The sequence below is a fragment of the Rhodococcus sp. 06-462-5 genome, from assembly GCF_002258315.1.
In the GTDB taxonomy this organism is placed as follows: Bacteria; Actinomycetota; Actinomycetes; order Mycobacteriales; family Mycobacteriaceae; genus Rhodococcoides.
In genome coordinates, this window is sequence record NZ_NOYD01000018.1 from 56,176 (window position 1) to 170,449 (window position 114,274).

General features: G+C 63.2%; 111 protein-coding genes (2 of these 111 running past the window's edge). 51 read left to right on the forward strand and 60 right to left on the reverse strand.

Annotation, left to right across the window (positions count from 1 at the left end; genetic code table 11):
- From CH251_RS12365 to CH251_RS12390, 6 genes are all read right to left on the reverse strand, one after another.
- Positions 1-883, reverse strand: partial view of a peptidoglycan DD-metalloendopeptidase family protein gene (locus CH251_RS12365; protein WP_032392310.1) — the 5' portion only. It extends 803 nt beyond the left edge of the window; only the first 883 of its 1,686 coding nucleotides appear in the window; the start codon lies at positions 881-883; its stop codon lies beyond the left edge, outside the window.
- A gap of 146 nt (positions 884-1,029) precedes the next feature.
- Positions 1,030-3,126, reverse strand: coding sequence for a cutinase family protein (locus CH251_RS12370; protein ID WP_032392408.1), 2,097 nt, complete (start codon positions 3,124-3,126; stop codon positions 1,030-1,032).
- 38 nt (positions 3,127-3,164) lie between these two features.
- A complete protein-coding gene (locus CH251_RS12375; RefSeq protein ID WP_094613490.1) occupies positions 3,165-4,454 on the reverse strand; it encodes a ParA family protein in 1,290 nt (429 codons plus the stop codon).
- Positions 4,454-5,110 (reverse strand): hypothetical protein, encoded by a 657-nt coding sequence (locus CH251_RS12380; protein ID WP_032392409.1) that lies wholly within the window; start codon positions 5,108-5,110, stop codon positions 4,454-4,456. Before CH251_RS12380 ends, CH251_RS12375 begins: the two co-directional genes overlap by 1 nt.
- Positions 5,111-5,184: 74 nt before the next feature.
- Positions 5,185-5,778, reverse strand: coding sequence for a hypothetical protein (locus CH251_RS12385; RefSeq protein WP_256979024.1), 594 nt, complete (start codon positions 5,776-5,778; stop codon positions 5,185-5,187).
- Between the two features lie 50 nt (positions 5,779-5,828).
- Positions 5,829-7,109, reverse strand: a complete 1,281-nt coding sequence (locus tag CH251_RS12390; RefSeq protein WP_094613491.1) for a hypothetical protein — start codon at positions 7,107-7,109, stop codon at positions 5,829-5,831.
- A 1,178-nt stretch (positions 7,110-8,287) separates the two neighbouring features.
- Between CH251_RS12390 and CH251_RS12395 the strand changes: the two genes are divergently transcribed.
- Positions 8,288-8,740: a helix-turn-helix transcriptional regulator gene (locus CH251_RS12395; RefSeq protein ID WP_032392312.1), complete on the forward strand. Its 453-nt coding sequence runs from the start codon at positions 8,288-8,290 to the stop codon at positions 8,738-8,740.
- A 94-nt stretch (positions 8,741-8,834) separates the two neighbouring features.
- On the opposite strand, the gene CH251_RS12400 is transcribed toward CH251_RS12395, so the two are convergent.
- Together CH251_RS12400 and CH251_RS12405 are read right to left on the reverse strand one after the other, a co-directional pair.
- Positions 8,835-9,839 carry a GAF domain-containing protein gene (locus CH251_RS12400; RefSeq protein ID WP_032392313.1) on the reverse strand — a complete coding sequence of 335 codons (1,005 nt, stop codon included), beginning with the start codon at positions 9,837-9,839 and terminating at the stop codon, positions 8,835-8,837.
- 52 nt (positions 9,840-9,891) lie between these two features.
- Positions 9,892-10,707: an SDR family oxidoreductase gene (locus CH251_RS12405; RefSeq protein WP_032392314.1), complete on the reverse strand. Its 816-nt coding sequence runs from the start codon at positions 10,705-10,707 to the stop codon at positions 9,892-9,894.
- Positions 10,708-11,051: 344 nt separating this feature from the next.
- Here CH251_RS12405 and CH251_RS12410 point away from each other — a divergent pair, with 344 nt between their 5' ends.
- Positions 11,052-12,227 carry a tyrosine-type recombinase/integrase gene (locus CH251_RS12410; protein WP_032392315.1) on the forward strand — a complete coding sequence of 392 codons (1,176 nt, stop codon included), beginning with the start codon at positions 11,052-11,054 and terminating at the stop codon, positions 12,225-12,227.
- A gap of 41 nt (positions 12,228-12,268) precedes the next feature.
- Positions 12,269-13,327, forward strand: coding sequence for a DUF4238 domain-containing protein (locus CH251_RS12415; protein ID WP_179273452.1), 1,059 nt, complete (start codon positions 12,269-12,271; stop codon positions 13,325-13,327).
- A gap of 650 nt (positions 13,328-13,977) precedes the next feature.
- Here the strand turns inward: CH251_RS12415 and CH251_RS12420 are convergent.
- The gene (locus CH251_RS12420; RefSeq protein WP_179273453.1) at positions 13,978-15,429 is read right to left on the reverse strand and encodes a helix-turn-helix domain-containing protein; all 1,452 of its coding nucleotides are present in this window, start codon (positions 15,427-15,429) and stop codon (positions 13,978-13,980) included.
- 159 nt (positions 15,430-15,588) lie between these two features.
- Between CH251_RS12420 and CH251_RS12425 the strand changes: the two genes are divergently transcribed.
- The 5 genes from CH251_RS12425 (at position 15,589) to CH251_RS12445 (ending at position 20,983) form a co-directional block, all read left to right on the forward strand.
- Complete coding sequence (locus CH251_RS12425) at positions 15,589-16,194, forward strand: hypothetical protein (RefSeq protein ID WP_094613493.1); 606 nt, start codon at positions 15,589-15,591, stop codon at positions 16,192-16,194.
- Between the two features lie 179 nt (positions 16,195-16,373).
- Positions 16,374-17,444, forward strand: coding sequence for a nucleotidyltransferase (locus CH251_RS12430; RefSeq protein WP_032392318.1), 1,071 nt, complete (start codon positions 16,374-16,376; stop codon positions 17,442-17,444).
- 11 nt (positions 17,445-17,455) lie between these two features.
- Complete coding sequence (locus CH251_RS12435) at positions 17,456-19,012, forward strand: ThiF family adenylyltransferase (protein WP_094613494.1); 1,557 nt, start codon at positions 17,456-17,458, stop codon at positions 19,010-19,012.
- A complete protein-coding gene (locus tag CH251_RS12440; protein ID WP_143537840.1) occupies positions 19,009-19,551 on the forward strand; it encodes a Mov34/MPN/PAD-1 family protein in 543 nt (180 codons plus the stop codon). Before CH251_RS12435 ends, CH251_RS12440 begins: the two co-directional genes overlap by 4 nt.
- A 280-nt stretch (positions 19,552-19,831) precedes the next feature.
- Positions 19,832-20,983, forward strand: a complete 1,152-nt coding sequence (locus CH251_RS12445) for an SAVED domain-containing protein (RefSeq protein WP_256979026.1) — start codon at positions 19,832-19,834, stop codon at positions 20,981-20,983.
- Between the two features lie 1,164 nt (positions 20,984-22,147).
- On the opposite strand, the gene CH251_RS12455 is transcribed toward CH251_RS12445, so the two are convergent.
- From CH251_RS12455 to CH251_RS12465, 3 genes are all read right to left on the reverse strand, one after another.
- A complete protein-coding gene (locus tag CH251_RS12455) occupies positions 22,148-22,384 on the reverse strand; it encodes a hypothetical protein (protein ID WP_032391365.1) in 237 nt (78 codons plus the stop codon).
- Complete coding sequence (locus tag CH251_RS12460) at positions 22,381-22,608, reverse strand: hypothetical protein (RefSeq protein ID WP_230598185.1); 228 nt, start codon at positions 22,606-22,608, stop codon at positions 22,381-22,383. The genes CH251_RS12455 and CH251_RS12460 overlap by 4 nt, the downstream gene beginning before the upstream one ends.
- 370 nt (positions 22,609-22,978) lie before the next feature.
- Entirely contained in the window at positions 22,979-23,419 is a 441-nt protein-coding gene (locus CH251_RS12465) for a CBS domain-containing protein (RefSeq protein WP_094613497.1), read from the reverse strand.
- Positions 23,420-23,809: 390 nt separating this feature from the next.
- On the opposite strand from CH251_RS12465, the gene CH251_RS12470 reads away from it, so the two are divergent.
- Positions 23,810-26,350, forward strand: coding sequence for a molybdopterin-dependent oxidoreductase (locus tag CH251_RS12470; RefSeq protein WP_094613498.1), 2,541 nt, complete (start codon positions 23,810-23,812; stop codon positions 26,348-26,350).
- A gap of 219 nt (positions 26,351-26,569) precedes the next feature.
- Here the strand turns inward: CH251_RS12470 and fdxA are convergent, their stop codons facing one another.
- Entirely contained in the window at positions 26,570-26,890 is a 321-nt protein-coding gene (gene fdxA, locus CH251_RS12475; protein WP_032391755.1) for a ferredoxin, read from the reverse strand.
- A gap of 144 nt (positions 26,891-27,034) precedes the next feature.
- On the opposite strand from fdxA, the gene CH251_RS12480 reads away from it, so the two are divergent.
- Positions 27,035-27,625 (forward strand): TetR/AcrR family transcriptional regulator, encoded by a 591-nt coding sequence (locus CH251_RS12480; RefSeq protein ID WP_230598250.1) that lies wholly within the window; start codon positions 27,035-27,037, stop codon positions 27,623-27,625.
- Between the two features lie 187 nt (positions 27,626-27,812).
- Here the strand turns inward: CH251_RS12480 and CH251_RS12485 are convergent, their stop codons facing one another.
- Together CH251_RS12485 and CH251_RS12490 are read right to left on the reverse strand one after the other, a co-directional pair.
- Positions 27,813-28,598: an acyl-ACP thioesterase domain-containing protein gene (locus tag CH251_RS12485; protein WP_032391757.1), complete on the reverse strand. Its 786-nt coding sequence runs from the start codon at positions 28,596-28,598 to the stop codon at positions 27,813-27,815.
- A complete protein-coding gene (locus tag CH251_RS12490; RefSeq protein WP_052053409.1) occupies positions 28,595-29,374 on the reverse strand; it encodes a crotonase/enoyl-CoA hydratase family protein in 780 nt (259 codons plus the stop codon). The genes CH251_RS12485 and CH251_RS12490 overlap by 4 nt, the downstream gene beginning before the upstream one ends.
- Positions 29,375-29,476: 102 nt before the next feature.
- On the opposite strand from CH251_RS12490, the gene CH251_RS12495 reads away from it, so the two are divergent.
- On the forward strand, positions 29,477-30,013 hold the full coding sequence (locus CH251_RS12495; RefSeq protein ID WP_032391905.1) for a helix-turn-helix domain-containing protein: 537 nt from the start codon (positions 29,477-29,479) through the stop codon (positions 30,011-30,013).
- Positions 30,014-30,327: 314 nt separating this feature from the next.
- Here the strand turns inward: CH251_RS12495 and CH251_RS12500 are convergent, their stop codons facing one another.
- From CH251_RS12500 to CH251_RS12565, 14 genes are all read right to left on the reverse strand, one after another.
- Positions 30,328-31,644, reverse strand: a complete 1,317-nt coding sequence (locus CH251_RS12500) for a hypothetical protein (protein WP_032391759.1) — start codon at positions 31,642-31,644, stop codon at positions 30,328-30,330.
- Positions 31,641-32,060, reverse strand: a complete 420-nt coding sequence (locus CH251_RS12505; RefSeq protein WP_032391760.1) for a hypothetical protein — start codon at positions 32,058-32,060, stop codon at positions 31,641-31,643. The genes CH251_RS12500 and CH251_RS12505 overlap by 4 nt, the downstream gene beginning before the upstream one ends.
- A 1-nt stretch (position 32,061) precedes the next feature.
- Positions 32,062-32,226, reverse strand: coding sequence for a hypothetical protein (locus tag CH251_RS27490; protein ID WP_179273454.1), 165 nt, complete (start codon positions 32,224-32,226; stop codon positions 32,062-32,064).
- Positions 32,223-34,106, reverse strand: a complete 1,884-nt coding sequence (locus tag CH251_RS12510; RefSeq protein WP_094613499.1) for a hypothetical protein — start codon at positions 34,104-34,106, stop codon at positions 32,223-32,225. Before CH251_RS12510 ends, CH251_RS27490 begins: the two co-directional genes overlap by 4 nt.
- A 736-nt stretch (positions 34,107-34,842) precedes the next feature.
- Positions 34,843-35,043: a ferredoxin gene (locus CH251_RS28250; protein ID WP_080735640.1), complete on the reverse strand. Its 201-nt coding sequence runs from the start codon at positions 35,041-35,043 to the stop codon at positions 34,843-34,845.
- Between the two features lie 156 nt (positions 35,044-35,199).
- Complete coding sequence (locus CH251_RS12525; protein WP_032391763.1) at positions 35,200-35,682, reverse strand: group 1 truncated hemoglobin; 483 nt, start codon at positions 35,680-35,682, stop codon at positions 35,200-35,202.
- 32 nt (positions 35,683-35,714) lie between these two features.
- On the reverse strand, positions 35,715-36,509 hold the full coding sequence (locus CH251_RS12530; RefSeq protein ID WP_032391764.1) for a CbtA family protein: 795 nt from the start codon (positions 36,507-36,509) through the stop codon (positions 35,715-35,717).
- The gene (locus tag CH251_RS12535) at positions 36,500-36,709 is read right to left on the reverse strand and encodes a CbtB domain-containing protein (RefSeq protein WP_373454946.1); all 210 of its coding nucleotides are present in this window, start codon (positions 36,707-36,709) and stop codon (positions 36,500-36,502) included. Before CH251_RS12535 ends, CH251_RS12530 begins: the two co-directional genes overlap by 10 nt.
- A 304-nt stretch (positions 36,710-37,013) precedes the next feature.
- The gene (locus tag CH251_RS12540) at positions 37,014-37,442 is read right to left on the reverse strand and encodes a nitrile hydratase accessory protein (RefSeq protein WP_032391766.1); all 429 of its coding nucleotides are present in this window, start codon (positions 37,440-37,442) and stop codon (positions 37,014-37,016) included.
- Positions 37,439-38,041 carry a nitrile hydratase subunit alpha gene (nthA, locus tag CH251_RS12545; RefSeq protein ID WP_032391767.1) on the reverse strand — a complete coding sequence of 201 codons (603 nt, stop codon included), beginning with the start codon at positions 38,039-38,041 and terminating at the stop codon, positions 37,439-37,441. The genes CH251_RS12540 and nthA overlap by 4 nt, the downstream gene beginning before the upstream one ends.
- Complete coding sequence (gene nthB / locus CH251_RS12550; RefSeq protein ID WP_032391768.1) at positions 38,038-38,745, reverse strand: nitrile hydratase subunit beta; 708 nt, start codon at positions 38,743-38,745, stop codon at positions 38,038-38,040. Before nthB ends, nthA begins: the two co-directional genes overlap by 4 nt.
- A gap of 85 nt (positions 38,746-38,830) precedes the next feature.
- Positions 38,831-40,384 carry an amidase gene (locus tag CH251_RS12555; protein ID WP_032391769.1) on the reverse strand — a complete coding sequence of 518 codons (1,554 nt, stop codon included), beginning with the start codon at positions 40,382-40,384 and terminating at the stop codon, positions 38,831-38,833.
- 323 nt (positions 40,385-40,707) lie between these two features.
- Entirely contained in the window at positions 40,708-42,117 is a 1,410-nt protein-coding gene (locus CH251_RS12560; protein WP_032391770.1) for an ABC transporter substrate-binding protein, read from the reverse strand.
- A 39-nt stretch (positions 42,118-42,156) separates the two neighbouring features.
- Positions 42,157-42,528 (reverse strand): helix-turn-helix transcriptional regulator, encoded by a 372-nt coding sequence (locus CH251_RS12565; RefSeq protein WP_032391771.1) that lies wholly within the window; start codon positions 42,526-42,528, stop codon positions 42,157-42,159.
- Between the two features lie 610 nt (positions 42,529-43,138).
- Here CH251_RS12565 and CH251_RS12570 point away from each other — a divergent pair.
- Together CH251_RS12570 and CH251_RS12575 are read left to right on the forward strand one after the other, a co-directional pair.
- Entirely contained in the window at positions 43,139-43,384 is a 246-nt protein-coding gene (locus CH251_RS12570; RefSeq protein WP_032391772.1) for a hypothetical protein, read from the forward strand.
- Positions 43,385-43,389: 5 nt separating this feature from the next.
- Positions 43,390-43,632 (forward strand): hypothetical protein, encoded by a 243-nt coding sequence (locus CH251_RS12575; RefSeq protein ID WP_094613500.1) that lies wholly within the window; start codon positions 43,390-43,392, stop codon positions 43,630-43,632.
- Positions 43,633-44,333: 701 nt separating this feature from the next.
- Here the strand turns inward: CH251_RS12575 and CH251_RS12580 are convergent.
- The gene (locus CH251_RS12580; RefSeq protein ID WP_080735641.1) at positions 44,334-44,954 is read right to left on the reverse strand and encodes a PrsW family glutamic-type intramembrane protease; all 621 of its coding nucleotides are present in this window, start codon (positions 44,952-44,954) and stop codon (positions 44,334-44,336) included.
- Positions 44,955-45,226: 272 nt separating this feature from the next.
- Positions 45,227-46,333, reverse strand: coding sequence for a GGDEF domain-containing protein (locus CH251_RS12585; protein ID WP_032391774.1), 1,107 nt, complete (start codon positions 46,331-46,333; stop codon positions 45,227-45,229).
- 882 nt (positions 46,334-47,215) lie between these two features.
- Between CH251_RS12585 and CH251_RS12590 the strand changes: the two genes are divergently transcribed.
- From CH251_RS12590 to CH251_RS12600, 3 genes are all read left to right on the forward strand, one after another.
- Positions 47,216-48,166 carry an aldo/keto reductase gene (locus tag CH251_RS12590; RefSeq protein WP_032391775.1) on the forward strand — a complete coding sequence of 317 codons (951 nt, stop codon included), beginning with the start codon at positions 47,216-47,218 and terminating at the stop codon, positions 48,164-48,166.
- Between the two features lie 481 nt (positions 48,167-48,647).
- On the forward strand, positions 48,648-49,091 hold the full coding sequence (locus CH251_RS12595; RefSeq protein WP_032391776.1) for an Rrf2 family transcriptional regulator: 444 nt from the start codon (positions 48,648-48,650) through the stop codon (positions 49,089-49,091).
- A gap of 22 nt (positions 49,092-49,113) precedes the next feature.
- Complete coding sequence (locus tag CH251_RS12600) at positions 49,114-49,920, forward strand: SDR family oxidoreductase (RefSeq protein WP_032391777.1); 807 nt, start codon at positions 49,114-49,116, stop codon at positions 49,918-49,920.
- Between the two features lie 147 nt (positions 49,921-50,067).
- On the opposite strand, the gene CH251_RS12605 is transcribed toward CH251_RS12600, so the two are convergent.
- Positions 50,068-50,619, reverse strand: a complete 552-nt coding sequence (locus tag CH251_RS12605) for a helix-turn-helix domain-containing protein (protein WP_080735642.1) — start codon at positions 50,617-50,619, stop codon at positions 50,068-50,070.
- A 3-nt stretch (positions 50,620-50,622) separates the two neighbouring features.
- Positions 50,623-51,132 carry a PaaI family thioesterase gene (locus CH251_RS12610; RefSeq protein WP_032391778.1) on the reverse strand — a complete coding sequence of 170 codons (510 nt, stop codon included), beginning with the start codon at positions 51,130-51,132 and terminating at the stop codon, positions 50,623-50,625.
- Between the two features lie 221 nt (positions 51,133-51,353).
- Here CH251_RS12610 and CH251_RS12615 point away from each other — a divergent pair, with 221 nt between their 5' ends.
- Positions 51,354-51,647, forward strand: a complete 294-nt coding sequence (locus tag CH251_RS12615) for a hypothetical protein (RefSeq protein WP_094613501.1) — start codon at positions 51,354-51,356, stop codon at positions 51,645-51,647.
- A 180-nt stretch (positions 51,648-51,827) separates the two neighbouring features.
- Here the strand turns inward: CH251_RS12615 and CH251_RS28255 are convergent, their stop codons facing one another.
- The gene (locus CH251_RS28255; RefSeq protein WP_080735643.1) at positions 51,828-52,301 is read right to left on the reverse strand and encodes a helix-turn-helix domain-containing protein; all 474 of its coding nucleotides are present in this window, start codon (positions 52,299-52,301) and stop codon (positions 51,828-51,830) included.
- An 86-nt stretch (positions 52,302-52,387) separates the two neighbouring features.
- On the opposite strand from CH251_RS28255, the gene CH251_RS12625 reads away from it, so the two are divergent.
- Positions 52,388-53,977 carry an MFS transporter gene (locus CH251_RS12625; RefSeq protein WP_052053413.1) on the forward strand — a complete coding sequence of 530 codons (1,590 nt, stop codon included), beginning with the start codon at positions 52,388-52,390 and terminating at the stop codon, positions 53,975-53,977.
- 145 nt (positions 53,978-54,122) lie between these two features.
- Here the strand turns inward: CH251_RS12625 and CH251_RS12630 are convergent, their stop codons facing one another.
- From CH251_RS12630 to CH251_RS12635, 3 genes are all read right to left on the reverse strand, one after another.
- Positions 54,123-54,434 (reverse strand): IclR family transcriptional regulator C-terminal domain-containing protein, encoded by a 312-nt coding sequence (locus CH251_RS12630; protein WP_230598255.1) that lies wholly within the window; start codon positions 54,432-54,434, stop codon positions 54,123-54,125.
- A gap of 50 nt (positions 54,435-54,484) precedes the next feature.
- Complete coding sequence (locus CH251_RS27495) at positions 54,485-54,628, reverse strand: hypothetical protein (RefSeq protein ID WP_155291239.1); 144 nt, start codon at positions 54,626-54,628, stop codon at positions 54,485-54,487.
- A 128-nt stretch (positions 54,629-54,756) separates the two neighbouring features.
- On the reverse strand, positions 54,757-55,614 hold the full coding sequence (locus CH251_RS12635) for an enoyl-CoA hydratase/isomerase family protein (protein ID WP_052053414.1): 858 nt from the start codon (positions 55,612-55,614) through the stop codon (positions 54,757-54,759).
- A gap of 251 nt (positions 55,615-55,865) precedes the next feature.
- On the opposite strand from CH251_RS12635, the gene CH251_RS12640 reads away from it, so the two are divergent.
- Positions 55,866-57,323 carry a class I adenylate-forming enzyme family protein gene (locus CH251_RS12640; RefSeq protein WP_032391780.1) on the forward strand — a complete coding sequence of 486 codons (1,458 nt, stop codon included), beginning with the start codon at positions 55,866-55,868 and terminating at the stop codon, positions 57,321-57,323.
- A gap of 46 nt (positions 57,324-57,369) precedes the next feature.
- On the opposite strand, the gene CH251_RS12645 is transcribed toward CH251_RS12640, so the two are convergent.
- Positions 57,370-58,659 (reverse strand): CdaR family transcriptional regulator, encoded by a 1,290-nt coding sequence (locus CH251_RS12645; protein WP_094613502.1) that lies wholly within the window; start codon positions 58,657-58,659, stop codon positions 57,370-57,372.
- Between the two features lie 816 nt (positions 58,660-59,475).
- On the opposite strand from CH251_RS12645, the gene CH251_RS12650 reads away from it, so the two are divergent.
- Together CH251_RS12650 and CH251_RS12655 are read left to right on the forward strand one after the other, a co-directional pair.
- Positions 59,476-61,332 carry a DUF3556 domain-containing protein gene (locus CH251_RS12650; RefSeq protein ID WP_052053415.1) on the forward strand — a complete coding sequence of 619 codons (1,857 nt, stop codon included), beginning with the start codon at positions 59,476-59,478 and terminating at the stop codon, positions 61,330-61,332.
- Entirely contained in the window at positions 61,329-62,744 is a 1,416-nt protein-coding gene (locus CH251_RS12655) for an NAD(P)/FAD-dependent oxidoreductase (protein WP_032391782.1), read from the forward strand. The genes CH251_RS12650 and CH251_RS12655 overlap by 4 nt, the downstream gene beginning before the upstream one ends.
- A gap of 55 nt (positions 62,745-62,799) precedes the next feature.
- Here CH251_RS12655 and CH251_RS12660 read toward each other — a convergent pair whose 3' ends face one another.
- From CH251_RS12660 to CH251_RS12675, 4 genes are read right to left on the reverse strand one after another with little or no spacing between them, the layout of a single operon-like run.
- Positions 62,800-64,362, reverse strand: coding sequence for a long-chain fatty acid--CoA ligase (locus CH251_RS12660; protein ID WP_032391783.1), 1,563 nt, complete (start codon positions 64,360-64,362; stop codon positions 62,800-62,802).
- Positions 64,363-64,402: 40 nt separating this feature from the next.
- Positions 64,403-65,635: an acyl-CoA dehydrogenase family protein gene (locus CH251_RS12665; RefSeq protein WP_032391784.1), complete on the reverse strand. Its 1,233-nt coding sequence runs from the start codon at positions 65,633-65,635 to the stop codon at positions 64,403-64,405.
- A complete protein-coding gene (locus CH251_RS12670; protein ID WP_032391785.1) occupies positions 65,632-66,528 on the reverse strand; it encodes an SDR family NAD(P)-dependent oxidoreductase in 897 nt (298 codons plus the stop codon). The genes CH251_RS12665 and CH251_RS12670 overlap by 4 nt, the downstream gene beginning before the upstream one ends.
- Positions 66,525-67,484 (reverse strand): alpha/beta hydrolase, encoded by a 960-nt coding sequence (locus CH251_RS12675; RefSeq protein WP_080735645.1) that lies wholly within the window; start codon positions 67,482-67,484, stop codon positions 66,525-66,527. Before CH251_RS12675 ends, CH251_RS12670 begins: the two co-directional genes overlap by 4 nt.
- Positions 67,485-67,719: 235 nt before the next feature.
- Here CH251_RS12675 and CH251_RS12680 point away from each other — a divergent pair, with 235 nt between their 5' ends.
- Entirely contained in the window at positions 67,720-68,970 is a 1,251-nt protein-coding gene (locus tag CH251_RS12680) for a CdaR family transcriptional regulator (RefSeq protein ID WP_032391786.1), read from the forward strand.
- 31 nt (positions 68,971-69,001) lie between these two features.
- On the opposite strand, the gene CH251_RS12685 is transcribed toward CH251_RS12680, so the two are convergent.
- Positions 69,002-69,355 carry a helix-turn-helix domain-containing protein gene (locus tag CH251_RS12685; protein WP_032391912.1) on the reverse strand — a complete coding sequence of 118 codons (354 nt, stop codon included), beginning with the start codon at positions 69,353-69,355 and terminating at the stop codon, positions 69,002-69,004.
- A gap of 214 nt (positions 69,356-69,569) precedes the next feature.
- Between CH251_RS12685 and CH251_RS12690 the strand changes: the two genes are divergently transcribed.
- From CH251_RS12690 to CH251_RS12700, 3 genes are all read left to right on the forward strand, one after another.
- Positions 69,570-69,971, forward strand: coding sequence for a hypothetical protein (locus CH251_RS12690; protein ID WP_032391913.1), 402 nt, complete (start codon positions 69,570-69,572; stop codon positions 69,969-69,971).
- 117 nt (positions 69,972-70,088) lie between these two features.
- Positions 70,089-70,514 (forward strand): nitroreductase family deazaflavin-dependent oxidoreductase, encoded by a 426-nt coding sequence (locus CH251_RS12695; protein WP_032391787.1) that lies wholly within the window; start codon positions 70,089-70,091, stop codon positions 70,512-70,514.
- A gap of 74 nt (positions 70,515-70,588) precedes the next feature.
- Complete coding sequence (locus CH251_RS12700) at positions 70,589-71,560, forward strand: zinc-dependent alcohol dehydrogenase family protein (RefSeq protein ID WP_052053417.1); 972 nt, start codon at positions 70,589-70,591, stop codon at positions 71,558-71,560.
- Between the two features lie 61 nt (positions 71,561-71,621).
- On the opposite strand, the gene CH251_RS12705 is transcribed toward CH251_RS12700, so the two are convergent.
- Together CH251_RS12705 and CH251_RS12710 are read right to left on the reverse strand one after the other, a co-directional pair.
- Positions 71,622-72,440 carry an alpha/beta fold hydrolase gene (locus tag CH251_RS12705; protein ID WP_032391788.1) on the reverse strand — a complete coding sequence of 273 codons (819 nt, stop codon included), beginning with the start codon at positions 72,438-72,440 and terminating at the stop codon, positions 71,622-71,624.
- A 1-nt stretch (position 72,441) separates the two neighbouring features.
- Positions 72,442-73,335 (reverse strand): MFS transporter, encoded by an 894-nt coding sequence (locus CH251_RS12710; RefSeq protein WP_256979051.1) that lies wholly within the window; start codon positions 73,333-73,335, stop codon positions 72,442-72,444.
- Positions 73,336-73,504: 169 nt separating this feature from the next.
- On the opposite strand from CH251_RS12710, the gene CH251_RS12715 reads away from it, so the two are divergent.
- From CH251_RS12715 to CH251_RS12725, 4 genes are read left to right on the forward strand one after another with little or no spacing between them, the layout of a single operon-like run.
- On the forward strand, positions 73,505-74,137 hold the full coding sequence (locus CH251_RS12715; RefSeq protein ID WP_230598260.1) for a hypothetical protein: 633 nt from the start codon (positions 73,505-73,507) through the stop codon (positions 74,135-74,137).
- Positions 74,138-74,140: 3 nt separating this feature from the next.
- A complete protein-coding gene (locus tag CH251_RS27915; RefSeq protein ID WP_230598261.1) occupies positions 74,141-74,407 on the forward strand; it encodes a hypothetical protein in 267 nt (88 codons plus the stop codon).
- A 7-nt stretch (positions 74,408-74,414) separates the two neighbouring features.
- Positions 74,415-75,098, forward strand: a complete 684-nt coding sequence (locus CH251_RS12720; protein WP_230598263.1) for a catechol 1,2-dioxygenase — start codon at positions 74,415-74,417, stop codon at positions 75,096-75,098.
- Positions 75,095-76,012: an alpha/beta fold hydrolase gene (locus CH251_RS12725; protein WP_230598265.1), complete on the forward strand. Its 918-nt coding sequence runs from the start codon at positions 75,095-75,097 to the stop codon at positions 76,010-76,012. Before CH251_RS12720 ends, CH251_RS12725 begins: the two co-directional genes overlap by 4 nt.
- Before the next feature lie 168 nt (positions 76,013-76,180).
- Here the strand turns inward: CH251_RS12725 and CH251_RS12730 are convergent, their stop codons facing one another.
- On the reverse strand, positions 76,181-77,338 hold the full coding sequence (locus tag CH251_RS12730) for a serine hydrolase (RefSeq protein WP_094613505.1): 1,158 nt from the start codon (positions 77,336-77,338) through the stop codon (positions 76,181-76,183).
- Between the two features lie 204 nt (positions 77,339-77,542).
- Here CH251_RS12730 and CH251_RS12735 point away from each other — a divergent pair, with 204 nt between their 5' ends.
- The 4 genes from CH251_RS12735 (at position 77,543) to CH251_RS12750 (ending at position 82,783) form a co-directional block, all read left to right on the forward strand.
- Entirely contained in the window at positions 77,543-78,715 is a 1,173-nt protein-coding gene (locus CH251_RS12735; RefSeq protein WP_094686861.1) for a GAF domain-containing sensor histidine kinase, read from the forward strand.
- Complete coding sequence (locus tag CH251_RS12740; protein WP_032391791.1) at positions 78,712-79,296, forward strand: response regulator transcription factor; 585 nt, start codon at positions 78,712-78,714, stop codon at positions 79,294-79,296. Before CH251_RS12735 ends, CH251_RS12740 begins: the two co-directional genes overlap by 4 nt.
- Before the next feature lie 351 nt (positions 79,297-79,647).
- Positions 79,648-81,177, forward strand: coding sequence for a class I adenylate-forming enzyme family protein (locus tag CH251_RS12745; protein ID WP_032391792.1), 1,530 nt, complete (start codon positions 79,648-79,650; stop codon positions 81,175-81,177).
- Between the two features lie 727 nt (positions 81,178-81,904).
- Positions 81,905-82,783 carry a GntR family transcriptional regulator gene (locus CH251_RS12750; RefSeq protein WP_230598268.1) on the forward strand — a complete coding sequence of 293 codons (879 nt, stop codon included), beginning with the start codon at positions 81,905-81,907 and terminating at the stop codon, positions 82,781-82,783.
- Between the two features lie 30 nt (positions 82,784-82,813).
- Here CH251_RS12750 and CH251_RS12755 read toward each other — a convergent pair whose 3' ends face one another.
- The 4 genes from CH251_RS12755 to CH251_RS12770 form a co-directional block, all read right to left on the reverse strand.
- Positions 82,814-83,890, reverse strand: coding sequence for an isocitrate/isopropylmalate dehydrogenase family protein (locus CH251_RS12755; protein WP_032391794.1), 1,077 nt, complete (start codon positions 83,888-83,890; stop codon positions 82,814-82,816).
- Positions 83,891-83,956: 66 nt separating this feature from the next.
- Positions 83,957-84,469, reverse strand: coding sequence for a ribonuclease E activity regulator RraA (rraA, locus tag CH251_RS12760; RefSeq protein ID WP_032391795.1), 513 nt, complete (start codon positions 84,467-84,469; stop codon positions 83,957-83,959).
- A gap of 36 nt (positions 84,470-84,505) precedes the next feature.
- Positions 84,506-84,901 (reverse strand): universal stress protein, encoded by a 396-nt coding sequence (locus tag CH251_RS12765; protein ID WP_032391796.1) that lies wholly within the window; start codon positions 84,899-84,901, stop codon positions 84,506-84,508.
- A gap of 35 nt (positions 84,902-84,936) precedes the next feature.
- A complete protein-coding gene (locus tag CH251_RS12770) occupies positions 84,937-86,433 on the reverse strand; it encodes a GntP family permease (RefSeq protein ID WP_032391797.1) in 1,497 nt (498 codons plus the stop codon).
- Between the two features lie 352 nt (positions 86,434-86,785).
- Here CH251_RS12770 and CH251_RS12775 point away from each other — a divergent pair, with 352 nt between their 5' ends.
- Positions 86,786-87,934 carry a 2-methylaconitate cis-trans isomerase PrpF family protein gene (locus CH251_RS12775; protein ID WP_032391798.1) on the forward strand — a complete coding sequence of 383 codons (1,149 nt, stop codon included), beginning with the start codon at positions 86,786-86,788 and terminating at the stop codon, positions 87,932-87,934.
- Positions 87,935-88,051: 117 nt separating this feature from the next.
- Positions 88,052-88,237 (forward strand): hypothetical protein, encoded by a 186-nt coding sequence (locus CH251_RS12780; protein WP_080735648.1) that lies wholly within the window; start codon positions 88,052-88,054, stop codon positions 88,235-88,237.
- Between the two features lie 255 nt (positions 88,238-88,492).
- Here the strand turns inward: CH251_RS12780 and CH251_RS12785 are convergent, their stop codons facing one another.
- Both CH251_RS12785 and CH251_RS12790 read right to left on the reverse strand, forming a co-directional pair.
- Positions 88,493-88,873, reverse strand: a complete 381-nt coding sequence (locus tag CH251_RS12785) for a nuclear transport factor 2 family protein (protein ID WP_032391799.1) — start codon at positions 88,871-88,873, stop codon at positions 88,493-88,495.
- A 230-nt stretch (positions 88,874-89,103) separates the two neighbouring features.
- Positions 89,104-89,952, reverse strand: coding sequence for a sugar phosphate isomerase/epimerase (locus CH251_RS12790; protein WP_032391800.1), 849 nt, complete (start codon positions 89,950-89,952; stop codon positions 89,104-89,106).
- Positions 89,953-90,261: 309 nt separating this feature from the next.
- On the opposite strand from CH251_RS12790, the gene CH251_RS12795 reads away from it, so the two are divergent.
- The 5 genes from CH251_RS12795 to CH251_RS12815 all read left to right on the forward strand — a co-directional run bounded on the left by CH251_RS12795 (position 90,262) and on the right by CH251_RS12815 (position 95,643).
- Positions 90,262-90,948: a helix-turn-helix domain-containing protein gene (locus CH251_RS12795; RefSeq protein WP_230598271.1), complete on the forward strand. Its 687-nt coding sequence runs from the start codon at positions 90,262-90,264 to the stop codon at positions 90,946-90,948.
- A 282-nt stretch (positions 90,949-91,230) separates the two neighbouring features.
- Positions 91,231-92,280 carry a sugar ABC transporter substrate-binding protein gene (locus CH251_RS12800; protein ID WP_052053420.1) on the forward strand — a complete coding sequence of 350 codons (1,050 nt, stop codon included), beginning with the start codon at positions 91,231-91,233 and terminating at the stop codon, positions 92,278-92,280.
- Positions 92,277-93,836 carry a sugar ABC transporter ATP-binding protein gene (locus tag CH251_RS12805; protein WP_052053421.1) on the forward strand — a complete coding sequence of 520 codons (1,560 nt, stop codon included), beginning with the start codon at positions 92,277-92,279 and terminating at the stop codon, positions 93,834-93,836. The genes CH251_RS12800 and CH251_RS12805 overlap by 4 nt, the downstream gene beginning before the upstream one ends.
- A complete protein-coding gene (locus CH251_RS12810) occupies positions 93,836-94,885 on the forward strand; it encodes an ABC transporter permease (protein WP_218828293.1) in 1,050 nt (349 codons plus the stop codon). The genes CH251_RS12805 and CH251_RS12810 overlap by 1 nt, the downstream gene beginning before the upstream one ends.
- The gene (locus CH251_RS12815; RefSeq protein WP_230598274.1) at positions 94,882-95,643 is read left to right on the forward strand and encodes an SDR family NAD(P)-dependent oxidoreductase; all 762 of its coding nucleotides are present in this window, start codon (positions 94,882-94,884) and stop codon (positions 95,641-95,643) included. Before CH251_RS12810 ends, CH251_RS12815 begins: the two co-directional genes overlap by 4 nt.
- Before the next feature lie 359 nt (positions 95,644-96,002).
- On the opposite strand, the gene CH251_RS12820 is transcribed toward CH251_RS12815, so the two are convergent.
- A complete protein-coding gene (locus CH251_RS12820; RefSeq protein ID WP_032391801.1) occupies positions 96,003-97,022 on the reverse strand; it encodes a LacI family DNA-binding transcriptional regulator in 1,020 nt (339 codons plus the stop codon).
- 239 nt (positions 97,023-97,261) lie between these two features.
- On the opposite strand from CH251_RS12820, the gene CH251_RS12825 reads away from it, so the two are divergent.
- The 10 genes from CH251_RS12825 to CH251_RS12870 all read left to right on the forward strand — a co-directional run bounded on the left by CH251_RS12825 (position 97,262) and on the right by CH251_RS12870 (position 106,875).
- Entirely contained in the window at positions 97,262-98,758 is a 1,497-nt protein-coding gene (locus tag CH251_RS12825; protein WP_032391921.1) for a sugar ABC transporter ATP-binding protein, read from the forward strand.
- Positions 98,755-99,765: an ABC transporter permease gene (locus CH251_RS12830; RefSeq protein WP_080735653.1), complete on the forward strand. Its 1,011-nt coding sequence runs from the start codon at positions 98,755-98,757 to the stop codon at positions 99,763-99,765. The genes CH251_RS12825 and CH251_RS12830 overlap by 4 nt, the downstream gene beginning before the upstream one ends.
- 5 nt (positions 99,766-99,770) lie before the next feature.
- The gene (locus CH251_RS12835; RefSeq protein WP_032391802.1) at positions 99,771-100,763 is read left to right on the forward strand and encodes an ABC transporter permease; all 993 of its coding nucleotides are present in this window, start codon (positions 99,771-99,773) and stop codon (positions 100,761-100,763) included.
- On the forward strand, positions 100,750-101,751 hold the full coding sequence (locus tag CH251_RS12840; RefSeq protein ID WP_052053424.1) for a sugar ABC transporter substrate-binding protein: 1,002 nt from the start codon (positions 100,750-100,752) through the stop codon (positions 101,749-101,751). The genes CH251_RS12835 and CH251_RS12840 overlap by 14 nt, the downstream gene beginning before the upstream one ends.
- 13 nt (positions 101,752-101,764) lie before the next feature.
- Entirely contained in the window at positions 101,765-102,547 is a 783-nt protein-coding gene (locus CH251_RS12845) for an SDR family NAD(P)-dependent oxidoreductase (RefSeq protein WP_032391803.1), read from the forward strand.
- A 69-nt stretch (positions 102,548-102,616) separates the two neighbouring features.
- Positions 102,617-103,015 (forward strand): nuclear transport factor 2 family protein, encoded by a 399-nt coding sequence (locus CH251_RS12850; protein WP_032391804.1) that lies wholly within the window; start codon positions 102,617-102,619, stop codon positions 103,013-103,015.
- Positions 103,012-103,887 carry a dioxygenase gene (locus CH251_RS12855; RefSeq protein WP_032391805.1) on the forward strand — a complete coding sequence of 292 codons (876 nt, stop codon included), beginning with the start codon at positions 103,012-103,014 and terminating at the stop codon, positions 103,885-103,887. The genes CH251_RS12850 and CH251_RS12855 overlap by 4 nt, the downstream gene beginning before the upstream one ends.
- Positions 103,887-104,957, forward strand: coding sequence for a maleylacetate reductase (locus tag CH251_RS12860; RefSeq protein WP_032391806.1), 1,071 nt, complete (start codon positions 103,887-103,889; stop codon positions 104,955-104,957). Before CH251_RS12855 ends, CH251_RS12860 begins: the two co-directional genes overlap by 1 nt.
- Positions 104,954-106,030, forward strand: coding sequence for a zinc-binding dehydrogenase (locus tag CH251_RS12865; protein ID WP_052053425.1), 1,077 nt, complete (start codon positions 104,954-104,956; stop codon positions 106,028-106,030). The genes CH251_RS12860 and CH251_RS12865 overlap by 4 nt, the downstream gene beginning before the upstream one ends.
- 50 nt (positions 106,031-106,080) lie before the next feature.
- A complete protein-coding gene (locus tag CH251_RS12870) occupies positions 106,081-106,875 on the forward strand; it encodes an SDR family NAD(P)-dependent oxidoreductase (RefSeq protein WP_032391807.1) in 795 nt (264 codons plus the stop codon).
- 110 nt (positions 106,876-106,985) lie between these two features.
- Here CH251_RS12870 and CH251_RS12875 read toward each other — a convergent pair whose 3' ends face one another.
- The 3 genes from CH251_RS12875 to CH251_RS12885 are packed head-to-tail and all read right to left on the reverse strand — an operon-like array spanning position 106,986 to position 109,473.
- Positions 106,986-107,627: a 3-oxoacid CoA-transferase subunit B gene (locus CH251_RS12875; RefSeq protein WP_032391808.1), complete on the reverse strand. Its 642-nt coding sequence runs from the start codon at positions 107,625-107,627 to the stop codon at positions 106,986-106,988.
- Positions 107,624-108,280: a 3-oxoacid CoA-transferase subunit A gene (locus CH251_RS12880; protein ID WP_032391809.1), complete on the reverse strand. Its 657-nt coding sequence runs from the start codon at positions 108,278-108,280 to the stop codon at positions 107,624-107,626. Before CH251_RS12880 ends, CH251_RS12875 begins: the two co-directional genes overlap by 4 nt.
- Positions 108,280-109,473, reverse strand: coding sequence for a thiolase family protein (locus CH251_RS12885; RefSeq protein ID WP_094613506.1), 1,194 nt, complete (start codon positions 109,471-109,473; stop codon positions 108,280-108,282). Before CH251_RS12885 ends, CH251_RS12880 begins: the two co-directional genes overlap by 1 nt.
- A gap of 84 nt (positions 109,474-109,557) precedes the next feature.
- Here CH251_RS12885 and CH251_RS12890 point away from each other — a divergent pair, with 84 nt between their 5' ends.
- Positions 109,558-110,505: a LysR family transcriptional regulator gene (locus CH251_RS12890; protein WP_032391811.1), complete on the forward strand. Its 948-nt coding sequence runs from the start codon at positions 109,558-109,560 to the stop codon at positions 110,503-110,505.
- 151 nt (positions 110,506-110,656) lie between these two features.
- On the opposite strand, the gene CH251_RS12895 is transcribed toward CH251_RS12890, so the two are convergent.
- The 4 genes in view from CH251_RS12895 to CH251_RS12910 are tightly spaced (at most 35 nt apart) and all read right to left on the reverse strand, a layout consistent with a single transcriptional unit that may run on beyond the window.
- The gene (locus tag CH251_RS12895; protein WP_052053426.1) at positions 110,657-111,595 is read right to left on the reverse strand and encodes an NmrA family NAD(P)-binding protein; all 939 of its coding nucleotides are present in this window, start codon (positions 111,593-111,595) and stop codon (positions 110,657-110,659) included.
- 26 nt (positions 111,596-111,621) lie between these two features.
- The gene (locus CH251_RS12900) at positions 111,622-112,482 is read right to left on the reverse strand and encodes an LLM class F420-dependent oxidoreductase (protein ID WP_032391812.1); all 861 of its coding nucleotides are present in this window, start codon (positions 112,480-112,482) and stop codon (positions 111,622-111,624) included.
- Positions 112,482-113,381, reverse strand: a complete 900-nt coding sequence (locus CH251_RS12905) for a TIGR03620 family F420-dependent LLM class oxidoreductase (protein WP_032391813.1) — start codon at positions 113,379-113,381, stop codon at positions 112,482-112,484. Before CH251_RS12905 ends, CH251_RS12900 begins: the two co-directional genes overlap by 1 nt.
- A gap of 35 nt (positions 113,382-113,416) precedes the next feature.
- Positions 113,417-114,274, reverse strand: partial view of an NADPH-dependent F420 reductase gene (locus CH251_RS12910; protein ID WP_256979040.1) — the 3' portion only. 48 nt of this gene lie beyond the right edge of the window; the window shows 858 of its 906 coding nt (coding positions 49-906); the start codon falls outside the window, past its right edge; its stop codon occupies positions 113,417-113,419.

A 114,274-nucleotide genomic window follows, 5' to 3' on the forward strand; every position in this document is an offset into this window, starting at 1 on the left:
CGTCGACGTCGAAGCCGCCCTCTTGTTCGAGCTGCGCGGCGACGACCGGGGCAGTGACCTCGGGGCACACGGTGCCGGCTTTGACGATCCACGGCTCGAAATCGGCGGGCACCGATCCCGGTCGCAGTCCGGTCGATCCGGCCGGGACTCCGCAGCCGGGTTTGATCGCGGCGGCGAGTTTGACCGACCGGCTCGATACGCCCTGCGCCGCAGCACCGGTGGTCGGGGTCGCGGCGGAGGTGGCGGCGAGGACGTCCGCGGTGGCGATCGGGGCGGTGGCACCGGCGGCGGCGAGCCAGGCGACGGGATCGACCGGGCTCGACCCGGATGCGAGACGGGTGCCGGGCCAGACCTCGAAGTGCAGGTGCGGCCCGGTGGACTGTCCGGCGTTGCCGACGGCGCCGATCGGGTCACCGGCTTTGACGGTCTGGCCCGCGGTGACCCCGAGGCCGTCGTCGTTCATGTGGCCGTAGACCGTCGAGAGCGACTGGCCGTCGACGGTGGTGTCGATGATGATCCAGTTGCCGAACCCGCTGGCGTGTTCGGCCTTGACGACCGTGCCGTCGGTGGCCGCGTAGATCGGGGTTCCGATCGGGGCGGAGTAGTCCTGGCCCTGGTGTCCTTCGGCTTCGCCGGTGACCGGGTTCGTGCGGGCACCGAAACCGCTCGTGGCCTGATAGGTGCCTTCACGCAGCGGCATCACCACTGTTCCCGAGTGCGGAGCCACCACGGCCGCGCCGGCCGGCAGGCACGTGCCTTCGTCGACCGGGGGCGTGCGATCGCCCGAGAGGACACCGAACATGCCGATCGCAGCAATGGCGGTGATCAGCAACAGGCTCAGTGCGCCGGCACTGCCCTTGCTGCCCTGCTGTGATGCTGCCATCGGTGCATGTCCTCACGAATCGACAAGATGATCAGTGCCCGCCCGGACACCTGTGGTGGGTACGTGTAGTTAGGTTGTGGTGCTGTAGTTTTCGGCTGCTCTGCGTCATGCCCGCCCGGCTGCAGAGCCTGCTCGGTGGCCGCCGGTCAGCCCCCGATCTTCTGGGTGAAGAAGTCGATGAGCCATTGCAGGGCGCTGCGGCCGGTGGAGTCGACCTTGAAGTCGCCGTAGGACTGGTGCGCACCGGAGGCGAAGAACGTCGCGGCGTCGATACCGGCACCGACCAGCTCCGCGGCATCGCCGGCACTCGGCGACGAGGCCAGTGAGACGAGACTGCCTGCCAGACCGGCGAAATCGCCGGTGGAGGCTTGCTGGCCGATCGCTGCGGACTGTCCGGTGACCTGGGTCTGTGATCCGAGTTGGTCGGGGCTGGTCTTGGAGGATCCGGTGAGCACGCCGACCGCGACCGAGGCGAGGTCGAGCCCGATGGGCAGCAGTTCGGCGGTGGCCGCGAGGTTGCCGGTTTCGAGGATCTTCCACGCGACTTCCTGAATCGCGCCGACATCGTTGGCCAGGCGGATCACGTCGACGTTGCCGAGCAAGCTCAACACCAGGGAGGCGATCTGCGCCGAGCCGCTGGGGTCGGGGATCATCGCCACCAACGCCGCCAAGGTGTGTAGGTCCACGCCAGCGGCCATCTTCACGATCGGCGCGAACTGGTTGTTGAGATCACCGGCGATCTTGTGCGATCCCGCGACATCGAGAGCAGCGACCTTCTGCGGCAACGCGATCAGGTTGTCGACGATGCCTTGGTAGTCCAGGCTCGTGAAGCCGGTCGCGACGTTGACGACCTGGTTGACCACCGTCTTCGGCTTGAGCAGCGAAAGCACCTGCGTTGCCGAGGTCAGCGCATCCGGGGACACGGACTGCAAAGGTGCGACCTGCCCGCTCAGGGTCGACGCGGTGCCGGCGAGGCCCGCGGTGGTGCCGGTGCCGCCCAGCACCGACGAGGCGGTGTCGGCGATCGAGGTCGCTGTGCTCAGGACTGCGGGAATGTCGATCTGGTCCAGCGCGTCGAGCACCGTCGAGGTCTGCGCCTCCGGTGATCCTTCCGGTGCGGTGTCGAGAGTCGAGCGGATTCCGGGGTTCGCGGCGATCACCGACTGCACGTCGGCGACCGGTTCGAGGGTGTTGAGCAGCGATGTCGCCGAAGCCCCGACGCTGGCGACCTGCGACTGAGTGCGGTTGGTTCCCACCGAATCGGGCAGGGTGGCCACCCGCTCCCCGAGGGTCGATGCGGTGTTCGCAGCACCGGCCAGATCGACGCGGGAGAAGTCCGAGACCAGCGACGACGAGAAATCGCTGACCCCTCCGGCCTGTGTCGGCGTCGCGCCCGGCTGTGTCCCGGCACCGGTGACACCGCCCTGCGCGGTCGTCGACGGCACTGCGGTACTCGATGCGGCTTGGGTCGTCGAGGAAACAGAGGTAGGCCCGGTTCCGGCCTGTCCGCCGGTGGTGGCCGGGTCGACAGGCTTGTTCGCCAGGACCTTGCCCAGGCCCGCGAGCAGACCGTCCTTGCCGGCGTTCGTCGAGCAGTACAGGTCCGTGGGATTGCACAGCTGCTTGACCACCGGGGCGAGAGAGCCGAAGCCTTCGGGCCGGACCCCGCCGATGCCCTGGCCGTCGACCTTCGGTCCGACCACGGTGCCGCCGGCGGTGCCCTGGTGCGGATCGGCGACCAGACCGACGCCGAGAATCCGGGAGGCCGGAACGACACCGCGGCCGTTGCCGATCTCGGCGGCGACGTCGCCGGCGGCGTCCGCGCCTTGGGAGTAGCCCGAGAGCAGGAACTTCGACGTCGCGCACGCCGAGGTGAGGATGTTGTTGATCGCGCTCTTGCCGGTTTCCTTGCTGTCGGCGTAGGTACGGCCCTTGTCGAACGCCGACGCCGCGTACGCGGGGTAGTAGACCTCGATGTCGTTGCCGTACTTCTGTTTCAGGGCGTTACCGACGGTGGCGAGCATCCCGACCGGGGTGGTGGGATTCGCCGCGGCGTTGGTTTCCCACGTTCCTGGGGCCATGATCGCGACGTACTTCGCGCACGAGGTCGTCGCCGTCGCTGCCGGTGCGGCGTGTGCGGGGACAGCGCCCAAGGCCAGGACCACCGCGGCGGCTGCTGCCATCGCGGAGTGCGCCGAGCGCGGTCGTCGTAGCGCGGTGGTGAGCGTTCTCTGGCCGGTCATGGTGTTCTCCTCGTGTGCTCGAGCGGGGTGGGGACGGGTCAGGCTCCGCGACGGTCGCGGCTGTGCCGCTCCCACTGCGAGAGCTGTGGGGGTGGTGCGCTGTCGGGCTGGCGGTTCATCGGCTGCGGGGAATACGGATCGGTGAACTGATAGGCCGCGCCGGCTCGTGCCGCGGCGATGTTGTCGGCGACCAGCGCGGTGACATTGGTGTAGGCCTCGATCGTGGCGGGTGGGAGGTCCTTGTAGACGATCCGATCGCCGCGGGCGAGCGCTGATTCGTACGGGGCCTGAATGAAATTGCTGTCCTGGACACCGAGATTGCGCAGATCCTCGAAGACCGCCGACGCCAACTGCGGGTTGGAATCGGGTGTTGCACAGGTCACGACGATCGTCGACGCCAACAGGTGTCCGTAGCCGCGGGCGATGATGCCCTCGAGCATCTGATAGACCTGCCGGGCGATGTCGAGGCGTAGCGGGAGCGGAACGACCAGGGCATCGGAATGCTGCACGGCCCACTGCCAGGACTCGGCCAAGGGATTGGCGGCGGTGTCGATGACGATCAGGTCCCGGTGTCGGCGCAGCACGGCCATCACCGCGGCGCATTCGTCCCACCCCAGATTGCGTTCACGGTCGGCCGAATTGTCCGCCGCGAGAATGTCTTCCATCGTCGGTTGACGCCGCAGGAACGCGTTGAGCGATCCCGAGACCGCCGACGAGGACGCCAGCTCGTGGGCGTGGTCGAGCAGGTCCCACACCGTGAGCTCCGGATCGGTGGTGCGGGCGGCGCGATCGCCGAGACTGCCGAGTGATTCGCTGGCGTCGAACACTGTCACCCCGTGGCCACGGTGCTTGCCGAACGTCGAACCGAGCAGCACCGATGTCGGAGTTTTGCCTGCTCCGCCCTTGGGATTGATGACCGAGACCACCGAGCATCCGGGAAGTGGCTGCTGCACAACGCGAATCGACTGACGCAGTCTGACTTCGGCCGATGTGGGCTTGGGCTTGAGATGAGTTCCCAGGGCGGCGTTGATCCGGCCCCTCAGGCCTGCTGCGGCGGGCTCGGCGGTCGGGTCTTCTTCCTGGCGGTCGAACAGGCGTGCTCGGTAGAACGCTGCGGGGTCGACATCAGGTGTCTCGACCGCTGCCAGTGCGTCCTGCCCGACCCCGTACGGGTCCGGTGCGGTGTCGTCGGCCGGCTCTTCTGCAGGCTGTTCGTCCGGTTCGGATTCGGGTCGGCGCAGGCGCTGAGCGCGGAGGTTGACGGTGTCCTCGGCTTCGTACCCCGCGACGGGGTTGTCGACGTCTGGGCGTGGGTGCTGTTCGGCCATCAGCCGACCTCCGCTTGATCGTCGACGAGCAGATCGGAGAGTCGGATGGCCTGCCACGGACGGTGACCGGGAACCTCGCACCACACGGTGGCCGGGTTCTCGTCGTCGATGTCGAGGCGTTCGAGGTGCACTCCGTATCGCGCGGCGAGGGCGGCGAGCCGCGTGCCGTCGAGGTGCGGGTTGGAGATATGCAGAATCAGCCGGATCGCGGGGGCGTCGAGCTCTTCGCGTAGCTTGCCGGCGAGAAAGGCTGCCTTGCCGGCCGCCGAGTCGTCGGCCGAGGTCTGATCGCCCTGCCGAAAGACCGCGTCCTTGGCGTGAAATGTTCCGTACCAGGCTGTTTCGTCACCGTCTCCGACCACGGCGAAGCTGCCGCGCTCATCGCCTGCGGCGTAGAGCTCGACCAGCGGTGCGGCCGACGCAGCGGAGGCGACCGCGTCGGTGACCTGCTCGGCCTCGCTGGCGCGCAATCCGTCGTAGTCCAGGTCGAGCTGCTTGTAGAGCTCTCGTTTGATCTTCTGCCACATCGACCAGTCGGTCAGCCCGGACTTTTCGGCCCATGCGCGGATCTCGCTCGCGGTCGACGCCTCGAGGGTCTCGCGTGCCTGTCGTACTGCGGTGGCGGCCTCGGCCCATTCGCTCGCTGCATCGCTCATGTCCTGGCGTTCCTTTCGTGGTGGCTGTTCGCCGCGGTGCTGCGGCGATCTCGCGCTGTGGCGGCGGTGGGTGATCACGCTTGCTCGATGGCGGCGATGACGTAGCGACCGTCGACTTGGTCGGTGGTGATCCGTTGGCGGTACTGCGTCCCAGGCCCGTTCGGGCCGCTCTCGGTGAGAGTGAGGGTGTAGGAACCGGTGCGCAGCGGGTCGATGTCGAGGCAGTAGGTGGTGCCGACCGGGACGGTGGCGATACCTGCGTCGAGGTTGGCTTCGACGGTGAACGGGGCACTTGCCGGGGCGTTCGGTGACACCAGAGCGTGCGCGGCCGTGCCCGATTGCTGGACGTAGTAGGCGTGCTCGAACGCGGCGATGACCCCTGGGCCGCTGTTCTGATCACCGGTCGGCATCGAGCAATCCGGCCCGGCCGCAACGGTTGTCGGCGCGACGGAGGAAGAGATAACCGTATCGGTGGCTGTCGTGTCCGGCTCGGAGTCGCCACCGCTGAACAACACAGCGGCGGCGACGGCCACGAACACCACAGCAGCCCCGGCTGCCGCGACCGCGCGTCGGCGCGATCGCGGCACACGGGTCGAGCTCGACGTCACCCCTGATCGGGCTGGGCCGGTGGCACTGGCAATCGGAGATGTCGTCGAACGGCGGATCATCTGGAATTCGTCCTTCCTGGCTGGTTCAACTAGCTGGCTGTAGGGCGAAATCAGGCGGGTGCGAACGCCGCCTGCAAGCCGCCGAGAGCGGCAGTGGCCTGATCGACCAGAGGAGCTGCAGCCGACTGCACCGTCTCGACGGTCTGAGCCACATGCGGCTGTTCTAGGGCCTTCGAGGTGAAGCCCTGCACCGCCGAGGCCGCCGGTGCGGTCCACACCGACGCATCGCTGACGGCCTTGGCGACGATCGGAGCCGCGCTCTGAACTGCAGTGTCGGCCGCCGCGAGAACCTGGCGGCCGTCCGGGTCGGCAGCGAGAGTGTCGCGAACCTGCCCGACGGGTCCGGGGAGATCGACTGTCGCGGCCGGCGGAATCGCCGGGACGCTGTCGACGGCCGGGGGAACAACCGCCGGGGCGGGGGCCGGCTCTTCGACGATCTGCTGCTCGCCACCGAGAACGGTGGCACCGAGGATGCCGCCGATGACAGCGCCGGTGCCGGTCAGGCCCAGCACGATCGGTGCCGACAGCGCTGCGCCGACGCCGGCACCGGCAAGTGCTGCTGCGCCGGGAACGAAGATGTACCCCACCGGCCCGGCCCAGATGACCGCGGGTGTAGCCGCGGTCGTCGCAGCCAATCCGAGTCCGCCGCCGATAGCAGCAGCGGTGCCGGTGATCACCGCGGCCGGGACCACCGATGCCGCGAGGCCGACAGCGCCACCGGTGATGACACCGGTCGCGGTACCCGCTGCGATCCGGTCGGCGCGTGGCGCGTCGGCGAATCCGTTGTCCACGAGCCAGTTTCCGCCGTCGGCTTGTATTGCCTGCAACGTGTTGTTGGTACGTGTGAGCAGGTTCTGGTCGACGATGTTGGTATCGACCGGTACCAGCTTGCCGCCGGCGATGAAGGTTCCGGGCGGGGCCTCGATCGGGGCGATGACCTTGCGCTGCACCGTCGGGACCGGCGGCGGGGGCGGCGGAGTTGCCTGCAATGCCGGGGGTGCTTCGCTCGGGGCGGCCTGCGGAGCGGGGGCTTCGTAGTAGGTGTTCTGGTAGTTCGAGGACTGCTGGTTACCGGCCAGGTAGTCGTCGTAGCTACGCGACGGGGTTTGCTGCACCTGTGGTGAGGGCTGGTAGCCGTCCAAGTACTCACGCGGTTTCGGAGCGGGCGGCGGAGGGGTGGCCGGTGCCGTCTGCGGTGTGCTCGTGACTCCCGGTTGTGATCCTTGAGGACTGGTCACTCCCGGCTGCGATGGTGCAGCTTGAGCGGGAGCGGCCTGCATGGTCAGGCCTGCGATCGTCACCGCAGCCATGGCGGGCAGCGATTTGATCACCCGCCCTCGCTTCTTGGATGAGCGGTGGTGTCCGGTGCCCGGTGTTACTGGCATTGATGTCGATCCCTTCCTGGTGCGACCCGATGGTCGGGTCGTGCTGGTGAATGCGATTGCGGAGCAACCGTTCTGGCGACCATTGGTTTCAGGCAATTCGGTGAAAAGAAATGGATGGGTGCGTGCGATCCATAGGTTGTGGGCCAGTCGCACGCACCCATCACGTGCTAGAGGCTCAGAGCCAGCCGAAGACCGCCGACCAGAACTACGGCTGCTGGAAAATCCACATCGGGTATCGAAATCCTCTCTGTGAGATCGGGTGTGAGTTCGAGGGGTGATGTCCGGGCGGGGCCGCGCAGCGCTGAACATGGTGAAATGCGCTCACTGCGCGACCCTCGCGCTGGTCCGCCGGTCGAGCTAAAGGGCGCGGGGGAGCTCCTGTAGCTCCCGAGTGGGACTATCAGCGAGAGCCCACCCGAGTCGGGTTGCAGCCCGGACTGCCAGGTTTAGGGCTTACGGGTAGGGATGGACCGCTCGTTGCATGATGTAGATGGACCCCATTCGGCTAGCAGGGCTCCGTCGTCACCGATGTATTGGTGGCGACCGGAATGCTCGTAATCGAGCGAGCAGGCAATCAAGTCGCCATGTGTCCGATTTACGACGATTGACGCGCAGAACTGTTTCTGTGCCAGGAAACTTGGCACCATCGCATCCCGTGCGGCACTCACTTTGATTCGCCCCCGTAACCCCGGCGAAAGCAGCGATGTCGGGCGAATGCACCTGCAGTCGCGCCTCGTCCGTAGCGGCCCAACGCTGAACTGCGAAGACGGCAAATGCTGATCTCAGCCGTCGACGGCAATTGCGATGCGGCAAGGGCGAAAGACGCGAACATGTGGAACTCCCGACATGAATGATCGGACGGAATCTGTGAGCAAACCGTCCTGATGTCCCGCGCTACAAGCGGTGCCGAGAGCGACAAGCACCGAGGAATCCCTTTTGGGCGCGCAACAGGACTGTAGAACAGGTTTGGTGCACCGCGCAATTGGTTGAAGGTTGTGGAAATCGGAACGGCCGAGGGCATAGCTGCAACGGTAGCGCGCAACTATAAAACGCACAAGACGTCGAGGTTGACGTGGATCGAGGAAGATGAAGCTGTCTTGGAAGGTCGATAGAGAGTGGGGACAGTGCCGCGAAGCGGGGTTCGTGGATTTCGGGCCGATCGGTTGCGCGAGCTTCGGGTACGCGCTGGGTTCAGTGCTGACGACCTTGCGGCGGCTGTGGGAGCGACTAGGCAAGCGGTATCCACCTGGGAAACGGGGCGTTCAACGCCGCCGCCAGCGACCCTTGGTCGAATCGCGAATGCCCTGCACACGTCGGTCGCAGCCCTAGTTCCGATTCCGGAGTCTCAGCTCAAACTGTCCGACCTGAGGGTGCATGCGGCGCTTTCCCAGGGCGACGCTGCGCGGATGTTGGGGATGTCGGCCACTGTTCTCGCCGACATCGAGCGGGGGCGCAAGCCTGAGACGGAGGAGCGCATCGAGTCGCTTGCGGAAGCGTATGGGGTATCCACCCGAACGGTGGCAGCTGCATGGAGTCGAACTCGCGATGCACGCACGACACGCGCGCAGTCCTTATAAAAAGCGCAACTATTAAACGTACGTGCAGTGCAGGCGCTGCGATCGACCTGGGTCCGCAATAGTCTCTGTGGATCCGCATGGATCCGCGAGATTTTTACTCTTCGCACAATTCGGTCAGAGTGACAAGTGCGGCCGTGGTGTGCTGATCAAGCGAGACCAAAACCGCGTTGACTTTCATCGGCTTCCAACGTCCGTCGAGAGTTCTGAATCGAAGCACGCCGTTAGTGCGTTCGCGTGCGAGTGCATTCGACATTTGCTTCGCAATTGGTACGTCGTCCGGATGAATGGCCGGTACCGGTTCGTCGGGAAGGTTTTCCCAGCAGATATTCGGTGTAGGTTCAGAGTTGTACCAGCGCAACAAGTTCAGAGTCCTGAGGTTGACCAGTGCGCGGTACTCGCCCTCCTTGGTTGACGCCTCCAGGACACGATGCTCGAGTATCGTGGGTGGGGGAGCGATAGTGATTTCACCTGCGGGGCCGATGTCATGCGTGATGCCCCTCAGGATTATTTCGGTGCCAGCAGCCTGGTCTTCGGCAATCATCCGGCACGAGAAGTGCGCGGCCCGAAGTTCGCCGTCGTCTCGTCTCACTGTCCAAACTGCTTGATGGGTAGTGCCCGGTGCTGACTGCACGATCTTGGCCATAGCTTCGCTCTCGTCACGGTTGGTGACAAGTCGGGTGAACGCTCCCGCGAGTGCGCGCTGGGTCTCGCGCTCGTTTTGCGGAACGCGGTACAAATCGAGTAGATCATTGCTTCCGCTTGCTGTGCTCTTAGTGAGGTTGAAATGCCACGCCCCGGCGGCGTCTCGCGGAGGTGGAGTCTCATCGCGCCGGCCGAGCCACACCCATGCCCCGTGCGTACGGCCCGCGAAGGTTTGCAGTGGTTCGGCCAGTACTCGCCTGTATCGGTCTCTGGACAGCCGATCCACCATGGCTCCCGTACCAAGCGTCTCAGTCACCGCGGCCAGTGCCTCGTTGCGGCTGGCGGAGCTGCGCAGAACTTGACGAGGTGAAACAAAGGACTTGGGCGAGGACCCAACTCCGATCACGGACGGCTCTTCATCTCCGAACGTCTCTATCAGGATCCAGCTATTCGACATGGTTGACCGACCCCCGCAGGTCTGGTGAGTGGTTTCTGTTGATGACGACTTGTTAGGTCCGTCGCAGTGCTAGGAGCGAAGGCAGCAGCCGTTGGTAGTGAGGGCCAAGCACGCGCGTTGTCGCGGCGACGAGGCGGGCGTCGTTCCCTATTGTCACCTGCGACTTCCCCCTCCACGCACCCGCAATGATCTTTTGGGCGGCCACTTCGGGGGTGGTTCGGGCTATGCGGCTATCGAAAAAATCGGCAGTCCGCGCGTGATCAACGCCCGGTGCCGCCCGCGCCGTCCGAGCGATCGACGTCTTGAGTCCACCAGGGATCACACAGGTCGCACGCGCGGTTCGTGACGCCAGGCGCAGTTCCTGGTTCAGGGCTTCGGTAAAGCCCCGAACGGCAAATTTGGATGAGTTATATGCCGAGTAGCCTGGTGCGGACATGACTCCAAATGCGGACGACACGTTGACAATTCGACCTCGACGTGACGTTAAGATGTCCGGCAGAAACGCGCGAGAGCTGTTGACGACGCTCTCGAAGTTGGTCGCCATCACGAGATCGAAATCAGCTGGGGGAGTGTCGATGACATCGCCGCTATATAGAACACCTGCGACGTTGAAGACCGCATCAATACCGCCGAGCCCATTGCGCGAAGATGCGGCCCAACAGGTGATTTCGGCCCGGCTGGAGACATCGACACGGGTCGCTCGCGCGATCGCGGCCGTCGCAGCACATCGAGACTGTGTGTCGAGGAGGGCGTCGTAGTTGCTGTCGGCGAGCGCGAGTGACCAGTTCTGGCTTGCGAGCTGTAACGCAATTTCGCGGCCGACCCCAGAACCGGCGCCGGTGACCGCTGCTCTCCATTCCTCTGGCATCTAACCCCGCCTCCCACACCTCGCTGCCTTTGGTAACTAGGCACAGTAACGAACAGCTGGCAGCCGCGCTAGCAACCAGCTGGTCTGTATTTCGGTTTGTACCTAGTGCGGATGCGTTCGTACGGAGGTGCTCGAACATGCGGTGAAACATAGGCGTGAAAATGACTTTTGGGGCCGGGAGTCTTGCCACCGCATCCTGCACGACGGTCAGCATTGAGTAACGTCTAAAAGTAGGTCGGATGTGTCCGCGGTAAATTGCATTTTCCGCACCGTCTTAGGCGAAACACCAGCTCAGTATAGTTTTGCGCTGCAGACGTGTCGGTGACTTGCGCTAGGCTGCCGATATGGACTTCCGACCAGGCCGAACACCTGCCGTGACCACCGTTGCGGGCAGTGCTGACGCTGACAGGTCGGTCGCGGTCGAGCCGGAGATCCCACCCGCCGTCGCGAAGCGGATCGCGAGTGCCGTGCACTCCTCCCGGTCCGAGGGAACTCGCAAGACCTACGCCGCTGCGTGGAGACGCTTCACCAGCTGGTGCGAGACGAATGGTCACGTGACACTACCGGCGCACCCGATCACCGTCGCCGCCTACCTCGTCGACGCCGCCGACACCCGCACCGAACAAGGGGAGCGGGCCTACGCCGTCGCCACCTTCGGCACCTGGATCGCCGCGATCAACCATCACCACCGCACCACCGGCCACCTGTCCCCGTCGGCGCACGAGTTGGTCACCGCGACACTGTCCGGGATACGACGGGAGTACGCCGCATCGGGGGACCGGCCACGCATGCCGCGAGACCCGTTGCTGGTCGACGACATCAGATTGCTGGTCGCGACCGCGCGGGACCGGTGCTCCGGATGGGCCGACGAAGTCCTCGAACGTCGTGATTCGGCGATTCTGCTGCTCGGGTTCGCCGGCGCATTCCGACGCAGCGAACTATCCGACCTGATGTGTGGAGATGTCGCAGTGCACCGGCACGACGGACTCCACGTCCGGCTACGAAAGTCGAAGACCGACCAAGTGGGCAGGGGAACGGTGAAAGCCCTGCCCTACACCGAGTCCCACGAAACCTGCCCACCGTGTGCTTACGTCCGCTGGGCTGAGGTCGTCGCCGCTTTCGATGTCGGCGGTCGACCGTCGGTCATCCGGCTCTTGCGCAAAAGGGAACCTTTTGACAGACATGTGTGCCGTGGGGGAGTGCCACGCACCGCCGCACGATCGCCGTTGCTCCGGGCCGTTGCGAAGAACGGCAATCTCGGCGCGACGCCGCTATCCGGGGCCGCGATTCACCAGACCATTCGCCGCCGGGCCGAACACGCAGGCTACGACCCCACAGCGCTGGCCAAGCTCGGCGGGCATTCGCTCCGCGCCGGCTTCGTCACTCAAGGCGCCCGCAACGGGGCCGATGGATCCGCCATCGCCCGACAAACCGGTCACGCCAGCCTCGACTCTGTCCAGGTGTATCGCCGAGAGCACGCCCCGTTGGTCGGGAACGCGGTCATCAATATCGGCCTATAGCGCCAGTCAAGCCCGTCGGTGCGGAGCAGTACAGTCCGAGCGTGCCGACCATCGTTAGAAATCAACACACAGTTCCGCGTTTCTACTTGAACAAGTTCGCCAACGCCCAGAAGCAAATCGGAGTGGTCAAGCTACCCGGCCTGATCCGTATGACTCGTTCAACGAAGAGCACCACTGTCGCGCGCGACTTCTACAACGTCGAGCACGACACGCAGCCCGTCGATTTCTTCGAGCGCGAGTTCGGACGAATCGAGGACGCCACTGCGAAGATTTTCCAGAAGATTGAGGTGGACCGAACGTGGCCGCTGAACCACGAGGACCGGAATGTCCTCGCCACCTTCATCGCACTGCAGAATTTGCGCGGACCGAGTCAACGGAACCATCTTGGTCAGTTGTCCACAGCGATGAACCGCCTCTACATCGCCGCAGCCGGACGCGACAACTTTGCCGAGTCGGCCCGAACTCGCGGCATCGACGACCTCACCGAGAACGAGGCGGACGCCCTGTGGCGTCTCGCGACTCAACCGGGGATTGCCCCGACGGACGCGACGGCGCTAGCTCATATGCAGCAATTGACCGAGCTGCTTCCAGCGACAATCAAATACTTCCGCGGGCGGCCATGGACTCTTATCAGATTTCAGACAAAGACTCTATTGACATGCGACACACCGGTTTCCCTCATTCCACACCCGCGCGCCGACCCGAACCTAGGCGTCGGGTTGAAGAATGCATGGGGGATCACATTCCCACTTACGCGACGCATCGGGCTGCTGATGGGAAATCCTGAACCGATGATCGAGGCGGAGGTAGCGGTCGAGCATGTCTGGGCGGGGACGCTCGATGCGGTCCTCTCGCCCTCGACCAGGTGGGCGAGGCTGTTCAACGACGCAACGATCAGCAATGCACGGCACCACGTCCTGCATCATCCAGACGACGCGCATGTCGTCCCCGACGATCTTCCCCAACCGAACGAGGTGGAGGTCGACACCAGCGGGGTCGAAGAACTGATCGGCACCGTGCAGGCCATGGCCCACTTGCGTCGTGCGAGAACACCCGCCTCTACCCGAGACGCAGGAGATGACCGACAACCCGCAAGCTGATATGTCCGGTTCCGACGGCTCGCGGCCCACACTCGGGATACCGGGCTGCGCGTTGGGTTCACGTGCGGCTGCGAGCGGGCACGCCATCGTCCGTGATGACGACAACGGATCCGCTCTTCCGACGATCCATGCGTAAGAACACTTTTGCGCCGCCAGCCTCTACGAATGCGAATATCCTTCTTCTAGTCAAAATTTCAGCATCAACGACTCGAAGTGCGAGGCCCATTCGATCTGTGTCCGCTCTGGTTTTGGATCAACCGGGGTCAGTACCGGGTTGAGTGGTGCCGGGTAGCGACCACTGAGCGATCATGGGTTTGTCTGGGTCGGTCAGCCTCCCCGGGATGCAAGCATTGAAGCACCGATCCCCGCTGGGCTCGAACCGAACCACGAAGCAGTCGCGGTGCCAGATTCCAACGCCTTCAGCAACGTCTTTCGCAAGTTGAACGACGCCTTCGCTTACATCGCCTCCCATCCGCAAGTGCGGGACCCTGCCGGTGGGGCCGGAAACGTTACAAGTCAGTTGCTGACTCTGCACGAGTTGGATGCGGAGTACTCGGCGAGGGTTGACTCGAGTCCCGGCCCTTCGAACGCCAGTAGTTGCAACGTTCCAGTTGGGTGCAGCGGCGATAAGAACCATATTCCTGTTCGGTTCAACTTTCCCGTACGGAGTCGGGCCATGTTTGCGCGTCCATCGGCACGTTGTGGCGTTGGCACCAGTCCTGGACATGGTGCCGGTGGCGGCCGTCGAAGCCGACTGTGCGGACTCGTCCGTCGGGGGCGAGGAGGTCCGGTTCGATGAGGCCGAACATCTGCAGCTGGGCGGCGGCGGCTTGATAGGTGTGCGCAAGCCGATCCTGCATCGTCGTGGTGGTGGACAGGTCGATCGCTTGTACGCGGGGGTTTGGCCTGTGCGCTTGCCGGAGCGCGTGGACGAAAGAGTGCGTGTCTCCGGGCTGAAGTCGAACCGGTTTCGAGAAGGAGTTTGCATCTGTGTCGACATCGACGAGCGAGGTCGTCATGGTGGCCGGTCCCCAAGTTCCGCACCGGTCACCAACCCAGTCGAGAAGGTGTGGGATGCAGGTGGTCAGGGCGTCGATGATCTCGTCGAGAGTAAGGGCCAAATAGTCGGTGGTGGTCTCGTCGCCGACTTTGATTGCTGCGATCCCCGATCCGTCGGCGTAGAGCGCGCGGTATGCCGAGGTGGCTCCAGGTTCAGCGACCTGTTTTTGTGTGCCGAGATGGGTTGCGACAAGTTGGGTGTATTCGACAAATCCTGGACCTGGGAAGGGGTAGTCGAGACTGTGCGCGTGTATTCCGATCATACCGTCGGGGAACGAACGTCTGTTATTCCAGGCGGTGATCTCGCGGCGCGCGGACACGGACAGTGTGTCATCGACGGGTGCGTCGGGGCTCACGCACACCACCGCCCACACACCGTGCCCGCCGCGGTCGCGAAGTGTTCGGCTGGAGGTGTCCCAGAGTGCGTTCGCGCGACGGGTCCGGTCCGCCGCGCTCCGAATTCGGCGTGCGTACATGTCTGCCAGTTCTGCCTCGGTCAGGAAGCGTGTCTGGGCCTCGCCGACCGCGCGCACCGGAAAAACCAAAGCAGGTTTGTCTTTCGTACCGGTCTTGACTGCATGCGGGACCAGTGCGCTGGGTGGCACGACGGCGACGATGTACGAACCACGTTCTGCAGCAGGTATCTCGAACATATCGAACAGAGGTATCGGGGAGGTGCAGGTGCGAATGTCTTTTCGGTACTGCTCGATGTCGCGGGTAATGTCGGGGCGGTCGAGAGGGCTCAACCGACCTGCGACGTCGCTACCTGTAGCAGCGTCCGTGACACCAAAGATGATCAAACCTCCGGTGCCGTTGGCAAGCGCGGCGATGTCTTTAGAACGCTCGTGTTGTTGTGTCCATCCGCCGGCTTGTTTCGCGGTGCGCGGGTGGGAGTCGAATGCCCCGGCCGCTTTGAACTCAACAAGTCCGGACTCGGCAGGGACTGCCTCGACCACGGCGCGAATGGAGGCCTCCGACAGGGACTCGAGTTCCAGCGGGCCGCCGATGATCTGTTCCAGGGACTGTTCACGCCATATCGCCACGCGGATCACCGTAATCGGTCGTAAGACTCACAACGGCTGGTAGGTCGGTCCAGTCGCAAATTGAGGGATCTGCTGCCCGGGAGGCGTCGAGCAGGCGTTCTGAGCGTCTGGATGGTGGCCTATCCAGCCAGGTGGCTCTGGCATCGCAATAATGGAGTCATGGCCACCGGTGATGACGACGACCGTGACATCGCTGGTGCGATCCACGTGTACGTGGAAGAAGTTGCGCGGCAGGGGAGTTTGTTCGATTTCGGCATCGGCCTCATCGAGGCTGCGGTGCGCCCGGACCGTGCAGATCGAAGCAATAAGGATGTAGAGCTGGTGGCAGGTATTACGGTGAGTCTTTCTGCGGCCGCGTTCGCGTCCAAGATGCTTTGGCCGATACCGGGCCTTGACCGTGATCCGTGGCGAGCAGAGAGAGGTCGAGCGCTGCGCGAGAGGTTGAAAGTCGCCGATGATTCTCCGCTCAAGTCAAGGAGCGTCCGGGACTCACTCGAACACTTCGATGAGCGAATAGACCAGTTCGCTCGCGAGCCCTACAACGCCTTCGGCGCGTTTCACTGGATGGTCATGTCCAGCGCTCATGGTTTGGGCGAGTCGAACGCAATGCCGATTCTGCGGTATATCGACCCGACGACGTTGGTCGTCCGCTTGCCGGGTCGGACACCGGTGGACGTTGGTGGCACTTCGGTGGCAGTCGATCTGCGGGTGGTTGGTGAGGAATTCCTGAGAATTCGCGGTGTGGCAGGCGCTCACCATCGGTGATGTCGCCATCTGGCTTTGGTCTCGCAGGGTGAGGGTGGAGACCTTCGACTTCGGGTGCCGTTTCAAAAGAGAAGAAGATCAATCACTGCCACGCCGTCAACAACGTCCCTAGTCAATACAACAAAGTTTGTCGGACCCAGCACCTATCGTTTGTTTCAGGGACGGGAGAAAGAAAAATCATGCATCCACTCAACGACGAGTTCGCCCAAGCAGTCCGCAACGTCAGCATCCACGGCGACAAACGTGACCGCGCGATTGCCGCACACACCGAAGTGCGGAATCTACTCGAAGCCGACCCCGAACTGGGTGGGTGGGGCATCGACACCAGGCTCATCGGCTCCTACGCCCGCCAGACCGCCCGGTACCCGGGCAAGGACGTCGACGTCTTCCTGCGATTCAGGAATCTGTCTGTACGGCACAGCCCGGAGAAGATCTACAACGCCGTCGAACGGGTTCTCGTCGAGGAGTACGGCGTGAAAGGCGAAGACCCGGACGGCCGGATCACTCGACAGTCACGATCACTGAAGATCGACTTCCCCGATCCCGAGGACCATTTCAGCGACGTCTCATTCGCGATCGACGCGGTACCTGCCGTGCCCTGGGGCGACCACTGGGCAATCCCCAACCGCGACCGCGACCAGTGGGACAACGACGAGGGGCGCTGGATCAAGACCAATCCCGTGCAGTTCGCCGATAACACCGACACACTGGCCACCGCGCCAACGAGTCCAACCGTCGGCGCAGTAAATGCCTACAGACCGATCGTGCGATTGCTGCGGCAGGTAAGACACGTCCATCTCGAGGGGCAGCGCCCCGGCGGGCTGTTCGTAGAGATCGCCGCCTACTACGACTGGAAACAAGGACTGGTCACCGGAACATCCTGGGCGGAACTTCTGGCCTCCACCATGGAACACGTCGCCCAACGACTGCTCGACAGCGCCCAGGACGGTTTGCCCGACCCCATTCTCGGCACGCCGCTCAAGCCTGCCCTCGACCCGTGGCAGTGGACATCGGCGGGTCAGACCTTCGAGCGCCTGGCCGGCGAAGCGCGCGAGGCGCTCACCGCAGAGAGATGCCGGGCCGCCAAGCTATGGCGCGATATTTTAGGCACAAACGACCGCGGACAGATACTCCCGTTGCCCGATGGATGTGACGCGGCAGGCTTCCCCATCGGGTCCATCACCGCCGTCGACGCTCTGGGCAGCAACCAACCTCGTGGTTTCGCCCTGAACCGCCTCCACCAGCGCTGAGCTGACTTCCGTTGGACACCTACGACGACGCTGCGTTCGATAGGTTCTGCTCGGACATGGTCAACGCCGGGTTTTCGCCCGGAGGAGACGAGCAGTACCCACGGTGGACGGGGCCGATTCGGGCGAGCCTGCAGCCCCTCACGGACAGCACCCGAATGCACATCCAGTTCTTTCCCGGGTGGCCACTGCGCTACGCACACATATTCGTGCCTGGTCTACGAACCGAACACGATGCACAAGGCATGATCTGCCTGTGGGCCGAAGACGACCCAGCTCAGATAGACGGCCGCGAGCTCGGCAAACTATGGGGTCGTCTCGACCGGTGGGCCACCGGTGCCCGCGACGGGTTTCATGCCGAGGATCGAGCACTCGACGCGCACCGTCTCTACGATGGGCAGAGCACCTACCGAGCCGAATTACCCCTGCACGACTTGATCGTTCGCGGCACCAACGGTTTCATTGCTGCTCTGTCCGCGACCGTACAACGCCAAACATTGCTCATCGAACACCGCATCCATCCAAATACGAACACGGTTGACAAGCCCGTTCTCACCGGCGCGTTCTACCTCCGCAACCACCTCACCCGACCACCGCGCACCCTCGATGACGTTCGGGCGGCACTGACCCGCCGGCAACGCACTAACCTCACCTACGGGCTGGCCAACAGATCACTCTCGCAGTTCCCTGAGCCGAGCGGCGGACACGACTTCATCGTGCTCGCCTGGCCGCGACACGATGACGACTACGACGCCGTCGTGCTCGGCATCACCGGCGACGGTGACACGCTGGGCACGGCGGCGTTGTCGGCCACATCCAACGACACACGGGCGCTGCGGAAACGCGCAGGCCCTGACGCTGAGCTGCTCGGCGGAACGACACTCCTGATAGCCGGTGCTGGATCTGTCGGCGGGCACGTCGCCGTCGCCGTGGCATCTAGCGGTGTGGGCGCGATACACCTACACGACAGCGATCACCTGACCACTGCCAACCTTGTTCGCCACGTCGGTACACCCCATTTCGTGGGTGCCACCAAGACAGAGGCGGTAGCCGCTGCCATCGAGCAACACGCACCCTGGACCGACGTGAGCCAGAACGCCGACCTACCGTACGACCCAGCCGGACTGCTCGCAGCGATCGAAACCGTCGACGTGGTCGTCGACTGCACAGGAATGCTGCCGATGACTGCAGCACTCGCGGAGGTGTGCCGTCGACGCGGGATTCCGCTAATAGCTGGTGCACTCTTCCATCACGGAGTGATGGTCCGCGTGCAGCGACAAGCGGCCGGCGACACCCCGATTGCTGCGCGGCCGAAGGACCCTCGTTACCACGTACTGCCGCACGATCTTTCGTCGTCGGGTATGGCGGGATTTCTAGAACTCGGATGCACCGCACCGGTCAACAATGCCCCTCCCACCGCGGTCCTGACCGCCGCATCCGAAATTTCCAACGCTGTGCTGGATTTGCTGACCGGGTGCCGCCTGCGACCCGACGAACGCATTACGGTGCTCAGCCCGATGCAGCCACCATTCGATCGCCCTGGCGTGTTGGACCCGCGGGACGCACCGTGAACACCAGCATGCATTTGAGGATCACCGAGTCCGCCCGGAATACGATGGTCGACGCAGCGACGCGTGCGCACCCCGTCGAGACCGGAGGCATTCTGATCGGTGTCTATGCCGATGGACACCCTTGGATCGTGACCACCATCGAGATCGCGTCAACCGATCGCGGCCGGTCCCACTACTGGATTCCCGGCGGCGCCACACACACCGCCGTGCTGCGTGCACGAGCGATCGACGACAGGCTGGGATACCTCGGGGACTGGCACAGCCACCCTCGCGACGTGGGCCCGAGTACCACCGACCTGGCGTCGTTAGCGCTGATCTCGATGACGAAACCACGGGCGGCGAACCCCACGCAAATCGTGGTACGCAGAACCGACAACGGCTACACCTTGGACGCACGTCGTATGAGCACCTTCGCACCCCGAATCTGCACCATCGGACTTACAGGCCCACTCCCAAGCGCCAGCGCAGCACCATTCGACCAGACCGCCGTCCTCACCACACCCGACACCGACTCGCCAGGAGCCCATCGTGACTGCTAACGAAATGCCTAGTTCGAGTGGCGTCAGGATCGCCGGCGATCATTACCAGTGGCTTCACGCGTGGCGCGCCTGTATGGAAGCTCTACATCAAGATCTCACAAAGAACACGCACAATCCGATTGTCGCGGTTGGTGTCGAAGCACCCGGCGTCGGCAATGTCGACGATGTCGTCCGGTACCGAGCACAGCCCCCGAACGCCTACACACAAGTCAAGTACGCCGTTGACAACAAAATTGCAGTTGGGCTGTCCTACCTGGACGACGAGGGCATTCTCGGAAAGATGGTCACTGCACACAAGAACTTGACCGCCGACGGCACCGCCGTGGAACTACGCCTGGCCACCAACCGCACCGGCGACCCTACCGACCTATTACTGCAGCAACGCGATGGGCGCGACAAACGCCTTCTGCCACGAGCAGCGGAAGGTGGCTCGAAGAGTGCCATGGGAAAGGCGCGGGCGGCGTGGGCAACTGCAGCCGGCACCAACGAAGCAGCCCTGTTGTCCTTCCTCGACGACTTCTACCTCGACATCGCGTACGACCTGCCTAGCTTGCGTAGCGATGTCGGACTCCTGATGACTGCCAACGGTTTGCGATCCGACGAGAAATCGGTCGATCTGAGTTCCGACTGGGTTGCAAAGCAGGTCATCGCCGGACACCGCAACCTCACCCTCGACGACATCAAGAACGCCGTAACGGTACTGGGTCTGAACGCCGGGTCCCCATGGACGACCGTGTCGATCGCGACGATCAAGCACGACGACGTCGCCGACCAGGCTGCGGTCAGCATCGACTGGGTCGATCGGATCGCGGGGGAGAAGCACTGGAATCGGGTGGCGCCAACTCCGCCTCATACCTGGGCCGAGCTGGCTTCCGACATTGCCACCGTGCCCATGCAGCTCGGCGGCTCCCGGCGCATTCTCGTCGGCGGACACATGCGACAGGCCACCGGATTCATGGTGGGTGCCGTACTACGAAGCGTCCTGGGCTACGAAGTCGGCGTACGACAGAGCGACCAGATCTGGACCAGCGAAGAGACGACCACGCCGTTTCCGCTAGACGTGACGGAAGAATCTGTCGATGCTGGGCCGGATATTGCGGTCATCGTCAACATTTCATACGACGCAGCTAGCCAGGCAACCGAATGGATCCGTCGGACCGAGCTGCCTGTCGCCACCATCGTGACGGCGACCCCGTCGACGGGAACGGGTCCAAAAGTAGTTCCAACACCGGCGGCTGCGAACAGCCTCGCCGTCGAGATCCGCAATGTCGCTCGCCGCTACGCGAGCTCCAGAGCCTTGCACGTTTTCCTCGTAGGCCCACTCGGCCTCGCAGTTCTGATGGGCCACCACTGGAACCGCGTCACGACCACTCACGTATATGAGCACCTCGGAGGGCAGGACTACGTTCACGCATTCACCGCGGACGCGTAGACGCCCTTGACCGTCGGAGGCTCGCGAAGAATGTCAGAAGTGCCTTGTTAGTCGAGTTTCGATACAGACATCACAAATACAACGTCAACAAATCTTGACGGTGCGGTAACTTCCGCACGGCCCCGTGCGGTGCAATCGTTTCAGTGCTTCTACACAGCTGAGCGGGGCCATCTCCCGCGAGAAGGTGACCGAATAGACACTCCAAGGGTCGCGACGCGCCGCTCTTCCGAAGCTTCAAAGCGACGAGATCGCTGTGACTGAAATCGATTCGGCGTGGGGCACTTCTGTGCCAGCATGGCCCGCTTTCGCCCGGCCAGTCCTGAGCGTGCTCAGTGACGCGTCAGCTCTCAAGCCTGCTGCCATGGACAGCGGCGGTCTCACAGCAGCGCAACGCGCGGAGACGTTGCGCTCCGGACAAGGGCGAGCAGACAACAGGATCGGGTCGGCGTTGTCGTCGCCCCGTTTCATCGATCTGATCGCCGTGTGGCATCACCTTTGTGAACCGGGGATGTTTCGACCTTCGATCCCGCCGCGCCACATCTGGTTCCCACGGTCACGGCGACACCCTCCGCGATCCCCGATGGCGACGCAGCGGAGGCACTTCAGCCGGGCCCGTGATGCTGCGGTCGATCAGCTGTCGGCTGCATTCGGTGTGGCAGTTTCCCCGGATGATGCCGAGCAAATTGCGGGCGATCTGCACGCAGTTCAGCGATCGGGGTTCCTCGCGTGAAGAGGTTGTAGCCAACGAAGTGAGGCTGGAGGGCACAGGAGATGCCGTCGCCGGGCCGATTGCCGACATTGCGGTCAAGAATGATTGCCCCCAGCACGGTAGATCAGTAGAAGTAGACGTGAAACTGAAGTCGTGGCTTCACGACTAGCTGCATCACCCGCAGCACGATCTGGGGTGGCTACTCGGCGATGCGACCCCGTAGGACGTATTGAAGCAGAACGATGTCGGCGTGAGCCATCAGTTCCGTCCATCGTTGCTGTTCGACGGGTGCCAGGAGCTGGAGGATGTAGCGGTCCGCGGCGACGGGGTCTGTCCATCGCAGCTCGGTTAGTGCTGCGATGTCCCGAGTCGGAATCTGGAACCTCTGGTAGGGGCCCGAGTCCCAACCCGGTTAGTTCGGGTGCCGCCGCCCGGCATCACATGCGGGGAAGGGCCTACTTGCCGATGCGCGGCGCGCGATGCACCGGAACCAACGCGTAGGAGACCAGCCGACTACGAAGCGGCGCGCTCACACCGGCGCGGTCAGCGCGGCTGATCTTCTGAAACAGGCGGAGCCGGTACTCACTCATGTCCAGTCCGAACTCGACGAGAACATCGTCCGCGCTCGCACCGCCGTAGGGCTCCCATTTCACCGCAAATGCCACCAGTGGGTCGCTCACCTGATCGCTCACCGACTACTCCCGGTAGGTTCGGCTTCTCCCTCGACGAGATCGGCATCGTCGACGAAAACGAGCACACCGGTGTCGAGCGCGACCCCCCATCGATGCGGTCGCGCCCAGTCGCGGCCGAGATCGTCGGCAGCGAGCAATGAATCGGCATAGTCCTCGACGATCGTTCCGGCAAGGACTATGCCGTCAGCTCGAACGACCTGGACGACATCACCAACGGCATTCAACTTGTTTGTGTTACTCCCCGACACAGTCATATCGATATTGAAGCAGTTCATCAAGAACTTCGCTCAGCGAACGAATTGTGCCCGTGGACGGTTATGCGCACCTCGGTGAGAACCTTCCGGTCGACTCAAACCCACTGGGCGCGCCTCCGGTTTCGCATGCCGGCCGACGCCGGCGTCGCGCGAGGACTTCGGCTACGCCGCTACAGCGGTGTCGACCGCTAGATCAGCGACGAGCTCGCGACTTACCGTTATTGGGAGACGGCGGCTGCGAGATCGCAACGCCAGATCAGAGAGAAGCCCCGCAAATTTTGGTGAGCGCGGTTGGGGAATTTGGCTGAGCCGCGTCATGTGACGACGCGGCGCGCAGACGTCACCGAGCGTCACGCATCGCCTCGACACCGGCGTCGGTGCAGAACCCGTCCATCCGTGCTTTCAGGCAGAGGAGTCCGAGCAGGTGGCGGGCGTCATCGACCACTGCCAGACGTCGAATGCGATGTCGAACCATGTGCTGGTGGACGACCGCGATCGGAGCGTGAGCATTGATGGTGCGCCCTTGAACTGTGCCGAAGGTCGAGGCGGGACAGCCTGGATCAGGGGCGCAGTCGAGGTCGCAGCGGCACACCGTGCTGGCGAGCCGATCGCCTCCGACGAGCAGGAGCAGATGGTGTTTCGGGCTCGCAGCGAAGACGGCGCGTGCCCCGGCGACCGTGAGGTCGAGCGGGTGGCACCTAGGGCGACGCAGCATGTGGTCCCGCACAGCGCCGGTGAGATCCAGCGGCGACGCCCATGCGGCTGACTCGACTTTTGTCACTTCGTCGGAACACCCCTGTCGGTGGCCTCCGGACATGCACCACTCCTTCGGAGATCGTGGGCTGCTCCAACCCGCTGGCTGCGTCGGCGGAATGTTCTTTGCGCACACGCGCTGATGTGGTTCGTAGTTGTATCGGGGTTGTCACGCCAGCGGATGTAGATACTATGACATAGTCAATAATAGCGATGTTCTTCGCTGCGCGTGTGTGTGCAGCGGCGAGCCCGTGACGGCTCTACACGGGCGACGAGCCCTGTGTGGGGTCGTACAAACCGAGGCGAGAGTTGTGGTGCCGCTCGAACTGCGCGCATGCACTCTCTGCACAAGCCGAATTCCTAGCAGAGTGCGACCGCTCGGAGATCAACGCACACCGATGACACCGAAAGAGCGCCCATGACTACTCAGCCCGTATCCGAGGACACCACCGCCGACAACACGACGGCCGGCTGGCAGAAGTCCGCTTGCATCCTCTGCGAATGCAATTGCGGACTCGAGGTCCAGACCGACGGCCGAACCCTGCTCAAGATTCGCGGCGACAAGGAACATCCGGGGTCGGCCGGCTACACGTGCGAGAAGCCGCTACGTTTGGACAAGTACCAGAACGGCGCACACCGGATCGACACCCCTTTGCGTCGCACTCCCGACGGGGAGTACGAACCGATCGACTGGGACACCGCACTCGACGAGATCGCCGCCAAGCTCTCAGCCGTCCGTGACACCCACGGTGGCAAGTCGATCTTCTTCTACGGCGGAGGCGGACAAGGCAACCACCTCGGCGGCGCATACGGCCGAGCGTTGTTCCATGCGGTAGGTGCCGAGTACATGTCGAACGCCCTGGCGCAGGAGAAAACCGGCGAGTCGTGGGTCGACCAGCAGCTCTACGGCAATCACACCATCGGCGACTTCGACAACACCGAAGTGGCGATCTTCGTCGGCAAGAACCCCTGGCAGTCGCACGGAGTCGCTCGCGCCCGCCCGGTACTGCGCGAACTCTCTCGTGACCCCGAGCGTGCCTTGATCGTCATCGACCCTCGCGTCAGTGAAACCGCGAACATCGCCGACTACCACCTGCAGATCAAACCCGGCACCGACGCATGGTGCGTCTCGGCCATCGCAGCGACCATCGTGCAGGAAGAGCTGCACGACACCGCCTGGTTGCACACTCACGCCACCGGGGTCGAGCAGGTACTGGCCGCGCTGCGCGAGGTGGACATCACCGAGAACGCCCGGTGCTGCGGAGTGGACGAGGACCTGATTCGCACTGTCGCGCGCCGCATAGCGTCAGCCGACAGCGCGGCCGTCTACGAAGACCTCGGGGTCCAGCAATCGCCGAACAGCACCCTCGTCGCCTACTTGAACAAGATGCTGTGGATACTCACCGGCAATTTCGCCAAATCTGGTGGCATGCACATTCATTCATGGATGTTTCCTCTGGCGGGTCGCTGGCACGCGATTCCCCCGGAACGAGGAATCGGCCGATGGCCGACCCTGCGTCGCCGAGTCGGGAGCATGGCGATGCGCATGGGCGCGACCCCCGCCCGGCGGCTCATGGCCAGGTCCGAGCGTCACGGCGGAAGGCCGCAACGGGTGGCCGAACTGACGGCGAGCGTCGCACTCGACGCATTCTTCGAGGCAGTGGCCGTACCGATCGCGGGCAAGATCGCGCACACAGTGGGCATGAACGAGCGCAACGGAACAACCCCCGCCATGGGTGCCCGAATTCTCAATGGACTGATCCCATGCAATTCGATCGCGGACGAGGTGCTCAACGAGCACCCCGACAGATTGCGGGCGATGTGGATCGATTCGTCGAATCCGGCTCACTCCCTGGCAGATTCGCGCCGCTTCAAGCAGGCGATGCGGGCGCTGGAACTATCGGTGGTCGTCGATGTCGCGATGACCGAGACCGCACGCCAGGCGGACTACGTATTGCCTGCATCGAGCCAGTTCGAGAAATACGAGTCCTCGCTGTTCACATTGCATTTCCCGCACAACACCTTTCAGGTCCGCGGACCCCTTCTGACCCCGATGCCTGGAACACGACCCGAACCGGAGATCTACGCCGCAGTGATCGATCGACTCGGTGTCGTCGAAACCGCGCTGATCGAGGACTTGACGGCGGCCGCGAGGGTGGGCAGGGAGGCATTCGCGCTGGCGTTCTTCGCGACCATCCACGCGCGATCCGACCTCACCGGACTCGTGCCGTATCTGCTCTATCGCACCCTCGGCACCACCCTCCCCGACGGTGACCAGGCAATGGGTCTGATCTGGGGGTTCGCTCATCTGTGCGCGATCTCCCAGCCCGACGCGGTAGCGCGGGCAGGATTCACCGGTCGCGGCTTCGCGCAAGGTGAGCAGCTGTTCACTGCTCTGCACACCCGACGCGAAGGTGTCATGTTCACAGACGACCGATACGAGGACGCCTGGAAATACATTCAGCACGCGGACGGCAGGATTCACGCAGCTATCCCCGACCTGCTCGACGAACTGGCGACGATCACAGCAGTCGAACCGTCGTACACGACCGAAGAGTTCCCGTTCATTCTGTCCGCGGGCGAACGCCGGTCGTTCACCGCAAATGTGATCATCCGCAACCCCGAGTGGCGGCGCCGGGACCGCGAGGGCGCGCTGCGGATCAGCGAGGTCGATGCTCGCGAACTCGAGATCACGACGGGCGAGACCGTTCGAATCGTCACCGCCAGTGGTTCGGCCCTCGCACCCGTGGAGATCAGCGCGATGATGCAGGCCGGTCATATCTCTCTGCCGAACGGTATGGGAGTCAGCTATCCGAGCGAAGGCGGTGACACCGTCGTCGGTGTCGCACTCAACATGCTGACCTCCACCGTCAGGCGGGACAAGTTCTTCGGCAGCCCGTGGCACAAGAACACCCCGGCGCGCATCGAGAGGCTGACCGCACAGCCGGCCGTGTCGTAGGTCTCTACACCGGAATCTCGTGTCAAGTCAAGCTTTTTCGGATCACGGCGACCAGTGCAGGGACGGATTCATGGGCATACGTTCGTGGCGGCACGCCATCGAGATGGCGACTGTATCGAAGCGTCCCTGAACGGGCCGGTCGCGCGGTCGATCACCATGCTCACTCCGCGTGGCCGGCGCATCGGGGACACTCACGTACAGCGACTCACGTACAGCGACTCACGATGCGGAGGGAGGCAGCCCTGTCACGAACGGGGTGTCATCGGCGACGTTGCCGAACTTCGCAGCACCGCCCGGGGATCCGAGTGCGTCGAAGAAGTCGACGTTGGTCTGGGTGTACTCCGACCATTCGCGGGGGACATCGTCTTCGAAGAAGATCGCCTCGACAGGGCACACAGGTTCACACGCCCCGCAGTCGACGCACTCGTCGGGGTGGATGTACAACATCCGGGTTCCCTCGTAGATGCAGTCCACCGGGCATTCCTCGATGCACCCCTTGTCTTTGATATCGACGCACGGCTCAGCGATGACGTACGTCATGGGCGGTTTCTCCTGGGAGATCGAAGCAACGACAGAGCAGAAGCGCCATGCCACACAATTATGGTAGGCAACATAACATATAACATTGGTACGCAACAGCATCCGCAGATTGCCAGTCCGAAAGAGATCGAGAGGGAACCGCTCGTGAGAACCCGGGGCAACACCAGGCAGAAAATGCTCTACAGCGCGGTAGAACTCCTAAGGGAACGGGGCGCTGCCGGACTGACTGTCGACGCAATTCTCGAGCGCAGCGGGGCACCGAGAGGTTCTGTCTACCACCACTTCCCCGGTGGTCGTGCAGAGATCGTGTCCGAAGCCCTCACGCTCGCCGGAGACGCTATCAGCACCATGATAGAGCGGTCCGCCACCCTGGGCGCGATGGATGGAGTGCGCAACTTCGCAGCGTTCTGGACCCAGATCTTGGTCGAGTCCGATTTCGAGGCTGGATGCCCGGTCGTATCGTTGGCCGTCGGGGGCGCACCCGACGACAAAGAATTCCAGCCGGCAATCACAGGCATCTTCGCGCGTTGGCACCGTGCCCTCACTACCGCCATGGTCAACGATGGAATCGACGAGGCACGGTCCATCAGGCTGTCCACCATGGTGATCGCCGCAGTGGAGGGAGCGGTGATCCTGTGCCGTACACACAGATCCGCAGCACCCATCGACGAGGTGATCGCCGAACTGGAAGTGTTGATCACGACTGCGGCACCCACGTCCGCGCAGGGTGAGTAAGGATGCGGTGATCCCCAAGACCACGGCATCGATGCCGACGCTCGACAGCACACCTCGGTGCGACCCCTGACAAGGGAAAGGCCGCTGGGATGATCGACAGCGCACCGACGATCCCCGTTTGCCTACCCGAACTGAACGACGCCTCGCTCGAAAGAGCATGAACCGCGATGGGCGGCGACTACTTGTTTCACAGACGGCGAACGGTCGCCGTGGTCGTCACCACACCGTCGGCGAGGAACCACACGGTGAATCCGTTGTCATTCGCTACCCAGCGGGTATCGAGGGACGCTCGATATCTGACGGGCTTCAAGTACTCGATGACGGCGCGGTGGGGATGCGCGGTGATCGCGGGATGCTGGCGTAATGCCCTCTCGATCGGGGGCCAGTAGGCGACGTTGTTCATGTGCTCGAAGAAGTCGAAATCTGTGGCGCGCAGGGCGAAAGGTCGGGATTCGGTGAACTCGCTGTCGTGCGCAGGCGCGGGCGGGTTGACCGGACGCCACCTCAATCTGGTCTCGGTGATGCCGGTGCTCCACGCATCGAGCGTCGCGTCCGATATCCGCGCCGGCAGACCGCGGCGAGTGACGTTGATGCAGAAGCTCTCGGTTTCGACGAGACCGGGTTGCCGGTAGCCGGGGTTGAACGGTGAAGCGGTCGGGATGCCGGTCAGACGTTGACGCATACTCACCCAGCGGCTCGACGTCGCGGCGCACCACCGTTCGACCTTCACCTCGCCCGGCCAGGTCAGAGGCCGGATCACATCGATCACATTGCGACGAACAATCCAGAAGGGATCCTCGTCGAGGAACCCCGATTCGTGAATCATGTCCAGCGCAACGTCTTGCAGCAGTCGTGCGATCGCGTCGAGTCGCACCTGACCCTGGGGATCGGCGTCACCGACACCCATGCGGTACTGCTTGACGAACGAACGCGCGGTGTCCGGGCGATCGAGCTGCTCGAAAGACTGGCTCATCGCCCGGCGAAATCAGCGTCGCGTCGCTCGATGAAGGACCGAAGCCCCTCGGCGGCGTCGGACGTGGCGAGCAGTGCGGCGATCGTCGCTCGTAGTGCGCCAGGGTCGGGAAGTGACTGCGACGTTGCTGCGTAGGCGGCCTCGAGAGTTGCGCGCACACCCAGTGGCGCTGCTTTGTTCGCGATCTCGTAGGCGATCGAACCCGCGAGGTCTCGCCCCGCCGCGAAGTCGGTCGCAAGGTCCTGCACGAGCCCGATGCGCAGAGCTTCGTCAGCGCCGAACTCCGCACCGGTGAGCATCCACCTCATCGCGTTGCCCCACCCCGCTTGCTGTGGGAATCTCGACGTCGCCCCACCGAACGGGAAGATCCCGCGCCGCACTTCGTATTGGGTGAACCGAGAGTTCGCTGCCGCAATCCGTATATCGGCAGCGAGAAGCAGTTCGATACCCAACGTCATCACCCAGCCATGAGCGAGAGCGACCAGAGGGGTCGTCCATGGCCCGTCGAGTCGCCACGGGTCTCTGCTTCCAGCGGGGATCGTCAGAGAGTTCGTCGCCAGATCGCCGGCGACATCGGACAGATCCAGGCCTGCGGTGAAGTGGTCTCCGTGTGCGTAGAGGACCCCGCATCGGATATCGGGATCGTTTTCGAGGACACCGTATGCTTCCGCGAGCTCACCGAGCATCGCCCGGTCGAAGGCATTGCGCTTGGCGGGCCGGTTCAAGCCGATCCACAGGATATGACCGTCGCGTTCCATCGATACCGTTTCGGACATGCGCCGACCTCCTGAGTTCAGTAATGAGACTGACGGGAACCTATCGGGAGGATGAGCGTTGTGGCAAGTCGGTCTGTAAATCAGACTGATACAGTCAGCGGGGTGAAGCGTGATTCTTTCGATCGGTGGCCCTGCTCGATCGCCCGGTCCGTCGGCCTCGTCGGAGACGGGTGGGTCCTGCTGATACTCCGCGAGCTGTTCTACGGGGAATCGCGATTCGATGCGCTCGTGGGCACGCTCGGTATCGCCCGGGCCACATTGACCGACCGCCTGCAGACCCTGACGGAGGGCGGGATCGTGTCGCGCACTCCCTATCAAATGCAACCAGTGCGTCACGAATACCTCCTTACAGAAAAAGGACGCGATCTGTTCGGTGTCATCGCCGCGCTGAACGCCTGGGGAGACAAATGGATGAGCGGCTCGGACGGCGTACCGGTCGTCTTGCAGCACCAAGCGTGCGGGCACACACTCGATGCAGCCGTGATCTGCCGCGCCTGCGGCGCGGATGTCCGTCATAACGAGGTCACCGCACGAACCGGCCCCGGATACCCCGAACGAATGTTGGGCTCGCTCGCAGTCACCGACAGATTCCCGGATGCGATTGGAGACGCTGCTCGCCGAGACGGACCCGATTCCTAGTCGGATGCATTACGGACCAACCCATGCCGGCTGCTTCACGCAGGTTTCACTGATCGATCCGCGGAGATTCTGTGCCCACTTCTTCAGTAACCACGACTTGGTGGCCTCCCAGGATCGGGTCGTAGGAGTGCTTTTGGAAAGAATCGAAGATGCCGGTCCACGGACACAGAGGTCCTGGACTCCGGTTGTTCCTGCCTTCTCGTCGAGGCCAGCAGAGGTGATCAGTACTTCTTGCGGGAATGCGGCAAAGCCGTCTAGAATATCTGTGCCGCGACAGTATTCGACGAACGCGATGCCCACCTTGCGGACGATGCTCAGGCTCCGAACAGCAGGAACAACCCACCGAACGTGTAGAGCACCATCACGACCATCATCGCGAGCTGCCCGGTGGCCGCGTGCCCTTTCGGTAGCGTGCGCAGCGACGCGTCATGGGCGAGGGTGATGCCCACCAGGTGCCCCGCCACCACCGCCAGAACGGCAATACCGGCGACGACCGACGGGTGATTCGACAGGACGTAGGAGACCGACGCATCCCGCAGCCCCAGCACATTCGCACCGTTACCCAGCGGATCTGACAGCGAAATGATCGTCTGCTGCCCCTTCTCGACGAAGTACGTGAGGTAGTGAGCCGTCAGGTAACCCACCACGATCGGGATCAGGGAATGGGCGAGCAGCCCTGGAAGCGCGGAACGACGACTACGCGACACCCCTCCGACGGCGCGGGCCGCACACCAGAACGCCGCTCCGACAACGCAGATGACGGCAATCAACCCGAGAGTTCTCGTCGGCACCGATCCGAGAGCGGAGCCGTCGACCAGCGAACGCCACGCCGGTATCTGCCCGATGCTGTCGAAAGCGGTGGACCCGAGCAGAACGGCGAGCACTGCCACCGTGCCCCGCTGCACCGGCAGGCTCACCGCACCGTCGAGCGGTGACCGCAGCGCCAGAAGGCCGGACGCGGCATCTCGGGTGAGTGGAGACAATCGAGATACCGTGTCGCTGTACACCTCGAAAGGATCTGCACGAGAGAACCATTCGTCACCGAAGACCGCCGCACCCACCGCCATCACCAGGACGTACACCGCGCACCACAGACGAACGGCCGATACCGAGCCCGAGTCGGGTGAGGCCAGTTCGAGCCAGACGAATGCGAAGAGTCCTACAACGGCTGGTACGCAGCCCCATTCGCGTCGGTAGGCGACTATCGCCGCCGACGTCGGACGACGCAGCAGTCCGCACACGACGCGGTGTAGTGCCCGCATCGGAGACACGATTCGCCAGAACGGCCCGAACGCCAGCGACGCCGGAACGATGCCTACCCACACCAGAACGTAGAAGGTGCCGAGCAACGCGTTGCCGGAATCCTGTGGCCCCCAGACCGATGCTGCGGCGACAGTGACCGCCAGTAGCACCGACAACGCCCCGACGAGTCCCCGGACGATCGCCGAATCTGCGACGACCGTCGTCCGCGGCAACGGCACGACGACACGCGTGGGGTCGAGCCTGGGGCGACGCCACGCGAACAACAGCAGCACGAACGACGCCGCCAGCGCCCACGCCCCTCCGATCAGGGCGTAGGTGACAGGAATCGGCAGATCGGTCGACCCGCCGAGGCCGTGGGCGAGAATCACGGACGAACGACGAGCGTGGCGACGGTGCGATCGCTGTGGTGCAGTTCGACATCCACCTGTCCGGGCACATCGACGGTGAACGTGAACAGCTGATCTTTGCCCGGCTCGATCTCGAAGGTGTGCTCGGGAACTGAATGCACGTGCAGTTCGTCCGTGATATCACTGTCGATCGAGATCGAAACCGATTGCCCCACAGAGGCGTCGAGGCGTTGATTGGTCGGCTCGACCGTGCCGCCGACGATCGACAGATTCATCCGCAGGCTATCGGGTTCCGCGGACACCGCCGCGGTGGAGTCGGTGCTCGGCACCGGTTCTGCCGTGCTGGGCGAGGTACCGCCGGACGACGATCCGCAGCCGGCCACCAGCGCCACCGTTGCACATCCGATGATCGCTGCCCGCAGTGGCGACAGTCCCATGTCAGTGCTCTCCTTCTTGGTCGAGTTTCTCTGCCCGCTCGGCCCGGCGGTCTTTCCTGACGACGTACAACACTGCGGCCACGATGATCAACGCAGGCGCGACCGCCGGAATGGCCAGCACCACAGAGTGATCCGCGAGATAGACGACGTCGGATGTAGCCGTCATACGGAGCTCGAGTCCAGCGTCCTGCGTGACACCGATGCTCCCGGGGTCGCGGTACTGATGCGCACTGCGCCCCACGACAGAGCCCAGATCATTGCCAGAGTGCAGACGAGCACGACCAGTGATGCGGCACCGAACAGCCACGCCGGGTGGTCGAAGCTCCGCTCACGTTGCAGCAGCGCAGTCTCGCTCTGCAACTGCCGTGTGAACTGGGCGTCGGCCGAGACCTCCGGCGCGCCGATGCCGGGATCGGCCGCCATGAAGATCGGCGTGCCGGTCAGGGTTCGACCGTCCTGGATGCGTAGGAACGTCTTCCAGGTTCCGTGCGCCGGAACCGGACGGGTCGACTGATACATGCCGGGCCCGGTCCGTTCGAGGCGATCGACGACCAGACCACGCAGAGTGTCGCCGGCTCCCTGCCATGCCAGGATCGCCACCCACTCGGGGTCGTCGGATACCAGGTCGGCTGGATCGAGTCGGACCGTTGCCGTCACCATCCGGCCACCGTCCTGCGGCGCGGCATCGGCGAGAGTGACTGTCGCCGTTGCGTTTTCCGGTACGTCGATCATCAGACCGTTGGCTGTCGCGCCGCCGAGGACGAGTACCAACGCGACGACGATCGTGCGCCGGACGGCAGGTGCCGGCAGTCCGTCTCCACTGAGCAGTTGCGCGAACAGCCCTGCCGTCAGCCCGCACATGACGCCGACGGGTACTGCCATCGCGAGCGCCTCGACCCACATCGACGTCGGCCACGGGTAGACGAAGACCGCGTCGATCCACAACGATTCGAGCCACAAGCCCACAGTTGCCGCAGTCAACCCCGCGAGCATTCCGAATCGAAGTCGGTGCACCACGAGCGGAGTGAGACCGACGAGTTCGACCACCACCGCGATCCCGAGGAACAGTGCGAACACGTTGTGCGGTTCACCCAGAACCGGGCCGACGACGAACGCTGTCAGCTCGCGAATGACGGCGGCGAATGCGACGACGAACAGAGTCGCGCCCCGTCCCACCACCAGTCGCGCTGCGACGAGCGCGAACGCTCCGGCACCGACGATGAGCATCGGTTGGAACACCAACCGGAACTGCTCGACTCCGAAGTCGAATTCGATCTGAAACACCGACAACCCGATGAGGAGACCGCCGAACGTGCTGGCTTTGAGAACCCACGACAACGCCGAGCGTCTGGGACCCCGCTCAGTGTCATCCACCTCGTCGCGGGACGTCTGCCGTGCGGCGGCCATGGCCAGTCTGCCTTCGTGATCGAGCAGTAGGACTCCGATGAGCGACAGTCCGGCACCGCCGATCAACATCAAATGGGTCGGTCCCCACAGTGTCACGTCCTGGCCGAAGATTCGGTGCCAGATATCGTCCAAGGGAAAGCCGATGAGCGCATACAGACCACTGCCCGCGATCAGCAGACCACCCGTGGGCGCATACCAGGTGCGGGTGATCTTGACGGCCGCGCGACCGGGCTTCTCGTCGAGCGGGAGAATGATCGCAAGCGCACCCGCGATGAACAGGAAGAACAAGCCGACCAGGATGAAGTAGTGGGCCGGGTTGGCCAGTGGTCCCTCGTCGCGCCCTCGTCCGATGTGCAGGCTGACGTCCCAGATGAACCCGAAGAATGCGGTCAGGATCGTCGAGACGAACAGGACCAGGGGCAACGCAGCCCAGCCGGGCAAGTTCAGCTTCGACCCCGCGTAGTCCGCCAGCCTCGCCAACCACGTGATGCGTCGAGTGCGGTGCATGAACGCCAGATACAGCAGAAACAACGACACGACGGCCGCGGCTGCCGTCATACCGAAGACCTGGTCCAGAGCCGCGCCACCGCTCTGCGACTTAGAAAACACGTTACTCGCCGTAACACCTATGTTGGACATGCGCTGAGTATGGCCCTACATCGACAATATGAACACCCTTGGCTCGAATTTGTTCGGCGATGTCGTGGCCGGCAATCAGATTGGCCTACATCGGTCGAGCCGGAGATCCTGCCCGCCCTGTACTTCCGTGTTGCGTTTTTGCAACCACCTGCATTATCCGAACTCGGGGCGTTATCCGATGCCCGTGTTAGTCAGTGGCCGGACGTCGAGATGTCTTGACGGTGCGGTAACTGCACTTCTGGGACGAGCATCCGATCTTGGCATTACGTCATGTGTGGCCGGCGCCGAGTGTTCGCCGGTCCTTGCGGATCGAGTTTCATCGGGGGGGGGGCAGTGCTCATCGTCCGGCAACGACCCGCTGACTGGATTAGAACCGACAGATTTGTTCGGAAAGTGAACGGAAAGCTGGTGACTTAGTGCCGGTACCTCGACGGTGCGCGATTTCGTGCACTGTGCGGTGAATCGCACTCGTCAACCGCGCGGCCAACGTCAGTTGTGAGAAGCGGCCGACTCGACGGCCGTTCCCATTCGGTGATCAGAGGCAGGGTTTGGTTCAGTTCGTTGATCAGCTCGTGCCAGTGGAGGTATTGCTCCATCGCCGACGAATCGCCGGCCACGGCAGTGCTGGTTGATCTGATGGCAACGATCGACGCCGTGGGCAGTGAATCGACAGTAGCGACCAAGAACGGGCCGGGACAGTGGGCGAGCCACGTTCTGTCGGCAGGGGCGTTCACATCTACACTGCTGTGATAGCTGCCGCTGGACAGGCTTCCAGGGCTGCCAGTATCGAGCTACGGGCAGCCTCGTTGTCGAGGGGGCGGTCCGTTTTCTGGGCGCGGCCGCGTCGAAACTCGAAGTGTTCCGGCGCGACCGCGATGCACAGGCCGGCACCTATGCACGTCCTCGACACAGTGACGTGCATCGAGCTGTCAGGCATAGTGAAAGCTCCTCTCCGACCGGTGCGGAAGACCTCGCACCTTGCGGCTCATCGGCGTGAAAACGGGAACTGCTTCGACACCGAGTGGCGCATCCAGTTCGATGCCGCAAAGTGACGCGTTCGAGCCTGATGGGCTCAGATCGCTGCATGCGAGTGTCACTGAGACTGAGCGGAGGCTCGCGCGGGCCAGATGACGCCCACACTTTTCATGCCTTCCATGACGTCCATGTCGGGATTTGCTGTCAGCACCTCCTTGAACGTTGGGCTGCCGACAATCACGGACTTGAACGAGCGCAGGAACGCATCGACCTCTTCCGCCTCTCTCCGAGGAATTCCGAACTCCTCGTAGGCGGGGGTGACAATATCGGCAAATAGCGCGTCCCAATACTCCTCGGTAATTCCCATTCCGCGGTGTGAGGTCGCCATGTCGGGTCCGTGGTAGGTGTGTGGCCCACCCCAGTGCATACCCAGGAATTCGACGAAGCCGCTGATCTCCTCCTGCACCTCGGCTTCGGTCTTGTGGTTCCAGATGTGGCCGATCGTAGGATTCAGCATCGCGCGTGTGACCAGGATGCGTGCCAGGAATTTGACCGATTCGAGACCGCCCAAGCGGTAGTAAAGACTGTCTTGTTCACTCATTGTGTTCTCTCCTGGAAATAGATTGGACTGACTTAGGAAATTGCTCGTCGCGAGGCTCGTTCGGTCAGCAGAGCGAATACCGCCATCAATGCGGACCACAGTGTCAATTGTGTTGCCAACGAGGATATTCGGAATTGCCACAACAGTGAGGCGGGGAAGTCGGATGGGACCTCGTCGATGGCAGGTGCCAGTGCGTAGCCGGTGACAATGACGACGATGAGGGCCACTGCGGCTGCCACGGTGGGTAGTACCTGCGAGGCGATTCGGGTGGCAACGACGTGGCGGACGAACACGAAGGCGGCGATAGCAAGGAGTCCCAACAGCACCATCGCGAACCACAGGATGGTCCGTTGATCGATGGTGTCCGGGTCTCCTACAGCGGGTGGATTGGCAGGATATTCGAAGAAGGGAACGGCAGCGACGGAGAACCACCCCGCAGTACCGACAGCGGCAATCAGAGCGGCGGCGGACAAGCCGGAACGGGTTCGCACTGCAGTGAGTACACATGCGTAGATCGCGCCCAGCGCGGCACCCGACAGGGCGGTGGCGAGGAACAATCCTGCGCGCTGGCCGTCTCGGGGGACCAGTGGGGTGTCGTTGTGGTGGTGGCCTGCGGGAGCGCCGGTGTCGTTGTGATCATCGGCCGTGGTTGCGTGGGATTCTTCGATAGCGATCGCCGCATCGATGTGGTGTTCGCCGGTAATGTACGCGACGCCGCCGGCGAGAATGCCGGCGACGAAGCCGGCGAGAATGCCTCGGACCAACAGCTGTTTCAGTGACCCCGTCAACGTCGAGTGCGTGGTTGAAGAGGCCGTGTTCAATGGCATGGGAGACCCAGTAGGTGACGCCCGTCGTGCATCACTTCGTGGAGCAGCATGCCGCTTCGAGAGATCGCGCCTTGGTCGAAGCCGACGAGATACAGAGTGAGCATTGCTAGCAGAACCGCAGCGATCATCAGTATCGATGCCGCGACTTTTTGTAGTTCTGCGTCGGGTGTAACGCTGATCGTGGTCATTTCCGTACTCACTTTCCAATGATGTTACTGATCAATGCTTTTGGCAGAATTGCGACGATCTCCGGTCGGTCGCAGCCGAACCCTCTTCGTTCGCAGGTGATCGCCGCGGCCCGACGAGTGCGCACTTCTCGAGGACCGCCGGCGGGTGCCGGGCTCGGCTGTAGGGCATATCTGATGCGCAGAATCGGCTGGTTTCTGCTACTGCCAAGGAGGACGGTCACCTCCACCCGCGCGGCCAGGTGGATTCCGACAGCCGCCGACGAAGAGCAGGCCGCTGGGTCGCGGTCGGCAGTGCCACCCGCCGTCGGCCCTCCTGTCAGAGGGTGCGGGCCGGATCGATACTGATCGGCTCGAGGTGCGCTGTGTGGTGGTCGCGGTCGGGTGGAGTGGCAAGTACCGTCTTTGTGCGTTCGTCGAGGTCGGCGTCGCTGAGTAGCCCGCTACCCGACAGGCGGGTTTCGAGCGCATTGAGCCAGTGCTCGTAGTACGACCACGACCCTCGCTCGAGTTCACCCTCGTTCTCTTCCCAGTACGTGATGGAATCGATCAATGAGAGCTGGAATTCGGACCACTCGAACTGGCGGGCGTCATAGGCAGCTACGGCGATAGCGAATGCGCGGATCTCCCACGGTGACGCGAACGCGATGTCCCCGTCCGGTGCGCCAGGCAGACTGCAGACGAGCTTCTCCACTCGCCGGCGTGCGTCACCGAGCTCTGTGGTGTCGGGGCGAATCGAGGTTGTCATGGCTGCGTCCGAGCAGTGGGGCCGACACCGATCATGGAGTCACGGCTGACCAGCTCGGCAAGCTGGTCTTCGCTCCATCCATCGGTTCCTGCGGGGCGTCGGGGCAAGACCCAGTACCGCATCTCGCTGCTCGAGTCCCACACCCGAATCTCGACGTCGTCGGAGACGGTGTAGCCGAAGCTCTCGGCCAGTACTTTGCGTGGTTCGCGGCAGATGGCCGCTCGGTACTGGGGATCTTTGTACCAGTTCGGTGGTAGCCCGAGCACCGGCCAGGGGTAGCACGAACACAGGGTGCAGACGATGACGTTGTGAATGTTGGCGGTGTCTTCGACGACGACCATGTCCTCGCCCTGAAGGCCGCCGATGCCGAGCTCGCCGCACGCTTCGGTCGCGTCGGCGAGCAGTCGAGCCTTGAACTCGGGGTCCGACCACGCTTTGGCGACAACCTTCGCCCCGAGTTGGGGTCCGACTTCGTTCTCATAGATCTCGACCAGACGGTCGATGGCTTGGGTGGTCATGATGCCTTTGTCGATGAGCATCGATTCCAGCGCTTTGACGCGCGCAGCAATCTCTTCCTGGCTGCGGATTTTCTCACTCATGCTGACTGCACTCCTCGGGGTGTGACGAGTTCGATGTATGGGTCCCAGACGTCGAAATACACGGATTGGTTGCGCTCGGCGGTCTCGGCACCCCAGAGCTCGTCGGCCTCGAAACGGACGGTGTAAACATGCTCGGGGCACTCACCGAGATTGTTGCCTGCGGTGTCGGGGTAGATGAATGTCCCGTGTGTAAGAACGATTTCACCGGTCGCTCCGCGGATGTAGCGAGCTCGTCGAGTGTGTCCGCGCGGGGAGTCACGTCGTACTTTGACCGTGTCACCGACCTGGAAACGGGCGATCTTGTTGCTCTCGCGCTTCGCGGGTGCACCGGCCGGCACGACGGCGTTGATGAACGCCAACAGTTCGGGATCGTCGTGGTGCTCGGGCATCGGCGCATCGGGGTTGGCGAGAAAGTACTCGGTGCGACGATCGAGTTCGTCGAGATCGAGTTGCCCGGTGCGCTCGCCGTGATACTCGACTGTGTGGATCCAGTGCTCGTAGTACGGCGATTTCAAGTAGACCGCGGGATCGATCAACTCCATGCCGAAGCGGAATTGATCGACCCCGAAAAATCCGCCGCGAAAGCACATCGAGAACATTGCGAACGCGGCTTTCTCCCATTCGGCGCGGAAGATCGGTTCGTTCTCCGGGACGACTACCGGGCCCAGTCCGTCTGTGCCGGCCAAGTCGAAAACTCCGTTCATTTTTTACTTCTCCTGCCGTGACGTCTCCGTCGGGTGGGGGGTGGATCGCGATGGACTCGTACCGCGCGGCGCTTAGGGCGCGGTTCTAGATGGAGGCCAGGTTCGTGGTGCCAGAAGGCGTGGGGAATCCGCCGATCAACTTCTCGAAACTGTGGCCTGCACGCAGTACGGTGGCATCTTCGAAGTGTCTGCCGATGATCATCATTCCGACCGGGAGGCCATCGACGAGACCGGCTGGGACCGTCAGCGCCGGGTGGCCGGTGACATCGAGCGGTGCGGCGTTGGCAACCATGCCGAGCGCTTTGGTCAGGTAAGTGGCGCGGTCGATGTCGGGACCGGGTAGATCGTTGGCGGTGTACGGGAGGGTCGGCATCACCAGTACGTCGTACGTTTCGAGTGCGGCGTCGTAGGCGGCTCGAGCTACGGATACGAGATTGCGAGCTTTGGCATAGCTGACGGCACCGAGCGTGTTGACGCCGTGATATCCGCACAGTGCAACGAGTTTCACGGTTTCGGACAATGCATCCGCGTACTCGAGACGCCGAGAGGCGAAGTAGGCCATCTGTTCCGGGTCGTAGAGTCCGTCGGCGTTGAGTCCGTAGCCGTTACCGTCGAGCATTTGATAAGCGCCGCCGTCGGTGGCGATGACGTTCCACACGTGGAATGCGTGCCGGTGCCAGGGGATGCTGACCTCGTCGACGATCGCGCCGAGGCCGGTGAACCGTCGTACGGCGGCGCGGACGGTGTCGTCCACTGCGGGTTGGGAATTGTCGTGTCCGAAGCCTTCGGTGACGACACCGACGCGCAGTCCTTCGACTCCGGAATCGAGACCGGCGGTGTAGTCACCTGCAGTCACATTGCGCGGCTGGCGGGGGTCGTTTCCGTCGTAACCGGCGATGACCGAGAGCATCAGTGCGGCGTCGGCGACGGTGCGCGTGATCGGTCCGAGGTGGTCGATGGTGCGTTCGATCGGGAACGCACCGGTGTACGGGACGAGTCCGAACGTGGGCTTGTGCCCGACCACTCCGCAGAAAGCTGCCGGGATACGGATAGAGCCACCTTGATCGCCGCCGATGGCGATATCGACGTCACCGTTGGCGACCAATGCGCCGCTGCCACCGGATGATCCGCCGGCTTCGCGGGTGGGGTCCCATGGGTTGCGTACCGGCCCGGATGCGGGGGTGAAACTCGAACCGGAGAAGCACAGATCCTCGCACACCGATTTTCCTGCGATTTCTGCGCCGGATTCGAGCAATCGGGTGACGACGGTGGCGTCGCGGGAGGGGATGAACCCTTCCAGGGTTCGGGAGCCGTTCATCATCGGGACCCCTGCGACCGCGACGTTGTCTTTGATGGCCACCGTTTTGGCGGTCAGACGATCATCGACGGGAGTGGTTTCGGTGATCGACGTGGTGACGTACCAGGCTCCGAGCGTATTGTCGGTAGGGGACAGGACGCGGTGCTCGCGGTCTGGGGCAGTGGGCGCGATCGTCTCGTAGAGTTCGTCGACGATGTCGTACGAGCCGAGTGCGCCGTCGACCAGGCTTGCGAACTCCTCACGGTCTGCCGAGTCGAATTCGAGGCCGAAATGTTCGGCGGCCGCGCCGATCGCATCCGTATCTGGGCGTGAAACTGACATGCCTACACCTCACTCGTCGAGCAATGGATTGTGCCGAGAACGACCGACTGCCGAACCGGTAGTGCAGACGCCTCGAACCGATGACATTGACGGTAGATCACAAGATTAAACGCGTCAATGAGTGGCGACATATCCATGTGTTAAGTCTGTGTTGCGCACAGATTTCGGAACGCCTGTCACTCAAAATTCATGCAGTGCAACGTGAGTCGGTTCGAGGCTCGACTTCGAACCGATGTGTTCGTCGTCACAATTAACTCTAGATGGCCGACGAAATCGTGTCAATGGGTAGCGACACATAGACCTGACTGTGACGGGAGGCGAGTTCAGAGTGGCCGGAAGACTCCGTGGTGCGATTCCGCGAGCACGATGCCTCGTCTGCACTCGTTCGGAAAGCCTTGACGACTCCCACGCGCCACCGCCGTCGGCGAATCTAGGCGTTGCCGCAGAGTTTCTCTGTCGAGTTCGGCGCCCGCAGTAGCAAGGATTCGGCCGTATGCGACGATCGCCTCGTACGTGGTTTCGGACAGAGAGCTCATCGGCGGCATCGGACCTACCTGTAAGGCGTTGTACCGGCCCTCGAGGTCCCGATATGTGTCGGTCGTGCCCTGGAAGTACGCGAATGCAGCCCAGACTCCGTCGGCAGCGGAGGTGCCGATCAGTTGCTGGGTGGCTTCGTCGAGCACCAACGCCAATGTGCGTGTCCTCGAACGTAATCCCGCATCGAAACACTGCTGCTCGAACACGACCTCGTCGTGCCCGACCAGGGTCGAGAGAATCAACTCGGCTCCGGACTCGTCTATGGCGGCGATGGTGGACGAGAAGTCCGTGGTCCCGAGGGGCAGGTAGTTGTCACCGAGCACTGACGCGTTGTTCTCGGCCGCGACGCGGCGCGCCGCCCAATGGGCGCCGTAGGACCACGAATATCGGTGGCCGACGAAGAACCATGTGCGGGCGTCGGTCTCGGCCATCAACGCCGGCATTCCGGCCCGTGTCTGCGCCAACGGCCGTTCACCGAGCCGTACGATCGAGGCGCTCGGCCGACCGCCTTCGTTGAGCACAGTGTGAACCAATAACACGTCGGTGTCCTGCAGGGCGGAGGCCGCGGCGTTGAAGGTGGCGGAGGTGACACAAGCAAAGATGATTCGGCATCCGCTGTGCAGCAGTCTCCGGGTCGCGGCAGACCCGGTCAGCGAGTCGGAGGCATCGTCGCCGATCAACAGCTCCATAGGAAGGCCACGAATCCCGCCGTCCGCATTGATCTCGTCGACAGCCAACTGGGCCAGTGTTTCGGTGGCCTGTGCGAACACTGCTGCCGAACCGGACTTGCTGACCAGCAGCCCTATGCGGTGTCTATCCGGCCTCAGCGGTTCGGGTGGGCCGTAACCGCGCTTGTGCGCCAGCCATGAAACTCCGTCCTGGTCCAAGCTGGATTCCAGAACCACGCGTGTTCCGGCCCCATCGGCGAGAAACCGCAACGTCAATCGGCCCCGCCACGGTTGATGATGGACAATGGCGACCGATCGGCCCTCGCGTACAGCAGCAACGTGCCCGAGCAGCGTGATCGGCATACCTGCAGTGCCCTCACCGCCGACCGGCAGCGACACAGATACCGCGGCCCCCACCACCAGCCGTGTGCACTCGAGGTCGAGAAGGTCGCCATCGAGAAAGCTCTGAAACACCGCCGCCGGTCGTTGAGACAGATGCAATTGGGCAGTGACCGACAATCCGGCCATCAGGGCACCGCCGTCATGCCGACTGCGAACGGACTCGTCTCACGCCCGACGACGGGGTCGAAGCGCACCATTGTCGACGTTGCCCGCAACGGGCGGATCACTCGATGTCTGCGCCACCAGAGACCGTTCGAGGACATCACGAAGAAACTGTAGAGCGTCGTTGGCCGGGCCTGCAGGGTCGACCGAGAAGAACCGATTGCGGCCCGCTCGTCGCTCGATGATCACTCCCGACATCTTCAGCGCCTTCAGATGCGCAGATACCGTCGTGCGGCCCACAGATGGTATGCGGTCACTGATGAACCCTGCACTGCACTCGCCGTTCGAAGCCAGGGTGTCGAGGATCTCGCGACGGACTTGGTCGGCGAGAGCCGCGAACACCAGCTCCCGGCTTTGCTGCTCACCGACACCCATCGCACTGTCCTCATCTCGATGTGGATTCGACCTGATAGGTCAACCGACATCAACATATCTCATGCTGGCGCTTATCGAAATACTTTCGTCGACGTGTCATATTCATCGGCTTCATCGGCGCAGCAGAAACCGTTGGATCTTGCCGCTGTCTCCGTCGGGGTTCGCGCGAAGACTCGGAACGACCCGCGCGACACCGACCGGGATCGACGCGGTTCCGAGAAACATCACGATCGATTCCTGTCATCAACCCCCTCGCGCTGCCGTTCCGATGATCAGAGCACCGTGGCGGCACGGGTGCCTGGCGAGACTCGACCTGGTTCCTTCCATTCAAGTCCCCGGTTTCTCTCGGTCGGGTCTTTCCACTCCTCGCCGGAGCTGATCAACACTGCTGGGCGTCGCGATCGCGCTTTCCACTCGACGGCGCGGCTGCTCGTGCTGTCGGAACGTGCGGCACGATCAGCCGCCGAAGGACCCGGCGGGAGCCCCTCAGCGGTCTGCCCGTCACGTCGGAACGTTCGGTGTCACGCAGCGGATCTGTTTCTTAGCAACGAATTTCCTTGCAGTTCCTGTCCGCACCTCGCGTGGGTGAGCGATCTGTTTCAATACCGTCATGACCGACACTCGACGTAACACAAAATCCGGGCGCACCGTTGGTGAGAAGGTCCAAGTTCGACGCGACGACGGCGTGGTCAGTGGAACGATTGTGGAGGACTTCGCGGACTCGCTGATTCCCGGCGATCGACTGGGTCGGGACTGGGCGCAACCACATCGATGGGCGATCGCCCTCGATACGGGCGTTCTGGTGTTCGTCGACGATAGCGACCTCGACGACAGCGACACTGCCGCGGCGCGGTGACAGCAATGGCCACAAAGAAGTCGGGGGATGCCCTGGTGGATTTCGCCGCGATGTGGGAGCCGTTCGGCGGAGCACCGTTCGAAGAGGTATTCGTCAAATTCGGTGTGGACATGGACGAATACAAGCGTCGACTGTTCAGGCGATTGACCAATCCGGACCGCGCCGGGCTGATAGATGCTGCACTCCGCAGCCGCTTTATCGACTACTCCGTGCACGCGACCGGCATGACACAGCGCCCTCATCGGTAGGTCACCTGCTCGGTAGGTCACCTGCACTCGTCCGCACCGGATCGGGAAAGTCGGCTTGCTGCCCAGCGTGGAGTGTCGATCACCGTGTCGGCGCGATCGCGGGGCCGTGCGGCTTGGCCAGCTCGAACGCGGAGATCACCCAGACACTGAGGGGGCCGCGTTCGGCGAGGAGCGAAACGTGGCAATAGCACCAGCGTCAAGACATCTTGACGCTGCGGAAACTGTCGTTCTCGACTTGGTCGGCCGCTGTCGGCACGCGTCGCTGCCGCTTGACCCGGTCTCGACCCAACACGATCATCTATACAGTCCCCGCAAGTCCGCAATCCGGTTCGAGCTACCGAGGTCCTCGTCGTCGAGGACAGTCCGAATTTGCCGGTGCGAGGGAAGATCGGTGGACGAGTGTGCCACCGGTCGGTGCGCTCGGACGCAGACTCGATGCATCCAGAGAATCGACAAAATTCGATTTTCGAAACCGGATGTGCTCGGAACGTACGTTCATGACGGCGTCGCCGACAGGTTGTGAAGATACCGATGATCAGCTTTATTGCACTGACGAGTTTTTGGCTCTTCGAGTAGATCCTGCAACGCATCACCTGATGTCTCGACCGCACTGCTGGCGACAAAGCTGCTTCTCTCCGGGAGACGAAAAACCGATACTCCCCAAACACGTTCGGACGGTTTCGGTTTCGTTCGGTTGTCGGTCAGCCGGCCTTGACGCGCAGACGCTCGACCTCCGAGCGAGAGTGACGCACGGCCTCGGTGTCGGCTGCTTTCCCGCGGATCGTGGGCGAGGTCGAGATCGCGCGCCGAAGATGCTTGCGTGCTCGACGGGACGTGTGATGGGGCGCGGACTTGACGAACGCCTTACGCGCCTTGTTCTCCAGAATGCCGTCCACCTCGGCGTCGGTCACGGTCCCCGCTTCGACCTCGGGGGCGAGGATGTCGCGGACGAACTCGTATTCACGCGGCGCTGCTCGTCGAAACGCGATCGTCAGCATTGTGAACCCGAGCACGATGGAGCCGATCATGACGGGGAACGTCAGGATGCCACCCATACCGAGGCCGGTGGCGTCGTCCCAGGTGAAGTGCAGAATCATGCCCAACAACACGAACGCCAGGCCGCGCCCGATCCGGCGTGGCTGGGCCGCGGTGCCGATGATGTAGATGACACCCGTGCAGACGAGGGCACTGAAGAGCGGAGGGGAGACGAAGCTGACCGCGATGCGGGTGAACGACATCTGCACTGCCTGACCGACCGGATCGGTACCGAACGCCCGGGCAGTGGAGTTGGCCGCGTACAGGAAACCTCGAAGACCGCGAATCCGAGTCCGAGAAACGCACCGACTAGCGTGTTCCGGATACGGACAGAACGGAAAGCCTCGGGCGGTTGAGCGCGGATGATCTGCTTGTCAGTGCTGTAGATCACCGTCCCTGCGAGGGATTCCGAACGTCGCGTTCGATGCGTAGGTAAGCACCGGTACCTCAGGCGTTCGGAAAGTTTGCCCGTGTGATGCCGAAGGTGTCGTGCATCATCGGTGAATCCGGTGTGCTTCGGCAGGCATTTCCGGCTCGACAGTCAATCACCGTCTGATGGTCAGCCGTCCGCCGAATCACAGCGAGCGGACCGTTCTTTCCTGGCGTGCTTCGCACGGTACATCTCGGCGTCGGCAGTGTTGAGCAACTGCAGAATCGCTTGTTCAGAGCTGCCGTCGAAGACTTCGGTCACCGCCGAACCAACACTCACCGACACGCCCGAGATCATTCGTGCACTGGAAAGAGCGGTCATCAGCTGGCTGACGAGAAGATCGATGGTAGCCAGTTCGCCGACCGTCACACACGCGAACTCGTCGCCGCCGAGGCGGGCGACCACCCAGTCCTTCGCAGTCGATGCGCGGAGCTGTTGGGTCAGATCCCGTAACACCTCGTCGCCGGTCTGGTGTCCGTAAGAATCGTTCACGCCCTTCATACCATCCACGTCGATGACCACTGCACTCATCGCCATCGGCCGGTTCGTCGATGCGGTGACGACTATCGCTTCGACCGCAGCGAAAAGGCCTCGGCGGTTCCTCAGACCGGTCAAAGGGTCCACCAACGAATCGCGCGCCCGGGACCGAAGTTCGCCGACGTACAGGATGAGAACCAACGGCGCGGAGAACATCAACAGCATGGTCAGCGTGTGGGCCACAACCACCCACCAGCTGGCCGCTTCGCTCAATGCAGCCCTACACGCGATGATGCCCAGAACGACGACCGAATATGCCATGTGAGTCGAGCAAGCCAGCGGCGAAACAGCAATGACAGCAAACGTGGTGACAACTGCGAACAGAACCGTCCCACCGATAGCAGTCAACAGGTCCTGTTTCAACAGCAGGCAGACCGTGATCGTCACGTCGGAATAGACGACGAACGCGACGAGCGTTTTCGGGCTGGGCCAGGCACCCACGAACCAATGCACAGCAATCGGCAGTGTTGTGAGGCTGATCAGGACCACCACGGGAACGCCGATTCCGGTGTACTCCTCCGACGGTGCGCTGACGAAGCCGATGATTCCGATGGTAAGCGTCGCGACACCCGCCAAATATTGCGTGAATTTGGCACGTTCGACGGCGAGTTCGTCGAGACCCGGCCGACCGATGAACCGGCACGAAGCCTTACCGCCCGAGCGGGGTGATGCCCTGAAGCGAGCGAATTCGGCGATCATGAGAACCCCTGTGGAAGAAAGCGGCCCCCGCGACCTGTACGGTTCGGAGGCTAACAGAAAATAGACCTTTCGAAGGTGCTATCAACCAATCCTGGGCGAGCTGGCGGTTTCGGATTCAATCGAACGGCGAAGCGCATGACTCCCGTGGGCGGTGCCTTAGTTGTGGGAGTCAAGCGAAGTTCCCCGACATCGGCGAGAATTTCACCACCCGCGTCGCCGCCGGAGACGAGTGCACCTGTGCTACCCGAAGTCACATCGAGTTCGCTCTGGTCGAACCCGCAGCGCAGAACCGAACAGCTTTGGCATGCGAGGACGTACGCCATGGTCTTGACGGGTACACCGCACTGCAGTGCGACAGAAGTAACTCAACCTTCGCTGAGTTTGTATTACGACATAGGGGTCGAAGACGGCAAGGTGATGTTCGGGTTTTCTCCGTCAGAGGCGCATTACAACCCCATCGGCACTGTGCACGGCGGTCTCGGGTGCACTTGATCCTGATCGCTTGCACGGTGCACACCATGTTGCCTGCCGGAACGGGTTACACACCGATCGATCCGAACTTTAGTCAGCTCAACAGCCTTCTCGATTCGGGTGGGCCGTTGGACGCTTCTGGAATTGTTGTCAAACGAGGATCACTAGTCATCTTCGCGGAAGGTTCCATAGTCGACAAGGACGGTACGTCGTAGCAACCGAAACGAGTTCTTTGCTCGTCATACCTCCGAGGTGATACATACCGAGCAGCAGTTTCGACAGTATGGTTTGTCCTATCGCCGGCGCGCTCGAACAAGTCAGCCTCAGCGGGACAACAGCGCTCGAACTCGTCGACCAGCTGGAACCAAGATTGATGAGACCGCTGACGTTCGGACAGAAAGAGGTACAGCCATGACCACCTCCGAACTCGCTTCCATGCTTCAACGGCGCTTGCGCCCAGCGTTGTTGGGCACGGGGAACTTCGGCGGTATCGCCGGAACTGTTGGTCCCGGTGTCGGCCTGGATGCCGCGCGCGCGACCATGATCATGGATCACGCGATCGAGGTCGGGATCACGGTGTTCGACACGGCGGACATCTATGCCCAAGGCGCGAGCGAACGAATTGTCGGTCAGTGGGTGCGCGCGCACCCGGACGCGGATGTGCTGATCCAAAGCAAGGCCGGGAACACTGCCACCGGCCCGAACCTGTCACCCGAGCACATCGCCGGACAGTTGAAGCGCAGTATCGATACGCTCGGCCGAGTCGATCTGTTTCTGTCCCACCGTGTCGATCCGAACACACCGTGGGAGGACTCATTGCCAGTGTTCGGCCGGGCCGTGGAGGACGGCACGATTCGCGCCTACGGCGTCTCCAACGTCACCGCTACCGATCTGACCGAGGTTTTGCACACCGCGGACAAATTAAGCCTCGTTCGGCCGGCTCTGGTGCAGAACGAATACTCCTGGCTCACCCGACGCGACGATCCCGAACTGCTCCCTATCGTGGAGGCCGAAGGCCTGCTCTACACGCCGTACTCACCGTTGGCGAACGGGCTTCTCGCCGGCCGGTACAGCAACGGTGAGCGTCCCGGCCACGGTGACCGTGCGAGTATCGCGTCGGGCACCGCGCACCTTCTCGACGACCCCCGCGCACAGTTTCGTCTGCGCGCGTTCGATGACGTGGCCGCCCAGTACGGACTCGAACCGGCCTCACTTGCGTTGGCATGGGTCCTCAACCGGCCTCAGGTCGCTGCCCCGATCGTCTCCGTCAGCCGCGACGAGCAGTGGTCTGCAGCGTGGGCTGCCGTCCAGTTCGCCTGGACCCCAGAACTCGACGAGGCGCTAAACCAAATCCCCGAATGAAACCCGGACGGCAGGATCGTCAATATTCATCGACGTGGCGGCAACGGCGGGTTTCGCACCGTTGCAGCTCATGAATAAGGGGAGTTGCTCGCCATCGCTGCTTGGATTGTGTCGGTCGGTTCGGCAGAACTGTTAGCTAGACTGCACCATTGCAGCAGCCGTGCCGAAAACATGATCCGGTTCTTCTTGGGCGGGGGCTGTCGATGGCCTGGGGGTCCACGTGCACGGCTGGCTGCCATCGTCGTCACCGACATTCAGTCCCACCGCATTGAAAGACGCACAGCCTCGAAAGGACCCGCCCTGAAACACCCCTATAGGTGGGCTTTCTCCTGGCTACCAACGGCGATTCCATCTCGGCCGTTGACACGTTGTCGGTCTTTCGACTCCTCGAGTTTCAGCTTCGACACGCCTGCGAGGACTCGGGTGGTTCGACGTGCGGTCTGCTCACCGGCCCAAACGGCTACTGTTCTAGCATCTTTGTATGCCCGCTCCCAGCACTCAGTTTTCGATCGCCGTCCACGTATTGGCGGCACTTGCCCACTACGAGGGATATTTCACGTCGGAGCATCTCGCAGGTAGCGTCAATGCGAACCCCATCTTCGTCAAGAAAATCCTCGTCAAGCTTTCGAAGGCGAATCTTGTCGACTCCGCCGTCGGCAAGTCGGGCGGGTACGCCTTGGCGCGAAGTGCAGAAAGCATCTCCCTCTTCGATATCTTCTCTGCGGTGGACCCTCCGAGCGCCTCGGCTGTACACACCTATCCCGTCAATGCGGATTGCGTCATCAGCTCCAACATCCAGGAAGTGATGGCTGACGTACTCACTGACATCCAGGTAGCGGTCGAGAAGCAGCTGCGCGGGACAACGTTGGCGAACGTCGTCTCCAGGATCAAGGCAAAGGTCGAGGCACCTTTTGACCAGAATTAGATACCGATGTAGTATCTAATTCATGACGAACTCACCGGACAAAACTCCCACCGCAGTCCTCATTGGCGTTACGGGAGGATTCGGTCACCCGCTGGCCAAGCTGCTTGCAAACGAGGGCTACCGGTTGGTGCTTGCGGCGCGACGCGAGAGTGATGCTGCCGCGCTGACCGGCCGAAGCGACGGGTCGGCGATCTATGTGCGTGCGGACGTGGCCGATCCGGCGAGCCTGAAGGAGCTGGCGGCGGCGGCATTCGAGCACCTCGGCCGGATCGATGCGGTGGTTAACCTTGCTGGCATCTCGCCGCGCAAGGCCATAGGGGAGTACACACAGACCGATGTCGATTCGATGCTCGAGGTCAACGTGAAGGGGCCGATCTTTGTGACCCAGGCCTTCCTGCCGGGACTGCTCGAGCAAGCCGGCGGCAGTGTGATCGTGCACGTCGGTGGCGCTATGGACGGCAGGGTGGGGCTTCCGTTCATGAGCGCCTACGCGGCGAGCCGGGGCGCGCTGGCGGGCTACGTTCAGGCCTCCAATCGTGAGCTTGACGGGACCGGCGTGGCGTTGTCGTTCTTCGGGCCAGCACCCGCGAACACCGAGTCGGAGTCCGCCTACTTCGACATGTGGCATGAGATGGGTGTCGACCTCGTCGAGCCCGAGACGGTCGCCGGCGAGATCCTCACCACCATCCGGAAGCGACGCCAACAGCATGTGATGGGTGGGCTGATGCTCAGGATGATGTCGGCTGTCAATGCTGTGTCTCCGTCTGCTGCCGACGTGATCGGTCTTCGGAAGTTCGGGAAGCTCATGACGCAATACCACCCACGCTGAGCTTCCGACCCGGGCACCTCGCGCCTGGTGTGTTGGGGGGGGGTGGACTGACTGTCGAACGTCCTCACCTGCAGGACCTTCCTAACAGAGCGGGAGAAGTGCCTCCGGGATGGCAGTCGACTAGCAGGCGATGCGCGGAATTGAGTGTTAGGCGGTGGGCCGGGCGTCGTCCGTAGCGGGGTCAGGATCGAGGTCTTGCGAGCGCCGTCGGCGCTCGGCCCGCAGGTCGGGGTCGAGACGACGGACGAGTGCGTCCGAGGCTGCTGGGCCGGATACGAAACGTGCTCGACTCTCGCCCAGACTGCGACCTGTCCGACGGTCGACGAACACGGGATCGATTTCTTCACCGGAGTCGTCGACCAGGGCGACACCTCGATGTTCGGGGGCGACGTGCTTGTTCCCCCAGGCGTAAAGAGCCACGATGACAGGGGTGATCTCACGCCCCCGCTGCGTCGGTACATACTCGTAGCGGCGTGGCCGTGCGTTGTACGGGCGGCGTTCGAGCAGACCTGTCTCGACCAATGACGTCAGGCGGCGTGTCAGCATGTTCGGTGCGATTCCGAGGTTGCGTTCGAACTCGTCGAAGCGGGAGAAACCGTCGAGTGCATCGCGGAGAATCAACAGCGTCCACCATTCTCCGACCTGCTCCAGGGCGTTGGCGATAGGGCATCCCATGTTGTCGAAGCTGCTGCGCTGCATCGGTTATCGCGGTGGAATGACGAGGAGCGAGCTGGTGGCTGTGGCTACCGATTTGCCCTGTTTGTCGACGATGGACCCTTCGGTGAAGATTACCCGTGACCCCGTCTTGGTAACTCGGCCCGTCGCCGTCAAGGGACCGCTGGTGTCGTGGATGTTGCGGAGGTAGCTGACGTTGATGTCGATCGAGGTGTAGCCGGTACCGGCGGGCAGAGTCGTCTGGCCAGCGCAGCCCAGGACCGTGTCGAGCAGGGTGCAGGCGAGTCCGCCGTGGACGGTGCCGATCGGGTTGTAGTGCGCTTGGGTGGGTGTGCATTCGAACACGACCCTGCCGACCTCGACCTCGATCGGCGTGAATTTCATCAGGGCGGCGATCGGCGGGGGCGGCAGTTCGCCACGCATCAGCGCCTGCATTACCTCGAGGCCGCTCATGCCCGAAGCCCGGTGGAGAACAAGGCTCGGGTCGGCCCACGTGAAGGTCTCGGACCGGTGAAGCTCGTCGGTGTCGCTGTGCATGCCACTCCCATGGTTGTTCGGACCGAACAGATTCGGGTGAACGATCGGTTGACGCTGAGCGCGCTGCGACGAGCCTGAAATCGGGTCGGAGGCGCGTGGCTACGACTTTAGTGCGAGTGACTATCATGATGCAAGTAACCGAGTGCGTTCGATCTGGACTGCACCTCATTGCAGCGCCGGCCCGGTGCGTGCGTTCCACCTTCGATGAGCTGAGTGTGCACATGCGCAAACTGACCAATGCCGAAATCGCCGACCTGGTGCGCGCCGAGCTGCCCGCCGGCATGCGAGAGTCAGGCGTCGTTGTGCGGGCCGTCCACCGACTCTTGCTCCTGAACAGTGCAGACCCCCAGGGTTCACTCGACGGCCTGCACCGGCTGGTCGATCTTCATGTGGCTCCGGTCGTTCTGCTCGCGCCGGATGCTGCCGCTTCGAGGTACATCAGCTACCTCGCCGGGGGTTCGGATCGTGCTCCGCTCGCCATGAAGCTTGCGGCCCTACTCGTCCTGGAACCGTAGCGCGACCCGGTGATGGGTCGGGTGGCGTCGCCGCGTTTCGCACAGGGGATCTTAAGTGAGTTGCTGCCGCAATCAGGAGAGTGGACGAATTGTCTGCTCGTGACCGCCTGAACGCGGTGCCCCACGGGTCGCCCGGTCTCCGTCGTGCGCCGGTCGTCGACACTGTTGACCCGATACGGGTCAGCTGTCTAGCTCAGGACCCGCTATCAAGTCCGCCTCGCTGCGTGATACCGAATGTCCTCGTGTACAACGCACTTCAGCGTGGACGGTGGATCCGCAATCGCGATGTATGACGTGAAAGGGTGGGCCCGATTCCCCGGACGCCCACGTATCACCCCAATCTCGCAAGGCGGTCACAATTACTCGAAGTTCTGAACCCTTCTGTGTCAGTAGGTATTCGTGCCGCTCGCGTTGCTTCGGGTCGCGGTAGGGCCGGCGTTCGAGTACCCCTGCGGTAGTGAGCTCCGTCAGACGTTTTGCGGCCGCGGACTCGGAAATGCCGATGCGAGCGGCGAAGTCGTCGAACCGGCTCGTACCGAGCAAGGCCTCGCGAATCAGAAGCAGCGAAATGCGATTGCCGATGACGTCGAGGGCATTGACGACGGAGCAATTGTCGAGTGTCCAACTCCCGCGATCCCAAAGAGCACCAGTCATTCGACCACGATAGCAAAGCTGGCTTGCCGTTGCGCAAGCCAGCGGCTACGGTCAGCTGACTACTCACTCGAACAGTCAGGATATCCATGACGGATCGCACGGCGCACCCATCGGGGGGGCTCACACGTGGGCGCACCTTCACCGTCTTGGCGACGTGTGTCGGGGCGATGGTCACGTTTCTGCAGATCACGGCATCCGTGTCCTCGCTCGGCGCTGTTCAGGCCGCTCTGCAGGTATCACCGGCCGCCTTGGTGTGGGTGCCCAGCGCGTATACCCTCGCCGTTGCCGCATTGGTGCTCTCGTCCGGCACGCTCGGGAGTCTCTTCGGACGCCGACGTATGTTCCGGGTCGGAACGCTCGTGCTCGCCTCGGGCGCAGCGCTCGTCGTGTTCGCGAATTCCTTGCCGATACTCGTCGTCGGGCAGCTCGTCGCCGGCGCAGGGGGAGCGTTGATTCTTCCCAACGGCCTTGCGCTGGTGGCTGCGGCATTTCCCGACCCACATCGGCGCACCGAGATGATCACGTTGTGGGCGGCGTCGTCGGGAATCGGTCTCGCGGTGGGTCCGATCTCTGCAGGTGTGCTGCTCGATCATGTGGAGTGGGGTTACGCCTTTGTTCCCGCGATCATGCTGAGCGCCATTGCTTTCGGGCTCACGTTCGGCGGCGTTCCGGAATCGCTCCAGCCGGGCGCCCGGCTCGACCCCGGCGGCCTCGTTCTGGGTACGACCGCGATCGCGGCCGTGGTGTACGGCCTGATCGAGGGTGGCGGATCGGGATACCTCGATGGTCGCGTCGTCGCAGCGTGGGTGATCGCAGCAGTTGCCGTCGTCGTGTTCGTCATCGTCGAGTTGCGTGTCGACTCGCCGATGCTCGACGTGCGGTTGTTCACCTCCCCCTCGTTCGCCACGATCAGTGTGATTGCCGCGATAGCCCTGTTCGGGTTCACCGGTCTGGCCGTGTTGCAGGTGTTCTTCTACGAACGTGCGCAGTCTCTCGATGCTCTCGCTACGGGCTGGCGGCTGGTGGTTGTCTTCGTCGCGTATGTCGTGGTGGCCGCAGTTGCCGGGAGGATCGTTCGGCGGACGGGTTTCGTTCTGCCACTGGCGAGTGGGTTGTTGCTGGGTGCAATCGCGGCCGTGGGCCTGCTGACGCAGAATTCTTCGACAGGATTCGGGATGGTGTGGTTCTGGTTCGCGCTCTTCGGTGCAGGGGTCGGGCTGGTCGCAGCGCCGAGCACTGCCGCTGCGATGGTGAGTGTCGACCCGGCCCGGACCGGAATGGCGTCGGGTGCCGTCAATGCTGCTCGTCAGCTGGGTTCGGTTCTCGGAACTTCGACGCTGGGTGCCGTCCTCACCACCACGGTCATCCACCGTCTTCCGTCCGAACTCGAAGCTCGCGGTGTGCCCGAAGACACGAGGGTGTCGGTCGCAACTGCAATGCGAGAGGGACGTCCGATCTCCGGCAGCTTCGACGGCGACGTGGTCGATGCACTCGGTTCCGCGTACACCGCAGGAGTGCACACCGGTCTGACCGTCATCGCCGCACTCTTCGCGGCGGGTGCGGTGGCGACCGTTCTGTTCGTGAGGAACCGTCCACACACGGGAGTCGACAGGCCCACGGCACCGACAGGCGCGGCCGCCGACGTCTCCACCGTACCGACGGCACGGCAAGAGTAGTCCGAGATATGTTGCTGCCGCACAACATTCGGCGGTCTGACACCCGTGAAAGAGGTTCGACTGGATAGGCATCTGCATCGTGCGGGCTTCGACGCCGACCCCTTGGGCGGACGTGGGGGAGTCCCCGACCGCTCCGCGGCGCGACTCATCCCTCGGATTGCCCGGTAGAACTGCGTGCCAAGACCCGTCCCAATGCCAACGCCGCGGTGCGGACAGCAGGGGCGAGCAACTCGGGTGCGAAACGGTCCTTGGGCACCGACACCGACAGTGCCGCGATGGGTTCACCGGCCAGCAGCACGGGCGAGGCAACGCAGCAACCACCCATCGCGGCCTCCTCTCGCTCGATCGCGATTCCGGTGCGACGAATCGAGTCCAGTTCGCGGGCCAGGACTTTCGGATCGGTGATCGACCTCGGCGTGTACCGACGCAGTGGACGGGAAAGGGCTTCTTCCTGCAAGACCAGCAGCATATAGTTGCCGCGATCGCGGACTGGACGTATTCCGACACCTATCCCATTGCTTTCGTACGCACCCACTTCGCCGTGTCCTGACCGGGGTGATACATGGCGCGTCCAATCTTCAGCGGGCGGTCACCGACGCCGACCCCACCGCCCTCACCGGGACCCCGCACGCCACTGGACGAGGTGACCACGGGGCGCAGCGTATCCGTGCCGGACTGCCGGCGTTTTGGCCCGGCAAGCAACATAGGTACGAAGCCGGGACCTGATATCGGATCGTCCTCCGGTCTCGAATCGACTGTGCCGTCAATCTTTACGTCATTTAATCGTGCCACCCGGTAGAAAAGGTTGGATTCTGCTTGGCGACGAAGGCACTGATGGCCGCTACATGGTTCTCGGTCAAGCCGGTCGCTTTGTGCAGAGGTATTTCGTTGTACATGGAGGTCGAGAGGTCGTCCTTCGGCGCCCGAAGCAAGTTCTGCTTCATCCCTTCGAGCGCATGCGATGAGCTCATCGCCAGCCGCTCGGCGACCTCGCGTGTACGCGATACGAGTTCGTCATCGGGGACCAGCCAGTTGACCAAGCCGATGGCCAGGCATTCCTCGCCTCGTATCCGGGGGTTGAGAAACATGAGCTCGCGCGCCTTTGCGGGTCCGACCAGCCGGTCGAGCAGCCATGCAACGCCGTAGTCACCAGCCAGCCCGACGGCCGCGAAAGCAGTCGCGAACACCGTCCGAGAGGTGGCGATCCGAAGGTCCGCGGCGAGCGCGAAGCCGATGCCGGCCCCCGCGACTGCGCCGGGGATGGACGCCACGACTGGCTTGCGGCACCTGTAGATGCTGCCAATTGTTGCTTCCTGGTCGCGACGTTGTTCCTCGACGGCGCGTTGGTCGACCTCGAGGGAACCGCCTCCTTCGCCACCGTGTTCGTGAAAGTCCTGAACATCTCCGCCGGAGCAGAATGCGCTGCCGGCCCCGGTGATGACAATTGCACCCACTTTGGGGGACGCCTCCAATTCTTCGAGCGCTGTGGCGAATCCATTGATCATCGCGTCCGACAGTGCGTTCCGTCGATCGGGGCGATCCAGCGTGATGGTGCCGACACCGTCCGTCACGTCGATCAGAACGTCCTGGACGACTGCTTGTGAAATGTCCGCAGCCACAATTCGACTCGTTTTCATTGCCGAGACGCTAGCACTCTCGATGCTCGATGACCCGCGATGCTCTTCATCTTTTGCAGGGCACCAGATAAACCACGGCGCAGCGAAATTCACAGCTTGGTCGTTCGAACTGCGACTTGTGCACAATGCACTGAAAGGCTGGACGATTTCGGTTCGGATGGACATTCATCAGCCCGGTCGTCGCGCTTAGTGTCGTGTCCACGCCGTGGCCTTGGGTCCCCGAGTAATTATATGCGAGGAGCAGTCTCGAAATGGAGTTCGGTTATTTGCCGTGGGTGCTGGCAGAGCAGTACTCGGATTCGGTCGCGATCGCCGATGAACGCCAGGAGCTGACCTTCTCCGAGGTAGCACGGCGCTGCGGATCGATCGCGGCGCAGCTGGCCGCATCTGATGTCACCAGGGACGACGTCGTTGCCGTCATGCTTCCCAATCGACTCGAACTCGTACTGGTGATCGGTGCAGCGTGGCGGCTCGGTGCTGCCGTTACCCCGATCAACCCAGCGCTCACGGCGGTCGAGGCGGCGCACCAGCTGGCTGACTCGGGCGCTCGCCTCGTGGTCACGGTCGACGGTGTGTCGCCGGTCGAGGGGGTGACCGGTTTGTCGGTCGATGCGCTCGACCAGATGAGCGAGGCGGTCGAACCGCCGGTCACACTGAACCCGGACACACCTGCCTTGATCGTCTACACCTCGGGTTCGACGGGTAGACCACGCGGAGTGGTGTTGAGTCACGCGAATGCCGAGTTCATGAGTTCGACCTTTGCCGCACACTTCGAGCTGACCGCGTCGGATCACTGTTTGCTCGTTCTCCCCTTGTTTCATGTGAACGCTCTGATGGTCAGCACGCTCGCCCCCTTGCGCGTCGGCGGGCGCATGACGATCGTCGGCACGTTCTCCAAGACACGGTTCTTCGGCGACGTCGAACGCGTGCGCCCGACGTACTTTTCCGGCGTGCCCACCATCTTCGCGCTCCTCGCAGCATTGCCCGCCGATAAAGAACCTGATGTCTCATCACTGCGATTCGTGGTGTGTGGCGCGGCGCCGATCTCGCGAGAGCTGCTTGCCGCCGTTCACTCGCGCTACGGCTTCGAGGTGCTCGAGGGCTATGGACTCACAGAAGGGACGTGCGCGTCGACGTGCAATCCGCTGCAGGGCGTGCGCAAGCTCGGCACAGTCGGACCGGCGTTGCCTGGTCAGACCATTCGCGTTGTGGGTCCCCACGGTATGGACGTGGCAACCGACAGCCCGGGCGAGGTGCTCATTCAAGGTCCGGCAGTCATGCAGGGTTACCTCGGAAACCCAAGCGCCACCGCCGAAACCGTCCGAAACGGCTGGCTCCACACGGGCGACATCGGCGCTCTCGATGGCGACGGCTACTTGAGGATCGTCGACCGCGTGAAGGACATGATCATCCGAGGCGGCGAAAACATCTACCCCAAGGAGATCGAGCAGGCGCTGACCGAGCTCGCCGAGGTACTCGAGGCAGCTGTTGTCGGTGTCCCGGACCCCGTACTCGGCGAAGTCCCTGTCGCGCAGGTCGTGCTCTACCCGAACAGTGACCTCACGGTCGACCTTCTACTCGCGCACTGCGCCGAACGGCTGACGCGCGTCAAGATCCCCACCGAGATCTCCATCGTCGAGTCGCTGCCGAAGAACGCAGTCGGCAAGACAGACAAACCCGGGCTCCGCCGAATGGTGAAGCTGGCGTAGACCACCGCTCCAACAGGGAAGCAAGGTGATCACGTGGCCCGTGGAGTCATCGAGTGGGCGGTAGAAGTACGGAAGACCCGAGGTACCGGCAGACCTGGAGAGCCAGCTCCAGATCGAGCCGGCCACTGGTCAGCGGCCTTCCCCGTGTCGCCTCGGCGCGCTCGAGCCGGTACTTGAGAGTATTCCGGTGGATGGTCATGGCGTCGGACGCGGCCGAGTGGTGGCTGCCCATCGAGAAGAACGTGAGCGTTGTTTCACGTAATCGTGCGTTGCTCTCGCTGTCTACCGCAAGTTGTCCAAGGCTCTCCTGCACCCATGCGCGAAGCCCTTCCATGTCGTGCGTCAGCATCGAGACGACTGCGAGGCTCCGGTCGGAGTACGCCACGACACGCGCCATATCGGTCCCGCCGGCCATTGCGACGAGTCGCGCGGCCTCTGCTTGCTCGTGACTGCGCCGGAAGCCCGTCACGCCGTGACCGACGATCCCGATGCTCGCCCGAGCACCAGGCACCTTCGCCAGGGCGGCTGTCACGTCCTCGTGGTCGAGCGTCTCTCTGCTCGAACCTCGCGGGATCCATACCCACGCCGTACTTCGGTCGACGGCGGAGAACACGGGAGCCGAGAACGCCTTGACCGACGAGGCCAAGCGGCGCGCAGCGTGCTCGATCTCACGGAGCAAGTCGGTCTCGGGGTTGCTGCTCTCGCTCCAGATGATGAGGGCTACGTGATACTGATCGAGCCGGTACCCGGTCTCGGTCTCGAAGCTGGCGAACGACGTCTGCTTGCGCGCCAGGATCGAGTGCAGCATCGCCGTGTGTACGTGGCCCGACGTCGTGTTCCACCGCTGCTGCTCGGCCTCGTAGATGCCGAGCAGATAAAGGCAGATCCAGTCGACGAACTCGTAGATGACACTGGAGATATGGTGGAGGACTTGAAGTTTCATCTCTGCATCGCAGTCGAGCAAATGCACTTCTTCGAAGCACGAGGCCATCAGGTCGTCCTGCCCCATGTGGTAGGCCCTGACCAGCGAGTTGGCTGGAACGCCGCGCTGTGCGAGTCGCTCGGCATATTCGACGGCCGCGGTCGCGGGTTTCAGATTCGCTATGGCGATGTCGTTGATGAGTACATGAAAGATGGTCTCGATATTGCCTTCGGTGCTTGCTTCGAGTAGCGCGATGAGCCGCGGGTCACCGTCGAGGTAATCGATCGTCGACAGTAGCTCGGCCATCGCGCGCGCAATCTCCGGCTGGCGGTCGTTGAGTCGCTGCCCCACGTACGAGACGCGCCGCTTCAACTCTTCCTTGTCTTGCGACGTCTTCGACGTCAGTGTCCTCATCGCGTCACCCCCGTCAGGTGAGGATGCGGCACCGAGATATCCACAAAGGCCGTGGGCTCAGGCAGAAGCCGACAACCGGTTCGAAGCCGACTACCGGGTGGGCGGCGGTGTGTGTTCCGAAGGATCGCGCCACCCGCGTCGGTGCAATGAAGTGTGTGGTTGCGACGACGATACGGACGGTGACGAAAATCCCGAACGAACCCGAGCGCAACAGATGACTGGAATACGTCGGAGCTGTTGTCGGACAAAATAACTCCTTGAGGTGCCAGTCGCTGATCGGGCTGGGTGCAGTCACGCGGAACGACGTGTCCGCTCTCGAAGACGATGCTACCGCGCTACTCACGAAATTATAGCAACTAGCGAAAGGCTAGCTTAGGTCAGTTTGTTGCGACGGCGGATCCAGCCGAACTATGTGCAATTCCGCCGCCGCCGACGCCGTCCGACGCGTCGCGTCCATTCCCTGTCGTAGGCAGTTCATGGCTTGTGCAGCGTGCACAAATGAGCGTGCGATCTTCGTACTTCATCCCCGTAGATGACGACTGCGCACCCCCGTAGTGTCCTGATTCACACCTCCCGGTGTGCTCCACGCCACTCCTCGGGACCGCAGGCACGAGTTCGCCCCGGCGTACCTGTCATGACTCCAGCTCACCACCTGTTTCTGAAGCGCCTGCCCGCAGTTGGCTGGTCATGGGGAACAAGCTGCTAACCCCAGCGGAGTCGGCCGCACCACCCCAGTCACGTAACCGACGCTTCGGTCGAATACGCCTGCGCGCGAGACGGACCGGACACCTCACACGAAGAAGTAAGGAGAACACGATGGGACTCAAGACAGGGGACTTTCCTCCGGTCGACCCGGCCACGTTCCTCGCCACGCCGTACCAGGAGCGCATCAAAATCCTCTCCCGACACTGGGTCGACTATGGTTTCGGCACCCCCAAGATCACCGCGTTGACCTACATCGCACGGCTGTTCTTCCCGTTCATGATCGGCGGAATCGTCCTGAACTCGCTGACTTCCGGGATCAGCCCCCTCGACGTCGGGCAGTGGTGGAACGAACCGATCTTCTATCAGAAGGCAATACTGTGGATCCTGCTGCTGGAATCCATCGGGTACGGCGGTTCCTGGGGGCCGTTGTCCGGTCACTTCGAGCCCAAGACAGGAGGGTTTCGCTATTGGGCGAAGCCGCGGACCATCCGCCTCGCACCATGGCCGGGCAAGGTGCCTTTCACCTCCGGCGACGAGCGCACCGTGTTCGACACGCTGCTGTACATGGTCTACATCGCGGTGCTGGCCGTGGCTCTGGTGCTGCCGGGCGTGTCCAGCTCTTCGCTGGATTCAGTGGTCGGTGCCGACAATCATGGGCTTGTCGCTCCGGGCCTCGCGATCGCCGTCGGGGTGCTGCTCGTGCTGAACGGGCTCCGCGACAAGGTCATCTTCGTGGGCGCACGCGGTGAGCAGTACCTGCCGGCACTCGTCTTCTTCGGCTTCTTTCCGTTCGTCGACATGATCGTCGCGGCGAAGATCCTGATCGTCTCGGTTTGGGTCGGAGCGGGTGTGTCGAAGCTCGGCCACCACGTCTCGATGGTAATTCCACCGATGATGAGCAATACCCCCTGGCTGACTTCGATCAGAGTCAAGCGGATGAACTACCGCAACTTCCCCGACGACCTGCGCCCGTCCCGCCTGGGCACCTCAGTGGCCCACGTCGGCGGAACGCTCGTGGAGATCGTAACGCCGTTCGTGCTGTTGTTCTCGACGAACATGACGTCCACCGTCATCGCCATCGGAGTCATGCTGCTGTTCCACCTGGTCATCACCTCGACGTTCCCGCTGGCCACGCCGCTGGAATGGAACGTGCTGTTCATGTACCTGACCGTGTTCCTGTTCGCCGGCTTCCCGGCGGGCGGCGGATTTGCGGTGAGCGACATGCATGGGGGCCTGCTGGCGCTGACGCTCGTCGGGTTGCTCTTCTTTCCAGTGCTCGGCAACTTACGCCCCGACCTCGTCTCGTTCCTCCCGTCCATGCGTCAGTACGCCGGCAACTGGGCGACGGGCTTCTGGGCAATGGCACCCGGCGCCGAAGCCAAATTGAACGAGCACATCGTCAAGTCGGCACCGATGACCTATGACCAGCTTTCGGCAACTTACGGCCCCGAAGTGTCCGAGGTCGTGCTGCACCAGATCCTCGGCTGGCGATCACTGCACAGCCAGGGTCGCGGTCTCAACTCGGTCATGATCAAAACGTTGGGCGACGACATCAACCACTACACGCTGCGTGAGGCCGAGTTCAGCTGTAATGCGGTAGTGGCCTTCAACTTCGGCGATGGCCACCTGCACAGCCCGCAGTTGATCGAGGCGATCCAGAAGCGCTGCAATTTCGCTCCCGGTGAGTTCGTAGTGGTCTGGATCGAGTCCGAGCCGATCTTCGGAGGTCGTCAGCAGTACCTCGTGGTGGACGCGGCCATCGGCATCGTCGAGCGGGGCAGCTATGCCGTGAGGGACGCCATCGTCGAGCAGCCCTGGTTACCCAACGGGCCCATCGCGACGGAGGTGCACTGGCATCTGCACGGCTACGAGCGAATCAGCCATCCCAAAGTCGCATCGGCGAACCCAGCCGCCACCGGCGTCGCCGATCCCGACATCGTCAATTCGACCGACGCGGTCGACGCGTGACCAGTGCGGTCGTTGTCGGCAGTGGGCCCAACGGTCTCGCTGCCGCTCTCACCCTCGCCGCCGAGGGGGTGTCGGTCCGCGTGCTCGAGGCCGCCGACACCCCTGGAGGTGGTACCCGCAGCAGCGAACTGACGCTGCCCGGGTTGATACACGACGAATGCTCCGGGTTCCACCCGCTGGCCGTCGACACCCCGTTCTCCCGTGGGTTCGACCTCCAGTCACACGGACTGACGTGGCTGTGGCCGGAAATTCAGTACGCCCACCCCCTCGACGGCGGGCGGGGCGCTGCGGCGTGGCAGTCCGTCGACGAGACGTCCGCGGCACTCGGTGTCGACGGCAAGCGGTGGATCTCGGTGTTCGGCGCACTCACTGACCGGTTCGACGACATCACCGTCGACTTCCTCCAGCCGATCTTGCACGTGCCGGCCCACCCCCTGAAGCTCGCGCGCTTCGGTGCGTACGCCGGGCTGCCGGCAAACGTGCTGGCCCGTGTGTGGTCCACCGAGGAGGCCCGCGCCCTTTTCGCCGGCGTCGCCGCGCATGCCTTTCGGCCCTTCAGCTCCCCCGTCTCGTCAGCCGTAGGCGTCGCTCTCGGCGCGGCAGCTCATCGTTACGGGTGGCCCGTGGCCGAGGGTGGATCCGGCACCATCAGCCGGGCCATGATCTCACTGCTCGAAAGCCTCGGGGGCAAAGTCGAGACTGGTATCGAGGTCGAAACGCTCGACGAGCTGGGGTCACCCGATCTGGTGATGTTGGACGTCGCTCCGAGTGCCGCGGCCCGCATCGCGGGTGATCGCATGCCACGCCACGTCGCGAGGGCACTGCGACGGTTCCGGCACGGGCCCGGCTCTTTCAAGGTCGAGTTCGCGATCGCAGGTGAGGTGCCCTGGACGTACGAGCCTGCACGCCGCTGCGGCACTGTCCACGTAGGAGGGGCTCTGAGCGAGATCGCGGCGACCGAGCGGCAGGTCAACCGAGGCCAGATGCCCGAACGGCCCTTCGTCCTCGCCGGTCAGCAGTATGTAGCCGACCCCTCACGTTCCCACGATGGGGTCAACCCGTTCTACGCCTACGCGCACGTGCCTTCCGGCTGGACGGGTGACGCGACCTCGCTGATCGAAAACCAGATCGAACGCTTCGCCCCCGGTTTCAAGGACCGGATCCTCGACCGCCGCGTCCGTGACGTGGCGGCGATGGAGGCCCACAACGCCAACTACATCGGAGGCGACGTCGTGACCGGGGCCAACGACCCTCTGCAGCTGGTGTTCCGTCCCCGCGCCACGCTGAACCCCTACTCCACGGGCATCGAAGGGGTCTCGCTCTGCTCGGCCGCCACGCCACCCGGCGCCGGCGCTCACGGAATGTGCGGGTACAACGCCGCTAAGCGAGCACTTCAGCGTCTGCGAGCGTGAACACCCGTGAGCCGAAATCGCCCAGGGAACTCGGAGTGGGGGAGCACCTTCTTGGTCACGCCGATCTCAACTCGCGCTTGAGGATCTTGCCGGTCGATGTCGTCGGGAACGCGTCGACGAAGGTGACGGAGCGCGGATACTTGTAGGCGGCGAATTCATTTCTGCCCCAAGCCACGAGCTCGGCCTCGGTGACGTCGTCATGATTCTTGTTCTTGAGTACGAAGGCCGTGATTTCTTCCCCGTGGGATTCGTGCGGGACGCCGATCACGGCGACCATCGAGACAGCGGGGTGCTCCATCAAGACCTCCTCGAGCTCGCGGGGGTAGACGTTGAAGCCGCCGCGAATGATCATGTCTTTCGACCGGTCCACGATGTAGTAAAAGCCGTCGGCGTCCTTCTTCGCGAGGTCCCCGGTGCGGAACCATCGATCATTCATGACAACGAGCGAGGCCTCGGGGCGGTTGAAGTAGCCCTTCATGACATTGGGGCCTCTGATCGCGATCTCGCCGATCGCGTCCGGGTCGTCCGGTACGTCGGACCAGTCGTCGCCGATCAGTTTCATCGCGACTCCGGGGATCGGCCGGCCGACCGAGCCTATTCGAGGGTCGGCGCCAGGGCGCGAGAAGCTGGCGGCCGGAGACGTCTCGGAGAGCCCGTAGCCCTCCAGGACCGTGACCGAGAACCGTTCCCGAAATTCCCGGTGCAGCTCGCCGGCCATGGCCGAACCGCCGGCGATTGCGGTATGCAGGTGTGCCGCAAGGGCGGTGGCCTCGTTGTCGTTGGCAATTTCTTGCAGAAGGCCCCAGTACATCGTGGGTACGCCGCCGAACGTCGTGACGCGTTCCTCGATCATCAGATCGATGGCTGCTCGCGCATCGAATCGCGGCAACATGACCAGAGTGTTTCCCCGGGCGAGGCCGGCGTTCTGCATGATCGTTTGACCGAAGGAGTGGAACAGGGGAAGGGCGCAGAGCGCAACGTCGGGCGTTCCCGCTCCGGTATCGAGCAGATCGGCCATCGTGAGAGCGTTCGACACCATGTTCCGGTGAGTCAGTTGCGCGCCCTTGGGTCGACCGGTGGTTCCCGAGGTGTACAGGATGACGGCGGTGTCGTCGTCGCTTCGATGGACTGTTGTGAACGTCCGTGGCTGCTCTGCGACAGCCGGTGCGTACAGCGTTGTTCCCGCGTCGGAACGCGTCGACCCCGGGTCCGTGGTGATGAGGAAGAAATCGGTGCATGTCGCGGCGGCGTCGAATCCTTCACGCGCGGCGGTGCCGATAGGGAGCGCCGCCGTCCCCTCGACTGCGAAGTACGCCTTCGCCTGCGAATCGACCAGGTGGTATGCGATCTCGCGCGGTTTGAGCAGGATGTTCAGAGGCACGACGGTGGCCCCGGCCTTGAGGATCCCGAAGTAGACGATCGTGAAGTGCGGAACGTTCGGTGACGAGAGGGCTACGTTGTCACCGGGCCGAATACCACGTGACACGAGCAGGTTGGCGACTCGGTTCGCTGCGTCGTCGAGCTGAGAGTAGGACATTCGTGTGTTCTGGGAGACCACTGCTGTGCTGTCCGGACGGGACGCCGCGGTCGATTCGAGAAGTGTGGCGAGGTGGGTCATGGTCTCTCCTGGTGCCTGAGTGGTCGTCCCCGGGTGTAGCTCATCCGGTGATCTCCTTGCCGAATATGTTGCGAGCGATGACCCATTTCAGGATTTCGTTGGCACCCTCGTAGATCTCGCCGATCTTGCTGTCGCGGTAGATCGCCTCGACGGGACCGGGTGTGGCGTCCGCGCTGACCTCGCGGGCGAATCCGAGGCCACCGAACGCCTGGACGGCATCGCGAGCGATGTCCACGGCGAGTCGGGTGCCGTAGATCTTGGCCATCGACGCCTCGGGTTCCGGGAACACCTCGCCGGAGTCGCGTCGTAGGGCGGCTTTGAGGTACAGCGTGCGCGCGTTCTCGATCTCCGTGGCTCGGTCTGCCATCAGGAATTGCCAATGCTGATTCGCAGCGAGCTTGCGGCCGAAGGCTTCTCGGCTCGACAAGTGGGCGACGGTGTGGTCGAAGGCGGCCTGCGCCATACCGACGCCGGCAGCCGCGATGCCGATCCGACCCAGCGTCAGGGTCGCAAGTGCCTGCCGCAGACCATGCCCCGGCTCGCCCCCGAGCAGCGCCACCACGGGAAGCTCGACGTCGTCGAACCCGACGTCAGCAGTGAGCTGTCCGCGATTTCCCATCTTCAGGTCGGCCTCGCCGACACGAACGCCAGGCAGGGTGGTGTCGACGATGAACATCGACATCCGATCCCCGGTTCGAGCGAGCGTGACGATGAAGCCGGCGACCGGTGAGTTGGAGATCCAGCGCTTGTGGCCGTTGAGTACCCAAGTGTCCCCGTGCTGTACGGCGGACGTCTTCAGCGCCTGGGGGCTGAGGTCCGACGACGCTTCGGGCTCTGTGGTCGCGAAAGCGCCGATGAGCGTGCCCTCGGCCAGCGGCCGCAGCCACCTGTGTTGCTGCTCAGCGGTGCCGTGGGTCAGCGCACTGCCGGCGAGGATGCAGTGCACATCGAAGACTGCCGCGATGCTGCTCGAGTAATAGGCCAACTCCTCGATCGCCACTGCGGTCGCGGTGACCGGATGCGCGAGGTCCTCGCCACCCACCTCGGCGGCGAACGGCAGCCGGAACAGTCCTGCCGAGGCGAGGTCGTCGAAGACGTCACGCGGGAAACCGTCCGATCGCTCGTCGCCGTTGGCGATCCTGCGTGCCGCCGGCGCGACCGAATCAGTGGCGATCTTGCGCACCCGCTCGCGGACCTCCCGAGTCTCGGCAGGGGAAAGCAGGTCGTGGTATAGCCGGTCGGCCTGTCGGACGGGGTGATGGGTGGTTGTCATCGCGACTTCGAGTACTCGTTGTGGGGCTGGAGTGCTGCTGTTCTCAGCGGACTCTCTTCGATTCTCTGCAGACTCAATTCGATGGCTCCGGCGATGGTGGTGTCGGAGAAACCGAAGCGGTCGACGAGCAGACGGATCAAGCCTGGTGCCAGCGCTGCCGAGCGCATGGTGCGGGGGGTGACAACCTGCGCCGAGCGTCGCTCGATTCCCAGAAGGATGTCTTTGACCACGTTTTCGGGTGGGATGAGTTGGAAGGCTCCCTCGAAGTTGTCGAACAGGCGCACAGCGTCCTTCTGCGCGAGCGCTTCGTCGACCAGCGGGGTTTTGAAGAAGGACGGGTGGACGCTGCCGACGGTGACTCCGAGGTGGCGGAATTCGAGCCGGAGCGAGTCGCACAGTGCCCACACGCCGGCCTTACTGGAGGTGTAGCTGCCGTGTAACGGAGCGTGGACGAAGCTTGCCATCGAGGCTACGGCCATCAGGTGTCCGCGGCGCTCCTGGACGTAGGGCGCGGCCGCGCGGAACGTGCGCCACACTCCGAGGAGGTTGATGTCCACGACGCGTTCGAATGCTGTGGGGTCGGTGGCCGTCAGTGGGCCGGCGACATTGCCGATTCCGGCTCCGGCGATGACGACATCGATGCGCCCGAAGTGTTCCTCGACCTCACGCATGGCGGTTTCGAGGCTGCCGAGGTCTCGGACATCGACTCGCCAGCCGCGGGCGACTCGCGTTCCGCCGAGACGTTCCGCCTGAGCGGTGACGGCGTCGGCGTCGAGGTCGAGCAGTGCAACATTGGCGTGGCGTGCACGGAGCGCGTCGGCGAGCATCTGTCCGAGCCCTCCTGCGGCACCGGTAATGACGACCGTGCGTCCAGCGACGTCGTACTTTTTCATCGATTGGTTCCTTCCGAATGATTGAGGGAAATGTTCGAGCTGCCCTGGTTCGTGGGTACGTGGCGTTGGAGGAACTCGATTTGGTCCGAGACGACTTCCTCGAACAGGTCTCCGATGTAGATGTCGAAATGGCCCGCGTCGTAGAGTCGGATCTCGCCGCGAGGGGCGTTCCGAGCGTGTCTGATGGCTGCTCGCACCGGCGCGATCGTGTCGTGTTCGCAGAGCCCGAACATGATCGGACACTTGATGTCTCGTGCGCGTCGTCCGGGTATGTGAAAAGGGATCCTCAGCATGAGGCGAGCAGGCACGTCCTGCGGCATGTCGGGCATGTTCGAGGCGAGGAGAAGAGCGTGGAAGCCGGCCAACGAATCCGGGGCTGTCATCATCGCTGCAGTTCCGGGTCGACCTGTGGCGGGTATGCGTACTGGGCTTCGACCCGACCTCACGCTGGCACGATCGCGTAGCGCCTTCACCATGAGTGCGAACGATGTTCTGGGGGAGATCCGAAGGACCGATGACGGGCCGTCGGTGAAGGGGCATTGTGTGATGGCAGCAACGATGCGGGGATCGTCCGCCGCAGTGATCATGACGTTGCCGCCGCCGAACGAGGTTCCCCAGACCACGACCCTGTTCGGGTCGATGTCGGGAAGCGATCGGGCGTAGGTGACGGCGTTGCGCCAGTCCTCGAGTTGGCGGTCGATGTCGATCAGCTCACGCGGTTGGCCGCTGCTTGCGCCGAAGTGCCGATAGTCGAAAACCAGACACGCATAGCCTGCGTCGCGGAAGCGTTCGGCGAAGGCGTACAGCCGAAGCTCCTTGACGCCGGCGATCCCGTGCGCCAGGACGACGATCGGCACCGGCCCATCATCTGCCGCTGTGTCGGGCATGTACAACCAGGCGCCGCACTGCTCCTCGCCCGAGTCGAATCGGACGTCGGAGCGGTCGGGTGTATTCATGTTGGTGCCTTTCTTCGGTACGGGATGTGGTTGGTGTCTCGTACCGGTGATCCATATCGGGCTCTGGTCGACACGACCGAGAGAAACTGGTGTTCACCAATTGGACGTGCACAACGTGGCGCGCGCATCAGGCCCAGGAGATAGAAACCCGTCCCGCGTTTGTACTGAACGTCCAAATGCTGCGCACATCGGCAGGAGGTTGCGCTTACATGACGTACGGGCCAGACTCTCGGTAATGGCAACGACGGCGTCGACTATCCGCATCGGTCTGGTCGAGAAACTGTCCGCACGACTTTCGGCGATAGCAGACGAGTTGACCGAGCTGCTGAGTCACACCATCCCGGTGGTCGAGCAAGACCACATCGACCGTGATTGGCTGCGCGTGTCGAATCGAGCCAATCTCGAGGTGGTCCTGCATCTGGTGACGAATCCCGCAGATCTCGACCTGGCGGAGCCACCTGTCGGTGCGTTGTCGATCGTTCACCGTCTCGCGAGACTGGGCGTCCCCCTACACGAGATACTCCGCGGGTATCACCTCACGGAGTCTCGTTGGGTTCAAATCTGCGTGGAGCTCTTGGCTGACCTCACGGACGACGTCGACGTCGTCGTGACGGAAATGGTGGCGATGAGCACCCTCGCTCACACCTACACCGACCGAATGTGTCAACGGATCGCAGTGGAGTACGAGACCGAGCGTGAGCGCTACCGCCGGCAGGAAGAGTTCGTTCGTCTCGACCGGGTGATGGCGGTACTCGACGGGACGACTGTCGACCTGTCTGCCGCCGAGGCCCTCCTGGGCTACCGGTTGACCCGGCACCATTGCGCGGTGATCGTATGGGTCGACGGGCCGGAGAACACCGTCGACGACTTCGTACGCGCCCGCGACGTGGTGGGCGTTCTTGCGGACCTCGCCGGGTGCACGTCTCGACCGTTGGTCATTCCGCGAGGACCCGCCACGATCTGGGCCTGGCTCCCGGCGCCTCGGATCGGCCACCTCGACGTACAGGCGGTCGAAAAATCGCTCTCTGCTGAATTGCCGCAACTACGTGTCGCCATAGGTGGAGACGGCGTCGGCCTCGACGGATTCATTGCTTCTCATCGGCAAGCAGTCGATGCTCACGCTGTTGGATCGGTTGCCGACGTCTCGACAGTTGTCCCGTATCAGGACGTGGCGAGCTTGGTGTTCCTGTGTTCGGACCTCGCTCGTGCGCGTCGCTGGATCGCCGAGACGCTGGGCCCGCTAGCAATCGACGGAGAGCGCGAACGCGAGCTGCGTCGCACCCTCGACGTGTATTGCTCGACCAACAGGAGCGCCACCGCGACCTCACGGATGCTCAACTGCCACAAAAACACGATCCTCTACCGCCTGCGCACCATCGAGCGGCTACTGGCGCGCCCGATCGATGACGGACACCTGGATCTGGCCCTGGCGCTGCTCGCGTGTCGTTGGTTCGGGACGGCCGTGTTCTCGACGACGAACCGATGACGCGAGTGCGCCGCGGCCCTACCTCCAGGCGCTAGTTCGATTCCTGTTCGACCGCGGGCAGTTTCACCCATTCGAGTGCCCAACCGTTCAACTGCAAGAGAACTTTGCCCAACGCAGTCCCCATGTCGGTGAGCCGGTATTCGATTCGGACCGGTGTCGTCGGATGCACCACCCGAGCGACGAGGCCACCGGACTCCAGTCCTTTGAGGCGCTTGGACAACGTGCTGTCGGTGATGCCGGGAATCGCGGCGGCGATGTCGTTGAACCGTTGGGGTCCCGCAATCAGCGTTCGAAGCACGGTGCCCGCCCAGCGTTGATCCAGCATTCGCATTCCTGCAGCGAAGTAGGGACAGTACGGGTCTACCTCGACGTGCTCATCGTCCATCGCGTTCTGCACCTCACTTCCGTTTAGTCCGAACCGGCGAGTCGACACGACGAGCTCGGCACTACCAAAATGGTAGTTGCTATAATAACACTAGTGAACTAGCGTCATCGCACACGGGGGCTCACGCCACCGATCAGGCGCCACGCGCGGCCACCCCAATCCCAGTACCGGTCGGCTACACGATCGTCCGGTGCACTCGAAGAAGGAGGGCACTGTGCCCAAGGATAGTTCCGAAACGTTCGCATCGTCCGTCCCCCTGCGGATGTTGATCGTCGGTCGCATCATGGTTGCCACCAGTCACCTTGCCGCGCCTACGCTCGTGGCCCGATTCTTCGGTATGGAATCGAAGGGCACTGTGGCCGTTGCCTATCAACAGATGTTCGGAATCCGTAACGCAGCCCTCGCGCTCGGGCTGACGAGACTCGACCGCTTCCGGTCCCCGGAAGATTTCATCCGCCTCAACATCGTCATGGATGCCGTCGACGCTGTGGCCTGGATCGCGGCCGCTCGTCGGAAGGAAATCGCCGGTTCGACGACGGTGATGGCACCGGGGGTGGCGTTGTCGGCCGTGGCGGCCGGAGCATTGGCGCTCCGGTTGGGGCGGACGGCACGCTGAGAACTGTTGTGCTGCTTGTGTTTTGTGTGGCCGGATGGCTGGACGACTGATCGGCTGGTCGAGTCACCCGCGGTTGTCGTTGTTCGAATCAATTCACAAGGTCGAGAGAGGTCGAAAATGTCGAATGCAGAGGACGATCGGAAGCTTCGCAAGTTTCGCAGAGAGCGCGCTGTCGGCCGATATCTGAACCCAATTGTGTTGGGACTGAGTAAAATAGGTGTTCGCACTGCCATGACTACCGAGTTGGAGACCATCGGACGCAAGAGCGGCAAGATGCGCCGGGTGCCGGTGAACGCTCAATTCGACAGCACCGGCGCATGGGTGATCAGTCAACACGGAACTCGCTCCGGATGGGGCATCAACATCGTCGACAACCCGAAAGTTCGTGTGCGACAGGGTAGGCATTGGCGTACCGGAGTCGCCACACTGAGGCCCGACGACGACGTGGTCGCCAGGGCACGAACGTTCGGCTCCGTTGGATTCAAAGTCGCGCAAGCCTTGGAGACGACACCGATATCGGTACGCATCGACTACGTCGATTGACAGATTTCATCGCCCCCCATTATCTCAGCGTAACAACGGTCCCTTGCTCACCACCACCAGAATGAGGTTCACCAATGAAGACAGTCCAACTCACCGGCGTCGGCAACCCTTCGTCGGTCTATCGACTGCACGAGGTACCGGACATCGACAGCGCCGACATAGCCGCCGACGAGGTTCTGGTCGACGTCGACTACGCGCCCATCAACTTCAACGACCTGATGTTTGCTCGCGTACCGGGCCTGATCGCGCACTTTCCGGCGCAGGTGGGGAACGAAGGCACCGGAGTCGTGGCCGCCATCGGAGCGAATGTGACCTCGGTCGCCGTTGGTCAACGGGTACTGCTTCCTCTCACATCAGGAACCTGGCGCCAACAAATCGCACTGCCGGCCACCAGCCTGGTCGTCGTTCCGCCCGAGGTCGACCCCCAGCAAGCAGCGATGCTGACCGTCAATGCCGCCACCGCGGAGTTCCTGCTCCGCGACTACGCCCAGTTGCAACCCGGCGACGCCGTCGTGTTCAACGCGGCCACCTCGGGACTCGCACGCTGGTTGATAACCCTTGCGGGCAAGCGAGACGTTCGAACGATCGGCATCGTCCGCCGAGCCGACGACATCGCCGCAGTCGAAGCGCTCGGGTGCGACGTAGTCATCGACATCAACGACGGCGCACAGGCGGCGCACGAACGCGTGGCAGGTCTCAACACTGTTCTCGCCCTGGACCTTCTCGGTGGCGAATCGAGCCGACTCCTCGCCAAGCTGCTGGCACCGGGCGGTGTGCTGGTGACCTACGGCAACGTGACCGGAGATCCCGTCGCCGTGGACACATTCGACGTTCTGAGCAAGGACCTGACGATCAGGGGGTTCTACCAGGGAACTTCACGCTATCTCACGGAGACACCTCTGGTGGTGGCACAAACGATTCTGCCAATTCTTGACTCCTCCAAAGTAGTCCAGCCCATCGCCGCGGTGTACCCACTACGCGAACTCACTTCCGCGATCGAGCACGCAGCGTCCGGCGCCAGGGTTCTCTTGGACCTCGGCCGGTAGAGGGGGAGCCACGTCAGGACGGTTCGGCGACGTCCCGGGATGACGTGAGGTGCACGGGCGGTCAGGCGTCCCTCAGAAATTCTTTCACCGGGCCGGCAATCTCTGCCGCTTTGTCCTCGAACAGCGCCACGGTACCCCCGTCGACGACGTGGACCCGAACGCTGGCTGCGCCGGTGAGGTGTTTGCGCAGCGGAGGCAGGTTGGGCATGGCGAAGGGGTCGTCCGATGCGCCGGTGAGGAGTGTGGGCGACGTAATCAATCCGATGCGGTCCTCGATGCGGTAACGGTCGCATGCGCGGTGGCCCTCCGCTGGATCGATGCCGAACGTGAGTGCGTCTCGGAGGAATCGGTCCAGCAGTGGGCCCCGTGGGCTCGGGTAGTAGGGAAACCGCTTGTTCCACAGCGTCATCAGATGTGAGCCGTCATCGCGACGATCTGCGCAGTCGACTCCGTCCTTGTCGGCGGGACGTGCTCGACGTTCCGGTCCGGTGAACGGGCAAGACGACAGAACGAGGTGACCGATGTGCGCGTCGGACTCATTCGCACCCGAGGCCGCAGCCACCTCGAGGGCAACCAGCGCGCCCGTGTGATGGCCGAGTACGTCGACATCGGAGATCCCGAGCGCAGCCAGCACTTCGTGCACACCGCGAGCGTAGAGCTCGATCGATTGTGGGCCCGGCACTTTGACGCTCGCGCCGAATCCGACCATGTCCATCGCGACCACTCGGTGCTCGGCCGCGACCAAGGGGATGAACTCGCGGAACTCGTCCCACGACCTCGGGGCTTGGTGCAACAGAACGAGCGGCGGCCCCTCACCCATCTGGGTGACGTGCATCTGCCCGAGTGCACAGTCGACGTACGAACTTCGTGGAGAGGACATGTCACTCGTTTCTGTTCGGGAGCCGGCGCCGACGATCGGCGAATACCAGGAGTGCTGCCACCGCGGCAGCCCCACCCATCATCGACGCGACAGCGAGCGCGTCGTTTCCCAGCAGTCCTACCACCGGTGCCGCCGCTGCGGCGCAGGTGAATTGGAACCCGCCGATCAGTGCCGATGCGGTCCCCGCCACTTCACGTTGGTCGGTCAGTGCCACGGCAGGTGCGTTGGGCATCACCGAACCCATCACGGCAAGCAGAGCCATCACCGGCACCGCGAAACCCCACAGGCCGCCTGTTCCGGTCGCGGCGAGAACGACGAACACGGCCCCCACGACAGCGCCTGTGGACAGCGTGGCGCGGAGGAGCGTTCGTGGGCCCCACCGACTCAGCAGGACGACCTTGAGCTGGGAGGACGCGATCAGGACGGCGGCACCGCCGGCGAACGACAATCCGAATTGTTGCGGGCTGAGTCCGAATTGGCCCTGAAGCACGAACGGGGATGCGGCGATGTACGAGAACATCAGCACCCGGCCGGCTCCAGATACAAGGACCATGCGGACGAAGTGCGGGTTGGTGCACAACCGTCCGTAGTTGGTGGCGATCACAGTAGGGCGGGGCCAGGTACGGGCACCGACGGGCAAGGTCTCTGGCATCGCGAACAGACCCAGCAAAACGACCACGGCACCGAGCACTGCCAACACCAGGAAGATCGACCGCCACGTCGACACCGTGAGCACGAACCCGCCGATCGTGGGCGCCAGGATCGGAGCAACTCCCATGACGAGCATCAACCTGGACATCATCACGGCGGCCGCGTTACCGTCAAACAGGTCTCGTACGACAGCCATCGCGAGCACTACACCTCCCGCGGCCCCGAAACCCTGCAGCATGCGCAGCGCCGCGAGTGTTTCGGCTCAACACCGGGCAGGGTGCCTTGTGCTCGTTCCTCCTCGAACAGGGCGTGTGGGCGGATTTCGCGTTGATCGCCAAGCCGGGGTGGACCGTGTCGTGGGAAGAAGTAGGTCTCGCGTGGTTCGCGATCACCGTCCACGGCACCATACCTAAGTGGGTTCTCGCCACCGACTGCCCTACTCCAATCCGATCGCGGCCGCCGGTGCCGTGGCTTCCCGGCTCGAAGCCTGGTTCCCGAAATACAGCGCGTCCAACACCTCAGGACTTGTGGCCCCCAAAGGAATGGTGGCCAATATCCGTGGGGGATGGGAGCGGACCGCATCGTTCACCCCGGAGCAGGTCACGATGACCGTCGACTTGAGACTCAGTCCACGCACCACCCCGACGCAGGCCAAACGCGAACTGACCGCCGCAGTGCGGGAGATCTCGGCCGACCTCGGCGACGTGCGTATCGACATCGAACCGGTTCTGTCGATCGCGGGGGAGTCGTCCGACGAAGATATGTGGTTGTGCCGCAGCGCGATTCGTGCTTGGGCGGACGTCGAGGGTCGCGCCCACGAACCGACGTACGACCAGAGCGGAGCAACCGACGCGAACATCCTGCGTAGCCGCGGGATTCCGACCGTACGGGTCGGCATGCCGAAAGTGGCGAACGCGCCGTTCGAAGTCGACTTCGCCATGGGCATGAACACCGTGGACCTCGACGAGGCCGTGAAGTTGACGCACTACCTGGTCGAAGTCGCGATCGACACCGTCACCAGCTCGCTCCAGGAAGTAGGACTTTGACCCATGGCAACCGTAGTACTCGGCGTGGCCGCGTCACACAGCACGTTGATGAACACCCACTGGGAAGAAACGAGGCACAAGGCCGAGGCAGAGCGCTTCCGTGACGGACTGCGTACCACCCGCGACCGCATCGCGGCCGTTGCACCCGACGTAGTGATCCTGCTCGGCTCCAATCACTTCCGCGGCTTCTGGCACGATTTGATCCCCGCCTTCACCATCGGAGTGGGGGAATGCATCGCCAGCGGCGAGTCAGGAACCCCCCAAGGGTGATCAACTAGTGGACGTCGACCTCGCGCGGCATCTGGCGAACGACATGGTCGAGGGCGGAGCGTTCGACCCAGCGTTCTCTGCGCGCCTGCAGATCGATCACGGTCAGTCGCAAGCGATCCAAAACCTGCTCGACGGAATCTACGTGCCCATAGTTCCAATCGTGGTGAACGTCTTCGCGCCACCGCTGCCGACCTTTGCACGGTGCCGCGAGTTCGCCGCGGCTCTTCGAGAGTCTCTGGAACGGGAGTCGTCCAGTAAGCGGGTGGTCGTCATCGAATCGGGTGGTCTTTCGCACCGGCTTCCCTGGCCGGACTGGCGGGAGCCGCACGGCGACGACGAAGACTTCATGGTGCAAGCGCGGCTGGACGGTCGAGACAACTGGTCGCAGTACGACATTCGGCGTCGCGAGATCATTCGTGCCGCTCAGTCGTCGATCACACCGTCGTTCGATGATTACGTGCTGCGCTTGTTCGAGAAGGGCAACGCGGACGAAATGGCCGACTACTCGACGGACTACGTCGAAAAGGAAGCAGGGAACGGGGCGCAGGAACTGCGCACGTGGCTGATGATGTCCACCCTCCTGCGTGACGTCGCGGGTGAACGGGTGGCGTACGAGGCGATCCCGGAATGGCTCACGGGCATGGGAATCACGATTCTCGACCCCACAACACAGAAACAGGAGATCTCATGACCATCTGGACCGAATTGGCAGGCCTGGATTTCTGCATGAAGACGGTCGACGCAGCGGGCGTCCCGACGCGGTCGCTTCAGGCGGGGTCGGGCGACGAGGCCGTGATCTTCCTGCACGGAACGAGCGGCCACCTCGAAGCGTTCGCCCGCAACATCGCGGTCCACGCCGAGTGCCACGCGATCGACATGCACGGTCACGGATACACCGGTAAACCCGACTATCCATACGAGATCCCGCGATACGTAGAGCATCTCGCGGCGTACATGGATGCAGTCGGACTGTCCCGCGCACACCTGGTCGGTGAATCCCTGGGTGGATGGGTGGCGGCGTACCTCGCATCCGATCAGCCGGAACGCGTTCTGTCGCTGCAACTTCTGGCGGCGGGCGGCACGGTTGCCAATTCCGTGGTCATGGATCGGATCAAGTCGTCGACCATGCGCGCAGTCCAGACCGACGACATCGAGCTGACGCGCTCTCGCATGCATCTGGTGATGCACGACCCGGCCGACGCGACGGACGAGCTGATCGACGTGCGCCACCGCATCTACCATCAGCCGGATTTCATCGCGAACATCGGCAATCTCTTGACGCTGCAGAGCATGGAGACCCGCCAGCGCAATCTGCTCAGGCCCGACCGCCTCGCGAAGATCGTCGCCCCGACCCTCGTGGTGTGGGGGGGCAAGAGAACCCGTTCGGCGACGTTCCCGAGGCACGCAAAATGGCCGCGGACATCCCGGGCGCACGTCTCGAACTGTTCGACGAATGCGGGCACTGGCCTCAGCACGAGCAGTACGAGCGGTACAACCCACTCAGTCTCGACTTCGTCGCCAAGGCGTCGGCAACGGTGGCCTGACACTCCTGATCATCCCACTACCGACTCGCACATCCGGCCGACGACACCGACAAGGTCCTGATCTTTCGCGACGAACACGGGGTGTGGACTTCGACCTGGCCACCAGCGGGTACTTTTCATGGCCACGGACAGTCGGTCCCGGCAACGACTCACGGCATTTTGGCCCGATCGTGGCTACTCAACCGCGTCGCCGAACGGCGATCGTGGCCGCGCCGGCCTCGGACGCGTTTCACGCTGAGTGCGTGGCATAGACAGCTCGTTCGAATTCCTCGTAGACAGCCATGAATCCGGGGGTTACGAACGGCAGGAATTGCGAATAGATGGACGCGGCGATCCCGTTCGTCGGGTCGACCCAGAAGTGTGTGTTGGCCAGGCCAGCCCATGAGCCGGACAGCGGGGCGCGCAGCCCCGGCCGTTGTTCCCGATTCAGTTGTAAGCCCCAACCCCAGGTTTGGTGCGCCCCGGAATGATAGTCGGAACTCGAGGCTGGATCGGCAGCCGGGATGGTGGCGGGCATGTCGAGCTTTCCGATCTGCGGAGTGAAGGCTTCCCTCACCGTTTTTTCGCTCAGAATCCGAACTCCGTCCAACTCACCCCGACGCAGAAGCATCTGCTGGAATCTGATGTAGTCACGCGGCGTGGAATATAATGCATGGCCGCCGGCCCACCAGTCGGGCTCTTGCGGCCAGTCGATGTCGGTCACGCTCCAGCCCTTGTCTGTCAGCGCGTAAACGGGCACCAAGGATTCACGTTGTTCGACACTGGGGCTGAAGGTGGTATGTGTCATCTCGAGTGGACCAGTCACGTGATCGTGTACCTGGCGGGGTAGAGAGTTCCCGGAGACGACCTCGATGATCTTTCCGAGGTAGTCGGTATTCATTCCGTACTCGAAACGCGTTCCGGGATCGGCAACCAACGGCGCCGTAAACGCGGCGGCGTTCCCTGCTAGAACATTGGGTGTTCCGGTCGCCTGTTCCCAGGCGAACACCTCGGGGCTCCAGAACCAGTAGGTCAATCCCGATGTGTGAGTTAACAGGTGACGAATGGTCGGTTGCGTCGACGGAGTGCGGAAGCGGGGTCCGTCCGAGGTCATGGCGTCGAGGACCTGAAGCTGGTCGATTCCCGGGACGTATGCGCCGGCGGGGTCGTCGAGCCCTATCTCGCCGCGTTCGACCAGTTGGAGCGCGGCGACAGTAGTGACCATCTTGGTCATCGATGCCAGCCGGTATGTAGTGTCCACATCGACGATATCTTCCGTCACGGGGGTTCGTCGGCCGGCACCGCCTGAGTAGATGATTCCTTCGCGGTCGGCGACGACGGCGCTGATGTTCGGTGCAGCGCCGGTGTGGACCGCTCGGAACAATATCTCGTCGAGTACTTCCTTCATGTGTCCATCCTGTCGTCGATTCGGGTTGAGTTGGTAAAGCAGTCACTGACCGGCACGTTGATGTGCTGGCTGTCACACTCAATCAGAAAGGGAAGACGGTCATCACCTCTGAAAAGAGGTGCCGCGACGTCCGACCGCGTCACACTCTTAGACGTGGATTGGGCGGACACGGGCATTCGTTGAACGCTGGAGGTGGGTTACACGATGAACTGGGATTCAGCCGGATCGGAGCCGGCGTTTGCGCCGCCCGGTAGAGCGATGCGGCTGCCACATCAGGAGCGATCGACGGACCCCTTGTTGGGCATGCTGCTCGATGTGAGAAGCGTGTTCGACCCCGAATCGTCGTTGACCGTCACCCTGCAGGAAGCGGTAGGCGACGCAGGCGGCTGTTCAGCTGTCGCCTGGGTCGCGCTGCCCGAGTCCGACGGTGGTCTGGTCATCGAACGGGTTCTGGGACAGCGCACAGAGTCGTTGCCCCAACTGCATGTCGGTGCCGGCCAGGGGATCACGGGAAAGGTGTTCGAGCGGGCGCGGATGCAGTGGGTGCAGGACTATGTCGGCGCAGAGTCGATCACTCATGAGTTCGACTCCATCATCGAGGACGAGCGGCTCCGCAGGCTGATCGCCGCGCCCCTCGGCGATCTCATTGAACATCCGGGAGTTTTGACGGTCGGGCGACGTGATGCCGGCGAGTTCGGTGGAGAGATGATCGCGCGTATCGCGGATCTCGCGAATCGGGCAGGTGCCGCGTTGGAGATCGCTCGGGCAGCACGGGCCAATGCCGCGGCAGCAGCACTCGCCGAACGACGCCGTTTGAGCGAGGATCTGCACGACGGTGTGGGGGCACTCCTGTTCTCGCTGGCCTCGCGTACCGAGCGATTGCAGCGCCGCGTCGCCGAGCGGGAGTTCGCGGAGGAGATCGGTGCGCTGGCCGGCGAACTCGGTCAGATCGGTTCGCTGGTACGAACGCTCGTCGCCGACTGGCATTCGAGCGCCACGTCCGACCTGTACGCGGAGGTCGAGGGGATCGTCGAGGACTTCGAACGAAGGAGCGAGATCAATGCCCAAGCGGTGTTGGTCGGCAGTCTTCCACCGATGAATGCCTCTGTGATTCAGGCAATGACGAGATTCATAGGGGTCGCGCTGTCGAACGTCGAACGACACTCACAGGCCAGACGGGTGACCGTCACGCTCTCCGGTCTGCCGGACCAGGTCGCCGCTGTGGTGTTCAATGACGGCCCCGCCCCGGCCTCGGTGATTCCGGGAGTCGGACTCGGTGGGGCGGAAGAGAGGATCATCAGGCTGGGTGGGTCGTTGACCGACATCACCGAGGACGACGGCGCCGGATTCACTGTACGAGCACGGATTCCGTTGTGACGAGCGTCTACGTGGTCGACGACCACCCGATCGTCGGGCATGGAGTTCAACTGATCCTCGACGGCGAGCCCGATCTGACCTTCGCGGGTGCCTCGGGTGCGCTTCCCGACGCAGTGTCGGCGGTGGCGCGGATACGGCCCGAGGTCATCCTTCTGGATGTGCGGTTGCCGGGTACAGATGCGGTCCGCGCCGTCAAAGCGCTCCTACAGTCGGGACCGTCGTCGCGGATCGCGCTGTTCACCGCAGATCCCTCTCACCCCCACGTGCGCGGCGCACGGACTGCGGGAGCAGTGGCGACCCTGGCCAAGGACACCGCACCCGGCCGACTCCGGGAACTCATTCGTGAGGTGGCGGCCGGCGTAGCCATTCCGAACGAGGGCATCGAGGCCAGCATCTTCACCGCACGTCAGCTCGATGTGCTGACTCTGGTGGCGGTTGGATTGACCAACCAGGAGATCGCCGACGAACTCGGCGTTCAGCCGACAACGGTCAAGACCTACTGGCAGGAGGCGATGCAACGCCTCGGGGTTCGTAATCGCGCTGAGGCCATAGCTGTGGCGTACCGACAGGGATTGCTCTGAGCGCACCCTCCGAGTGCAGGTGACACCAGACACATCATTACCGGTCCGCACTACAGTGCATCGCGTTAGAGAAGGCACCGATCTGCACGAGCCCGGCGAGCGCGGGACTGTCCGGTCGTGAGCCGGTGAGCGGCGACAGGCAGTGGACTTCGAACGGGAGCAGCCGGGCTGGAGTGACGCTCTTCTCCCGGAGCACTGGTACAGGCCCGATGGCCATCTGTCTTGTCCGCCATGCGGGACGAATAAAAGGCAATGGCGCCGGGGTATGTGACGTGTCGGGCCTTTGAAGGGCATTGCACACCCACCGTTCGGGGGTGCCCTACGTCATATGGTCCTTCGTACAGTGCCCTCATGTCGCAATCCTCGTACAGCCCAGCATCGATTCTCCCTACCGCCGCAGCTCAGTACGGTACGAAGTGCGCGTTGATCACCGACACCCGATCGTTGAGCTACACCGGGCTGAACGACCTCAGTGACCGCGTTGCGGCGGCGTTGGTCGACAGAGGTGTTGAACCCGGGCAGCTCGTATCACTGTTCTCACAGAATCGCTGGGAGTGGGTCGTTGCCTATCACGGCATTCTCAAAGCGGGCGCGGTCGTCAATCCGATCAACGTGATGCTGACGTACGACGAGTTGGCCTTCGTTCTCGACGACTGCGAAGCCGTCGCCGTTTTCACCAGTTCCGATCACGCCGGACGTGTGGTCGACGTGGCGAACACGATGCCACGACTGCGCGACGTCATCTGCTTCGACGGGAACATCGCAGGCTCCACCGATTTCACCGATATGACGTCGTTCGTCGGCTCCGCACCCGAGGTGGACATCGACGCTGCGGGCCCGGGCTCGGTGGGATACACCTCGGGAACGACCGGCCATCCCAAAGGGGCTGTGCAGAGCCACCGCGCCGTCCTGCTGAATTGTGCTCTGACCGCCACCATGCACGGGAGGACCGACAGTGATGTCGTCGTGACCGCTCTCCCGACGCCCCACGTCTACGGCAACGTCGTGGTGAACGGCACGTTCATCGCCGGCGGCACCGTCGTCCTCATGCAACGGTTCGACGCGACCCGCGCGCTCGAGCTCATCGAGCACCACCGCGCCACCATGTTCGAGGGTGTCCCGGCGATGTATTCGATGATGCTTGCCGAGGACACCATGGCCGATCGCGACATCTCCTCGCTGACACGGTGCACGGTCGGCGGTCAGACCATGGCCACGTCCACCATCGAACGGTGGCAGACGCGTGCGGGAGCGCCGCTGCTCGAACTATGGGGTATGACCGAAATCGCCGGGCTCGGTGCCACACATACCGTGCACGCACCGGCGTCCCCGGGTTCCATCGGCGTCTCGATTCCCGGCACCGAACTCAAGGTGGTTGATCTGACCGACCCGTCCGTCGAAGCGGCATTGGGTGAGCCCGGCGAGCTGATGGTGCGGGGCCCGATCGTGATGATCGGATACTACGGAAACCAGACTGCGACCGACGAGGTCCTCGAAGCGGACGGCTGGCTGCACACCGGAGACATCGCAACCAAGGACGACACCGGACACTACTTCGTCGTCGATCGCCGCAAGGACATGATCATCACCGGCGGCTACAACATCTATCCGGCCGAGATCGAGCGAGTCATGGCAGCGCACCCGGACGTCGCGCTCGTCGCCGTCGGCTCTGTACCGGACGAGGTGAAGGGCGAGCTTGCTTGCGCGTACGTCGTTCGAACCGCCCGTTCGCAGGTGACCGGCGAGGAGCTGATCACGTTCGCCGCGGAACGTCTCGCGGCATACAAGCGACCGCGCCTGGTGCGTTTCGTGGACTCACTCCCCACCACATCGTCCGGCAAGATCATGCGCAGACGTCTCCATGAGCACGCGTCGCCGTGAGAGCAACGACCGGTCGGTAGCGGCGGGCCGACGAGTGAACTACGAGGTCTTGCACGCGAACGCGCGGACCTGGCTGGCTGCATATCTCGCGCGGTGTCGTCGTCGAGCGGCCTGTACGGCGCGTTTTGGCGGAATCGACCAACTTTCCACCGACCACCGCGGTCGATGCTGGGGTCGAGGTGCTGTCCAATGTCACTTGGTGTCGCGGCAGGCGTAAACAACGGCGCTCGCGTCAAGGCCTCAGACGCCCTATTCTACGTAGCGAACAAGTTCGACAGTGGTTCGCAGGAGTCTCCGGAGTGTAAGTACCCACTGCGGGCAGCTCCACCTAGTCGGTTTCCAGCCTTGCGCGCCCCTCACGACACGAAGGTCCAGTCCCACACATGGGGCCGTACCTTCGGTCATGGAGCCGAATTCAATAATCCGGTGCTGGATCGCCTTCCTGAATTTGCCCCCACACCCAGGCATGCACGTCGGGAGCCCGAGGAGTGGGTTGTTCGGCACAGCATATGCGTGCGCAGCGGCTAACCGTGGGGTGCAGCGACGTACCCGAATGAACTGGACAAGGCAATCGGAGCTCGAAATCTGCTGAGAAAAGCGAGGCGCAGAACACCGAATGCGAGCTCTAGTGCGCTATGGTTTTTCGTACGTGCATGATACCGGCGGAGGGTACGAGATTTGCCGAGGTCGGTGCTGAACCTTCGCCATGAATAGAAGGAACGAGCAGGTGAGCGCACCCACACCGTTGGTCGGTCAGATCGCGGCTCAGGTCATCGAGCACATCCGGACCAGTGCCTATGAGCCCGGCACGCGGCTCGCTGAGCGGAAGTTGGCGGAACAGCTCAGGGTGTCCCGTTCACCGATCCGCGGTGCGTTGGCATTGCTCGCGCGCGACGGCATCGTCGAGACGACCGACCGCGGCGGGTACGTGGTCCTGAAGTCCGCCGACCACCTTCCGGCTACGCCGACCGACGCTAAGTCGGCGGGGGAGGAGACCTACCTGCGGGTCGCGCGACATCGCCTGGAAGGTGACCTGCCCGACCGCATCACTGAGAAGGAACTCGCTCGTCGCTATCACCTCACGCGGGCGGAATTGGCCGAGCTTCTCCGCCGCATGGCCAGTGAGGGGTGGATCGACAGGCTGCCCGGATACGGCTGGGAATTTCAGCCGATGCTGACCTCGATGAAGATGTATCAGGACAGTTATCACTTTCGCCTGGTCATCGAACCCGCAGCGATTCTCGAACCCACTTTCGTGCTCGACAGGCCCGCATTGGAAGCCTCGACAGCGGCTCAGCAACAACTCGTCGACGGCCGGATCTGGGAAATATCGAACGCAGAACTGTTCGATCTCAACTCCCATCACCACGAAGTCATCATCGGCTGCAGTCGGAACGCGTACTACATCGACGCGCTCAAGCGCATCGACCGCACACGTCGACTCATCGAGTACCGCCAGACACTGCAGCGGGAGAAGGGCGTCGTTCGGTGTCGTGAGCACGTACAGATCGCCAATCTCCTGCTCGACGGGGACAACGCCAGGGCGAGCACGTTGCTCTACCGCCATCTAGCGACCGTGAGCGTGGAGAAGACTCGGAGCAGCTGACCTGCCCGGTCGGGCAGGAGCGGTCTGCGGTCACCGTACGGCGGCGGATATCGTGTCGACAACTGCTTTGCTGAAAGCGACGGTACCGAGCGGCCCACCGATGTCGCGGGTGCGGGAGTCCGGGTTGTCGAGAACGAGATCGACTGCACGAGAGATCATCTGACCCGCTTCGATGAGAGCGGGGTCGTTTTTTCGCTGACCGATCCAGTCCAGGAGCATCGCGGCCGAGAGGATGAGCGAGGTGGGGTTGGCGATGTCCTGGCCGGCTATGTCGGGGGCCGACCCGTGCTGGGCCTGAGCCACGCAGATGTCGGTACCGGCGTTGATGGCCCCGCCCAAGCCGAGGCTCCCGGTGAGCTCGGAAGCTTCGTCGCTGAGGATGTCGCCGAACATGTTGGTGGTGACGATGACGTCGAATCGTGAGGGCTGACGGATCAGCAGCGCTGCCGTGGCATCGACGATCAGTTCTTCGAGTTCCACGTTCGGATAGTCGGCGGCGACCTGGCGCACTTCGCGCAGGAACAGGGTGTCCGACAGCTTGAGGACGTTCGCCTTGTGCACCGCGGTGACCTTCTTGCGTCGGGTTGCCGCTAGCTCGAACGCAGCGCGGGCGATGCGCTCGCACGCGGCCGCGGTGACCTTGCGAACGGACAACGCCAGATTTGCGTCGGGCATGAATTCGCCTGTGCCGGCAAACATGTTGCGGTCGGAATAGAAGCCTTCGGTGTTCTCCCGCACGATCACCAAGTCCATGGGCTCTCGGAGGATGGTCAGGCCTTCGCGGGAGCGGCACGGCCGGATGTTGGCGAACAGCTCGAAGACGGTGCGCAGCTCGGCCGACGGATTGATCCCGCCTTCGTCGCGAGAGGGGTAGTCGTAGTGCGAGACCGGGCCGAGGATGACGCCGTCGACCTCCGGGATACGGGCCATCGTCTGCGGGGTCAGGGTCGTTCCCGCGGCCGCGAGGGAGGACAGGCCGATCTCGTGGGTCTCGAATCGAAGGTCGAGGCCGAATTCACGGTCGGCCGCCTCGAGTACGGCGATGGTCGCCGGTGTGACCTCGGGACCGATGCCGTCTCCGGGCAGGACGAGGATCGAGGTGCTCATGTGTTTCTTTCGTGGGGTCGGTGACGCTGTGGCGGTGACGATGTCGCCGGACTCGAATACACCTGCTCAGGTGTCGACGCTCGGTGCGCTGACGACGACAATTCCGTCCTCGTCGCTGAAGACCTGGTCGCCGGGATGGAATACGACGCCGCCGAACGCGACGGGGATGTCGGTCTCACCCTCGCCCGTCTTACGGCTTTTGCGCGGGTTGGTGCCGACTGCTTTGACGCCGATCGGTATCCGTGACAACGGTGTTCGATCTCGGACGGCGCCGTTGACGATGATTCCGGCCCATCCGTTCTCGGCGGCCAGCGCTCCGTAGATGTCTCCGATGAGTGCGCTGTGGGTCGAGCCTGCGCCGTCGACGATCAGGACTCGCCCGTGACCCGGTGTCTTCAAGGCGTCGGTGACGACGATGTTGTCGTCACGGCAGCGCACGGTCGCTGCTGCGCCGGCGAATCGTTCGTGTCCTCCGTAGTCGGTCATCGACAAATCACAGGAGCGAACGGTGTCTCCGAGGATGTCGGCGAGGTCGGCTGTGCCGACGGTGCCGTCGAGGAATTGCTGCTGGTCGATCATGGTGTGCCCCTGTTCGTGGTGAGAATACTGTGCGGTTCAGTTACGGCCCGGTTTGACGACGAGAACGGGCTGGTCGACTTCGAGGAGCAACCGTTGTTGGGGGCGGCCCAGGATCATCTTGCCCAGGGCGGAGCGGTGGCGGGTGCCGAGGACCAGTAGCCGCGGGGCCAGCTCGGCGATCCGTGTAATCAGGGCACCGGTCGGATCCTCGGTGGGGTCGACCAGGTCGAGGTGCCACGAAGTGTTGTTCGGCAGTGCGGCCGAGACACTGGCGTGCACTGCGTCGTGTTCGGCCTGGTGCGCTCCGGCTGCCGAGGAGCCGGACCAGGTGGTCAGGATCTGCAGATTCTCGCTCGGGTCGACGGTGCCGGCGGCGGCTTGGAGGGCGACCTCTCCTTCGTCTGTGTGTTCGTAGATGACGGCGACGCTCATGTGTGGTTCCTTTCGTGGTTCTACCGGTCGGGGTGTCAGGCGAGGTAGAAGATTCCCGAGGCGAAGAGTGCGCCGATCGTGCCGAGGAGGGTCTTGAGGACGGTCCAGGTCTTGAGGGTCTCGATGACGTTCATCCCAAGCAGTCGTCCGACGAGCCAGAAGCTCGCGTCGTTGACGTGTGGGAGCACTGCGGATCCGCCGGCCATGACCAGAACTGCGGCCGCGGTCTGAACCGGGGAGAGGCCGGAGTCGACGATCGAAGCGCCCAGCAGTCCCGCCGCGGTCGTGATGGCGATGGTCGTGCCGCCCAGGGCAACTCGCATGATCGCGGTGATGAGGAAGATGGCGGCGACGAGGGGGAGGCCGGTGGATTCGAGGGTGTCGGCGAGTGCGTCGCCGATACCGCTGACGATGAGTACGGCGCTGAACATGCCGCCGGCACCGGTGACCAACAGAACGGGCGCGATCGGCTTGAGGGAATTGTCGAGCATGTCCTCGATGACGTTCCTGGTCTGCCCGCGGCGAATTCCCAGCGCCCACATGGCAGCGAGGACTGTGATCATCAGGGCGACGGGGATGGAACCGATCAGCTGCAGGATGGGGACCCAAGCCGCCTCGGCGTCGATGCTGCCGGTCTTGGCGAGTGTGGTGGTCAGGGTGTTGAGGAAGATCAGAATCAGGGGCAGGAAAAGCAGTGCGAACATGGTGCCGACGCTCGGGGCATCTTGTGTCACGAGGGTGCGGCGGGGCGCGGTCGCCACGCTGGTACGTCCTCCGCCGTCCGTGGGTGCGGGCCCGCCGCTACCGTCGCTACTGTCGTGCCCGGCGGTGGTGGTCGTATCGGGTCGCGGGTCGACCTGCGGGCCGCCCATGAGTGCCTCCGGAATGGGCAGATCGATGCGCTTGCCGATCCATGACCCGTAGAGGTAGCCAGAGAGGAACCACGTGGGAATAGCGACGAGGAGTCCGAGGAGCATGACGAGGCCGACGTCGGCCCCGAGGAGTACACCGGCGGTGACGACACCCGGATGCGGGGGCATGAAGACGTGCATGGTCGACAGGGCTGCGGCCGGGGGGAGTACGTAGAGCAGCATGTTTCCGCCGAGGCGTCGTGCGACCGCGAGATAGAGCGGCAACATCACCATGAACGCGGCGTCGAAGAAGATGGGAAATCCGAAGAGTAGCGACGCCAGTCCGAGCGCCAGCGGGGCCCGTTTCTCACCGAGCTTGTCGATGAGGAAGTTGGACAGGGCGAGTGAGCCGCCGCTGGTCTCGAGGAGCCGCGCGAACATGACCCCGAAGGCGATCAGGAGGGCGATCTCGCCGAGAGTCTCGCCGAAGCCGCCGAGGATGACGTCCATGATCTCGGACGGGGGGATCCGAGTAGCGAATGCCGTTCCGATGCTGACGATGACCAAGGCGATCAGCGCGTGCAGCTTGAACGCGAGAATGAGCACCAGGAGCGCGGCGACGGCCGCGACGGCGATGACTAGCAGGGGTCCCGCGCTGAGTTGCGCGAATTCGAGCTCCATGGAGGTTCCTTACCGGCGGGTGCCGTGGCACCCGGGCGATCGTGGACGGAATGGGGGGGGTACGCGCTCAGCGGGGCATCCGGGACGATGCTGGCGGGTGAGCCAGCCCACTATCGAACGCCACATGGTCTTTTGTCAACACCTTGAACCAAATACCACAAGTTGATCGCAGGACTTCGTTGATTAGATCGGGTTGCAGGGCTGCACGCGCCGCGCTTTGATCAAGCATTCACGGTCATCTCTAACCGTCGGTGGTACATTGATGTTCTATTAATCCACATCAGGGTTCCCGCTATCAGTTGTTTAGCAGGTGACTGAGGCGGACGTGCCCAGACCGATCCGGAGGTTGTCGATGGTGCAGAAATGGACGCCCGCGGCGTTCGTGCGAGGCGGAACCAGTAAGGGTCTGTTCTTCGACGAGGCCGACCTACCCGCGGATCCGAGTGACCGCGACGCGCTGTTTCTGTCCGCCCTCGGTTCACCGGATGTGTACGGCCGCCAACTGGACGGAATGGGCGGCGGTCTGTCATCGCTGTCCAAGGCGGTCACGGTGGCGCCGTCGACGAGACCGGGAATCGACGTCGAGTACACCTTTGCTCAGATCTCGGTGGACAAGCCGATCGTCGACTACGCCGCGAACTGCGGCAACCTCGCCTCCGCGGTAGGGCCCTATGCCGTCGATCAGAAGATGGTCGCAGCCGCGGACGGTCCGGTGAGCGTGCGGATCTACAACACCAACACCAGCAAGGTCATCGTCGCCCATTTCGACGTCCTCGACGGTATGGCGCGCACCGACGGTCCCCTCGCCATCCCTGGCGTCTCCGGAACCGGTGCCCCCGTGAAACTCGAATTCCTCGACCCGGGAGGCGCGCGTACAGGCCGCCTGTTGCCTACCGGCGCTGCGACCGACCACCTGACCACGTCAGCCGGCCCTATCGAGGTGTCCCTGGTGGACGCGACGAACCCGGTCGTTTTCGTTCGAGCGGACTCGGTGGGACTGTCCGGGCACGAGAGCGTCGCCGAGCTCGAGGCGACCAGTGCTGCGCTCGCTGTGCTCGACGAGCTACGTCGGCAGGCAGCGGTGGCGATGGGGCTGTGCGATCGGCCCGAGGATGCCCCGCTGTCCAACCCGAAGATCGCCATCATCGCGGGCCCGCGGGACTATGTGACCCTCAGTGGAATGCCGGTCGACTCGTCGACCTACGACATCTCGATCCGCATGATCTCCGTCGAACAGGTCCACCGAGCAGTCACGGTTACCGGTGCTCTGTGTACTGCTGTGGCACAGCAGATCCCAGACACGCTGGTCGCTCGGATCGCCGAGCCGCGACGCGAGCAGCTGCGTGTGGGGAGCCCGTCGGGTGTGTTCGACGTCGCGGCTGACGTCGCCGTCGACGATGGCGGTGTGCTTCAGGCACGAAGCGCAACGCTCTACCGCACGTGTCGAAGATTGATGCAAGGCTCGGTGGCAACGCAGAATCCACTTTCCCTCCACCTTTGATATTTTCACCCGGCGCACTATAGAAGGGTTGAAGAGGACGCCAGAACTGCCAAGGTGTACTTCACCGACTGAGGGCCGACCGCCCGAATCGCTACAACGTTGCGTAAAGACCGCATCGTGCCATCGCTGCGGCACTGTCTCGATCTGCAACGACGCCAGGATCCTTGGACAGTGGCGTCGACCTTCGAGCAGCTCAACGGTGCGCCTGCACAGGTTCGGCGGCAGCGCGAGGACGGATCCTGGGGACCGTGGCTGCAGACCGCACCGGTGGACAGCACTGCCGACGACCGCCACGTGGCTTGACGTAATGCCGATTAGAGGACTGGCCTCACGTCAACTCCTCTTGACGGTGCGGCAACTACCGTTGTTGACCTGATCGATCGCTGCGGGTAAGCGTCGCGGCAGCTTGGATCGAACTTGCGTCGCCACATTGCTCGCAGGTCGCTCGGAATCGCAAGTCCAGTTCGAGCCGCCACGGCCTTCCGTGGTCGGGGACGATCCGGTTTTGACGATTCGTGGATTTTCAGCAAAGCAACACGATCGCCGGGCCGCGTCCGGTCATTCCGGTAGGGGAGTGGGTTGGTACGCCAGCAGTTTCCATCCGGTCTTGGTCAGTTTCCACACGGCGAGGCACCGGTTTCGCAACGTCTTGTCTGCGCCGCCGGCGGTGATGTCGGCGTTCATTTCTCCGATGACGAGAGCCGTTGTGTCACTTACGATTCGGATGAAGTCTATCGGATGGTCGATGCGGTGGTAGACATAGAAGCCGCCGCGAACTTTGTCGAGGTAGGAGTCGAGGGTGTCGGTGACACCGTTGGAATGGGTGTAGGCCAAGTCGGGGTGGCACAGCTCTGCGAACTTGTCGTAGTTCTGTTCGAGAATGGCGTTGTACCTGGTGTCTTCGAGTTCCCGAATGACTGCGTCAGTGGTCTTGATCATGAAGTGGACTCCGGGACATGAGGTTGGTTGTCAGGTTGTTTGTGCTCGTGCGACTTGCACCGGTGCTGGACCGAACGCGTAGCGAGCCGCGTTCGGTCCAGAAAGATGACCTCGAACGTGGCCCGAGGTCAGCTCTGCGGCCATTCCTGAGTGCCGGCTCCCACCGAAGCGAAGAGCCTGACGTGACTGCGTGCGCCCGAAGGCGCGACGTCTCAGCAGGTTCGGATCGTTCAGGCCAGAAACTGCATGGTCGTGCGGTAGGCCGCTGGAATCGCTTCGGTGATAGGCAGTTTGCGGTACTCGGCGGACAGGATCTCCACGCCCCAGATTCCGTCGTATCCGGTGCTGCGGATCGCGTCGACGAATCCCTGAACGTCGAGTTCACCTTCCCCTGGGAGCCTGCGGCCGTGGAACGTGTCCGCGATGATGTCACCTTCGAACGACAGGGGGGCATCGTCGAGTTCGACATCGCCGATGTAGCGGGCAGGGATGTCGGCCAGGGAGGCGAAGTCGACTCCTGCGCGGGCAACGTGCCAGATGTCGATCAGGATCTTTCCCGCGGGGTGATCGGCTTTGGAAACGAACTCGAGCGCCTGCGCCGGTGTGCTGACGTTGACGAAGGGCATCGGTTCGAACACCACTGTGGTGCCCACATTCTGGGCGTCGTTCGCCAACGCCGTGTATTCGGTTGCCATGTGGTCGGCATCGAAGGCACCGCCGTCGAAATCGCCTCCGACCTTGATGTGGCGGACACCGACCGCCTCGGCCGCTCGCAGCATGTTCGCGCGCCACTGGTCCGATACCGCACGGCGTTCGTCGGTGACGAACCAGTTGAGGAGCATCTCGAGCTCGAAGTGTCGGATTCCGTTGTCGTCGAGAATCTTCTTCATCGTCGGGAAGCCGTACTGCTGCTCGGCGTCGAGTAGATCGAGGTATCCCAACCCCACACCGGCGAACCCTGCGGCCGCTGCTACCTCGACGCGCTCCCGAAAGGTGTGTGGGCTGCGATCGTCATCGGCCCCGGCGTCTGCGGCTCCCGCGGTCGTCCAGGTTCCTGCCAGTAGTTCGATGGTGCTCATGAGATGTCTCCTGAATGTCGGTGTTGCCCAGCCGCCTGCGTGGTCCTCGGGCGATCGTGTGCCGCAGTGCGGTGGTGGTCATTGTCGTGGGCGGTTATCGCCGCCACGCCCAATAGTTTACTCATACTGAAATCTGTGACCCACATCATCGGTGTGATTTACTGACGATGTCAAGTTGTTGGTCGATAAAGCAGCGCAGACGGAAATCTCCGACGGTCGCGCTGGTCTTTGTGTCCTCGGCCGGAGATCATGGTGCGCGGCGTTCGGCAGGCGGTCGTTGCAGCCGAAGCGGCGAGGAAAGGGCTGATTGTGACGGACGAGATCGGAAGTGCACTCAAGCGAGCACGCCGGGAGCGCAAGCTCCCGTTGCGCGAGGTCGCGGGGCGTGTCGGTATCTCCACCAGCCTGCTCTCACAAGTGGAAAACGGTAAGACGCAGCCGTCGGTGAAGACGTTGTTCGGCCTCGCGGCGGCCCTCGGCCTTTCGCTCGATGAACTGGTGACCGGCGACGATTCGGAGTCACCCGCCGCTGCGGCTGGACGCCGCGCAGAGGCGCGTGCCCGCGACGCCCGAGCAGGTATTCAACGCAAATCCGACAACCCGGTTCTCGACATGGAGAACGGTGTCCGGTGGGAAAAGCTGTCCACCGGCGGGCATGCGGGGCTACAGACGCTGTTCGTCACCTACGAGGGCGGGGCGTCGAGTTCGGCCGAGGGCCGCTCGATGCGTCATCAAGGTCAAGAATTCGCCTGCATTCTCGAAGGGACGCTCCGGCTCAAGCTCGACTTCGACGAGCACGAGTTGCATGCAGGCGATTCGTTCTGCTTCGACTCCACCCGGCCTCACCTGTTCTCCAACCCGACAACCGAACGCACGACCGGCATCTGGTTGATTTTCGATCCCCATGCCGAGCTCGATGTGGAGAAGACCCTTACCGAGGTCATGAGCAGCTTCACTCATGCCTCCGCAGCGAGCCGGTCCGCGTCCCAGTCCTAAGCACTCGTTCTGCGCAGGAGCACTCCCTCGCCAGTGCGGGAACCCAGCCGCGCCGTGGTCGATCCGGCGTAGAGCGCGACTAGCGCCGCTCGCGAACACGTCTCGCGTGGAGTGTTGACAACCACACTGTAAACGCTGCATGATCTGACTCACACTGTTCAGCCACGGTGAAATATCTGGGCTCGGCGGTGTGAAGAGCGCCTCACTTGCGGATACCCGCAACCTCGCCAGGTGCACGTCCCCGACGTCCGTGCGTCGGCCCCAGATCAGGAGAACCCTTCCATGCGTCTCATTTCGCAGCGCACGTTCCGCACCGCATCGGCCCTTGCCGTCACCGCCTTGGGTATCGGCACTCTCGCCGGCTGCGGAACCGGCCCGAACAGTGGAGCCATCGACAACAGTGGCCCGCTCAAAGTAGGCATCTCCGTGCCGGCCCTGGACACACCCTTCTTCTCCATTCTCATCGACGAGGCCACCTCGGCCGCGGAGGCAGCAGGCGGCGAAGTCGTGCAGACCACCAACGCCAACCGCAGCAGCGGCCAGCAGGTCACCGATATCCGGAACCTGATCACAGCGGGCGCGAACAGCATCATGGCTGGTGTCGTGGACCGCGACGCGATCAAGCCCGCGCTCGACTACGCCGCAAGCCGCAACGTTCCCGTGGTAGTCGTCGACGACAAACCGTCCGCCGGTACCGCATACGCCGTCGTCAAAGCCGACAACTACGCCATGGGAGTCAGCGCCGCCGAGCAGATGGGGCAACGACTTCCCGGCGGCGGCAAAGTACTCAACATCACCGGAGACATCGCTACGTCCAACGGACGTGATCGATCCGCCGGATTCACCGACACAATTGCCGAGAAGTTCCCCGACATCGACGTCATCGAACAGCCTGCGAACTGGAGCGGACCACGCGCAGGGTCGGTCATGCAGACCGTCCTGAGCGAAAACGCAGACCTGGCCGGGGTGTACCTCGCCTCGGACACCCTCTACCTCGACCCCGTCGCTGCCGCGCTCAACGGTCGCGGGCGATCCGTTCCCGTCGGTGCACCAGGCCATGTCACCCTGGTCTCGGTCGACGGTGGCAAGTCCGCAATGGACGCCGTTCGAGCCGGCACCCTCGACGCCGCGATCGTCCAGCCGGTCCCCGAGTACAGCAAGATCAGCGTCGACTACCTAGGCCAGGGCCACGAAGGAGTGTCGCTTGCGGCGGGTCCGACCGAGCATGGCAGTGAAGTAGTAGAGCAAGACGGGTTCTTGGTCGATCTGCTCCCTGCGCCCGTCGTCACGCGTGAGAACGCCGACGATCCGTCCCTGTGGGGCAACCAGTGACCACCCCGCGCAACCCTGCGACCATTCCGCCGGCACACGAGACCGCCGGTGAACCCCTGGTGGTCGTGCGCAACGCGGTGAAAAGATTCGGAGCGACTACCGCACTCGATGACCTCTCGATCACCATCCGCCAAGGTGAATCGCACGGACTGGTGGGACGAAACGGAGCCGGCAAGTCCACGCTTGTCGCCACCCTCACGGGCCTGCACGCCTTGGATTCGGGAACGCTGGAATTCTCCGGTGAACCGGCACCCGCACTGACAGACCGCAAGGCATGGCTGAGCCGAGTCTCCTGCGTCTACCAGCACCGCACCCTGGTCCCCGAACTCAGTGTGGCAGAGAACATCTACCTCAACACCTACAACGACCGGCGGTGGGTCAACTGGAAGACCGTCAACCGCAACGCCCAACAGCAGCTCGACGAGTGGGAAATTCCACTCTCGCCGCACCAACGAGTAGCCGAACTCGGTGTCGGCGAGGCGCAGATGATCGAGATCGTGCGCGCGCTCGCCCAGGGATCACGATTCGTCATCCTCGACGAGCCCACCGCGCAACTCGTGGCCGGTGAAATCGACTCCCTCATGTCCAGGGTCAATCAACTCCGCGACCGCGGCGTGACCTTCATGTTCATTTCCCATCACCTCGACGAAGTCCCTCAGGTGTGTGATTCGGTTACCGTCCTCCGCAACGGACACGACGTATTGCACGGCAGCGCAAAAGAACTGAGCACCGACGACATGGTCACCGCTATGGTCGGCAACGATTCCGCGCGCAAGGTCGCCACACACACCGGCGCGAGTCGCGCCCCGAATACCACCTCGCCGGTGGTACTCGAAGTCGCCGATCTCGAGATCAGCGGTCTCCATGACACCTTCTCGCTCACCTTGCACGCAGGGGAGGTAGTCGGTCTTGCCGGCCACGCCGGGTCCGGTAGCCGACAGATCGCGCACGCCATTTCCGGGCATCTACCGAAATGGAAGGGCAGCATCACACTCGACGGCCACGCCGTCCGAAAGTGGGACTCGCACACAGCGGTTCGCACCGGTGTCACTCTCGTACCCGAAGATCGCATCAAGACCGGACTGGTGGGGGAGATGTCGATCGAAGACAACATCACCTTCACCACGCTTCCGATGCTCAGCACCCGGGGCATGCTGAGCACGCGCCGCAGACACCGCGCTGCTGACACCGCCCGCGACGAGCTCGGGATTGCCTGCTCGTCGGTGGCACAACCGGTCGGCCAGCTCAGCGGCGGTAACCAACAGAAGGTGCTGCTCGGTGCCGCACTCGGACCACAACCCAAGGTTCTGGTGCTCATGCACCCGACAGCCGGTGTCGATATCGCCTCCAAGGGCACCATCATGGACATCGTCGAGCAGTATCGTGCCCGCGGACTCGCCGTCATCGTCGTCAGCGACGAACCCGAGGAACTGGCATTCTGCGATCGCGTCCAGGTCTGGGTACGCGGCCGAAAAGCCCTCGAAGACTCCAACATTCCCGACGACCAGCTGGTCGCAGCAATGGAAGGCTCCACCATGTCGGCAGGTGCACTCTGATGAGTACCTCAACAACGAATGCAGCAGGCGCGGGCGCATCGATGCCCGAGAAATCGACGCATTCCGGCAGATCCACGTTCGGCGGCGCGGTGTCGTTCCTGCGCAAACCCGAACTGGCGATCTTGCCGGTCCTTGTCGTCGTCATCATCGCGGGAGGGCTGCTCAACAGCTCGTTCCTGTCGTACGACAACATCTTCGGTGTCCTCCAGCAGGCGAGCGAGCTCGCCGTTCTGGTGATGGGCCTGACGCTGGTCCTGATCACCGGCAAATTCGATCTGTCCCTGGAATCTACGTTCGGTCTCGCCCCGATGGTCGGGGCCTACCTGTTTCTGTCCACCACCAACGGGGGCCTCGACATACTCGGGTCGCCGATCCTGGCGATCATTGCGATCTTCGTCGTCGGTGCATTCATCGGGTTGTTCAACGGATTTCTGGTCGTCTATCTCAAATTCAACGCATTCATCGCCACCCTGGCCACGTTGATCTTGCTGCGCGGAGTCAGCCTCGGTCTGACGAAGGGCGAAACGCTCTCGTCGCTGCCGCCGGAGATGACGGTCATGGGCCAATCGAGCTTCGCCGGCGTGCCCACCTCGTTCGTGGTCGCAATTGCCGTCTTCGCCGTGCTGACCCTGTTCCTGACCCGGCACAAAGCCGGTCGGATGCTCTACGCCGTGGGCGGAAATCAGCAGGCCGCGCGTGTTGCCGGCGTCCGGGTCGAACGCATCGTTCTCGGAGTGTTCGTCGTGGCGGGAATGCTCGCCGCTCTCGCCGGGCTGCTGCAGGTCGGGCGTATCGCCTCGATACCCGCATCCCTCGGCCAGAACCTGATCTTCAGCGCGTTCGCAGCGGCCGTGCTCGGCGGGGTGTCACTCAACGGCGGCAAGGGCACCATGGCCGGTGCATGCGGCGGTGTGTTGCTGCTCGTTCTCATTCAGAACGTGCTGATCCTGTCCGCTGTTCCCGGATACTGGATCGACGCCACCACCGGCGGAATCATCCTCGTCGCGCTGTTGATCTCCCGGCTCACAGGCAATCAACCGCCCGCATGACCGCATCCACACCACCACAGGAGGAGAACGAGATGACACTGAACGGAAAAGTCGCCATAGTAACCGGATCCGCCAGCGGAATCGGTTATGCCACTGCGCAAATGCTCTCCGATGCCGGTGCGACTGTGTACTCGTGCGACCGCGCGTTCACCGAACCTGCCACCGTCGGAAAGTCGGTACACCAGCGGTCTCTCGATGTCGCCGACCTCGATCAGTGGTCTCGGCTTGCCGCCGAAGTCCTCGAGGCAGAAGGCGGGGCCGACATTTTGGTGAACAACGCCGGCCTCGTCGGTTCGTACGACACGATCACCGACATCGACGTCGAGACCTGGCACTCGATCGTCGGGGTCAACCAAACCGGTGTCTTCTACGGAATGCGCACTGTCATCCCTCTGATGCGCGCTCGTGGCGGTGGATCGATCGTCAACGTGTCGTCCATCTGGGGCCTGGTCGGAGCGGCCGGTGTCTCGGCGTACCAGGCATCGAAAGGGGCCGTCACCACGATGTCCAAGAACGCTGCGGTCACCTACGCGCCGGAGAACATTCGCGTCAACTCCGTCCACCCGGGACTCATCGTCACCCCGATGACGGACGCGCAGGATCAATCCATCAGCGATGGTCTCATCGCGGTGACTCCGCTCGCCCGGGCCGGGCGGCCGGAAGAAGTCGCTGCCGCCATCACCTTCCTCGCCAGTGACGCCGCATCGTTCATCACCGGCGCACAGCTACCGGTAGACGGCGGATTCACCACCCCGTGAACCGGCACATCCCACTCGTCTGACCGCACACAGGACGGTGACGGTATCGGCAGCGATACCGTCACCGTCACAACACCACCGGCGACCGGTGACCGGCGTCAGCGCGGCAGATACCGTCCGCTCGACCTGCGTTCGATCTCATTGCTGCACAGCGCATTCGAGTACCGCACCCGCGTGGACACGTGTTGCGCTGTCAGGGACGCTCTGACCGATATCGCGCTGTACTCGAGCGCACAGATTGACTGTGGCCCTCCCGGCGGCGCAGCGAACCCTGCGGACTGCCACATGAGGACGCTGAAAGGCAACTCACTTCACGGCCCTGTTCTGGGCAGTGCAGTCGATCCGATGCCGCCGACCGGTCAACGGGCGGACACAGGCCCCGTGGATTCACGCACTACGAGGTGCACGGGGAAGCGCACCGACGCCGCGTGGTGATCGCCGGAATCATCGAGCGTCCGTAGCAACAACCGTGCCGCTTCGGCGCCCATCTCGTAGTGGTCGACCGACACCGTCGTCAGAGCCGGATGTACAAGATCGGCTGCTGGGATATCGCTGTATCCCGCGACACTGATGTCGTCGGGGCACCCGATCTTTCGAGCGCGAAGTTCCTTGAGTACACCGAAGGTGACCAGATCGTTGAAACCGGTGATTGCGGTGCAATCGGTGTTCTCTACGAGCCAGCCACAGGCGGTTCGGCCCTGGGTGGGGCCGATCTGGTCGACAGTGACGATCAGATCGTCGTCGGGAACGAGACCGTGCTCGAGCATGGCTAAGCGGTAGCCACGCAGCCTCGCCACCGCGGTACTGATCGTGGGCGGCCCAGCTACGTGCGCAATGCGACTGTGGCCCAACGACACCAGGTGATCGACGATCTGGCGCATCCCGGATTCGTCGTTGCTGACCACCTCCGGTTCGGTGGCCTGTTCCGATGCGCGCAGCAGATTGATCGTCGGCGCTATCGCGGTGAATCGTGCTGATCCATCGGGATCGCCCAGCATGTTCGTGGTGACGACCAGCCCGTCGACGCGTTGCGCCCCCAGGTTTCGAAGATGGGTGAGCTCACGACCGCGGTCGTTGGCGGTGTCGACGATGAGAGTCGAGTACCCGGCGGCCGTCGCCACGTCGTCGATACCCCGGAGGAGGTCCGCGAACAAGGGCACCGCCAGATCGCCGACGATCACCCCGATCGTGAACGACCGCGCACTGGCGAGGCTACGAGCCATACTGTTGGGTAGATAGTTGAGCTCGCGTGCCACGGCGAGTACTCGATTGAGGGTATCGGGACTCACCCGGTGGCGTGTGCGTTCGTTCAGCGCCCGCGAGGCTGTCGCCGGATGCACATTGGCCTGCCGAGCTACGTCCTCGAGTCGAGCGCGCATGCAAGGCCTCCCATGTACCGCGACCACACGTCGTGGCCGAACGCTCACATCGTACGGCCACGATGCAAGCGCATGCACGATATTGGCTGATCTGCTCAATCCTCGGTGGACGAACGCTGCATATCTCAGCATTTCAGAGGCGGTATGGCTAGAGGTGGTTGACAGCAAGCGCTTGCATCGTCATAGTTATGCGAGCGCTTGCATCCGTGATTCAGCGCACACCTACACAGGAGGTTGACGTGGCTCTCACTTCGGCGGGCAGCACCGCTTTGATGCGCGTGGTCGGGATCAGCAAGACCTTCGGCGGCACACGAGCCCTCGACGACGTCTCGATCGATTTCCACGGCGGCGAAGTGCACGCCCTGCTCGGCGAGAACGGTGCCGGCAAGAGCACCCTGATGAAGATCATCGCGGGGGTGTACACCGCCGACGAGGGCGAGCTCATCGGCAGCCGAAGCGGCGACCTCGATGTGGCAATGGTCTTCCAGGAACTGTCCGTCGTCCCCGAGCTCTCGGTACGCGAAAACATGGAGATGGGAGGCTACGACGGACGAAGCATCTTTCTTCGCCACGGCGCGCTCGAAGCCGGCATACGCTCCGCACTCGACGAAGCTGGACTCGGCGGTCTGGACCTGGACATGCCGGTCGAGTCACTGCCGCTCGCTCAACGCCAACTTCTCGAGATCGCCCGCGGCGTCTACGCCGATGCGAAAGTGTTGATCCTCGATGAGCCGACGGCGACGTTGTCCGACAACGAGATCGAACGCGTCCACGCAGTCGTGCGCAATCTCGTGGCCAAGGGGCATGGCATCGTCTACATCACCCACCGGCTCGGCGAAGTGTTCACGCTCGCAGATCGCATCACCATCATGCGATCCGGCAGGGTCGTCGCCTCGGACGTGACCACCGAGTTCGAGATGAACCAAGTGGTGACGATGATGCTCGGACACGAACACACCGCCGCCGCCGCGCAACCGATCGAAGGCCTACCGCCACTCGCGGAGCGCCGCCTGATCACCGTTTCCAACCTCACCGCTCCGCACCAGTTCACCGACGTCTCGTTCGCAGTCCAGCCCGGCGAGGTGCTCACGGTGTTCGGCCAGATCGGATCAGGCGCCGATCAGGTCATCCGCGCGCTCGCCGGACTCACGCACCCCTCATCGGGTGAGGTGCGTATCGACGGTAAGCCAGTCCGTCTCGGCTCTCGGCCGGCGTCACAAGCGGACGGTATCGCCTACGTTTCAGCGGACCGCACGATCGAGGGTGTCTTCCTCGACTACTCGGTCGCAGGCAACATCAGCTCCGGTGCCCTCGGACGAGTCTCGATCCGCACATTCCTCAGCGGTCGACGCGAAAAGCAACTGGCGGAGAAGTATGCGTCGATGGTTGCTTTCGACCCCACCAGAGTAGGAGTACCCGTGGGCTCGCTCAGCGGGGGAAACCAACAAAAAATAGCCATCGCCCGTGCTCTCGCCACCTCACCGAAGGTTCTCGTCCTCAACGAACCCACCCGCGGCGTCGACGTCGGTGCACGCGCGGAAATCTACAAAGTCATCCGCGCACTGGCCCACCAGAACGTCGCCGTCATCGTCTACTCCAGCGACATCGTCGAACTCAGAGAACTCGGCGACCGCGTCATCACCATGTTCCGCGGCGGCATCGTCGCCGACCGACCCACCAGCACTGTCGACGACGCTCAGCTGCTGTCCGAAATCCTGCACGGAGCAACCTCATGACATCATCGCGACTCGAACCCTCTCAGGATGCCGCATCCACAGCGCCATCCACCGATCCCACCCGCCGGAACCGGCTTCCGATACCGACCGGCCCAGGCGTGATCATTGCCGTCACAGCCGTGCTGTTCGTCTTCGCGTGCATCTTCGTCTCCGGCTTTGCTACGGCGAACAACATTCGCGCACTGATGCTTTCGATCTCTTTGGTGGGCATTGCGGCAGTCGGCATGTCCATGATCACCATCGTCGGACGACTGTTCTCGCTCTCGCTCAGCGCCGTCGTTGCCACCTCGGCCATCATCTTCGCCGGATCGCTGCACCTCGGCCCCTGGATTGCACTCGGACTTGCCGTCGGGTTCGGCGCGTTGACCGGCATCGCGCAGGGCATCTTGGTAGGAATCGCGGGAACGAACCCCATCGTGACGACCATTGCCGCGTCCGCGATCATTCTCGGCATCGCCCAGCTGATCACCGGCGGGCTCAACGTCATCGGCGACGGTGACTCGTCCGTCTTTTCCACGATGGTGTTCGGTGCCATCCCGCTCGAGGTCATCGTGTTCCTGGTCGTGGCAGGTATATCTGCCGGATTGCACAACTACACGAGCATCGGGCGCGCCATCACCCTCATCGGTCTCAACGAAAAGGCATCCGCGGTGGCCGGTCTACGCGCCTGGCCCCGGGTGCTCGCAGCGTTCGTCATCTCCGGTGCTTTTGCCGCACTCGCCGGCGCTCTCCTCGCCTCGGAATCAGGGCAAGGAAACCTCACACTCGGAGCCTCGTACGGTTTCGACGCGATCATCGCAGTCGTCGTGGGCGGCATCAGCGTCAAAGGCGGACGCGGAAACCCCCTCAATGCCGCGGTCGGCGCACTGCTGGTGGGACTGCTCGCCAACATGCTCGTGCTCATGGGCTTGTCCTATGAAGACCAACTCATTTTCCAGGGCCTCCTGGTGCTCGTCGCGGTCGTCGTGACCGGAGCCACCTCGAAGTCCGCTGCCGGAAAGCGGTAACTCTCATGGTCTCTGTCTATTGGAACATCAGAACGTGGATCGCATTGGGCGCTGCAGCCGTTGCGCTGCTCGTGGCGATCGCGCTCACACCCGGATACACCAACAGCGGCAACATGTTTGCGCTCGTCTCGAGCTTCTCCACGCTGGCTCTCGTGGCGTGTGGTCTGGCCATCGTCATGATCGCTGGTGAATTCGATCTGTCGATCGCCGGTGTCATGCCGCTGGCCGGACTGATCACCGTGAAACTCGGTCAAACTCACGGCATCGCCGTGGGAATCATCGCGGCAATTGTGGTGTCTGCAGCTGTCGGCGTCGTGAACGGCTACCTGACATGGCGTTTCGCGGTTCCTTCGCTCGCGGTGACCGTCGGCTCGCTCGTGACCGTCACCGGAATCGGATATTGGGTCACCGGTGGTGACGTGGTGACCATGCCGAACTATCAATTCGGCTTATGGCTCGATGACCCGATCGCTGCCGTTCTCTCGCCCCGCAGCATCGTGGCGTTCGTGCTCATCGGCCTCGCCGTACTGCTGATCAACCGAACCTGGTTCGGAGTGACCACCCGCGCGGTCGGCAGCGACATCGACCGCGCCCGGTTCTCCGGCATGCCCACCGGGCGCGCTCTGGTCAGCGTCTTCGTCATCAGTGCCGTGTTCGCCGGCGTAGCCGGATCCCTGCAAGGACTGTCCCTTGCCGCCGGGCAACCCGGGAACAATCTCAACTTCCTGCTACAGGCAGTCACCGCAGCAATTATCGGCGGTATCGCACTCACCGGAGGGAAGGGGCGCCTCAGTGGGGTGATCGCCGGGGCACTGCTACTGGCGGTCCTGAGCAACGCGATGAGTTACCACGGGGCCCCCACTGCCGCAGTGCAATTGGTCTCCGGAGTCATTCTTCTGGCAATCCTGCTGCTCGATGTCCCTCTCGACCGGCTCGTCGGTCGAGCACTCGAACGAGTGTCCACCAAGATCGAAAAGGTCGACCATGCTCACGTCTGAAATCAAACGACGGATCCTGACTGCGTTGAGCGTGCTCATGGCACTCGCGCTGCTGAGCGGATGCGCTGTGGGCACGTCCGGAACCGCGAACGGTGGCCGCAAACAGGTTGTCCTACTCACGGTTTCGCAGACCTGCGACTACTGCGCAAAGCACACCGATACCTTGAAAGCGGCAATGGCCGAGGCGGGTATCGATCTACGCGTGGTGGTCAACGAGTTCAACGCCGCTGACCAGGCGCAGCAGGTCACTCAGGCGATCAGCACTCAACCGGACGCCATTATCGTGTGGCCTGCAGATTCACGCGCCATCATTCCCTCGCTCGTGCGGATCAAGCAGGCGGAAATCCCCGTCGTGGTGACCAACTCCTACCCGCAAACCGACGACACCAGCCTCTGGACCGCGTACACCGGTCCCAACGACATCGCCAACGGCCAAGCCGCAGCACGAGCGATGGTCGCCGGATTCGAGGCGAAGGGATACGGAGACACCGGCAACATCGTCGCGCTGGTCGGTCCGCCCGGAGCGCCGCCCACCATCGACCGACTCAAAGGATTCGAGGACGAGATCGCACAACTCGCCCCCGGCATCAAGGTGGTCGGAAGTCAGCCCGGCAACTGGGACCAGACCCTCGCCACCTCGGCCTCGGCCACGCTGTTCACCCAGACTCGCGGCGACGACATCAAGGGCATGTACTCCGAAGCGGACAACATGATGGCCGGCGCACTCGTCGCCGCCGAACGACAGGGAATCGACCCTGCTTCCCTGGTCATGGTGGGACACAACTGCTCCATCGAGGGGTACACCAACATCACCGAGGGACGCCAGTACGCCAGCGTCCTGCAAAGCCCCTTCGAGGATGCCGACCTCGCCGCCCGCGCAACCGAGAACATCCTCGCCGAGCAGCCGGTCGAGAACGTGCAGTACCTCGTCCCGCGCCCGATCGACGCAAACAACATCGATGACTGCAAGCAAGCAGTCGGAAAGTGAGACCACACCTCACATGAGCACTTGGACCATCGACCTACCCTCCACCGTCGTCGTCAGCGGAACCGGCAGTGGCCTCGGCCACGAAATCGGTCGTCAGCTGCTCGACAACGATGTCCACGTCATCGGAGTCGATGTCGCAGCAGCCGCCGATGCACCACAGCACGAGAACTACCAGCACGTGCAGGGCAGCGTCAGCGCACCGCAGACCTGGGACGAGGTACGGGCCGCCGTCGATACCACCGGCAGTCTCGGATACGTCGGCTCCGCCGCGATCCTCAAGGTCGGCACCATCGTGGACGAAGACCTCGACACCTGGCGCAGCAGCTGGGAAGTCAACGTGCTGGGCAACGTTCTCGCCTTGCGCGCCTTACTGCCCGCGATGATCGAGGCACCTCAGGCATCTGTGGTGGCGGTGAGCAGCATCGACGCCGACTTCGGTGAACAACAGCTCGGCGCGTACGCATCCAGTAAAGCGGCGCTGAGTGCAGCTATTCGCACCGTCGCGCTGGACTACGCCCGATCGAACGTGCAGTTCAACATCCTGGCACCCGGACCCATGCGGGCAGGGTTGTTCGAGCGTCACCTCGCCTCGGCCGAAAACCCGGACAAATTCCTCGCCACCCGCGAAGCGCGTCAGCCGCGTGGACGCATCACCGGTGTCGACGAAGTCGCCCGCGCCGCCCTGTTCCTGCTCAGCCCTGCCTCCTCCGCGCTGCTGGGAACCACCGTCACTGCCGACGGTGGACTCACGAGCGGCTTCGACTACCGGACAGGTGCCGAGGGGTCTTCGGCCTGATCGCCGTCGACCCGCTGGGGCTCGTTGCCCAGGTCGACATCACATCCAGCGTCTCGACAGGAGTACGACATGACCACCACACTCGATGACCGGGACGAACTCGTGGCATGCGAGAACGCCCGCTACGTCGCGGCCATCGCCGCCGACACGGACGCGATCCGGCGAGCGGCTCACCCCGCCCTGACCTACGCCCATTCCGATGGACGCAGGGACACCCTCGAGGAATACCTCACCAAACTTTCCAGCGGAGCACTCAATTACCACACGATCGATCATCCGATCTCCGACGTGGTCATCACCGGCGACACCGCCGTGGTGATCGGGCGGATGCGGGCGAAACTGACGGTCGGTGGACGCGAGAAGACGATCGACAATTCGTGCATCGCGGTATGGGTCCGGCAAGACGGACGCTGGGTACTACTGGCCTACCAACCCACCCCGCTGGCAGCGACCGGAGTGAACTCATGACGGACAAGACAACCGATGCCCTCACCGGCTTGGTCCACGACAGTTTCGGCGGAACCGCCGATCCACGGCTCAAACACATCCTCGAACGATTAACTCACCACCTGCACGCCTTCGTCAACGACGTCGATCTGTCCTACGACGAGTGGGAGAAGGCCATCGACTTCCTCACCCGCACCGGGCAGAAGTGCGACGACGTCCGGCAGGAATTCATCCTGCTTTCCGATGTTCTCGGAGTGTCCATGCTCGTCGAGACACTCAACGACGTCGAAACACCGGACGCCACCGACTCGACCGTGTTGGGCCCGTTCCACATGATCGACTCTCCCGCGCGCGCTCTGGGAGAGAACATTTCACCGCAGAGCGACGGGCAGTCCTGCGTCGTACACGGTGCGATCCTCGATGCGCACGGCCACCCGGTCCCCGGAGCCGTCGTCGATGTGTGGCAGGCGGACGCACACGGCTTCTACGACGTGCAGCAACCCGGCGTACAGCTGCGTGGCAACGGGCGAGGACTGTTCACCGCCGACGACGACGGACGCTTTCGCTTCACCTCGGTCGTTCCCTCGCATTACCCGATACCTACGGACGGACCCGTGGGTGAGCTCCTCGCCGCTACCAGCCGGCATGCCTACCGTCCGGCCCATATTCACTTCATCGTCACCGCCCCCGGGTACCGCGAACTGACCACCCACATCTTCGTCAACAACAGCCAGTACCTCGATTCGGACGCCGTCTTCGCGGTCAAGGACTCCTTGGTGCGGGACTTCGTGCCCCGCCCCGCGGGCAGCGACAACCCGTGCGGAGTCACGGAGGACTTTGTCGAAGCCGAGATCGACATCATTTTGCATAAGGAAAGCGGTGATCAGCTCTGATGGAGCCATTCATCTACGACGCACTGCCGATGCGGGTTCGCTTCGGTGTCGGTTCACTGCAGCACCTTTCCGATGAGCTCGACGCCCTCGGTGTATCGAAAGCAGTGGTCATCACCACCCCACAGCAGGAAGACTTGGGGGAGCAGGTCAACAAGCTTCTCGGTGACGCAGGTGCCGGGGTGTACCCGCACGCAGCGATGCATGTGCCAGCAGCCATTGCCGACGAAGCTGTCGCCTACATCTCGCGGGCCGGTGCCGACGCCGTGATCTGTCCCGGCGGGGGCTCGACCACCGGCCTCGGCAAGGCAATCGCACTGAAGACGGATCTGCCGATCATCGCGGTTCCCACGACCTATGCGGGCTCGGAGATGACACCGATCTGGGGTATCACCGACGGCGGTGTCAAACGCACCGGCCGCGACCGACGCGTATTGCCCCGTACCGTGGTCTACGACCCCGACCTCACCGTCGGACTCCCGGTGAACGTCTCGATCACCAGCGGACTCAACGCACTAGCGCACTCCGTCGAAGCACTGTATGCACCCGACGCCTCACCGATCATCTCCCTGATGGCCGAAGAGGGCGTGCAGAAGATGCTGACCGCGTTGCCCGCGATCGCAGCCGACCCGGCGGACATCGAGGCACGCTCCGACGCGCTGTACGCCGCGTGGTTGTGCGGAGCTGCTCTCGGTGCCACCACGATGGGGCTGCATCACAAGCTCTGCCACATCCTCGGCGGAACGTTCGACCTCCCGCACGCCGACACACACGCCATCGTTCTGCCCTACGTCATGGCATTCAATCTCACCGCGGCACCGGCTGCGCTCATGGCACTTCAACGAGCAACCGGGTCCTCCGACCCTGCACTCGCCGTGTCCCGCACAGCCCGAACCCTGGGCGTCCCATCGTCTCTTGCCGAGATCGGCATGCCCGAGTCCGGACTGAAAGACGTCATCGAACAAGCACTGAACACTCCGTACAGCAATCCCCGCGAGGTCACCGAGTCCGACCTCGTCGCCCTGCTGTCGGCCGCGTGGGCCGGCACCGAACCGATCGAGGTACTTCGATGACCACACCCACATCCGTCGCCGAACCGGCTTCGAGCGCAACCTCGTTGACGCTGAGTGTCGATCACATCGACGGTTCGGTAACCCCCTTCGTCCACCACCGCCCTCCGACCCCGGCCGGACCCACCGACCTTGTCGTACGCCTTGCGTTCGTCGGGATCTGCGGAACCGACTCCGAAATCCTGCACGGGCGCATGCCGGCTAACTTCCGCATCAATTACCCCCACTCGCTCGGCCACGAATGGTCCGGCACCGTCGAATCGGTGGGCCGCGAAGTCACCGCGTTCCGCCCCGGTGATCGAGTGCTCGGACACGGGCACCTCGGCGGAAACGACTGGTTCGGTGTCACCCACGACGGGGCAGCATCCGAAACCTTCACCGTCCCAGCGGATCTGTGCTTCCACGTCCCCGAGAACACCAGCCTGCTCACCGCGGCAGTCATCGAACCGTTCGCCTGCGTCCGGCAAGCGTTGGCGACTACCGCCAGCGGTGTCAGCGCAGCAGACACCGTGCACATCCACGGCCTCGGGGCAATCGGACTCAACGCTCTCCTACAGTGCCATCACGCCGGTGCGCAGGTTATCGTGTTCGACCCGAGCCCCGTGCGGCGCGAGCGTGCGCTCGAGCTCGGCGCCGCCGGAGCACTCGACCCTCGTGACGGTTCGGTGCCCGATCTGGCCGAAACCATCGACGGGCGCCCGCACGCAGACCTCGTCATCGAAGCATCCGGAAACCCTTATGCGCAGGCGAATTCGCTCGAGGGAGCGGGCGACGGTGGGCGAGTGATTCTGATGGGGATCTCTCCGGCCACATCGGTTCCGGCCCGACTCGGCCTCATTCAGGAGCGCAACCTTCTCGTCCGCACCTCCGTCGGTGCTCCCGCGGCCATCTGGCCGTCTGCCATCCGCTACGTGCACAACAGCGGACTCGACCTCTCCTCGATCGTGTCCGCAATCTACCCACTTTCGCGCGGCGTGGAAGCGCTCGACGCCGCGCAGGACACCGCAACGAACGTCAAGGTGATGCTGGCCCCCGATACCTTCGATGGCCTGAGCGCACCACCCGTCACTGCCTGACCTCGTACCGAACCACCCGAGCAGACCCACACCGAAGAAAGCAGACCACGATGGACACCAACCTTCGCGACAAGGTCGTCGTCATCACCGGAGCCGCATCGGGCATCGGCGCAGCCAGCGCTCGCGCGTTCGCTGCCGAGGGCGCAAAACTTGCCCTCGTCGACCGCGACGAAAACGGATTGACACAGCTTGCTGCAGAGCTTCCGACCGAGGCAAGCATTGCCGTGGCCGACCTGATCACGCTCGACGGCGTCACCACCGGACTCGACGAGGCGCTGGCTCCGTACGACGGCCACGTCGATGTTCTGTTCAACAATGTCGGAGCTGGAAGCTTGGGACTGTTCGATACCCTCACCGACGGTGATTGGTCGCGCACCCTCGAACTGAACTTTCTCAGTCAGGTCCGCGCTGCCACCCATCTGCTTCCGCGCATGCGCGCCCAGCGGGCCGGTGTCATTGTGAACAATGCCTCCGACCTCGGTCGGCAGCCGATCGTGGGTGGGCCGGACTACGCGGCGTCCAAAGCCGCCATCCTGTCTTTCACCACATCGCTGGCCAAATCCGAAGGACCCTACATTCGCGTCAACGCGGTCGCCGCCGGCGCGACCATGTCACCCATGTGGTCGATGCCCGGCGGACTTGCAGATACTTTCGCCGCGATTCACGCAGTGCCCCGCGAGGAATCCATTACCGCGGAGATGCAAGCCCGAAACCTCCCGCTGGGCCGGATCGGAGAACCCCACGAGGTGGCCAATGTGGTCGTCTTCCTCGCCTCGGATCTCGCGTCCTACGTCACCTCGAGTGTGTACGGCGTCGACGGTGGCTCGATCGGAAGCATCGTCTGAGCCCGTTCCGCATATATGGATCGAGCGCAAAGCCACGGGTCGTGAGAACGCGGGTGATCTGCCTGGCGGGGGTGTGGGTGACCGCCCCTGCCAGGAGATCGGGTGTCGCGTCAATGGGAGGTGAGTACCGGCACCTCGAGGCGTTCGGAAAGTTCTGCCCGTGTGATGCCGAAGGTGTCCCGGACGGTGATCCCGGAGGTACTGATGTCGAACACTGCGAGGTCGGTGTAGATACGTGAGACACATCCGACGCCGGTGAGCGGATAGGTGCACCGTGGTACGAGCTTGGGGCTTCCGTCCTTTGCGAACAACGTCATCATGACGAACACCTCTTTGGCACCGATCGCAAGATCCATCGCCCCGCCCACAGCCGGAATCGCATCAGGTGCACCGGTATGCCAGTTGGCGAGGTCACCGGTTGCGGAGACTTGGAATGCTCCGAGCACACACACGTCGAGATGGCCTCCGCGCATCATGGCGAACGAATCGGCGTGATGGAAGTAGGCCGCGCCTGGAAGTTCGGTCACGGGTGCCTTGCCGGCATTGGTGAGGTCGGGGTCGATCTCGTCCCCGGTGGCCGCCGGCCCCATGTTCAGCATCCCGTTCTCGGTGTGCAGGATGATGCCAGATTCGGTCGACAGATGGTCCGCGACAGTCGTGGGCAACCCGATCCCGAGATTGACGAACGATCCCGGTGCTATATCCGATGCCACGAGTGCGGCCATCTGAGTTTTGGTCAGTGGACCGGTCATACTGCGACCACCTTGTCGATGTAGATGCTGGGCGTGACAACACTTTCCGGGTCCAATGTGCCTGTAGGAACGATCTCGCTTACCTGGGCGATGGTGGTGCGAGCAGCTGTGGCCATGACCGGACCGAAATTGCGCGCGGTCTTGCGGTACAGCAAGTTTCCCATTTCGTCGGATCGATACGCACCGATGAGGGCGACATCTGCCGACAGTGGGTATTCGAGAATGTATGTGCGGCCATCGATCTCGCGCTGCTCTTTGCCCTCGGCCAGTGGGGTGCCTACGGCGGTGGGGCAGTAGAACGCACCGATCCCGGCACCTGCTGCGCGTAACCGCTCGGCCAACGTTCCCTGAGGGACCACCTCGAGCTGTATGTCGCCGGCGCGGTAGAGCCCGTCGAACACCCATGAATCGGATTGCCGCGGAAACGAACAGATCACCTTCCGGACGCGCCGGGCAGCGAGGAGAGCTGCGAGCCCGGTATCGCCGTTGCCTGCGTTGTTCGAGACCACCGTCAGGTCGCCCGCGCCCTGGTCTATCAAGGAGTCGATGAGTTGGACCGGCATACCTGCCATTCCGAACCCGCCGATCAAGACGGTGCTGCCGTCGGTGATGTTGCGGACGGCTTCGGCCGTGGACGCGCAGATGTCGACCATCAATGCACCTCGCGGACGTTCTCGACGACGACAGCGAGTGCTTGTCCGACACCGATGCAGATTGCGGCGACGCCCCACCGTTCGCGGGACTCGATCAGTCGGTGCGCAAGAGTGCCGATGAGGCGCGCACCGGAGGCTCCGAGTGGATGGCCGATGGCGATTGCTCCACCCTTGGAATTGACCAGTTCGCGGTCTGCAAGGCCTTCTGTGAGCCAGGCGTCGACGCACGCGATCGACTGCACCGCAAATGCTTCGTTCAGTTCGACCGCTCCCACATCGGACCAGGTGATTCCTGCGCGGGCGAGGGCCCGGCCGGCCGCGAGTACCGGCGCGAACCCGAACTCGGGTGGGTCGCCGGCATGCGCCGCCCGTCCGGCAATACGCACCAGCGGGTCGATTCCCAAATCGACGTGCTCGGAGCCCATCAGTAGCGCGGAGGCACCGTCATTGAGAGGTGAGGCGTTACCCGCGGTGATCGTCCCCTCCGAACGAAACGAAGGCTTGAGTGCCGAGAGGGTGTCGACGGTCGAATTTGCACGGATGCTCTCATCGCGGGTGAGTCCGTCGACCGGCAACACGATGTCATCGTAGAAACCTGATTCCCATGCCTGGTGAGCGAGCTGATGCGACCGTGCAGCGAACTCGTCCTGCCGCTCCCGCGAGATGCCGAACCGGTCGGCGAGCTGTTCGTTGCACTCGCCCAGAGAGACCGTCCATTCCGCGGGCATGAGCTCGTTCACCAGGCGCCATCCCAACGTGGTCGAGACCGCGGTCGTATTGCCGGCGGGAAACGCGCGTGTCGGTTTGGGAAGTACCCACGGCGCACGAGTCATCGATTCGACGCCGCCGGCGACGATCACGTCGGCATCCCCTGCATCGATGGCTCGCGAACCGATGATCACGGCGTCGAGCGAGGAACCGCACAAGCGGTTGACGGTCGTGGCCGGAACGCTCGTCGGTAGCCCGGCCAGGAGGACTGCCATGCGGCCGACATTCCGGTTGTCTTCACCGGCTTGGTTGGCGCACCCCCACACGACGTCGTCGATCGAATCCGGAGTCAGGGCAGGAGCATTCGCGACGACCGCGCGGAGCACCGAGGCTGCGAGATCGTCGGGGCGGTGCGCAGACAGCGAACCCCCGAAACGTCCGAACGGGGTTCGGATGGCGGAATAGACAAACGAGGACTTGGTCACCCGCTCACGGTAGGACCGCAGGACTGATTATGTCCAAGACCTAATATCTCTTGATTGAGTGAAAATCTTTATAACATGGCCTGTATGGATCCACGAGTTCTGCAGCTGTTCCTCACGCTCGCCGACGAACAGCATTACGGCAGGGCTGCCAAGCGCAGTCACATCGCTCAGCCAGCTCTCTCGCAGCACATCATTCAGCTCGAAGCCGAGTTGGGAGTTCGCCTGTTCGATCGGTCGACACGGCGAGTTGTCATCACCGAAGCGGGAACTCGCTTCGCCGAGCATGCGCGACGGATCATCGACTCGCTCAAGCACGCGAAGGCTGACATGCGTGCGTTCGCAAGCGGATACACAGGTCGGGTATCGGTCGGATTCGTCGGTACCGCGACATACGACGTCCTACCCTTGCTTGCGCACCGCGTGCGTGAACAACTGCCCGACATCGATCTCGAGCTACGCGGCGAGCTGTTGACACCGCAACTCCTCGACGGCCTCAGCGCAGGCGTGTACGACCTGGTACTCGTCAGACCCCGCGTGTCCGATCACCATCTCGGGGATAGATCGCCCGGGAGCGACGAAGACCAGGAACTGGTGTTCGAGCGACTGAGGACGGAGCGGCTCATGGCAGTACTTCCCGTCTCATCTCCCATGGCCGAAAGAAACGTGGTGGACCTTTCCGATCTCGCGGCCGAACCTTTCGTGACCCACCCGTCGAAGGCCCGCTCGACGATGCACCGCCGAGTAATCGATGCATGCGCAAGTGCCGGATTCACCCCGCACACAATCGAAGTCAGCGAAACCGCGACCCTCGTCGTGTCTGTTGCCGCCGGTTTGGGTGTCGCACTGGCACCAGAACCTGTACGCCATCTCGGCCTCGACGGAGTTGTTTACAAGCCACTCGCAACGACAGAAACCGTGGAGCTGTCGCTTGCGCGACGAAAGAACGACATGGCCCCGGCAGTTTCAGCAGTGGCCGCACTCGTACGATCCGTCGTGCGCACCGAACCTCCAGAAGATCAGGTGCTCACGTGATCCAGTCGGTCCTGGTCAACTACAGTCGTCCGGCGACTCGACATAGCAAGACGCGGCGCTCGGCGTCCGCATCGCTGAACTGGCGCGGTACCAAGACAACGACAACGAGGGACGGGAGTCCGGATTGCCGCCGTTCGTCCGGACTCGAACACTACGCGGTGGGGCCAGCTGTGAGCCGGTCCTGGTTTTCGGTCGCCCACTCCCGCAGTGAGATCGAGGGGCGGCCGGTGACGAATTCAACGTCGTCCCGGACGGTTCCGATGTATCCCATTCGTCCGTCGATGACTTGTTGTGTGAAGTCCACTCCCGCTTCGGCGTACCACTTCTCGACGTTTTTCGAGCCCTGAGCAATGGCGGCTGCGTAATCCTGTGGGCCACGAATCTCGCATCGGATCTCGGTACCGAGCACCTCCGAGAGGATTGTCGCGACCTCGGGGCCCGACGCTACCTCGGTGGAGAGCCAGTAGTTCTTTCCGCCATGGCGGGTGGGACCTTGCCTCAGTACGGTTGCCGCGACGGCGGCGATGTCACGTGCGGCGATCCAGCCGACTCTACGATCGCCCCAGTAGACCGAGATCGAGCCGTTCTTCACCGGGGTCATCGACGTGAGTCCCTCCATGAACACGTTGGGGTGCAGATGAGTCCACTGCAGACCGCTTTCCTCGATGTAGCGTTCGATCAGCTGGTGCCACGCGAAGTGTGAATCGGTGACATCCCAGTTGGCGAATATGCCCTGGTGCGCGATGTGGCTGACGCCTGCTTTGACTGCGGCGTCGACGAGCGTCTTGCTCTGGGTCAACATCGCTACGGTGTAGCCGGTGAGAAGATACACCCGGTCCACCCCGTGCAGTGCGTGAGCGAAGGTGCTCGGGTCGTCCAGATCCAGGCGAACCGCGTCGCGTCCGGCCGCGCGCAGCTCGTCGACTTGCTCGGATTTGCGTGCGGCATAACGAACTTGGACGTTGCCCGGGTCGCGGTCGAACTCCTCGACCATGAGCTTGCCGACCTGGCCGGTCGTCCCGATGACGAGCACGACGGGTTTGGTCGAGTCATGTTCTGCAGCAGTATTTCCCACGGTATCTTCTTTCATGTCTGTGAGGTGGATTTTGACGAGTGTCAGGCCGACAGCTCGGCGATGGACGCCAGGACGTCGAGGTGCTCGTCGACGGTGGCGAGGCCGGCATCCATGGTGCTGATCGAGACATGGCTCGCGCCGGCCTCTTTCCATGCCGAAAGTGCGCGTGCCACAGCGTCGATGTCGCCGGTATAGATGATGCGTCCCTCCATTCCGATCGACGCAGGGTCACGACCTGCACCTACGGCAGCCTCGGCTACAACGGCTTTCGCGTCGTCGAGTTCGGGCCCCGGCTCCACCAACGGGAACCAACCGTCGGCGGTACGGCCTGCCCGCCGAAATCCCGGTGCCGATGCCGCGCCGATCCAGATCGGAATCGGTCGTTGCACGGGCAGGGGAGCGATGCCGGCCCCGGTGATGCGGTGATACGTGCCGTCGAAGCTCACGCTCTGCTCGCACCACAATGTGCGCAGCACGGCGATCTGCTCGTCCGTTCGTGCACCTCGGTTGGTGAAGTTCTCCCCGAGTGCCTCGAATTCGATGGCGTTCCAGCCGACGCCGACGCCGAGCCGCAGCCGGCCGCCGCTGAGCAGATCGACCTCGGCTGCTTGTTTGGCCACCAGGACGGTTTGACGTTGCGGCAGGATGATCACCCCGGTCACCAGTTCGACTCTCCGCGTCAGCGCTGCGAGGTAGCCGAACAAGACCAGTGGTTCACTGAACGTCGTGTGCACGTCGTAGGCGCGGTTCCAGCCGGTATGGACCGCGGGGTCGGCACCGACGACGTGGTCGTAGGCCACGATGTGGCGGTATCCCAGTTCTTCGACGCGCTGACCGTAGGCGCGTATCGCGCCAGGATCTCCGCCGAGCTCGGTCTGCGGAAAAACCACTCCGACACGCATCACAGGTCCAAAGCCGTTGCGAGAGCACGTAAATCGGGCAGCGGGTCGTCTGCCGGCGAGTCTACGGCGACCTGTACGACGACGTGGTCTGCGCCGGCGTCGAGATGTGCGGTGACCGACGCGGCGGCGTCCTCTGCCGATCCCATCCCGACGAGCGCGCGGAGCAGCCGTTCGGATCCGCCGTCGGCCAGATCAGTGTCCTCGAAACCTTGGCGTAGCCAGGATTTTCGGTAGTTGTCCAGCCCGGAGTAGGGAAGTATGTGGCTGCGGGCGCGGCGCAGTTGGTCCGCGTCACCGCCTCCGATGGCGATCGCTTGTTCGGTGACGATCCACGCGTCGTCGCCGAGGATGGTGCGGGTGTGTCGGGTCTGTTCGGGAAGCACCAGATACGGGTGTGCGCCGTCGGCGAGCTCGCCGGAGAGTTCGATCATTTTCGGGCCCAAGGCCGCGAGAAGGCGGGTCGGCCGTGCGCCTGGCTCGAGCCCGGACGGTACCGAATTCATGCGCTCGAGGTACGTGCGCATCATCGACAGCGGCTTGCGGTACTCGCCGCCGAGCGACCCCTCGACGAACGGGGCGTGACTGACACCCAAACCGAGGACGAACCGACCCGGATACAGCGCGGTCAGTGTCCGAGCACCACTTTCCGCTGCCGTCGGAATCCGGACGTGCACGTTCGCGATGCCGGTGCCGACCACCAGGGATTCGGTAGCACCGAGGAACGCGGCGGATTGGACCATCACGTCCTTACCGCTGCCCTCGGGCATGAACAGCGACCCGTATCCGAGCGCCTCGATCTCGCGCACCATGTTCTGTGCGTCGGCGATCGGCCAGGGTTCGCTGTTCCACCACACACCGATCTTCGAGGGAAACGTCGTGGTTCCTGGTTTGGTCGTCACTGTCGGGTTTCTCCGTTCGTGAAAGTGGGGCGCGCTCACATGAAGATCGCCCGCGTGATTCGGACGCCGAACTCCGAATCAGGACTCGTCGACGCGTCGCCGACGCGTTCGGCGATGACGGCGGCGGAGAGGTCGCGGCGCTTCGGCAACCGTTCTTTCTCGGCTGCGGCGAGTGCATCGTGCATTTCCTCGCTGGTGAGGTCTGTGCAGTAGCACGGTGCGCCTGGTTGTTGCCGCCACGACTGCGACAGCGGGCCGGCGTCGACACCGTCGAACCCGGTCTGATCGACCAACATCATTCCCAGTGCGCGTGCGTCGGCATCGTCGGCGGCGACGGGGATGGCGATACGGCCGGGAGTTCCCTTCGGTGCACCCTTGTCGGCGAACGATGCGGACCCGATGGCATTCCATGCTTTGACGATCGGTCGTCCGATTTGCTCGGTCACCCACACACTCTCGACTTCGCCGGCCTCGATCGCGTCGATCCGCTGATCGCGCAGCGGGTAGTAGTTCGAGGTGTCGATCACGACAGCGTCGGCCGGTGCCTCGGCGAGCGCCGCCGCGAAGGCCGGCATGCGGTGAAAAGGCATCGACAAGATGACGACTTCGACATCACGAACCGCGTCGACGGCGTGAACCGCGCGGGCACCGGTGGCCACCGCTTCGGATGGAATCGTCTCCGGACCACGGGAGTTGGCGATTTTCACCTCGTGACCTGCTGCGCTCAATGTGCGACTCAACGTCTTGCCGATGTTGCCGGCGCCAACGATGCCGATCTTCATTTTTTCTCCTTCGATTGTGTTGTCAGTCGGTCGAGGGCCGGGTCTACACGACCGCCGAGCGTGCGCCGCTGGTGAACGCGGCCGTTGCCGACCGTGAGTGCATTCCCGGCC

Bases quoted from the DNA above. Each gene is read 5' to 3' on its own strand.
- CH251_RS12370 (WP_032392408.1), bottom strand. From the start codon at position 3,126: ATGACCGGCCAGAGAACGCTCACCACCGCGCTACGACGACCGCGCTCG.
- CH251_RS12375 (WP_094613490.1), bottom strand. From the start codon at position 4,454: ATGGCCGAACAGCACCCACGCCCAGACGTCGACAACCCCGTCGCGGGG.
- CH251_RS12380 (WP_032392409.1), bottom strand. From the start codon at position 5,110: ATGAGCGATGCAGCGAGCGAATGGGCCGAGGCCGCCACCGCAGTACGA.
- CH251_RS12385 (WP_256979024.1), bottom strand. From the start codon at position 5,778: ATGATCCGCCGTTCGACGACATCTCCGATTGCCAGTGCCACCGGCCCA.
- CH251_RS12400 (WP_032392313.1), bottom strand. From the start codon at position 9,839: ATGTCGAATAGCTGGATCCTGATAGAGACGTTCGGAGATGAAGAGCCG.
- CH251_RS12405 (WP_032392314.1), bottom strand. From the start codon at position 10,707: ATGCCAGAGGAATGGAGAGCAGCGGTCACCGGCGCCGGTTCTGGGGTC.
- CH251_RS12410 (WP_032392315.1), top strand. From the start codon at position 11,052: ATGGACTTCCGACCAGGCCGAACACCTGCCGTGACCACCGTTGCGGGC.
- CH251_RS12425 (WP_094613493.1), top strand. From the start codon at position 15,589: ATGGCCACCGGTGATGACGACGACCGTGACATCGCTGGTGCGATCCAC.
- CH251_RS12430 (WP_032392318.1), top strand. From the start codon at position 16,374: ATGCATCCACTCAACGACGAGTTCGCCCAAGCAGTCCGCAACGTCAGC.
- CH251_RS12445 (WP_256979026.1), top strand. From the start codon at position 19,832: ATGGTCACTGCACACAAGAACTTGACCGCCGACGGCACCGCCGTGGAA.
- CH251_RS12470 (WP_094613498.1), top strand. From the start codon at position 23,810: ATGACTACTCAGCCCGTATCCGAGGACACCACCGCCGACAACACGACG.
- fdxA (WP_032391755.1), bottom strand. From the start codon at position 26,890: ATGACGTACGTCATCGCTGAGCCGTGCGTCGATATCAAAGACAAGGGG.
- CH251_RS12485 (WP_032391757.1), bottom strand. From the start codon at position 28,598: ATGAGCCAGTCTTTCGAGCAGCTCGATCGCCCGGACACCGCGCGTTCG.
- CH251_RS12490 (WP_052053409.1), bottom strand. From the start codon at position 29,374: ATGTCCGAAACGGTATCGATGGAACGCGACGGTCATATCCTGTGGATC.
- CH251_RS12505 (WP_032391760.1), bottom strand. From the start codon at position 32,060: ATGGGACTGTCGCCACTGCGGGCAGCGATCATCGGATGTGCAACGGTG.
- CH251_RS27490 (WP_179273454.1), bottom strand. From the start codon at position 32,226: ATGACGGCTACATCCGACGTCGTCTATCTCGCGGATCACTCTGTGGTG.
- CH251_RS12510 (WP_094613499.1), bottom strand. From the start codon at position 34,106: ATGTCCAACATAGGTGTTACGGCGAGTAACGTGTTTTCTAAGTCGCAG.
- CH251_RS28250 (WP_080735640.1), bottom strand. From the start codon at position 35,043: ATGCCTGACAGCTCGATGCACGTCACTGTGTCGAGGACGTGCATAGGT.
- CH251_RS12525 (WP_032391763.1), bottom strand. From the start codon at position 35,682: ATGAGTGAACAAGACAGTCTTTACTACCGCTTGGGCGGTCTCGAATCG.
- CH251_RS12530 (WP_032391764.1), bottom strand. From the start codon at position 36,509: ATGCCATTGAACACGGCCTCTTCAACCACGCACTCGACGTTGACGGGG.
- CH251_RS12540 (WP_032391766.1), bottom strand. From the start codon at position 37,442: ATGACAACCTCGATTCGCCCCGACACCACAGAGCTCGGTGACGCACGC.
- nthA (WP_032391767.1), bottom strand. From the start codon at position 38,041: ATGAGTGAGAAAATCCGCAGCCAGGAAGAGATTGCTGCGCGCGTCAAA.
- nthB (WP_032391768.1), bottom strand. From the start codon at position 38,745: ATGAACGGAGTTTTCGACTTGGCCGGCACAGACGGACTGGGCCCGGTA.
- CH251_RS12555 (WP_032391769.1), bottom strand. From the start codon at position 40,384: ATGTCAGTTTCACGCCCAGATACGGATGCGATCGGCGCGGCCGCCGAA.
- CH251_RS12560 (WP_032391770.1), bottom strand. From the start codon at position 42,117: ATGGCCGGATTGTCGGTCACTGCCCAATTGCATCTGTCTCAACGACCG.
- CH251_RS12565 (WP_032391771.1), bottom strand. From the start codon at position 42,528: ATGGGTGTCGGTGAGCAGCAAAGCCGGGAGCTGGTGTTCGCGGCTCTC.
- CH251_RS12570 (WP_032391772.1), top strand. From the start codon at position 43,139: ATGACCGACACTCGACGTAACACAAAATCCGGGCGCACCGTTGGTGAG.
- CH251_RS12575 (WP_094613500.1), top strand. From the start codon at position 43,390: ATGGCCACAAAGAAGTCGGGGGATGCCCTGGTGGATTTCGCCGCGATG.
- CH251_RS12585 (WP_032391774.1), bottom strand. From the start codon at position 46,333: ATGATCGCCGAATTCGCTCGCTTCAGGGCATCACCCCGCTCGGGCGGT.
- CH251_RS12590 (WP_032391775.1), top strand. From the start codon at position 47,216: ATGACCACCTCCGAACTCGCTTCCATGCTTCAACGGCGCTTGCGCCCA.
- CH251_RS12595 (WP_032391776.1), top strand. From the start codon at position 48,648: ATGCCCGCTCCCAGCACTCAGTTTTCGATCGCCGTCCACGTATTGGCG.
- CH251_RS12600 (WP_032391777.1), top strand. From the start codon at position 49,114: ATGACGAACTCACCGGACAAAACTCCCACCGCAGTCCTCATTGGCGTT.
- CH251_RS12605 (WP_080735642.1), bottom strand. From the start codon at position 50,619: ATGCAGCGCAGCAGCTTCGACAACATGGGATGCCCTATCGCCAACGCC.
- CH251_RS12610 (WP_032391778.1), bottom strand. From the start codon at position 51,132: ATGCACAGCGACACCGACGAGCTTCACCGGTCCGAGACCTTCACGTGG.
- CH251_RS12615 (WP_094613501.1), top strand. From the start codon at position 51,354: ATGCGCAAACTGACCAATGCCGAAATCGCCGACCTGGTGCGCGCCGAG.
- CH251_RS28255 (WP_080735643.1), bottom strand. From the start codon at position 52,301: ATGACTGGTGCTCTTTGGGATCGCGGGAGTTGGACACTCGACAATTGC.
- CH251_RS12625 (WP_052053413.1), top strand. From the start codon at position 52,388: ATGACGGATCGCACGGCGCACCCATCGGGGGGGCTCACACGTGGGCGC.
- CH251_RS12635 (WP_052053414.1), bottom strand. From the start codon at position 55,614: ATGAAAACGAGTCGAATTGTGGCTGCGGACATTTCACAAGCAGTCGTC.
- CH251_RS12640 (WP_032391780.1), top strand. From the start codon at position 55,866: ATGGAGTTCGGTTATTTGCCGTGGGTGCTGGCAGAGCAGTACTCGGAT.
- CH251_RS12645 (WP_094613502.1), bottom strand. From the start codon at position 58,659: ATGAGGACACTGACGTCGAAGACGTCGCAAGACAAGGAAGAGTTGAAG.
- CH251_RS12650 (WP_052053415.1), top strand. From the start codon at position 59,476: ATGGGACTCAAGACAGGGGACTTTCCTCCGGTCGACCCGGCCACGTTC.
- CH251_RS12660 (WP_032391783.1), bottom strand. From the start codon at position 64,362: ATGACCCACCTCGCCACACTTCTCGAATCGACCGCGGCGTCCCGTCCG.
- CH251_RS12665 (WP_032391784.1), bottom strand. From the start codon at position 65,635: ATGACAACCACCCATCACCCCGTCCGACAGGCCGACCGGCTATACCAC.
- CH251_RS12670 (WP_032391785.1), bottom strand. From the start codon at position 66,528: ATGAAAAAGTACGACGTCGCTGGACGCACGGTCGTCATTACCGGTGCC.
- CH251_RS12675 (WP_080735645.1), bottom strand. From the start codon at position 67,484: ATGAATACACCCGACCGCTCCGACGTCCGATTCGACTCGGGCGAGGAG.
- CH251_RS12680 (WP_032391786.1), top strand. From the start codon at position 67,720: ATGGCAACGACGGCGTCGACTATCCGCATCGGTCTGGTCGAGAAACTG.
- CH251_RS12685 (WP_032391912.1), bottom strand. From the start codon at position 69,355: ATGGACGATGAGCACGTCGAGGTAGACCCGTACTGTCCCTACTTCGCT.
- CH251_RS12695 (WP_032391787.1), top strand. From the start codon at position 70,089: ATGTCGAATGCAGAGGACGATCGGAAGCTTCGCAAGTTTCGCAGAGAG.
- CH251_RS12700 (WP_052053417.1), top strand. From the start codon at position 70,589: ATGAAGACAGTCCAACTCACCGGCGTCGGCAACCCTTCGTCGGTCTAT.
- CH251_RS12705 (WP_032391788.1), bottom strand. From the start codon at position 72,440: ATGTCCTCTCCACGAAGTTCGTACGTCGACTGTGCACTCGGGCAGATG.
- CH251_RS27915 (WP_230598261.1), top strand. From the start codon at position 74,141: ATGGCAACCGTAGTACTCGGCGTGGCCGCGTCACACAGCACGTTGATG.
- CH251_RS12725 (WP_230598265.1), top strand. From the start codon at position 75,095: ATGACCATCTGGACCGAATTGGCAGGCCTGGATTTCTGCATGAAGACG.
- CH251_RS12730 (WP_094613505.1), bottom strand. From the start codon at position 77,338: ATGAAGGAAGTACTCGACGAGATATTGTTCCGAGCGGTCCACACCGGC.
- CH251_RS12735 (WP_094686861.1), top strand. From the start codon at position 77,543: ATGAACTGGGATTCAGCCGGATCGGAGCCGGCGTTTGCGCCGCCCGGT.
- CH251_RS12745 (WP_032391792.1), top strand. From the start codon at position 79,648: ATGTCGCAATCCTCGTACAGCCCAGCATCGATTCTCCCTACCGCCGCA.
- CH251_RS12755 (WP_032391794.1), bottom strand. From the start codon at position 83,890: ATGAGCACCTCGATCCTCGTCCTGCCCGGAGACGGCATCGGTCCCGAG.
- rraA (WP_032391795.1), bottom strand. From the start codon at position 84,469: ATGATCGACCAGCAGCAATTCCTCGACGGCACCGTCGGCACAGCCGAC.
- CH251_RS12765 (WP_032391796.1), bottom strand. From the start codon at position 84,901: ATGAGCGTCGCCGTCATCTACGAACACACAGACGAAGGAGAGGTCGCC.
- CH251_RS12770 (WP_032391797.1), bottom strand. From the start codon at position 86,433: ATGGAGCTCGAATTCGCGCAACTCAGCGCGGGACCCCTGCTAGTCATC.
- CH251_RS12775 (WP_032391798.1), top strand. From the start codon at position 86,786: ATGGTGCAGAAATGGACGCCCGCGGCGTTCGTGCGAGGCGGAACCAGT.
- CH251_RS12785 (WP_032391799.1), bottom strand. From the start codon at position 88,873: ATGATCAAGACCACTGACGCAGTCATTCGGGAACTCGAAGACACCAGG.
- CH251_RS12790 (WP_032391800.1), bottom strand. From the start codon at position 89,952: ATGAGCACCATCGAACTACTGGCAGGAACCTGGACGACCGCGGGAGCC.
- CH251_RS12800 (WP_052053420.1), top strand. From the start codon at position 91,231: ATGCGTCTCATTTCGCAGCGCACGTTCCGCACCGCATCGGCCCTTGCC.
- CH251_RS12810 (WP_218828293.1), top strand. From the start codon at position 93,836: ATGAGTACCTCAACAACGAATGCAGCAGGCGCGGGCGCATCGATGCCC.
- CH251_RS12815 (WP_230598274.1), top strand. From the start codon at position 94,882: ATGACCGCATCCACACCACCACAGGAGGAGAACGAGATGACACTGAAC.
- CH251_RS12820 (WP_032391801.1), bottom strand. From the start codon at position 97,022: ATGCGCGCTCGACTCGAGGACGTAGCTCGGCAGGCCAATGTGCATCCG.
- CH251_RS12830 (WP_080735653.1), top strand. From the start codon at position 98,755: ATGACATCATCGCGACTCGAACCCTCTCAGGATGCCGCATCCACAGCG.
- CH251_RS12835 (WP_032391802.1), top strand. From the start codon at position 99,771: ATGGTCTCTGTCTATTGGAACATCAGAACGTGGATCGCATTGGGCGCT.
- CH251_RS12840 (WP_052053424.1), top strand. From the start codon at position 100,750: ATGCTCACGTCTGAAATCAAACGACGGATCCTGACTGCGTTGAGCGTG.
- CH251_RS12845 (WP_032391803.1), top strand. From the start codon at position 101,765: ATGAGCACTTGGACCATCGACCTACCCTCCACCGTCGTCGTCAGCGGA.
- CH251_RS12850 (WP_032391804.1), top strand. From the start codon at position 102,617: ATGACCACCACACTCGATGACCGGGACGAACTCGTGGCATGCGAGAAC.
- CH251_RS12855 (WP_032391805.1), top strand. From the start codon at position 103,012: ATGACGGACAAGACAACCGATGCCCTCACCGGCTTGGTCCACGACAGT.
- CH251_RS12860 (WP_032391806.1), top strand. From the start codon at position 103,887: ATGGAGCCATTCATCTACGACGCACTGCCGATGCGGGTTCGCTTCGGT.
- CH251_RS12865 (WP_052053425.1), top strand. From the start codon at position 104,954: ATGACCACACCCACATCCGTCGCCGAACCGGCTTCGAGCGCAACCTCG.
- CH251_RS12870 (WP_032391807.1), top strand. From the start codon at position 106,081: ATGGACACCAACCTTCGCGACAAGGTCGTCGTCATCACCGGAGCCGCA.
- CH251_RS12875 (WP_032391808.1), bottom strand. From the start codon at position 107,627: ATGACCGGTCCACTGACCAAAACTCAGATGGCCGCACTCGTGGCATCG.
- CH251_RS12880 (WP_032391809.1), bottom strand. From the start codon at position 108,280: ATGGTCGACATCTGCGCGTCCACGGCCGAAGCCGTCCGCAACATCACC.
- CH251_RS12890 (WP_032391811.1), top strand. From the start codon at position 109,558: ATGGATCCACGAGTTCTGCAGCTGTTCCTCACGCTCGCCGACGAACAG.
- CH251_RS12895 (WP_052053426.1), bottom strand. From the start codon at position 111,595: ATGAAAGAAGATACCGTGGGAAATACTGCTGCAGAACATGACTCGACC.
- CH251_RS12900 (WP_032391812.1), bottom strand. From the start codon at position 112,482: ATGCGTGTCGGAGTGGTTTTTCCGCAGACCGAGCTCGGCGGAGATCCT.